The 96,494-nt window shown below is 37.4% G+C and carries 99 protein-coding genes; 23 read left to right on the top strand and 76 right to left on the bottom strand.

Annotated elements, in window-relative coordinates:
• Positions 1–138 precede the first annotated feature (138 nt).
• The 12 genes from fabG to ACQ5H4_RS19225 form a co-directional block, all read right to left on the bottom strand.
• Positions 139–879: a 3-oxoacyl-ACP reductase FabG gene (fabG, locus tag ACQ5H4_RS19280; RefSeq protein WP_430776609.1), complete on the bottom strand. Its 741-nt coding sequence runs from the start codon at positions 877–879 to the stop codon at positions 139–141.
• Between the two features lie 10 nt (positions 880–889).
• Positions 890–1,792: an intracellular short-chain-length polyhydroxyalkanoate depolymerase gene (gene phaZ / locus ACQ5H4_RS19275; RefSeq protein WP_430776608.1), complete on the bottom strand. Its 903-nt coding sequence runs from the start codon at positions 1,790–1,792 to the stop codon at positions 890–892.
• The gene (locus ACQ5H4_RS19270; RefSeq protein ID WP_430776607.1) at positions 1,789–2,802 is read right to left on the bottom strand and encodes a 3-oxoacyl-ACP synthase; all 1,014 of its coding nucleotides are present in this window, start codon (positions 2,800–2,802) and stop codon (positions 1,789–1,791) included. Before ACQ5H4_RS19270 ends, phaZ begins: the two co-directional genes overlap by 4 nt.
• Before the next feature lie 12 nt (positions 2,803–2,814).
• Positions 2,815–2,991, bottom strand: a complete 177-nt coding sequence (locus tag ACQ5H4_RS19265) for a hypothetical protein (RefSeq protein WP_430776606.1) — start codon at positions 2,989–2,991, stop codon at positions 2,815–2,817.
• 10 nt (positions 2,992–3,001) lie between these two features.
• The gene (locus ACQ5H4_RS19260) at positions 3,002–4,006 is read right to left on the bottom strand and encodes a branched-chain amino acid ABC transporter permease (protein WP_430776605.1); all 1,005 of its coding nucleotides are present in this window, start codon (positions 4,004–4,006) and stop codon (positions 3,002–3,004) included.
• A 5-nt stretch (positions 4,007–4,011) separates the two neighbouring features.
• Positions 4,012–4,872 (bottom strand): branched-chain amino acid ABC transporter permease, encoded by an 861-nt coding sequence (locus ACQ5H4_RS19255; RefSeq protein ID WP_430776604.1) that lies wholly within the window; start codon positions 4,870–4,872, stop codon positions 4,012–4,014.
• Positions 4,873–4,891: 19 nt separating this feature from the next.
• Complete coding sequence (locus ACQ5H4_RS19250; protein ID WP_430776603.1) at positions 4,892–5,599, bottom strand: ABC transporter ATP-binding protein; 708 nt, start codon at positions 5,597–5,599, stop codon at positions 4,892–4,894.
• On the bottom strand, positions 5,577–6,350 hold the full coding sequence (locus ACQ5H4_RS19245; RefSeq protein WP_430776602.1) for an ABC transporter ATP-binding protein: 774 nt from the start codon (positions 6,348–6,350) through the stop codon (positions 5,577–5,579). Before ACQ5H4_RS19245 ends, ACQ5H4_RS19250 begins: the two co-directional genes overlap by 23 nt.
• Positions 6,351–6,419: 69 nt before the next feature.
• Positions 6,420–7,643: a substrate-binding domain-containing protein gene (locus ACQ5H4_RS19240; RefSeq protein WP_430776601.1), complete on the bottom strand. Its 1,224-nt coding sequence runs from the start codon at positions 7,641–7,643 to the stop codon at positions 6,420–6,422.
• A gap of 120 nt (positions 7,644–7,763) precedes the next feature.
• On the bottom strand, positions 7,764–11,000 hold the full coding sequence (locus tag ACQ5H4_RS19235; RefSeq protein ID WP_430776600.1) for an AfsR/SARP family transcriptional regulator: 3,237 nt from the start codon (positions 10,998–11,000) through the stop codon (positions 7,764–7,766).
• Between the two features lie 22 nt (positions 11,001–11,022).
• Entirely contained in the window at positions 11,023–11,661 is a 639-nt protein-coding gene (locus ACQ5H4_RS19230) for a TVP38/TMEM64 family protein (protein WP_430776599.1), read from the bottom strand.
• A gap of 151 nt (positions 11,662–11,812) precedes the next feature.
• On the bottom strand, positions 11,813–13,810 hold the full coding sequence (locus tag ACQ5H4_RS19225) for a S9 family peptidase (RefSeq protein ID WP_430776612.1): 1,998 nt from the start codon (positions 13,808–13,810) through the stop codon (positions 11,813–11,815).
• Between the two features lie 202 nt (positions 13,811–14,012).
• Here ACQ5H4_RS19225 and ACQ5H4_RS19220 point away from each other — a divergent pair, with 202 nt between their 5' ends.
• On the top strand, positions 14,013–14,387 hold the full coding sequence (locus tag ACQ5H4_RS19220) for a YhjD family protein (RefSeq protein ID WP_430776598.1): 375 nt from the start codon (positions 14,013–14,015) through the stop codon (positions 14,385–14,387).
• A 22-nt stretch (positions 14,388–14,409) separates the two neighbouring features.
• On the opposite strand, the gene ACQ5H4_RS19215 is transcribed toward ACQ5H4_RS19220, so the two are convergent.
• On the bottom strand, positions 14,410–14,973 hold the full coding sequence (locus ACQ5H4_RS19215; protein ID WP_430776597.1) for a competence protein ComK: 564 nt from the start codon (positions 14,971–14,973) through the stop codon (positions 14,410–14,412).
• Between the two features lie 192 nt (positions 14,974–15,165).
• Here ACQ5H4_RS19215 and ACQ5H4_RS19210 point away from each other — a divergent pair, with 192 nt between their 5' ends.
• Positions 15,166–15,402 carry an IDEAL domain-containing protein gene (locus tag ACQ5H4_RS19210; RefSeq protein ID WP_119707166.1) on the top strand — a complete coding sequence of 79 codons (237 nt, stop codon included), beginning with the start codon at positions 15,166–15,168 and terminating at the stop codon, positions 15,400–15,402.
• 39 nt (positions 15,403–15,441) lie between these two features.
• Here ACQ5H4_RS19210 and ACQ5H4_RS19205 read toward each other — a convergent pair whose 3' ends face one another.
• The 8 genes from ACQ5H4_RS19205 to ACQ5H4_RS19170 form a co-directional block, all read right to left on the bottom strand.
• Positions 15,442–16,716: a M48 family metallopeptidase gene (locus ACQ5H4_RS19205; protein ID WP_430776596.1), complete on the bottom strand. Its 1,275-nt coding sequence runs from the start codon at positions 16,714–16,716 to the stop codon at positions 15,442–15,444.
• Positions 16,717–16,844: 128 nt separating this feature from the next.
• Entirely contained in the window at positions 16,845–17,150 is a 306-nt protein-coding gene (locus ACQ5H4_RS19200; RefSeq protein ID WP_430776595.1) for an AzlD domain-containing protein, read from the bottom strand.
• On the bottom strand, positions 17,140–17,871 hold the full coding sequence (locus ACQ5H4_RS19195; protein WP_430776594.1) for an AzlC family ABC transporter permease: 732 nt from the start codon (positions 17,869–17,871) through the stop codon (positions 17,140–17,142). Before ACQ5H4_RS19195 ends, ACQ5H4_RS19200 begins: the two co-directional genes overlap by 11 nt.
• A 147-nt stretch (positions 17,872–18,018) precedes the next feature.
• Complete coding sequence (locus ACQ5H4_RS19190) at positions 18,019–18,813, bottom strand: ABC transporter ATP-binding protein (RefSeq protein ID WP_430776593.1); 795 nt, start codon at positions 18,811–18,813, stop codon at positions 18,019–18,021.
• Positions 18,788–19,819: an ABC transporter permease gene (locus tag ACQ5H4_RS19185; RefSeq protein ID WP_430776592.1), complete on the bottom strand. Its 1,032-nt coding sequence runs from the start codon at positions 19,817–19,819 to the stop codon at positions 18,788–18,790. Before ACQ5H4_RS19185 ends, ACQ5H4_RS19190 begins: the two co-directional genes overlap by 26 nt.
• Positions 19,820–19,888: 69 nt before the next feature.
• Positions 19,889–20,881, bottom strand: a complete 993-nt coding sequence (locus ACQ5H4_RS19180) for an ABC transporter substrate-binding protein (protein WP_430776591.1) — start codon at positions 20,879–20,881, stop codon at positions 19,889–19,891.
• Between the two features lie 176 nt (positions 20,882–21,057).
• Entirely contained in the window at positions 21,058–21,834 is a 777-nt protein-coding gene (locus ACQ5H4_RS19175; protein ID WP_430776590.1) for an enoyl-CoA hydratase-related protein, read from the bottom strand.
• 57 nt (positions 21,835–21,891) lie between these two features.
• A complete protein-coding gene (locus ACQ5H4_RS19170) occupies positions 21,892–23,445 on the bottom strand; it encodes a fatty acid--CoA ligase family protein (RefSeq protein ID WP_430776589.1) in 1,554 nt (517 codons plus the stop codon).
• 233 nt (positions 23,446–23,678) lie between these two features.
• On the opposite strand from ACQ5H4_RS19170, the gene ACQ5H4_RS19165 reads away from it, so the two are divergent.
• Positions 23,679–24,464 (top strand): nuclease-related domain-containing protein, encoded by a 786-nt coding sequence (locus ACQ5H4_RS19165; protein ID WP_430776588.1) that lies wholly within the window; start codon positions 23,679–23,681, stop codon positions 24,462–24,464.
• 840 nt (positions 24,465–25,304) lie between these two features.
• On the top strand, positions 25,305–26,018 hold the full coding sequence (locus tag ACQ5H4_RS19160) for a spore coat protein (protein WP_430776587.1): 714 nt from the start codon (positions 25,305–25,307) through the stop codon (positions 26,016–26,018).
• A gap of 41 nt (positions 26,019–26,059) precedes the next feature.
• Here the strand turns inward: ACQ5H4_RS19160 and galE are convergent, their stop codons facing one another.
• From galE to ACQ5H4_RS19145, 3 genes are read right to left on the bottom strand one after another with little or no spacing between them, the layout of a single operon-like run.
• Positions 26,060–27,046: a UDP-glucose 4-epimerase GalE gene (gene galE / locus ACQ5H4_RS19155; protein WP_430776586.1), complete on the bottom strand. Its 987-nt coding sequence runs from the start codon at positions 27,044–27,046 to the stop codon at positions 26,060–26,062.
• An 18-nt stretch (positions 27,047–27,064) separates the two neighbouring features.
• Complete coding sequence (gene lplA / locus ACQ5H4_RS19150) at positions 27,065–28,054, bottom strand: lipoate--protein ligase (RefSeq protein ID WP_430776585.1); 990 nt, start codon at positions 28,052–28,054, stop codon at positions 27,065–27,067.
• Between the two features lie 12 nt (positions 28,055–28,066).
• Complete coding sequence (locus ACQ5H4_RS19145; RefSeq protein WP_430776584.1) at positions 28,067–28,801, bottom strand: MBL fold metallo-hydrolase; 735 nt, start codon at positions 28,799–28,801, stop codon at positions 28,067–28,069.
• Between the two features lie 160 nt (positions 28,802–28,961).
• Here ACQ5H4_RS19145 and yhfH point away from each other — a divergent pair, with 160 nt between their 5' ends.
• Entirely contained in the window at positions 28,962–29,096 is a 135-nt protein-coding gene (gene yhfH / locus ACQ5H4_RS19140; RefSeq protein WP_084362072.1) for a protein YhfH, read from the top strand.
• Positions 29,097–29,144: 48 nt separating this feature from the next.
• On the opposite strand, the gene ACQ5H4_RS19135 is transcribed toward yhfH, so the two are convergent.
• The 5 genes from ACQ5H4_RS19135 to hemE all read right to left on the bottom strand — a co-directional run bounded on the left by ACQ5H4_RS19135 (position 29,145) and on the right by hemE (position 35,624).
• Positions 29,145–31,301 (bottom strand): YhgE/Pip family protein, encoded by a 2,157-nt coding sequence (locus ACQ5H4_RS19135; RefSeq protein ID WP_430776583.1) that lies wholly within the window; start codon positions 31,299–31,301, stop codon positions 29,145–29,147.
• A gap of 70 nt (positions 31,302–31,371) precedes the next feature.
• On the bottom strand, positions 31,372–31,944 hold the full coding sequence (locus ACQ5H4_RS19130) for a TetR/AcrR family transcriptional regulator (protein ID WP_430776582.1): 573 nt from the start codon (positions 31,942–31,944) through the stop codon (positions 31,372–31,374).
• A gap of 127 nt (positions 31,945–32,071) precedes the next feature.
• A complete protein-coding gene (gene hemY, locus ACQ5H4_RS19125) occupies positions 32,072–33,481 on the bottom strand; it encodes a protoporphyrinogen oxidase (RefSeq protein ID WP_430776581.1) in 1,410 nt (469 codons plus the stop codon).
• Positions 33,482–33,510: 29 nt separating this feature from the next.
• The gene (hemH, locus tag ACQ5H4_RS19120) at positions 33,511–34,449 is read right to left on the bottom strand and encodes a ferrochelatase (RefSeq protein WP_430776580.1); all 939 of its coding nucleotides are present in this window, start codon (positions 34,447–34,449) and stop codon (positions 33,511–33,513) included.
• 122 nt (positions 34,450–34,571) lie between these two features.
• Positions 34,572–35,624, bottom strand: a complete 1,053-nt coding sequence (hemE, locus tag ACQ5H4_RS19115; RefSeq protein WP_430776579.1) for a uroporphyrinogen decarboxylase — start codon at positions 35,622–35,624, stop codon at positions 34,572–34,574.
• 250 nt (positions 35,625–35,874) lie between these two features.
• Here hemE and ACQ5H4_RS19110 point away from each other — a divergent pair, with 250 nt between their 5' ends.
• Positions 35,875–36,390, top strand: coding sequence for an antibiotic biosynthesis monooxygenase family protein (locus tag ACQ5H4_RS19110; RefSeq protein ID WP_430776578.1), 516 nt, complete (start codon positions 35,875–35,877; stop codon positions 36,388–36,390).
• Positions 36,391–36,407: 17 nt separating this feature from the next.
• On the opposite strand, the gene ACQ5H4_RS19105 is transcribed toward ACQ5H4_RS19110, so the two are convergent.
• The 3 genes from ACQ5H4_RS19105 to liaF are packed head-to-tail and all read right to left on the bottom strand — an operon-like array spanning position 36,408 to position 38,851.
• The gene (locus tag ACQ5H4_RS19105; RefSeq protein WP_430776577.1) at positions 36,408–37,058 is read right to left on the bottom strand and encodes a response regulator; all 651 of its coding nucleotides are present in this window, start codon (positions 37,056–37,058) and stop codon (positions 36,408–36,410) included.
• Positions 37,055–38,098, bottom strand: coding sequence for a sensor histidine kinase (locus tag ACQ5H4_RS19100; protein ID WP_430776576.1), 1,044 nt, complete (start codon positions 38,096–38,098; stop codon positions 37,055–37,057). Before ACQ5H4_RS19100 ends, ACQ5H4_RS19105 begins: the two co-directional genes overlap by 4 nt.
• Positions 38,099–38,107: 9 nt before the next feature.
• Positions 38,108–38,851, bottom strand: a complete 744-nt coding sequence (liaF, locus tag ACQ5H4_RS19095) for a cell wall-active antibiotics response protein LiaF (RefSeq protein ID WP_430776611.1) — start codon at positions 38,849–38,851, stop codon at positions 38,108–38,110.
• Between the two features lie 289 nt (positions 38,852–39,140).
• Here liaF and ACQ5H4_RS19090 point away from each other — a divergent pair, with 289 nt between their 5' ends.
• Positions 39,141–40,535 carry a hypothetical protein gene (locus tag ACQ5H4_RS19090; RefSeq protein ID WP_430776575.1) on the top strand — a complete coding sequence of 465 codons (1,395 nt, stop codon included), beginning with the start codon at positions 39,141–39,143 and terminating at the stop codon, positions 40,533–40,535.
• A 37-nt stretch (positions 40,536–40,572) separates the two neighbouring features.
• Here the strand turns inward: ACQ5H4_RS19090 and ACQ5H4_RS19085 are convergent, their stop codons facing one another.
• The 8 genes from ACQ5H4_RS19085 to ACQ5H4_RS19050 all read right to left on the bottom strand — a co-directional run bounded on the left by ACQ5H4_RS19085 (position 40,573) and on the right by ACQ5H4_RS19050 (position 47,872).
• On the bottom strand, positions 40,573–41,352 hold the full coding sequence (locus ACQ5H4_RS19085; RefSeq protein ID WP_430776574.1) for a Cof-type HAD-IIB family hydrolase: 780 nt from the start codon (positions 41,350–41,352) through the stop codon (positions 40,573–40,575).
• A 56-nt stretch (positions 41,353–41,408) separates the two neighbouring features.
• Positions 41,409–41,675 carry a phosphocarrier protein HPr gene (locus ACQ5H4_RS19080; protein ID WP_119707141.1) on the bottom strand — a complete coding sequence of 89 codons (267 nt, stop codon included), beginning with the start codon at positions 41,673–41,675 and terminating at the stop codon, positions 41,409–41,411.
• A gap of 21 nt (positions 41,676–41,696) precedes the next feature.
• Positions 41,697–43,133 carry a glycoside hydrolase family 1 protein gene (locus ACQ5H4_RS19075; RefSeq protein WP_430776573.1) on the bottom strand — a complete coding sequence of 479 codons (1,437 nt, stop codon included), beginning with the start codon at positions 43,131–43,133 and terminating at the stop codon, positions 41,697–41,699.
• 121 nt (positions 43,134–43,254) lie between these two features.
• Positions 43,255–43,581 (bottom strand): PTS lactose/cellobiose transporter subunit IIA, encoded by a 327-nt coding sequence (locus ACQ5H4_RS19070; RefSeq protein ID WP_066054491.1) that lies wholly within the window; start codon positions 43,579–43,581, stop codon positions 43,255–43,257.
• 76 nt (positions 43,582–43,657) lie between these two features.
• Positions 43,658–44,989 carry a PTS cellobiose transporter subunit IIC gene (gene celB, locus ACQ5H4_RS19065; RefSeq protein WP_430776610.1) on the bottom strand — a complete coding sequence of 444 codons (1,332 nt, stop codon included), beginning with the start codon at positions 44,987–44,989 and terminating at the stop codon, positions 43,658–43,660.
• A gap of 32 nt (positions 44,990–45,021) precedes the next feature.
• Positions 45,022–45,324, bottom strand: a complete 303-nt coding sequence (locus ACQ5H4_RS19060) for a PTS sugar transporter subunit IIB (RefSeq protein ID WP_160548206.1) — start codon at positions 45,322–45,324, stop codon at positions 45,022–45,024.
• A gap of 239 nt (positions 45,325–45,563) precedes the next feature.
• Positions 45,564–45,869, bottom strand: coding sequence for a PTS sugar transporter subunit IIB (locus tag ACQ5H4_RS19055; protein ID WP_430776572.1), 306 nt, complete (start codon positions 45,867–45,869; stop codon positions 45,564–45,566).
• Between the two features lie 77 nt (positions 45,870–45,946).
• Entirely contained in the window at positions 45,947–47,872 is a 1,926-nt protein-coding gene (locus tag ACQ5H4_RS19050) for a BglG family transcription antiterminator (RefSeq protein ID WP_430776571.1), read from the bottom strand.
• Positions 47,873–48,062: 190 nt separating this feature from the next.
• Here ACQ5H4_RS19050 and ACQ5H4_RS19045 point away from each other — a divergent pair, with 190 nt between their 5' ends.
• Positions 48,063–49,118: a lactonase family protein gene (locus tag ACQ5H4_RS19045; RefSeq protein WP_430776570.1), complete on the top strand. Its 1,056-nt coding sequence runs from the start codon at positions 48,063–48,065 to the stop codon at positions 49,116–49,118.
• 11 nt (positions 49,119–49,129) lie between these two features.
• On the opposite strand, the gene ACQ5H4_RS19040 is transcribed toward ACQ5H4_RS19045, so the two are convergent.
• Positions 49,130–49,786 (bottom strand): phosphatase PAP2 family protein, encoded by a 657-nt coding sequence (locus tag ACQ5H4_RS19040; RefSeq protein ID WP_430776569.1) that lies wholly within the window; start codon positions 49,784–49,786, stop codon positions 49,130–49,132.
• 110 nt (positions 49,787–49,896) lie between these two features.
• On the opposite strand from ACQ5H4_RS19040, the gene ACQ5H4_RS19035 reads away from it, so the two are divergent.
• Entirely contained in the window at positions 49,897–51,066 is a 1,170-nt protein-coding gene (locus ACQ5H4_RS19035) for a M20 family metallopeptidase (protein WP_430776568.1), read from the top strand.
• Positions 51,067–51,519: 453 nt separating this feature from the next.
• Here the strand turns inward: ACQ5H4_RS19035 and ACQ5H4_RS19030 are convergent, their stop codons facing one another.
• The 4 genes from ACQ5H4_RS19030 to ACQ5H4_RS19015 all read right to left on the bottom strand — a co-directional run bounded on the left by ACQ5H4_RS19030 (position 51,520) and on the right by ACQ5H4_RS19015 (position 54,442).
• Positions 51,520–52,245: an EcsC family protein gene (locus tag ACQ5H4_RS19030; RefSeq protein WP_430776567.1), complete on the bottom strand. Its 726-nt coding sequence runs from the start codon at positions 52,243–52,245 to the stop codon at positions 51,520–51,522.
• An 82-nt stretch (positions 52,246–52,327) separates the two neighbouring features.
• Positions 52,328–52,447 (bottom strand): DUF4023 family protein, encoded by a 120-nt coding sequence (locus ACQ5H4_RS19025; protein WP_430776566.1) that lies wholly within the window; start codon positions 52,445–52,447, stop codon positions 52,328–52,330.
• Positions 52,448–52,500: 53 nt separating this feature from the next.
• A complete protein-coding gene (locus tag ACQ5H4_RS19020) occupies positions 52,501–53,709 on the bottom strand; it encodes an ABC transporter permease (RefSeq protein ID WP_430776565.1) in 1,209 nt (402 codons plus the stop codon).
• Complete coding sequence (locus tag ACQ5H4_RS19015; protein ID WP_430776564.1) at positions 53,702–54,442, bottom strand: ABC transporter ATP-binding protein; 741 nt, start codon at positions 54,440–54,442, stop codon at positions 53,702–53,704. The genes ACQ5H4_RS19020 and ACQ5H4_RS19015 overlap by 8 nt, the downstream gene beginning before the upstream one ends.
• Before the next feature lie 512 nt (positions 54,443–54,954).
• Here ACQ5H4_RS19015 and ACQ5H4_RS19010 point away from each other — a divergent pair.
• The 3 genes from ACQ5H4_RS19010 to ACQ5H4_RS19000 all read left to right on the top strand — a co-directional run bounded on the left by ACQ5H4_RS19010 (position 54,955) and on the right by ACQ5H4_RS19000 (position 57,265).
• Positions 54,955–55,374: an HIT family protein gene (locus ACQ5H4_RS19010; RefSeq protein ID WP_430776563.1), complete on the top strand. Its 420-nt coding sequence runs from the start codon at positions 54,955–54,957 to the stop codon at positions 55,372–55,374.
• A gap of 157 nt (positions 55,375–55,531) precedes the next feature.
• Positions 55,532–56,608 carry a 3-phosphoserine/phosphohydroxythreonine transaminase gene (gene serC / locus ACQ5H4_RS19005; protein ID WP_430776562.1) on the top strand — a complete coding sequence of 359 codons (1,077 nt, stop codon included), beginning with the start codon at positions 55,532–55,534 and terminating at the stop codon, positions 56,606–56,608.
• 129 nt (positions 56,609–56,737) lie between these two features.
• Complete coding sequence (locus tag ACQ5H4_RS19000) at positions 56,738–57,265, top strand: tryptophan transporter (protein ID WP_119707128.1); 528 nt, start codon at positions 56,738–56,740, stop codon at positions 57,263–57,265.
• A 28-nt stretch (positions 57,266–57,293) separates the two neighbouring features.
• On the opposite strand, the gene yhzF is transcribed toward ACQ5H4_RS19000, so the two are convergent.
• From yhzF to ACQ5H4_RS18920, 17 genes are all read right to left on the bottom strand, one after another.
• Positions 57,294–57,476: a membrane protein YhzF gene (gene yhzF, locus ACQ5H4_RS23355; RefSeq protein WP_488592171.1), complete on the bottom strand. Its 183-nt coding sequence runs from the start codon at positions 57,474–57,476 to the stop codon at positions 57,294–57,296.
• Positions 57,477–57,666: 190 nt separating this feature from the next.
• Positions 57,667–57,795: a hypothetical protein gene (locus ACQ5H4_RS18995; RefSeq protein WP_430776561.1), complete on the bottom strand. Its 129-nt coding sequence runs from the start codon at positions 57,793–57,795 to the stop codon at positions 57,667–57,669.
• Between the two features lie 118 nt (positions 57,796–57,913).
• Complete coding sequence (locus tag ACQ5H4_RS18990) at positions 57,914–58,756, bottom strand: tyrosine-type recombinase/integrase (protein ID WP_430776560.1); 843 nt, start codon at positions 58,754–58,756, stop codon at positions 57,914–57,916.
• Between the two features lie 14 nt (positions 58,757–58,770).
• Positions 58,771–60,327 carry a tyrosine-type recombinase/integrase gene (locus ACQ5H4_RS18985; RefSeq protein WP_430776559.1) on the bottom strand — a complete coding sequence of 519 codons (1,557 nt, stop codon included), beginning with the start codon at positions 60,325–60,327 and terminating at the stop codon, positions 58,771–58,773.
• 15 nt (positions 60,328–60,342) lie between these two features.
• A complete protein-coding gene (gene xerA / locus ACQ5H4_RS18980; RefSeq protein ID WP_430776558.1) occupies positions 60,343–61,176 on the bottom strand; it encodes a site-specific tyrosine recombinase/integron integrase in 834 nt (277 codons plus the stop codon).
• 5 nt (positions 61,177–61,181) lie between these two features.
• On the bottom strand, positions 61,182–62,078 hold the full coding sequence (locus ACQ5H4_RS18975; protein WP_430776557.1) for a tyrosine-type recombinase/integrase: 897 nt from the start codon (positions 62,076–62,078) through the stop codon (positions 61,182–61,184).
• Positions 62,079–62,596: 518 nt separating this feature from the next.
• Entirely contained in the window at positions 62,597–63,355 is a 759-nt protein-coding gene (istB, locus tag ACQ5H4_RS18970; RefSeq protein ID WP_430776556.1) for an IS21-like element helper ATPase IstB, read from the bottom strand.
• Positions 63,355–64,638: an IS21 family transposase gene (gene istA, locus ACQ5H4_RS18965; RefSeq protein ID WP_430776555.1), complete on the bottom strand. Its 1,284-nt coding sequence runs from the start codon at positions 64,636–64,638 to the stop codon at positions 63,355–63,357. Before istA ends, istB begins: the two co-directional genes overlap by 1 nt.
• A 222-nt stretch (positions 64,639–64,860) precedes the next feature.
• Positions 64,861–65,331 carry an SMI1/KNR4 family protein gene (locus tag ACQ5H4_RS18960; protein WP_430776554.1) on the bottom strand — a complete coding sequence of 157 codons (471 nt, stop codon included), beginning with the start codon at positions 65,329–65,331 and terminating at the stop codon, positions 64,861–64,863.
• Between the two features lie 20 nt (positions 65,332–65,351).
• Complete coding sequence (locus ACQ5H4_RS18955; RefSeq protein ID WP_430776553.1) at positions 65,352–65,612, bottom strand: HNH/ENDO VII family nuclease; 261 nt, start codon at positions 65,610–65,612, stop codon at positions 65,352–65,354.
• A 287-nt stretch (positions 65,613–65,899) separates the two neighbouring features.
• Positions 65,900–66,229: a hypothetical protein gene (locus ACQ5H4_RS18950; protein ID WP_430776552.1), complete on the bottom strand. Its 330-nt coding sequence runs from the start codon at positions 66,227–66,229 to the stop codon at positions 65,900–65,902.
• Between the two features lie 183 nt (positions 66,230–66,412).
• Positions 66,413–67,069 carry a hypothetical protein gene (locus ACQ5H4_RS18945; RefSeq protein ID WP_430776551.1) on the bottom strand — a complete coding sequence of 219 codons (657 nt, stop codon included), beginning with the start codon at positions 67,067–67,069 and terminating at the stop codon, positions 66,413–66,415.
• 139 nt (positions 67,070–67,208) lie between these two features.
• Positions 67,209–68,141: a hypothetical protein gene (locus ACQ5H4_RS18940; RefSeq protein ID WP_430776550.1), complete on the bottom strand. Its 933-nt coding sequence runs from the start codon at positions 68,139–68,141 to the stop codon at positions 67,209–67,211.
• 194 nt (positions 68,142–68,335) lie between these two features.
• On the bottom strand, positions 68,336–68,977 hold the full coding sequence (locus ACQ5H4_RS18935; RefSeq protein WP_430776549.1) for a hypothetical protein: 642 nt from the start codon (positions 68,975–68,977) through the stop codon (positions 68,336–68,338).
• A gap of 266 nt (positions 68,978–69,243) precedes the next feature.
• A complete protein-coding gene (locus ACQ5H4_RS18930; protein ID WP_430776548.1) occupies positions 69,244–70,404 on the bottom strand; it encodes a S8 family peptidase in 1,161 nt (386 codons plus the stop codon).
• Positions 70,405–70,724: 320 nt separating this feature from the next.
• Positions 70,725–71,285: an RNA polymerase sigma factor gene (locus tag ACQ5H4_RS18925; RefSeq protein WP_430776547.1), complete on the bottom strand. Its 561-nt coding sequence runs from the start codon at positions 71,283–71,285 to the stop codon at positions 70,725–70,727.
• 300 nt (positions 71,286–71,585) lie between these two features.
• Entirely contained in the window at positions 71,586–72,062 is a 477-nt protein-coding gene (locus tag ACQ5H4_RS18920; RefSeq protein WP_430776546.1) for a DUF4825 domain-containing protein, read from the bottom strand.
• A gap of 984 nt (positions 72,063–73,046) precedes the next feature.
• Here ACQ5H4_RS18920 and ACQ5H4_RS18915 point away from each other — a divergent pair.
• Positions 73,047–73,403, top strand: coding sequence for a YtxH domain-containing protein (locus ACQ5H4_RS18915; protein ID WP_430776545.1), 357 nt, complete (start codon positions 73,047–73,049; stop codon positions 73,401–73,403).
• Between the two features lie 242 nt (positions 73,404–73,645).
• On the top strand, positions 73,646–74,218 hold the full coding sequence (locus ACQ5H4_RS18910) for an HTH-type transcriptional regulator Hpr (protein ID WP_430776544.1): 573 nt from the start codon (positions 73,646–73,648) through the stop codon (positions 74,216–74,218).
• Here the strand turns inward: ACQ5H4_RS18910 and ACQ5H4_RS18905 are convergent, their stop codons facing one another.
• Positions 74,219–74,554, bottom strand: coding sequence for a DUF1878 family protein (locus ACQ5H4_RS18905; RefSeq protein WP_430776543.1), 336 nt, complete (start codon positions 74,552–74,554; stop codon positions 74,219–74,221).
• A 190-nt stretch (positions 74,555–74,744) separates the two neighbouring features.
• Here ACQ5H4_RS18905 and ACQ5H4_RS18900 point away from each other — a divergent pair, with 190 nt between their 5' ends.
• Both ACQ5H4_RS18900 and ACQ5H4_RS18895 read left to right on the top strand, forming a co-directional pair.
• Positions 74,745–75,302, top strand: coding sequence for a DUF3267 domain-containing protein (locus ACQ5H4_RS18900; RefSeq protein WP_430776542.1), 558 nt, complete (start codon positions 74,745–74,747; stop codon positions 75,300–75,302).
• A 102-nt stretch (positions 75,303–75,404) separates the two neighbouring features.
• A complete protein-coding gene (locus ACQ5H4_RS18895; RefSeq protein ID WP_119707123.1) occupies positions 75,405–75,584 on the top strand; it encodes a hypothetical protein in 180 nt (59 codons plus the stop codon).
• Between the two features lie 58 nt (positions 75,585–75,642).
• Here the strand turns inward: ACQ5H4_RS18895 and ACQ5H4_RS18890 are convergent, their stop codons facing one another.
• Together ACQ5H4_RS18890 and ACQ5H4_RS18885 are read right to left on the bottom strand one after the other, a co-directional pair.
• Positions 75,643–75,726: a YjcZ family sporulation protein gene (locus tag ACQ5H4_RS18890; RefSeq protein WP_119707122.1), complete on the bottom strand. Its 84-nt coding sequence runs from the start codon at positions 75,724–75,726 to the stop codon at positions 75,643–75,645.
• An 88-nt stretch (positions 75,727–75,814) separates the two neighbouring features.
• Entirely contained in the window at positions 75,815–75,892 is a 78-nt protein-coding gene (locus tag ACQ5H4_RS18885) for a YjcZ family sporulation protein (RefSeq protein ID WP_119710501.1), read from the bottom strand.
• Between the two features lie 250 nt (positions 75,893–76,142).
• Between ACQ5H4_RS18885 and ACQ5H4_RS18880 the strand changes: the two genes are divergently transcribed.
• Positions 76,143–77,012 carry a peptidylprolyl isomerase gene (locus ACQ5H4_RS18880; RefSeq protein ID WP_430776541.1) on the top strand — a complete coding sequence of 290 codons (870 nt, stop codon included), beginning with the start codon at positions 76,143–76,145 and terminating at the stop codon, positions 77,010–77,012.
• Positions 77,013–77,059: 47 nt separating this feature from the next.
• On the opposite strand, the gene ACQ5H4_RS18875 is transcribed toward ACQ5H4_RS18880, so the two are convergent.
• The 6 genes from ACQ5H4_RS18875 to ACQ5H4_RS18850 form a co-directional block, all read right to left on the bottom strand.
• On the bottom strand, positions 77,060–77,230 hold the full coding sequence (locus ACQ5H4_RS18875; RefSeq protein WP_430776540.1) for a sporulation YhaL family protein: 171 nt from the start codon (positions 77,228–77,230) through the stop codon (positions 77,060–77,062).
• Positions 77,231–77,328: 98 nt separating this feature from the next.
• Complete coding sequence (gene yhaM / locus ACQ5H4_RS18870) at positions 77,329–78,273, bottom strand: 3'-5' exoribonuclease YhaM (RefSeq protein WP_430776539.1); 945 nt, start codon at positions 78,271–78,273, stop codon at positions 77,329–77,331.
• Positions 78,274–78,383: 110 nt separating this feature from the next.
• The gene (locus ACQ5H4_RS18865) at positions 78,384–81,368 is read right to left on the bottom strand and encodes an ATP-binding protein (RefSeq protein WP_430776538.1); all 2,985 of its coding nucleotides are present in this window, start codon (positions 81,366–81,368) and stop codon (positions 78,384–78,386) included.
• Between the two features lie 12 nt (positions 81,369–81,380).
• Positions 81,381–82,601, bottom strand: coding sequence for a metallophosphoesterase family protein (locus ACQ5H4_RS18860; RefSeq protein WP_430776537.1), 1,221 nt, complete (start codon positions 82,599–82,601; stop codon positions 81,381–81,383).
• 109 nt (positions 82,602–82,710) lie between these two features.
• Positions 82,711–83,964, bottom strand: a complete 1,254-nt coding sequence (locus tag ACQ5H4_RS18855) for an ABC transporter permease (RefSeq protein WP_430776536.1) — start codon at positions 83,962–83,964, stop codon at positions 82,711–82,713.
• Positions 83,957–84,856 carry an ABC transporter ATP-binding protein gene (locus ACQ5H4_RS18850; RefSeq protein WP_430776535.1) on the bottom strand — a complete coding sequence of 300 codons (900 nt, stop codon included), beginning with the start codon at positions 84,854–84,856 and terminating at the stop codon, positions 83,957–83,959. Before ACQ5H4_RS18850 ends, ACQ5H4_RS18855 begins: the two co-directional genes overlap by 8 nt.
• Positions 84,857–84,992: 136 nt before the next feature.
• Here ACQ5H4_RS18850 and ACQ5H4_RS18845 point away from each other — a divergent pair, with 136 nt between their 5' ends.
• A complete protein-coding gene (locus ACQ5H4_RS18845) occupies positions 84,993–85,178 on the top strand; it encodes a YhzD family protein (RefSeq protein ID WP_430776534.1) in 186 nt (61 codons plus the stop codon).
• Between the two features lie 34 nt (positions 85,179–85,212).
• Here ACQ5H4_RS18845 and ACQ5H4_RS18840 read toward each other — a convergent pair whose 3' ends face one another.
• Positions 85,213–86,001, bottom strand: coding sequence for an enoyl-CoA hydratase (locus ACQ5H4_RS18840; RefSeq protein WP_430776533.1), 789 nt, complete (start codon positions 85,999–86,001; stop codon positions 85,213–85,215).
• A 121-nt stretch (positions 86,002–86,122) separates the two neighbouring features.
• Here ACQ5H4_RS18840 and ACQ5H4_RS18835 point away from each other — a divergent pair, with 121 nt between their 5' ends.
• Positions 86,123–86,629 carry a GNAT family N-acetyltransferase gene (locus ACQ5H4_RS18835; protein ID WP_430776532.1) on the top strand — a complete coding sequence of 169 codons (507 nt, stop codon included), beginning with the start codon at positions 86,123–86,125 and terminating at the stop codon, positions 86,627–86,629.
• Between the two features lie 420 nt (positions 86,630–87,049).
• On the opposite strand, the gene ACQ5H4_RS18830 is transcribed toward ACQ5H4_RS18835, so the two are convergent.
• From ACQ5H4_RS18830 to ACQ5H4_RS18815, 4 genes are all read right to left on the bottom strand, one after another.
• Positions 87,050–88,561 carry a coproporphyrinogen III oxidase gene (locus ACQ5H4_RS18830; protein WP_430776531.1) on the bottom strand — a complete coding sequence of 504 codons (1,512 nt, stop codon included), beginning with the start codon at positions 88,559–88,561 and terminating at the stop codon, positions 87,050–87,052.
• A 96-nt stretch (positions 88,562–88,657) separates the two neighbouring features.
• Entirely contained in the window at positions 88,658–89,524 is an 867-nt protein-coding gene (locus ACQ5H4_RS18825; protein ID WP_430776530.1) for a Cof-type HAD-IIB family hydrolase, read from the bottom strand.
• A gap of 139 nt (positions 89,525–89,663) precedes the next feature.
• Positions 89,664–90,017 (bottom strand): YlbF/YmcA family competence regulator, encoded by a 354-nt coding sequence (locus ACQ5H4_RS18820; RefSeq protein ID WP_119707111.1) that lies wholly within the window; start codon positions 90,015–90,017, stop codon positions 89,664–89,666.
• A gap of 68 nt (positions 90,018–90,085) precedes the next feature.
• Positions 90,086–91,225 (bottom strand): DUF445 domain-containing protein, encoded by a 1,140-nt coding sequence (locus tag ACQ5H4_RS18815; protein WP_430776529.1) that lies wholly within the window; start codon positions 91,223–91,225, stop codon positions 90,086–90,088.
• Between the two features lie 105 nt (positions 91,226–91,330).
• On the opposite strand from ACQ5H4_RS18815, the gene ACQ5H4_RS18810 reads away from it, so the two are divergent.
• Genes ACQ5H4_RS18810 through ACQ5H4_RS18795 form a run of 4 tightly spaced genes read left to right on the top strand, consistent with a single transcriptional unit; the run spans position 91,331 to position 96,203 of the window.
• On the top strand, positions 91,331–92,755 hold the full coding sequence (locus ACQ5H4_RS18810; protein WP_430776528.1) for a YheC/YheD family endospore coat-associated protein: 1,425 nt from the start codon (positions 91,331–91,333) through the stop codon (positions 92,753–92,755).
• A complete protein-coding gene (locus tag ACQ5H4_RS18805; protein WP_430776527.1) occupies positions 92,715–93,806 on the top strand; it encodes a YheC/YheD family endospore coat-associated protein in 1,092 nt (363 codons plus the stop codon). The genes ACQ5H4_RS18810 and ACQ5H4_RS18805 overlap by 41 nt, the downstream gene beginning before the upstream one ends.
• On the top strand, positions 93,784–95,154 hold the full coding sequence (locus tag ACQ5H4_RS18800) for a YheC/YheD family endospore coat-associated protein (RefSeq protein WP_430776526.1): 1,371 nt from the start codon (positions 93,784–93,786) through the stop codon (positions 95,152–95,154). Before ACQ5H4_RS18805 ends, ACQ5H4_RS18800 begins: the two co-directional genes overlap by 23 nt.
• Positions 95,151–96,203 (top strand): YheC/YheD family protein, encoded by a 1,053-nt coding sequence (locus ACQ5H4_RS18795; protein ID WP_430776525.1) that lies wholly within the window; start codon positions 95,151–95,153, stop codon positions 96,201–96,203. Before ACQ5H4_RS18800 ends, ACQ5H4_RS18795 begins: the two co-directional genes overlap by 4 nt.
• Positions 96,204–96,494 lie beyond the last annotated feature (291 nt).

Below are 96,494 nucleotides of genomic sequence, written 5' to 3'. Positions count from 1 at the left end.
TTGGCGAACCAAAAATATTTTAGCACCACGGGGAAGTTTTTTTAATACCACGCTGAAAGCTTTTTGGAACCCCGGGCCTAGCCCGGGGTTTTCGTTTCCATAAAAAAACTAGCCCAAATATTTGGACTAGCCCCTTAGTTACATCATGATTCCCCCGTCAACATGTAGAACCGTCCCATTCACATAGTTGGATTCATCTGATGCTAAGAATAGGTAAGCATTCGCAATATCTTCCGGATTTCCCAGTCGACCAAGTGGGACCATCATCTTCATTTGCTCTAATACTTTTTCCGGTACCTTGGCTGTCATTCCTGTAGCGATAAAGCCTGGTGCCACTGCGTTTACATTGATTCCTTTTCGTCCAAGTTCCTTGGCCCATGTTTTTGTCATACCAACCACGCCTGCTTTGGTGGCAGCATAATTAGTTTGACCAACATTTCCGTATACTCCAGATACGGACGATGTGTTAATGATTCTCCCTTTTCCGTTAGAAACTAAAATAGGAAGTACTGCTTGAGTACAATGAAATACCCCAGTTAAATTTACATCAAGCACTTGTTGAAAATCTTCAACCGCTAACTTTGACAGCATCGCATCACGAGTAATTCCAGCATTATTCACTAAAATATCAATTCCACCAAAGCGACCAACTACTTCCTCCACCATTATATTTACACTATCACGATCAGCCACATTTACTTGAAAAAAAGCCACTTGATACCCCTTTGCCCTTAATTCCTCTGTCTTTGTTTCTCCTAAACTGGCATCGTAATCCGCTAAAGCCACCTTTGCTCCTTCTTTCGCAAACAAACTCGCTGCCGCAAAGCCAATTCCATTGGCCGCCCCTGTAATGATTGCTACTTTCCCCTGTAATCTCATACTTTTCCTCCTAGTTTAAAAACTCTGTTATGACAGCTACTAATTGCTCCAAATCATCTACAAGCGGAGAATGTCCACAATCTGTTAATTCTATAAAGCTAGCATGATCCCCTAGATCCTCCATTATTTCCTTCGCCATGGTTTCAGTTATTACAAGATCACGATCTCCTCTAAGAACCAAAGTTGGAAGCGTTATCATTTTAGCTTGATTTGTTCCCTCTAATAGACCATTATTTTGATCACTAATATTAAAGGTATTCAGTGAATGATACACTTCTGCTAAATTTCTTTGTGTGAGCATATCATCAACGTACTCATCATATTTCTCTGGAACCGGTTGATTTTTTGTATAAATAAGCATATTCCACATCATTTTTAAAAACTCACGATTAGCACTATCATAAGCAGATTGAACAGCAACCGTTCGATTACCATCGTTTTTCACATCTTCATACTTTTGAAAGCGGTTGTTGAGATCTGGTAAGCCGTCACTTGTTGTCCCATAAAATGGATAGCCTCTTGTTGAAGCTGATGCTAGTAAAATGAGTTTTTCACACACTCCCGGGTAATCAGCGACAAACTGCATTCCAACTGCTCCACCAGTAGACCAACCAATAATCGAAAAGTCAGTTAAGCCGATTGCCTCAACAAATAACTTTACGTCATCCGAAAAATCTTTTATCGATCGAATTGGGGTATGATAAGTAGAGCTTCCAAAGCCTCTTAAGTCTATGGCAATGATCTTGTACCTCGGTTCCATTCGATCAATCAATACATCCCAGTGCTTGGAAGAAGTCATATTTCCGTGAATCAATAGAAGGGTCTTTTCCCCGCCCTCCCTTTCTGTGTAGCTCATTGTCTCCCCATTTGACAATTCAACCTTTTTCAATTCTACTAGTCTTTTTACAGTCATCGCTCTTTCCCCCTGCCCCATGTAATGGTCGTTGCTCCCCAGGCGTATCCAATACCTGCACTTACGAGTACAATAACATCCCCATTACGTAGGATGCCTCTTTTTTCAGCTAGTTCTAATGACAAGATTTGATCGATTTGCCCAATATGACCGTATTTTTCTAAATATATAGATTGCTCATGCGACAAACCAAGCTCTCTTAAAACATATTCGTGTGCCGATCGCTTCATGTGTAACAGCCCGACATAGCTAATGTCCTCTTCGCTATAGCCACTTTTTTCAACCGATCGTCGAACGACCTTTAAAAAGTTTTGCATCGACTTTTCTTCTAGCCTTGCTTTCATGCCAACGGGGTCAAGAACATCAAGCTTATACAAGTGTAAATTAGTAGAAGACAATGGTTGCTTTGTTCCACCGGCAACAACAACCACGTCCTCCGAAAAAGACCCATCGGTGATTATCTCTGTCTCGAGCAAAAGGTTTTGATCATAGTTTTTCCTTAATAAAATCGCTCCTCCTCCTGCACCGAGATTAAACATAAACCTTGTTCTATCATTCTCATAATCAATGAAATCTCCATTTCGATACCCACCAGCAAGGAGGACGGTACCTATACTAGAATCTGCCATCATCATACTTTTGGCTAATTTTAAGGCCATCACCGTTGTTCCGCATCGTAGTGCCACATCAAAAGCCCAGGCATTAATGGCTCCAATTTCCTCCTGCAATTTAATTCCAGCTGTCCATAGAGGATATTCTTTATGCTCTTCACCGATATAAATTACAAGATCAATTTCTTCAGGAGCCATATTTGCTTTTTTTAATGCTTTTTTGGCTGCCTTTATCCCCATCTCACATGTATGGTCTCCCATACCTGGAATAGGCTTTTTCAAGATTCCCATTTTATCTTCCACAATGTGGATTGGAATTCCTGCCTTTTTTGCAATTTCTTCTCCACTTATACATTCACTAGGAATATAAGTTGCTACACTCACAATACCCACATTCAACTCACTCGCCCCTTAGGAATTCACAAGTTTTTTCATATATAAATAAACGTCCTCTAATTCTTCAAACCATGTTTCAATATCCTCTTGGACATGAGTGACCTTGATACGCCAATTCTTTTCCTTCGTTTCTCCATCAACCTCAGCCAAATGGAAGCGGACAACAAAGGAAGCGATTTGTTTTTGCTCCATCCATCCACACCTACCCCGCTGCCTTTTCTTTTTTCTTCTGTGTTGGCCTTACCTTTTCTTTCCTGTTAAAGGATAAGTTCTTTAATGTACCAACGATTCCTTTTGGAAAAAACATGACGACAAGGATATACACAATACCAAAAAAGATGATCCATCGCTCAAATATCCAATGCACTTTCGCTAGTTCCGTCAACCAATGATGTGCCATCTCAATTAAACCCGCACCTATAATCGCACCAACCAACGTACCTACTCCACCAATGATGGTCATAAGTAACGCATCAAGCGTAATGTCCATCGTAAAAACACTAGTATTTACAAATCGAAGCGAAACGGCATATAGAATTCCTGCCATACCAGCAATGACTCCTGATACGACACTAGCTATGATTTTATAATTAATCACTTGATAACCTAATGACTCCGTTCGTTGCTCATTATCTCTTACCGCCTGTAATACTCTTCCAAGCGGGGAATTGGTAAATCGACTTAGCAGGAAAAAGATAACAATCATAGCCACTAGACAAATGAGATAAAAATCAAAACGATCCTTTAAAACGTCAGGTACCCGAAATGTGAAGCCGTCGTTTCCATAGGTCATCGCTCTCCACTTTTCTGCCAATACTAAAAACAAGCCGCAAAATGCCATGGTTAGCATCGCATAAAAATGGCTTTTTAATCGCAATGTCAGCAACCCAACAAGATAGCTTAATATGGCTGTTATCACGATGGTGATGACAATAGCTAGTAAAAAATAAGGAACAGTTGGTTCGAATCTTTTCATCATGATCCCAATCGTATAGGCTCCAATTCCGAAAAACATCGCATGACCAAAGGAGACAATTCCTGTGTAGCCTAGTAAAATATCGTAGCTCATTGCAAAAATGGCAAAGATAAATATTTGTGTAAACATTATCATGAAGGAGCGTGAATCAATGATAAAAGGGAGCACAAAAAGTAAAAGTGCAACAGCGGTATAGCAGATTTTCTTTTTCGATTCTGATACATATTTCATGCCCTTCACCCCTTTAGCCCAAATAAGCCTTGTGGCTTAAATATTAGTACAGCTGCCATTAATAGCATATTGACGGCTAATGAAAGCTCGGGAACATAATAAGCCATGAATGAACCAGTCAAACCAACAAGGATGGCCGCCATAATGGACCCCGGAAAGCTTCCCATGCCTCCAATAACAACGACGATAAACGCAAGAATGGCAAATTCCATCCCCATCTCTGCGTGAATGACTCCTGAATAAGGTCCTAGAAGAACTCCACCTAGTGCAGCCATTCCCGCTCCTACCATAAAAACTAGCATAAAAACCTTTTTAATATTAATCCCTAGTGACTGAACCATTTCCTTATTCATCACACCTGCTCGAACCACCAAGCCAAGTTTTGTTTTTTTCAACACATACTGAACAGTCATGAATACCAGCAACCCAACAGCTATAATAAAGGCACGATACTTGATGATAATGATACCGCCAATTTCCCAACTACCCGTTAAATAGCTCGGTGCCACTGCAGAAATTTGATTAGGTCCCCAAACAACCTTTAACATCTCGGAAAGTACAAGCATTAAACCAAGTGTAATTAATATTTGTTGTACATGATTGCCATACACCGGTTTAATAATCCAACGTTCCGTAATAAATCCTAAGGCCAAACCCGTAATAATGGCACCTATAATTCCAATTAGAAAACTGCCCGTTGTGGCATAGATCCATGTTCCACTATAGGCTCCCCAAGCAAATAAACCTCCATGGGCAAAGTTTAGCACGTCCATTAAGCCAAATATGAGTGTTAACCCAGCTGCAAGTAAGAAGATCAGCATTCCTGTTGCAAGCCCGTTAATGGCTAAATTTAATATCAGTTCCATATAGTCCTCCTTTCTATGGCTAGGCAATACCTAAATACTTTCTGCGTAATTCTTCATCACGCTTCAGTACTTCCATCCTGCCCTCTTTAACGGTTTGGCCGTCATCAATAATATAGAAGCGATCACCAATCGTACTTGCCATCATAAAATTTTGCTCGACTAGCACAATGGTGGTTTTCTCCTTCATTTGCATTATGCTCTCCATTACCTTCTCAACAACAATCGGAGCAAGACCCTTACTAGGCTCATCGATTAAGAGAAGTTCATTGTCATTGACATATGCTCTCGCGATGGAAAGCATTTGTTTTTGTCCTCCACTTAATAGTCCTCCTGGTTTATGCCAAAACTTCTTCAAATCTGGAAATAACTCAAGAATATAAGCCAATCTCTTTTTGGTGTGATCATCCTCTTTTTTCATGGCAACTTTTATATTTTCCTCAACCGTTAACAAGGAGAATATCCCTTGATCCTCAGGAACGTATCCAACTCCTTTTTGGGCAATCAGATGTGTGGGAAGCGCTTGAATATCCTCCCCATTTAGTTGAATGGTTCCCTTTGATGCTGGATTCAGCCCCATAATCGTTCGTAAAGTAGTGGTTTTCCCAGCACCATTCCTCCCTAATAAAACCGTGACCTCCCCTTTTCTTACCTCAAAGGATATTCCTTGGAGAATATGGTATTGATCAATATATGTTTCAACATTCTCAAGCTTCATCTGTACGCTCATCGAATACTCCTCCTAAGTATGCAGACTGCACAATTTCATTTTTCATAATTTCAGCAGGCGTACCATCAGCTAGCAATCTACCGTTAAAAAGAACCATGATCGAGTCCGATAAATCCATAATTAAATCCATTTTGTGTTCAATTAACAGAATCGTACGATTTCCTTCTTCCTTTATTTTACGAATTACCTCTAAGATTGCAGGCACCTCTTCTAATGACATGCCCGCGGTCGGTTCGTCTAAAAGAAGGACCTCTGTGTTTAAAGCGAGCAACATAGCAATTTCTAATTTTCGTTTCTCCCCATGAGCTAGATTCATCGCAAGCGTATCCTTCTTTTCAGCAAGAAGGACCCTTTCTAGCCACTCTACAGCTTTTTCTTCTAAATGCTTATATCGCTTAAAATGGGCAAGCATTTGATATCGAATTCCCGCTTGAGATTGGACGGCTAATCGAACATTTTCAAGTACATTTAAACTTGGAAATACATTTGTGATTTGAAAGGAACGACCGATTCCTTTTTGCGTTCGCATCGTCGGAGAGAGCTTCGTCATTTCTTCTCCACGGTAATAAATTTGCCCCTTTGTTGGAGGTAACTGACCACTTAATAGATTAAAAAAAGTCGTCTTTCCTGCTCCATTTGGACCTATAATTGATTTAAAGTGATTTTCTTCAACAGTCAGATTGACTCCATCAACAGCCACATGACCACCAAAAGCAAGGCTCAAGTCACGGGTTTCTAATAACGTTCCCAAAAGGTTCACCACCGTTCGTATGATATGGAATGAACTTCGGCAAGAATTACCGAAGTTCATGTATTGCCATTAGTTCCTAATTGGAGGAGCTGTTTCTTCAGGAGAAAGCTCGCGCATTAAGACGGGAACGGGATAGGAAACTCCATCCTTCTTTTCTAAGCGAATCGCATATAGAGTTTGAAGAGCTTGATGATCCTCTGGTCTAAACGTCATCTTGCCTTTCGGAGTTTCAAAGCTCATTCCTTCCATCGTTTCAATTAACGTATCCGCATTCGTATCTCCCTCTGTCTTTTTCAGTGCTTCAACAATCGCGATTGCTGCACTCATTCCACCTGGCGTAAATAGATCTGGTACATCACCGTTAAATTTCGCTTTGTGCTGTTCTACTAACCAGTCATTAATCTTATTTTGGGGAAGATCGTGATAATAAACAGAGAATCCTTCCATCCCTACTAGTGGTTCCATCGTTCCTAATGCAGCGATATCAGGTGCTCCAGTAGAAATCTTTATTCCTTTTTCCTGTACCTTCATGTCAGCAATTTGGTTCCATGGTGAATTGGCACCAGCCCAAATGACAAATAAATAATCCGGATCCGAATCAATCACTTTTTGAATGTTAGATGTAAAATCCGTTGCTGCTGGATCAGCAAACTCTTCATGCACGATCTCAGCTCCTAGTTTCACTGCTGCTTCCTTAAATGCTTCAACTCCGTCCCACCCGAAGGAATAATCAGGGGCAAACGTAGCAATCTTCACTCCTTTTTTAGCAATTGCAGCTGCGCCAGCAACGGCATCTTGTGACGAGTTTCTTGCTGTTCGGAAAATATATGGATTAAACTCGGAGCCTGTAATACTATCCGCAACTGCCGGTTCAACCACCATAATTTTTTCGTATTCTTCTGCTAATGGTAATACGGCTAACGTATCCCCTGAGCTTGACGATCCTACTAAAAAGTCAACTTCATCTTCTTCTAATAATTTCGTAGCCTTTTGAACGGCTACCTCAGGCTTCGTTTCTGTGTCCTCGACAATAAACTCAATTTTTCGGCCGGCAACCTCGTTTGTACCATCGGTTGCGTACTCTAGACCCAATTCAAATCCACGTAAGGTTTGCTGTCCATATGCTTCTAAACCACCTGTTTGAGAAGCCAGAACACCAATCTTTATTGATTCTGTGTTCTTTTCCTTATCACCCGATGTTTCCCCCTCATTCTTACTAGTAGATTCAGAGTTACATGCAGTGGCAAAAATCGTTACAAATAAGAGCAACACTAAAAATGAGTACTTCCTCATCTTCCAACCCCCTATGTTTGTTTTGGAAAAGCTTTTAAGAGCTTTGATTCCATCTTAAAGGCAGGAAGTTACATACTAGTTACAAAAAAAAAGATGAGGAATGCCCCTCATCTTTTTTGCTTATTCGTTTGTGCTTACAATCATTTCGTACATATGCTTTGTTGGCTCTAATGGAGAAACACCCAGTTCTTCATCTAGGATCGCACAGCATTTTTGGTACCACTTCATGGCAAAGGGACGGTTATTTTTCCGGTAATAGCAATACATCAACAGTCGATACGCTTCTTCCCACGTTCGATCCGTATCAAGTATCCTTTCACACCAATGTATGGCATGGTCATATTCCTCTATCCGTACATGCAGCTGAGCAATTTTCTCAGCCCCTCTCAAAAAGTAAACATGCAGTCTTTCTCGCTCGTTAATGCACCAATCTATAAAACGACGTTCCGGTAGATAGTGGCCATGATATAAATTCAATCCTTTTTGCAAAAATCCTAGCGCTTTTTCTAATTCCCGTTCCTCTAATCCAAGTTGCACCCATTTCTCAAACTCAACTGCATCCACATCGATACCAGCTATAGGGTTTAATCCATAAGATGATCCTTCGCGTACAATAAAATAGGGATTTCCTCTGGCCTTTCGATGGGGTTCCAGCGCATTATTTAATGCATTTAATGCGACTTTAAAATCCCTGACCGCATGCTTTTCATCATGATCAGGCCATAAGCTTTGGTAGATTTCTTCCTTTTGAAACAGATGGTTTTTTTGTGTTACAAACAATTGTAGAAGTTCACGTGCTTTTCCACGTTGCCAGGCTCGATCTTCAACCTCATTCGTTCCAATAAAGACCTTGAACTGACCTAGAGTTTGAATACGCAACGAATAACCTGGGTGTGAGTCAAGATCAACCAATCCCATATCTTGTAATAGCTTTCCAATATATGAATTAGATATTCCTAATTTCATAGCCTTAATGAGTAATGGAGAACACATATGTAAATCTCTTGGTCCAAAAATAGTTTTCTTTTGAAACACAAACTCATAGTTTCCTATCTGTGCCTCATGAATAAATTGAGTCATCTTCTCCTCAAAGTCTTCCATTCTACCCTTTTGATATAAAACGTACGATTGCCAAAAATAGGCGTACATTCGGACATAGTCATCATTACATTTTTTTGATAGTTCCTCTGCTTGGACAAAAAGCCGCTCGGACTCATCATACTTCTCATTATAGACCAAAGCAATTCCCATCGTTAACGTGATTAATGATGAAAGCCATACGTCCTTTACCCTTTCTGTTTCTCTTAACGCTGCATGCCCAGCCTCCAGTGCTCTCTCCAACTCTCCCTCCGTTCCATACAATAAACAAAGTCCCATTAATGGTTCTGCCTTCCCTCGATCGACCCTTATTTCTTCCATAATCGTTAAAGCAGTTTCGTAACATCTTTTCGCTAATGACAAATCATATTTTTCTAACTGTTGAACAGCATGACCCATACGGATCCACCCGCACGCTTCCGAAAAGGCGGATTGACTCGTTATTCCCTGCTGAATTCCATCTTGTGCGAGCTTTTTGGCTTCTTCTCCCATTCCCATAAACGCATGAACAAGGGAGAGTAGAAGTACGGTCTCACGGTGAGATTGCGGCAAATGAGATTTCTGTCCTTCCTCTGACATCTTCATTTCCTCCAGAAGTCTCTTCGCTTCTTTTAATCTCCCTGTGCGTAAAAACAATCTTGCTTCCACATGGCGGTCCACGTAATCCATGCTTAAGCTCTTCGCACGTTTAATCCATTTTTCTGCCTTTTGAGCCTGACCTGAGTTAATAAGGTTTTCAGCGAGCAAGGTGTAAAGTGAACCAACTTCGCTACTATTGTTACAATTGCTTTTCTCACGGTAGTCAATCGCTTCATAAAGCAATCTTTCCGCATGATGTGGCTGAATCGTATCTAATAAAATCTTCGCCTTTCCCTCTAGCGCTTTACTAATCTCAAAGTCATCTCCCTTCCTGCTTGCAAGGGTGTATGCTTTTTCATAGCAGGCTTCTGCTTCCATATAACCTGATCGATATCGAAGGACTTCACCTTGTAAAAACCATAGTCTAGGAAAAGGGTCTTTATGTTCAGCAGGTAACCTCTTTATTCTGTCGTATAAGCCTTCTAGCTTTCCATCCTCTAGCATGTGAGGGCCGAAATCATTTAAAAGGGAGGCAACTGCATCATAGTGGTTCATTTTTTCATAATGGATTAAAGCATACTCCCATTCTTTTCGACTCTCATAGTAGCGTGCACATTTTTCATGAATGGCCACATATGCCAATTGGTTATTCTGTTTCAGTTGTTCTTCAAGAAACTCTTTAAAAAGAGCATGGTAGCGATATTTTTCTAGTCCCATTTTTTGAATGAACAAGTTCTTTTCAACCAATGTGTCTAGCATTGTCTTCGTGCCACGGATCCCCAGGATGGTATTACAAAGCTCTTCGTCCATCTCCTCGAATACACTTGTTTGTTCAAGAAATTGCTGAATGAGAACCGATTGCTTAGCAAACACTTCTTGAACTAAATATTGAAAGAGTTCCTCTAGTGGGAGTTCCTGAATGGAAAGCAAATCTTCTGAATAGGCTCCCTCCTCCTTCACATGCGTAGCAAGAATTCCGATGGCTATCACCCAGCCTTCTGTAATCCGAACAATCTGATTTAACCTTTCTTCATCTAATTCAAGTCCGTAGCTATCTATTAGTAGCCATTCCATTTCTTCTCTTGTAAGAACGAGGTCCGTTTTATTAATTTCAAGCATCAATTGGCTAACTTTCATTTTCATTAACGACTTCCAAAGAGGTCTTGTTCTACTTGAGACGATTAGGTGTAGGTTTCCAGGAATATGGTCAAGCAATAGCTCGCACCAACGATTCACATTATAGGAGTGCTCCACCTGATGGTAATCATCTATAATCACAATAAATTCCTCTTTCATCTCTAACACTTCATTAACAAATAATGAGGTTAGTACATGAAGCTCTTCCTCTCTTACATAACGTCCCATAAGCTCTATATGTTTTGACAACTCTTTGCCAAAGGAAGGATGAATGGTTTGAATGGCTGCTATTACATACTGCAAGAAAGGGAAAATATCGTCATCAGCTGATGATGTGGTGTACCAACAAGCGGTGAGAGGACTTTCACTAATGTATTGTGCTAAAGCGGTACTTTTCCCGTAACCTGCACCAGAATGAATAATCGTTAAAGGTATTTTTGGTATCGCTTTCATTTTATTCGTGAGCTTTGCCCGCCGAATTAGCCCTTCCTTTACTGCAGGGGGAATTAGTTTTGTTTGTATAACAGGGGCAAACCTTTTCATCTTCATCCCTCCTTTTTATTGACTAACGGTCCTTTATTTTGATCTTTTCCGGCTCACTTACTCTCGTTTCAACACGATTGAGACGGGCCTCAATCCTTTTTCCTATAAACCAAAGCAAGACAATAACAAAACCTACGATTGCTGTACGGACAGGTTGAGTAATCAAGGAATGTATATCATATCCAACAAAGCTAATCGTAAAAATCATCACCATTTTCCCGGTCAAAACAGCTAGCATATATTGAGCAATACTTATTTTAGATAGACCAGCTACAATGTTCACAACAGCTGATGGTGTAAAAGGAAAGCATAAAAGTAAGAACAGTGGGCCAAATCCATGGTTCTCCACCCAAACCATTAGTTTTTGTACTTGAGGATGCTTTTTTAAAAAGTTTAATATTCTCTTTTGACCAAACTTCCTAACCAAGAGAAAAACAATTAATGCTCCACCAGATGCACCTATCCAAGAAAATAAAAATCCAAACCATAACCCAAATGCACTCGCATTTGCCATCACAAAAAGGAAAAGTGGTAAAAACGGAAGGAACGCTTCTAGTAATGGAAGTAATATTCCCGGCAGTGGGCCAAAGGAACGGTATTTTTCTATTAATTCCATAATATTTTCAAGAGTAAACCAAGCTTTGATTAATTCTACATCCATTACTTAATCTCCTCACGTAAATAAGCTGCATATTATTCTAACATGGTCCTTTTTTTCATATTGTACACCTCCTAATTGAAAAAGAGAATGGATTCGCCCATTTTATGACAAAAATACCCACAGGACTTGTTTCCCATGGGTAATTACTAGTTTATTGATTATATTCTTTAAACCATCCAAGAATATGGTTTAGTCTCTCGATTCTTAAATTGGGCTTCCCGCTTCTTGATAACTCATGATTCGATTCTGGGAAACGGACAAATTTCGTTTCTTTTTTACGATGCTTTAATGCAATGTATAACTGCTCAGCCTGTTCGATTGGACAACGATAATCCTTTTCACTATGTAGAATAAGGAGAGGTGTTTCAATCCTTTTTACATAGGCGAGTGGGGAATGCTTCCACAATGTATCAAAGTCCTCAAGCTCCGCTTTTATTTGCCATGTGTTAAAATAATACCCAATATCACTTACTCCGTAAAAGCTAATCCAGTTCGAAATCGAGCGCTGCGTCACTGCCGCCTTAAAGCGGTTCGTGTGTCCAACAATCCAGTTTGTCATAAAGCCACCATAACTCCCGCCGGTAACCCCCAATTTATTTTCATCAATATAGTCAAACTTTTTCAATGCATAATCGACCGCATCCATTAAATCTCCATAATCTCTTCCACCATAATCCCCGCGAACTGCATCAACAAATGACTGACCGTACCCGTGACTGCCTCTTGGATTAATAAATAAAACCGCATATCCAGCTGCAGCTAGCATTTGAAATTCATGAAAATACGTATTGGCATACATGGCGTGAGGTCCACCGTGAATTTCTAAAATACACGGATACTTTTCACCTTCATTGAATGAAGCAGGCTTCATGACCCAACCATGTAACTGCCAGTCATCTGTGGACGTAAATTCAATTTCTTCCACTTCCGCGAGGACGACGTCTTCAAGAAATTCTTTATTTACACTTGTCAATTGCTTTAGCTCTCCCGTTGGTACATCTAGCAAGTAAATGTCTCCTGGCTCCGTTGGTTTACTGATTGCAACGACTGCTCGATTCACTTGTCCACCCGTAGTTGCACCGTATACATGCTGCTTATCAAGCAATGCTGGATACAGCTCACCTTCTACGGAACCATAGTACAGAACTGTATTTCCATGATCGGTTGCCAAGAAATAAAAACTCGTACTGTTTTCCCCCCAAAGCAAGCCTGGAGTGACTACCCCTTGATGAAAATCTCCGATTGCGAAGTCTCCGACAAGCAGGTCTGTGCTTTCCGTTAAGCAAGATAATGTTTCTCCTTCAACATCATAAATCCAAAGCTTAGTCAAAGTTGCATTCTCAAATTCTCTTTCGTGACCAAACAGTCCGATATATTTTCCATCCGGGGAAAAGCTAGCACTGCCAAAATAACCTGTACCTTCTGTCACTCTTCTTAGCTCTTTTGTTTTTATATCTAATAAAAAGAAATCATTTATGAACGAAAAATCTGCATCTTCGCTTAAATCAGCTGATACTGCAAGTGTATTTCCATCTGGAGACCAGCTTTGTAAATGGATATCCATATCGCCTGAAGTAATCAGCTGTACTTCTCCACTTTCGACGTTCACAATCGCAACCTGTTTTACTTTTTCATCTAGGAATCCGGCTGCATCCGATTTATACTTCATCTTCTCTACTACTAACGGCTTCAAAAGTTTTGGATTTTCCCCGCTTTTCTCTTCTTTCTCACTAAGTTCTTCCCCAGGTTTTAACCCGGTAGTAAAAGCGATTTGTTTACCATCAGGTGACCAAACCGGATTGCTCACCCCATGAGCTATGTTTGTAAGCTGTCTCGCTTCCCCACCCTTTTTATGCAGTATGTATATCTGTCCCTTACCACTTCTCGTTGAAACAAACGCTATCTTCTCACCACACGGTGACCATCTTGGAGAAACATTTCGCTCCTTTCCAAAAGTCCATTGAACAGGTTCCGATTCTTCTTCGACATTCATGTAAAAAATATTGGATACATACTCATTTTTCTTTTCATCGATTGACGTTTGAATATACACAAGGTCTTGTCCATTGCTTGCTAGTTGCGGGTCTGCTACTGACTTTAGTAGATATAAATCTTCTGCCACTAACGTTCTTTTATTCACCCATATCATCTCCTTCATATTTACTTATGTATTTCGATAATAGAAATATTATTCCTTCTAAAAAACTTATTTTTTCTTTTTTCTTTTCGCAAACTAACGCACAACAACTTTCAAAAAAATCATTAAAGGTAACATCTTGCCTTTCCTTCGTGAATCGTATAAAATAAAAGGGAACAAATGTTCTTATTTTAGTCTGAAAGGTTCGATAATTATGACTAGAATTCCACCGGAAGAAAGAAATATGATTGAGCAGGCCATCTACTTACCAATGGTACTTACCGTTCTAAACCGTGACATTCAAAGTGTTAACACAAGTACGATTAAGTTAAAGGAACCATATCTTCATTTAATTGAAGAAACCATGAAGGTCGTCCAAAAGGAGCTTAGTGAGATTAAGCGCTATATGAGTAAAAATAAAATGAAAGTTTACCAGTCCAATCAAGACGAAGCATTTACGATGTTCACCTTTCTTTATAAAGGATATGAAGAGCATCATAATTATTTTAATCCAAGAATTCGAAACAAAGTCCAAGAACTGCTTGAGTATTATTTATTTAAGCGAGAAAAAAACAAAACAGAAGCATAAAGCTGCTCCTGTTCATGTTGCCTTAATGGCCGTAATTTCCGTAATCCAGTTGGTTTTCTGACGCCCTCATCTTTTTCCCAAAATTCACATACATGGTTCTTGTATCCTCTAGACGCTTTCCTAACTTGGATCGTACTAGCAGGGTTCTTGAGATTTGATTGTGAAAAGAGTTGTAGGAAATTGGAATATTCATGACTTCCTTGTTCGTGAACATGACCGTCGTCTCACTCTTATCACCCTTTTTATAATCGACGATATGCTCATGAGCAAGCCAAATACATTCCGAATTATCGGGGGAAGTGGTTGGAAAAAAACAGATGAAATTTGTAGGGGAAACAGGAATGGGGACCTTGTGTGTAATTCCAGTTAGCTGTCTAACTCCGTCCTTTCTACCTTCATAACTTGATCCAAAAAACTGACAGCTTTTTTTTATGATTTCAATGGGCTTAAAAGGGGAAAGGCAAGTATCTTCTGTTTCATATACCTTTGAATATGTTTTGCACCCATATGTAGTAGGCATAATCACCATCGTAAATGGGTTTATTTCGTACTCCTCTACCAGATTTCTTTGATGCTGCATTCTCATTCTTTCATCTCCTTATCACAATTTTGATTCACCTCCTATCATATCAGCTTGAATAAAAACAATATTAGATTTTGTGAAAAATTCGGAATTAGTTCACAATTGAAACTTAAACTTTCTAAATTTTTTAAAAATTCTGTTGATATTTTCTGTATTGTTAAATATAATATGAAAAAGACATCAGAGGTGATTTCAATGAAAGAAAAATCTTATACAGAGCTAATGAAATCCAGTGCCATGAACCGTAAAAAAGCGAAGGAATCATTTGTGTTAGATTTGTACGTTGAGATGCTGCTGTCAGAATCATTGTTAAAAGCGGAAAAAGAAAAACTAACAAAACGAATTGATCAAGCCATTGACGAAAGAAACAGACAAGAGTTTTTTAAGCTATCAAATGAATACAAGCTGTTGACGAAGAGATTCGGGACTTAAGAAAAAAATGGGGCTCCTTTTAAGGGCCCCATTTTCTTCTTATTGCTGATTTCTTTGCTCAAGTTCATATTCTTCAATTCTTGTAATACGCTCAAGCATGGTTGGATGACCATAACGGAAGATTTTTACAAGTAGAGGTGGATTTACCTGACTAAGCCCCGCTTTTGTTAGCTCTTGGAATGTTCCAATCGCTGCCTCCGAATTCTGTGTCATTTCAATTGCATATTTATCTGCACGCATCTCTTGGTATCGTGACACCGTATTTGAAAATGGACTTGATACATACATCAGCATCGATAACAGCAAAAGAAACAGTGGGAGCGATCCAATATCGTTAACTGCAGAAATTTTTAATGCCTCTCCCCATCTGCTCACAATCGCTCTCATTAACCTCGAGATGATATAAAGTCCTAGCAGGGAGAACACCAAATACCCAGCTATCCCAATATACAAATGCTTTTCCACATAATGGGCCATCTCATGAGCCATGATAAATAGAATTTGATCTTCGGTTAATCGATTAAGAGTCGTATCCCATAAAACAATTCTAGAATTTGATCCAATTCCTGTAACATACGCATTGAGGGCATTCGTCTTTTCGGCCATATTCACTTCGAATACATGCTCCGCAGGAATTCCAGCCGAGTCCGCTATATCAAGGATTTTAGCCTCAAGCTCCTTATTTTTAAGTGGATAGAAATCATTGTACAAAGGGTCAATCACTACAGGTTGTAAAAACATCATAAATAAAGTGAACGGTATGGAAATTAACCAGGCATAAAACCACCACTTCTTACCGCTCTTTCTCATCAGCCAATACAGCACAGTAACAATAAGAAACAAAGTACCGTAATTAATCCAAAAATCAATCAACTCATCCTTCATCCAAGAAGAAAAGGATTGGGTTGAAATATTATATTTCTTTGAGAGTGAATAGCTAACATAGCTCAGTGGAGTGGTAGCTATAAAGGCTGCCACTGACAACCAAATTAAATAAATTGCTTGCTGGAGAATCCGATATTTAGCGGATTGTTCCGACCAGCGCTTGAACGCCTTAGATAAACCAAACAATAGAATAAGCAAATAAAATAACCATTCAATTGGGGTCGAGATAAAAAACAAGAAATTACGAATTTTCGAGTATTCTTCTGATAACATTAACTCTCTTTCATTTAAAAAAGTAGCAGGATCTGCCTTCGTTCCCTGGTATTCAAACGGCAAGCTTGATTGTGAAAAATAAAATAAATACCAGTAAAAAAAGAGTACATATAAACAAAAGGCAAGCACACCGTACAAGCCAATTTTCTTAGCCAAAAAATATCTCCCCTTTCCACCTTGTCCAACCCTTTTGTACTTATTTTAGTTATAAAAATAGGATTTAGAACCAGTAATTACTATATCCCAAAAGATATTAAAAAAACTGTTCCTCCAGGAGAAACAGCTTAGAAAAAATAAGAATACACTGTAAGTACCGTGATTGAGCCAATAACGACTATTATTACATTAGCACCGAGAAAAGCAGCGATAAACGCGGCTGCAGCCCCTAGAACGCCATACCAAAGATCATCTTGAATAAATAGTATACCAGGGAATATTAGTGCCCCAAGTGTTGCATATGGTACGTTTTTCAGAATTCCTTGTAAAAATGAGGGTAATTCCTTTCCTTTAAAAAGCACGAACGGAAGCATTCTTGGAATATAAGTGACTAATCCCATTCCAATAATCATCCATAGAATCTCACTTTTCATGTACCTGCTCTCCCTCCCGTCCCCTTAGAGTTTGAACAACTTCCACTATAATAGCTGATAGCAAAGTGGAAGTGACAATGGACCAGCCTGTAGAGAGGACTTCTGTCATCGTAAATATCGTATTAAAACTCGCTGCTATTACCGCTAAAAAGACCACCTTCACGCTCTTTTTCATCGATGGCACCACAAGTCCGATAAACATCGCATAAAGAGCAACCGACATACTTTCTTGAAGAGTCTGTGGTAGAGAAGCACCAATAATATGACCTAAACCGGAGTTAATTACCCAACTCAAATATGAAACGGTAATGACTCCAAACAGAAATCCAGTCGAAACCTTGCCATCTTTTAATGCGGCAACAGAAAACGTCTCGTCTGTTATTCCAAATGAATAGAGCATTTTAAGTGAAGTTCCTTCCTTTTCTACCTTTTCATTTAAGGAAGCTGACATGAGAAAATGTCTGATGTTTACAATAAAAGTCGTTAATACAATCTCAAATACTCCTGTACCAAGTGTGAGCAAGCTAAGACAAATATATTGAGAAGCACCAGCGAATACAATGATACTCATTAGTACGGTTTCAGTAACCGTAAGCCCTGTTGTTTTAGCGAGTAACCCAAATGTTAACGCAATCGGAAAATAACCAATGCCAATTGATAATCCTGCCTGTATTCCCTTTCGAAACTCACTGTTACTTCTAACAGAAACTACTTCTTCCAAAAAAAATTCACCACCATGTTGTCTATCGACTATGAATCTTACAAAATACATAAAACTGGAAACTCAGGTATCGAATATTATACCTGTACAGATAATATCCATCAACACAAAAAAGAAAACACACAGAGAGTCTCTCTGATGTGTTCTCTATACAAGCACTGAACGGTCACTACTCATTTTAGAACCACGAATACGCTGGAATTCCTCTAGAAGCTTTTCGACAGTTAGCTTTGATTTTTCCTCTTCATTTGCTTCAAAAATGATTTGACCACTATCCATCATAATCAGTCGGTTGCCAAGATCAAGTGCCTGTTGCATATTATGAGTAACCATTAAAGTGGTTAAGTTCGTTTCATTTACAATATCTCTAGTTAAGTTTGTAATAAGTTCTGCTCGTGATGGATCAAGAGCAGCTGTATGCTCATCTAAGAGCAGGATTTTGGGATCTGTAAAGGTTGCCATCAATAAGGATAATGCTTGGCGTTCCCCTCCTGATAAAAGTCCCACCTTCGCCTGAAGACGATTTTCAAGTCCTAGATGAAGCGACTCTAATTTTTCGATAAAAAACTCACGGCGTTTTTTGGTTACTCCACGGCTCAATCCTCGTGCGGATGCTCTCGAAAAGGCAATGGCTAAATTTTCTTCGATTGTCATAGAAGGAGCTGTTCCTGCCATCGGATCCTGAAACACCCGACCAATGAGACGAGAACGTTTATGCTCTTTCATGGAAGTAACATCCTGGCCATCTACCTTCACCTGACCAATGTCGGGAAACATTTTTCCAGAAATAAGGTTCATAAGAGTTGATTTCCCAGCTCCGTTACTTCCAATCACAGTGACAAAGTCTCCCTTATTCAAAGACAAATTCACATGATTAATGGCAATCTTTTCATCCGGTGTGCCTTCATTGAACACTTTATAAATCTGATTTAGCTGCAGCAAGCTGTTCACCACTCTTCTCTAAGGAGTTAGTTTGTCTTAATGCTGATTCAAGCAGGCGTTTTTTCTTACGTTGTCTTTCTTTTTGCTGATTAACCAGCTTAGGAACAACAAGGGCAGAAACAACAATAATCGCAGTAATTAACTTCATATCTCCCGTTTCTAAAAACTCTACTCGTAACGCCAAAGTAACAATAATTCGATAGACAATCGCACCACCGATTACAGCGAAGGTCGCACGAACAATATTTTTCGCTCCAAAGATTGCTTCACCGATAATTACCGATGCCAATCCGATGATAATCATACCAATACCCATTCCAACATCACTGAATCCATTGTACTGAGCGACCAGTGCACCAGCAAAGGCAACGAGGGCATTTGATATACCTAAACCAATTACCTTTAATGTATCCGTGCTAGCAGAAAAGCTTCGAATCATCGTTTCATTGTCACCTGTCGCACGCAATGCAAGACCGATATCTGTCTTTAAAAATGCATCAATCAATCCTTTAATAATAAATGCTAGGATGAGCATAAAAAGCAAAATTCCCCATGTTTTTGGAGTATAGTCGGCTAACCCTATGGAAGCAAACAACGAACCAATTGTCTGATCAATATTTAAATTCGACCAAAAATCCGAAATTTTTGTAATAACCGTTTCCTCTGATAAAAGTGGAACGTTCGATTTCCCCATAATTCGCAGGTTGATCGAATAAAGAGCAATCATCATTAAGATCCCAGACAATAAGGGATTGATTCCTCCTTTAGTGTGAAGAAGCCCCGTCATGCAACCGGCAATAAACCCTGCAACAAGTGCCGCCATGGTTGCAATAAAAGGATTGGTACCTGACACAATTAATATAGCAGCAACTGATGCTCCCGTAACAAAGCTACCATCCACTGTTAAATCAGGGAAGTCTAATATTCTAAAAGACAAGTACACTCCAAGCGCCATAAGGGCGTAAATGGCACCTGCCTCCACTGATGAAAAAATCGCTGTAAACATAGATGCTTCTCCTTTCTTAAATACGGAAGGGCTTCAAGGAATAAATCCAGAAGCCCAAACCAATATTCATTAGTCTACAAGTTCCGCAAGTTCTTTCCACTCGTCCTTTATTTCAATACCCATTTCCTTTGCAGCTGTTTGGTTGATTAATAGCTTTAAGTTTTGTGGATACTGAACAGGTAATTCTGATGCCTTCTTTTCACCTTTTAAGATTTGCGCAGCCATAACTCCTGCTTCATAACCGATATCACCGTAATCAAAGCCGAATGCTGCAAAACCACCGCGTTTAACTGAATCTAACTCTCCTACAAACAACGGTAAATCTTCATCATTAGCTACTTGAATAACAGACTCTAAAGCCGAAACAACTGTGTTATCAGTAATGATATAGAACATATCAGCCTTACCAATTAATGATTCAGCTGCTTGCTTTACTTCAGAAGAAGTAGAAACCGTAGCTTCAGCAAGCTTCAAGTCTGTCCCTTTTAGTGCTTCCTTAACAAGATCGATTTGGGCAACTGAATTTTGTTCACCTGAATTGTAAATAACTCCAACCGTACTACCACTAAAGTTCTCGTTCATAAAATTAACCATATTCGGAATCGCGTCTGGATGTGTATCTGTTGTACCTGTAATATTTTCTCCTGGCTGATCCATAGCCGTTACAAGAGCCGCACCTACAGGATCAGTAACAGAGGTAAACACAATTGGAATTTCATTTGTTGCGTTTAACGCGCTCAATGCACTTGGTGTAGAGTTAGCAAAAATTAAGTCCACTTTATCACCAACAAAGTTGTTAGCAATCGATTGGTTATTATTTTGGTCTCCTTGTGCAATTTGCACATCATATTCCACTTCAAGCCCTTCCTCTTCAAGCGCTTTTTGGAAGCCTTCAAGTGCAGCATCTAACGATGGATGCTCAACAATCTGAGTTACACCGACTTTAAGTGTCTTTACTTCTGAATCTCCATTTGCATTATCTGTTTCTGAAGTACCACAGCCACTTAAGAATAATGCTCCTGCAATCGAAATGGCAGCGAGTGATTTCATTTTTCTTAGCATAATATTTCCCCCTCTTACTCTCTCTCTATACTTTTTTACTTTTATGCTTTCATGCACTAAAATATCTACCTATTATTATATAAGGAGCCGTTCTTTTCTACAAGTCTTTTTTATAAATTTTCTAAATATTTATTATACTACAAAAAAGAACCAATCGATTCGACTGGTCCTTTTATCTACTTTCCTTGAAAATTTGGTTTTCTCTTTTCACTAAAGGCTTGTAACGCTTCCTTACGATCCTCAGTTGGTATCGTTACCTCATAAGCTTTCCTTTCAATCTTTAATGCCGTATTCAAATCTACACTCATCCCTTGATGAACGGCAAATTTCGCTTGCTGAAGAGCAATAGGGGCATTAGCAAGCATCTCATTAGCTAGCTTTAAGGATTCATTCATAAGAACATCAGACTCGGTCACTTTGTTCACGAGCCCTAATTGTTCTGCCTGTTCAGCTGTTATTTTTCTAGCAGTTAATATAAGCTCCAATGCTTTTGTTTCACCAATTAAACGTGGCAAGCGCTGTGTACCACCTGCACCTGGTATGATTCCAAGACTCGTTTCGGTCAACCCCATTTTAGTACCTTTTACCGCAAGACGGAAATCACACGCTAGAGCCAGCTCCATTCCACCACCAAAGGCGTATCCATTGATTGCTGCAATGGTTGGTTGAGGAAGCTCACTTATTTCTGAAAATACTTCTCCGATTTTGTGTACATTTCTCATCACATCCTCAGGTGAGAGGTGTTTTCGTTCCTTTAAATCAGCACCTACACTAAAGGCTTTGTCACCTGCACCGGTGAATAAGACAGCACGAACTTCACGGTCGTGACGTACTTTTTGCACAATTGCCTGAAGTTGCAGCAAGGAATCATAATTGAAAGCGTTCATAGCATCCGGACGATGCAAGGTAACAAAACCGATGAAGTCTTTTTTTTCAAAAAGTATAAGGGACACCGCTCATTCCTCCTTCAATCAAAAAGCAGACATATTTCAGCCTGCTTTTTACTAATTCTATGCTTGAATGATTTGTTGTTTTAACGCTCTTCGTAAAATTTTTCCCGTTGTATTCTTTGGAAGCTCCTCAAGAAAATCTACAGAACTAGGAATCTTGTATTTTGCTAACCGCTCACGGCAGTAAGCAAGAACGTCCTCTTCTGATAGCTCTGTATTCTTCGTTACCACATAGCTTTTCACCGCTTCCCCCTGCTCCGGATCAGGAACGCCAAGCACTGCCACCTCGATTATATCGGGATGACTATAAAGCACTTCCTCTATTTCTCTCGGATACACATTGTAACCACCGACAAGAATGAGGTCCTTTTTACGGTCAACGATATAAAAATAACCTTCCTCATCCTTTCGAGCTAGATCACCGGTGTATAACCAGCCATTCCGAATAGCCGCCTGTGTTTCCTCCGGCATTTTATAATAGCCCTTCATCACATTAGGACCGGAAACGATAAGCTCACCAACCTGGCCGACAGGAACCTCTTCTCCTAATTCATTCACAACCTTGTTTTCCACATGAATAATGGACTGACCAATCGAACCTGCCTTTCGTGGACGATCGAGCGGATTAAAGCAAGTAACCGGTGAAGCTTCAGAAAGTCCGTATCCTTCAGAAATAAGCACGTTGAACTTCTTCTCAAAGTTTTCGAGCAAGGAAACCGGCATCGAAGCACCACCGGAAATACATAATCGTAAGGATTGTAAGTCCTTCGGATCTCCAGCTTCGTATTGGTAAAGGAAGTTATACATAGTAGGTACACCCGCAAATACAGTCGGTTCATATTTCTTTGATAAGCGGAAGATTTCAGCAGGGCTAAATTTTGGATCAATTAGAATGGTTGCCCCACTCAATAAAGGTGCATTAAGAGCGACCGTTAAGCAAAACACATGAAACATCGGAAGAGTTGTAATAACACGGTCGTCCTCGTTCATTTTCAAATAATCGCCTGTATCTTTTGCATTGCTATATAAGTTTTTGTGAGTGAGCATGGCACCCTTTGGCTTTCCAGTTGTACCTGATGTGTACAAAATCACTGCCACATCATCCTCATTAAGCTCTGGCCCCTGATAACTTAAGTCACCCGATGCGAGTACGTTTGTAAATGTATGTAGCTTATCTCCAACCGTTAAGTTGCTATTATTGAGTCCACGTTCCTTACCTTGAGGTGTTTCACAAATGATGTAATTTTCAACCTCAGGCAGTAAATGATGCATTTTTTCTGCAAGTGGAAGTAATAGATCCAGTGCAACAACAGTCTTTACATCCCCGTTTTTAATAATATAGCCAATTTCATCCGGAGTATAAATCGGATTCACCGGAATCACTGTTGCCCCTAATCGCAGTGCTCCGTACAAACTAACAACAAAATAGGGTGAATTCCCCAAAAGTAACGCAATATGATCCCCTTTTTTGACCCCAAGTGACTCTAGCCCTGAAGCAAACTTCGTAATTGCCCCATCCAATTCAGCATACGTACTAGCCTCGTCATTAAAATAATATGCTGTTTTTTGAGGCAATGCTTTTGCTGTCTCGTGTAACTGAGCAGATAAATTCATCGCTCCATCCCCTTTATTTGGTTGTTTTGGTTTGTTCATATGGTGGTCTTAGGTGTGTGTTTGTTCGCATTCTCGTTCTTATTATGAATGATCATTCATTCATAAATAAAAATAAACCACTACTTCCATTATATTGGTTGGTAATAAGGCTTACAAGTGTAAACGCATACATTTACGAATTTTTAGACAAATCGTTTGGGAAGATATACACTGAAAAAGAAAGGATGTGGAAGATGTTACTTAAATCTAGAAAAGAGTCGGAAAACCTATTGTTATATCGCAGTTTATTTTTACGAATGAGCTTGTCTGAAAAGGATGTTTCTCATTACCAACGTCTTGAGAAGGGCTACGCTGGCGAATTGTTATTTGATCAATATATTAGTACATTGACGAATGAGTTTTTACTGTTAAATGATGTTCTACTTGATTCCGGTAATAACCTTTTTCAAATGGATTCCCTAGCAATTTTTCAAGAATCCGTTTTGTTGTTTGAAGTAAAAAATTTTGAAGGGGATTTTTTTGTTAGAGGAGACCGTTGGTATACCTCATCAGATAAGGAAATTAAAAATCCTCTAGAACAGTTACAAAGAAGCGAATCCTTGCTGCGACGCTTTTTACAAGAACATGGCTGTATGCTTCCTATTGAACCAATTTTAGTTTTTGTAAACCCTGAGTTCACCCTCTATCAAGCCCCCATGAAAACACCCATTATCTACCCTACCCAAATCCAGCGTTTACTAAGAACACTCGCCAACAAACCAACCAAAATGACTCACCTACATGAGAAAATGGCAAATAAACTTCTCACTCATCATTTGACGACATCTCCTATAAAAAGGAAACCTGAATATTCATATGAGATGCTGCAAAAGGGAATTTATTGTTCCCATTGCTACACATTTTTCAAAGATACTACAGAAACGAGATTGGTCTGTACATGCGGAACAATTGAAAGTATTGACGATGCAATCGTTAGAAGCGTTCATGAGTTTATGCTGCTGTTTCCGGATCAGTTGTAACTACGAATGGTATTTATGAGTGGTGCGGGGGTATGGTGAAGTCGAAGAAGACTGTGAGGCGAGTGTTGTCACAAAATTTCATAAAAAAGGGATACAAGCAAAAAACTTATTTTACTTTGTATAGTTAAAGAAGTCTTTAAATTTACCTTTTGAACTTTTGCCTTGGGTGCATGGGCACTCAATCATTGTTTCAGTTACCATGAGCTCTTTTTCCCTTGGTCGGCGGGCACTCAATCATTGTTTCAGTTACCATGAGCTTTTTTTTCCTTGCTCCGCGGGCACTCAATCATTGTTTCAGTTACCATGAGCTCTTTTTCCTTGCTCCGCGGGCACTCAATCACTGTTTCAGCTACCATGAGCTCTTTTTTCCTTGCTCCGCGGGCACTCAATCACTGTTTCAGTTACCATGAGCTCTTTTTTCCTTGGTCCGCGGGCACTCAACCATTGTTTCAGTTACCATGAGCTCTTTTTTCCTTGCTCCGCGGGCACTCAACCATTGTTTCAGTTACCATGAGCTCTTTTTTCCTTGCTCCGCGGGCACTCAATCACTGTTTCAGTTACCATGAGCTCTTTTTCCCTTGGTCCGCGGGCACTCAATCACTGTTTCAGTTACCATGAGCTCTTTTTTCCTTGGTCCGCGGGCACTCAATCATTGTTTCAGTTACCATGAGCTCTTTTTTCCTTGGTCCGCGGGCACTCAATCACCATCATCAAGAAATTACCTAGGTTATAAAAACCATTTTTCCCAAATTTTCACCTCGTATGCTCCCCCTCATCTTTCACCATAATAGACACGTACGGTATTTCGCTGTACAAATCCGAAAGTGGGGGTTGAGACGGATGATAACACAACAACAGCAAAACAACATGCAAACGGCTTCTACAAATAATATGATGGCTTCACCGAATATGGCAAGAACTGTGAATCATGGGGCACATGAAATTCTTGATGTGCATGAGGTGATTTCGGGTACCCTTGGTACGATTGATCAATATTTAATGTTCGAGCAACAGATTAAGGATCCAGAGTTAAAGGATATTGTCGTTCGACAACGTCAATTTATTACGGATCAATATAATGTGTTGGTCGAGTGCTTTAAAACTGGACAAGATCCAAGTCACCCAACTTCTAGCTATATGATGAAGCAATCCAATGATGTTGTTTATGGTATGAAATCCTCCCAACCAACTAAACCGAAACAATCTGCAGCCGAAATTGATGATAAGTGTTTATCATCTCTCATGCTTAGCTGTATGAAGTCATCTGCACAAACGATGACGATGGCTGCCGGTGAAGCAACGAATCCGATTGTTCGACGCGTGCTTCAGGATAGTATCCCTAACTATTTGGAAATGGCGTACGAAATCTTCTTATATCAAAACAAAAAGGAATATTATCAGGTTCCTCAGCTAAAAGAAGAAGATACACAACAGCTAGTCAATTCGTTCGCTACATCAGGTGGTTCCCAAGGTATCCAAGGTATCCAAGCTACACAAGGAATGCAGAATATGCAAGGCATGCAGAGCAATCAGCAAAACCGCATCCTTCAATAACACCCAAAAGGGGCTCCATCCCACGGAGCCCCACCTACATACTATTTTTCATAACCATTAGGATTGTTCTGGTGCCAATTCCATGCTGTTTCAATAATGGTTTCTAACTGGTTATACTTTGGCTTCCAACCTAGAGTTTCCTGAGCTTTTCCAGATGATGCAATTAACACAGCTGGATCGCCCGCTCGACGTGGACTAACTATAGCTGGAATTTCATGCTTTGTAACTGTTCTTGCTGTTTCAATTACCTCTTTTACCGAAAAGCCTCGGCCATTTCCAAGGTTGAACACATCACTTACCTCATTTTTACGCAAATATTCTAAAGCTAACCAGTGAGCGTTAGCAAGGTCCATAACATGAATATAATCGCGGATACATGTTCCGTCCTTTGTCGGATAATCATCCCCATAGATACCAATATGCTCTCTCTGACCTAATGCTACCTGCAAAATTATTGGAATTAAATGAGTTTCAGGTGAGTGGTCCTCTCCAATGATTCCATCCGGGTGAGCCCCAGCGGCATTAAAATAGCGCAAGGATATCGACTTTAAGCCGGAAGCCCCGTCACACCAACGGAACATTTTTTCCATTGCAAGCTTTGTTTCTCCATATGGATTCGTGGGAGACGTTTCTGACTCCTCTGAAATCGGAACCTCTTTTGGCTCTCCGTATGTTGCTGCTGTTGATGAAAACACAATTTTCTTCACATGATGCTCCACCATAACAGAGACCAGTGAGTGTGAAGCAATAAGATTATTTTCGTAATACATGAGCGGCTTCTCTACACTTTCTCCTACTAGAGAGCTTGCTGCAAAATGAATTACGGCTTCAATCGAATGCTTTGAAAACACTTCACTTAATGCTTTCGAATCGCGTAAGTCTACTTGATAATAAGTTGCGCCCTTTACCGCTGGGAGATGACCGGTTTGTAAATTGTCTACAACCACGACTTCTTCTCCATGATTCAAAAGCTCTACCACTGTGTGGCTCCCAATATATCCGGCTCCACCTGTTACTAAAATTGCCATTCATAGTCCCCCAACATGTTAATAAATTAATTGTAAAAAGTCTTCTTTTGTTACGTTACCGAAATAATGTTTAATATTTACATCGTCCAACGCTAATTGTATCACAGCTTTATCATAGCGAATTCCCGTTAGCTTTTCCTCTATATCGCTGACATCTCCAACTCCAAAGAAATCACCATAAATTTTGCAGCTTTCAATCACCCCTTTATTCACTTCCAACCTCACATCAATATGTCCCACTGGGAAACGGTGCGAGTGCTGAAGGTTAAACTTGGGAGACTTTCCGTAATTCCAATCCCAATTTTGATAACGTTCTTTTGAAAGTTTGTGTATATTTTTCCAATCTTCCTCAGTTAACACATGCTCATTTATCTTCTCTGTACCGCCAAAGATCTTCTCAAGCAGCAGGGAACGAAACTCTTCCATTGAAACCTTTTCTGTTAAAAATTCCGAAATATTGGCGACTCGGCTTCTAATCGACTTAATCCCTTTTGATTCAATTTTATCCTTACGTACCTTTAATGCTGAAACAACATGGTCAATTTCAGAATCAAACATAAGCGTTCCATGACTGAACATTCGTCCCTTTGTGGAGAACTGTGCATTACCAGAAATTTTTCTACCCTCAACCAAAATGTCGTTTCTCCCACTTAATTCTGCCTGTACTCCAAGCTCACGCAAAGCTTCAACGACCGGATCCGTAAACTTTTTAAAATTATGAAAGCTTTCTCCATCGTCCTTAGTAATAAAGCTGAAATTTAAATTTCCTAAGTCATGGTAAACTGCTCCACCACCTGAAAGCCTACGAACTACATGAATTCCGTTACCCTCAACATAATCCGTATTTATTTCTTCAATCGTATTTTGATTTTTACCAATGATAATAGATGGTTCATTTATGTAGAAAAGTAGATATGTTTCTTCTATATTTAAATTTTTCAGGCAATATTCTTCTATTGCTAAATTTATTCTTGGATCAGTAATTCCTTTATTATCAATAAATAACATACTTCTCTCTCCTTAAATTTCAATCACTTGTCCGGTGTGGGCCAAGCCTATTAGTCCATTATAATGTTGCTTTGCTTCTTCCACTAACTGCTGAAGTTCTCCATAGTGAGGAAGATGAGTTAACACGAGTTGCTTAACATTTGCTCTAGCTGCCAGCTTTCCAGCATCAAAGCTGTTCATATGCCCAGCTCCCCTGCCGTCCTGATTAGCATAGAAATTACATTCACACAAAAGTACGTCGGCTCCTTCACTAAATGAAACAAACTCCTCAATAAACGAAGTATCTGCTGTGTAAACAAGAGCTTTTCCATCAACCTCAAATCTCATCGCATAACAAGGAACCGGGTGCTTGGTTAATAAAAATTGAATAGTGAATGGACCTACTTTCAATTCAGCATTCGGATCATAAGCAATCCCTTTTGTGATCGTTTTGTACGTTAACTTAGAAAATTCATACGCATCACCATCATGTGCATAAATCGGTAATGTATTCATCTGAGCCCCTAAAAACCCTTGAATCAATCGAGCATGCTGCAAGGCGCCAATGTCTGCAATATGATCGGCATGATAATGAGATAATACAACCGCATCTAGTTCTTCAGGCTGGTAATAATTTTGTAACTTAGACAAAACCGCGCTTCCACAATCAATCAATAATTGAAAACCGTTATGTTCTAACACATAGCCTGTGCTAGCTTCATTTGCTTTTGGATAACCACCCCAAAAACCTATCGTTGTGAGCTTCATTGAACGATTCCCTCCGCTTATTATTATATCTATCGTTTATTATAGCTTTTTTATTTATTTATGAAAAATAGGTAAAACAATGATTGACACACCTAAACTGTTATAATACAATTTAGTTAATAATTAATCTGTTTCAAACACCATAATAGGGGGAACTTATATGTTTGAGAGCATTGTTGAATTTTTCAGAAACTTACCACCGAAGGAATGTGTACAATGTGGGAATAAAATTGAAGAACAACATGAATGCTATGGCAATAAGTGCGAGCATTGCATGGATGTAACAAACATATAGATTCATAGTTTACAATAAAGGCCCCAGTCAACTGACTGAGGCTATTTTTTATTCTGCCATTACACGAAACTGGCGCTTATGCATTTTTGAAAAATAAAGAATGGTACCTACCGCACAAACAACAGCGAACGCAAAAAGGATATACACGTTATGCCACATGAATGAGTAATCCCCACTTGAAATAATCGCTTTAAATCCTTGAACCGAATAAGTCATTGGCAATAATGAATTAAACGGCTGTAATGCGTTTGGAATAAGCTCTAATGGAAAGGTTCCTGCACTTGTTGTTAATTGCAAAATAAGAACGATAATGGCGACAAAACGACCTGGATCTCCAAGTGTTGTGACCAATAATTGAATTAAAGCCACAAACGTGATACTAGTAATAATCGTAAAGAAATAAAAGTAAAATATACTTTCAACCTGTAATCCTAGACCTAGTAGTAACACGGTGGCTGCTACAATCCCCTGTAATACGCCCACTACACCAATAATAGAAAATTTACTTATGAACCAGTTCATTCCACTCTTAGGAATAGATGCTGGCTCCTTTAAAGGAAACACAATGGATAAAAGTAAAGCACCTTCGAATAATCCTAATGACAGGAAGTATGGAGCGAACCCTGTACCGTAGTTTGATACCTCATTTACTTTCTTTTCCTTCACTTCGACTGGCTGTGCCATCATATCAAATGTTTTATCCGTAGCATCAACACTGGATGCTTTGTCTGCTCCTTCAGCTAGCTTCGTTGACAGTTCATTGCTACCGTCTAGTAGCCTGTTGTTACCATCGACAATTTTATCGCTACCTTCTTGTAACTGGCTGGCACTTGACGCAATGGTTTTTGATGCGTCCGGTAACTCGGTAACGCCGGACACTAACCCATTTGTACCTTCACTAATTTTTTGGGCACCAATTGAGGCTTCAGAAAGCTTTTGCTGAAATAACTCCATGCCAGACTCAAACGTTGTTTGTCCCGCAGAAAGCTCTGTAGATCCTGTTACTAAAGCCTTCGTACCTTCTTCTAATTGATGTAATCCACCTTGAAGTTCTTTTTGTCCTGCTAGTAAAGTTCCCATGCCGTTTTCAAGATTGCTTGCACCGGCGGATAAAAGAGCCGATTTTTCTGCTAGTATTTGAGTATTTGAATCTAAAGAGGCCAGTGTTTGTTCAAGTACTTTTCTCTCCTGGCCTTCAGGCATTTGTGAAATGACCGCCTGTAAGGATTGAGTGATCGCCTTTACGCCACCATTAACCGCCTCGGCACCTTTTTGCCACTCGGCAAGTGAGGTTTCTAGTGTTGCCGCCCCTTTTATTAACTCACTTGTTCCATCGATTAACGCTGGAACCTTATCATTCACCGTTTCTAGCCCTATGTTTACATCCGTAATTCCTTGATGCAAACTGCCTAGCCCCGTTTGAATTCTCTTTGAGGCTGTCATAAGTTCGTTTTGGCCACTGCTTAATTGTCCTAAACCTGCTGATAAATTGGACGCCCCTTTATTGAGGACAATTGTCCCGTTCGTAGCACTAGTCATTCCTTCCGAGAACTTTTCTGTTCCATTTGAAAATTGGGTCAGCTTATCATGAAAGTTTGAAGTCCCTGCCAAAAGATCAGCTGTTCCAGTGCTTAAATCATTCGCACCTTCACTTGCTTTTGTTATTCCATCTGCAAGTTCTCCTACTTTGTCAAACATACTTTCTGCATATGTTTCTGTTACTTTTGCTGAAAGAGAGGCTTTAATCTTTTCAATAGCAGTGCCACCAATTTGTGCTGCTAAAAAGTTATAGCCTTCATTTGGTGTATACGTAAGTGCAAGCTTCTCTGGGTTTTCATCTAAAAGTGTGGTCGCATTTTCAGAAAAATCATCTGGTATCTCGACGATCATATAATATTTTTGGTTTTCTAGGTCATCGTTTGCCACTGCACGATCAACAAACTCAAAATGAAAATCTTGACTTTCCTTTAACTTAGCGACTAAGTCCTCACCTAAATGAAGTTCTTTTCCTTCATAGGTTGCACCTTCATCTTCATTTACAATCGCTACGGGAAGATCCTTCAAGTGATCATATGGATCCCAAAATGCCCATAAAAACATCCCACTATATAAGACTGGTATAAAAAGTACAGCAATAAGTGGGATCAATAGTTTCCGATTTCGAAACACCGCTGTGATTTCTTCTTTTAGAAGATCATTTTTCAATTGTTATTCTCCCCTTTTTTCAAACTGACTAAAATGTTCATTTGGTCATTTTATAACAAAAAAGAAGGGCTTATTTGGCTAAACCCTTAAATATATATTGTTCGAATAACTTGGCTATCTCTTCTTTTTCGAGTGGTGGATTATTTTTTTCCCAGTCGAAAATTAAAGCAATATATAGCTTTAGCATAACAAACGCCGTAACCTTTGGGTCACAAGATTGTATACTTCCTGTTTCAATGGCTTTGGCAACTCGTTCTTCAATATTTCTCAATATATTATTTTCCATCCGAATAATCACATCTACTACTGCAGGTGTACCAATTTCTCTTGCTTCCTGAAAAAGCTTAATTGAAAGCTGGTGGCTCATCCGAAATTCAAGGATTTGATACAATGCTTGATGCAGCTTTTCATGAAATGGCAAATCGCCTAAAAATGCTTCATCTGCTGTTACTTTTAGCTCCTTAATCAGGCTAGATATAATCTCATCAAACAACTCTTCTTTGTTTTTAAAAAAGGTATAAATCGTTCCTTTACCAACATTTGCAATTTTGGCAACTTGGTCTATGGTCGTAGCTTTATAGCCAAACTGTGAAAAAGACTTTGTCGCAGCCTCAACAATGAGTTTTTTTCGATCAATCCCCATATCTTCACCTCAAAAACTGACCAAATGAACAAAATGGTCATTTTGCATAATCAGTAATTTACCATTTTCTAGAGTTTGTGTCAATAATGAAAAAGAGACTCATAGTAAAGAGTCCCTTAAAAATATTTTATTGAAGAAATTGTAATACCTTTTTTACTGCTGCCTCACCTTGATCAATACAATCAGGAATCCCTAAGCCTTCAAAAGAAGCTCCTGCTAAAAATACACCTGGCAATTCTTTCGCAACATGCTCATTGACCGTTTCAATTCTTTGTTTATGTCCAACGGTGTATTGAGGCATAGAATCCTTCCACCTTGAAACAATAACAAAATCAGGATCCATAGTGATATTCATGGTTTTATTCAAGTCTTCAAGAACAATTCTAGTTAACTCATCATCAGATAAATCTACAATCGCCTCATCGCCAGGACGACCAACGTAACATCGAAGCAGAACACTACCTTCAGGGCATGCATGTGGCCATTTTTTATGTGTCCACGTACAGGCAGTTATCGAATAATCGCTATTTCTAGACACGACAAATCCGGTCCCATTGATATCCTTTTCTACTGCTTCTTTTGGAAAAGCCAATGCAACAGTTGCCACTGAAGTTGATGGCATATGTTCAAAAGGATCGAAGAAATCATACTGTTGAAACATCGCATGTGTTACATGATGTGGTACCGCTGAGATAATCGCATCAGCTGCAAGTTTGTCTCCATTGTTTAACTCAAGCTTGTATCCTTTATCCAGTTTTTTAATTCGGTCAATACGGATTCCCTTCAACACCGACCCGACCTCAAGTTTTGCTTCAATTCCGTCCACTAAAGACTGTAACCCAGAAGTCAGTGTTAAGAAAATACCTTTACTTTTTGTTTCAGTCGATTTTTTCGGAGCTTGGGGTGTTGCCTTTTTCATTCCCAGAACTAAGCTGCCATATTTTTGTTCTACCTGATAAAACTGTGGAAAGGTAGCCATGAGGCTCATTTGGTCAATATCCCCTGCGTAGATACCCGAAAGAAGTGGCTCAATTAAATTTTCAACCACTTCATCTCCTAATCTTCTCCTAAAGAAGGTACCTAATGATTGATCCTCAACTGGATTTGACTTTGGTAAAACAAAATCAGCTGCGGCTCTTAACTTTCCTTGAATAGAAAATAGTCCAGTCGTAACAAATGGGGCCAGTTGTGTTGGGATACCCATAACAGAACCACCTGGCATCGGATGCAGCCTCTCTTGAACCAATACATACGATTTCCCAGCTGTATTGTTCACAAGCTTTGACTCCAGTCCTGCTTCCTTTACAAGACGCGTGGCACTTTGCTTTCTCTCTAGGTAGGAGTCCGGACCTCTTTCAATGACAAAACCGTCACGAACAACAGTCTGTATTTTTCCGCCTAGACGATGCGTTGCTTCAACAAGACATACGTCAATCGGTAAGCCCTTTTCACGAGCTTCCTTTTGTAAGTAGTAAGCAGCTGTTATACCTGTTATGCCTCCCCCAATTATGACAACCTTCTTTTTTTCTTCCAACACGGTTAATCGCCTTCTTTTCTAAAAGTTGTTTACTTTATCTCTTTTAACTTGTCCAGTACAACTGTCGCCATCGCATCAATGAATAATGGTTGTGAATTCGGCATTTCTGGTCGGTAATACGACACACCTAATTCTTCCGTAATAATCTTACACTCATAATCGTTATCATAAAGAACCTCTAGATGGTCTGCCACAAAGCCAACTGGTGTGTATACGAATGCTTTATAACCATTCTTTTCGTATAACTCTCTCGTTAAATCCTGAACATCAGGTCCAAGCCATGGCTCTGGTGTATTCCCAGCACTTTGCCAGCCTACAGCATAGTTTTTTACACCGGCACTCTCAGCAATGTAATCAGCTGTTTTTTGAAGCTGATCCGGATATGGATCCCCCGATTGAAGGATTTTCTCAGGTAAGCTGTGAGCAGAAACAATTAAAACCGAATGATCTTTTTCTTCTGCTGGCATAGAATCAAAAGTTGCCCTTACTTTCTCAGACCAATACTGAATAAACTTAGGCTCATCAAACCAGCTTTCAACTGATGTAATTTTAAGATTTCCATGTTTCTCCGCTTCCTCATGTGCTCGTCCGTTGTATGACTTTACGCTAAAGGTAGAGAAATGCGGCGCAAGCACGATACTCACTGCTTCTTGAATGCCATCGTCGTGCATTTGTTTCACAGCATCTTCAACAAACGGTTCGATATGCTTTAAGCCTAAGTAAAGCTTAAATTCCACTTGATCCTGAACTCTATTTAAATGCTCCTGTAATTTCTCTCCTTGTTCTTGCGTTATTTTAGCAAGTGGAGAAATGCCACCAATTGCTTCATAGCGATTTTTTAAATCCTCTAGCATTTCAGGAGATGGCTTACGGCCATGGCGAATATGCGTATAATAACGTTCAATATCCTCCTCCTTGTAAGGAGTTCCATAGGCCATTACTAAAAGCCCCATTACTTTCTTTGTCATAATATCCCTCACATCCTGTTTCTTCACGATATTTCAGCAATTTTTTCACTCATTCATTTATTTTGCCAAAAAAAACGTGATAGTGCTAGTAATAATACTTAAAATATAATAATAATTATCACTTAAGAATTATTACGCTTGTTTGCTGCAGTATATTCATGAACAAAAGTTGTTAGTCGCTTTAATGTTTCAGGGTTAACGGAAGGAAACACACCATGTCCTAGGTTAAAAATATGCCCAGGGTGCGCAAGTCCTTGATCAAGTATCGCTTTGGCACGCTCCTCTATTACTTCCCATGGAGCCAATAAAATAGCTGGATCTAAGTTTCCTTGAACCGTTTTATGAACTCCCATTTGGCGAACTTCTTCAATTTGTAAACGCCAATCTAACCCAACCACATCCAGCGGTAGATCATTCCATTCTAGTGCCAAATGGCTTGCACCCACACCAAACATAATTAATGGGACATTTTCTTCTCTAAGTGCACTAAAAATTCGATTCATCACTGGCTTAATAAAATAGCGATAGTCTTGAACATTTAAGGCACCAACCCAAGAATCAAAGATCTGAATGGCACGTGCGCCGGCTTTTATTTGGGATTTCACATATGTAATAGTCATCTCAGCCAATTTATCCATTAGCGCAAACCATGCCTTTGGTTCTGAGTACATAAATGATTTGGTTTTGTTATAGTTTTTCGAAGGACCACCTTCAATCATATAGCTAGCTAGTGTAAAAGGTGCTCCCGCAAATCCGATAAGGGGCACATTTAATTGTTCCTCCGTTAGAAGCTTTATTGTATCAAGCACATATGGAACATCCTCTTCTGGGTGAATCTCGCCTAATTTCTCTACATCAGTAAATGATCTAATAGGATTTGAAATGACCGGTCCAATTCCTGATTTTATTTCTACATCGACTCCGATTGCAGGTAGCGGTGACATAATATCTTTATATAAAATGGCTGCATCGACATCGTATTGCTCCACTGGAAGTCTTGTTACATAAGCACAAAGCTCAGGCTGATGAGTGATTTCAAATAAAGAGTATTTTTCTTTAATTTCACGATATTCAGGTTGAGACCTTCCTGCCTGTCTCATATACCAAACAGGGGTATAATCCGTTTGTTCTCCTCTTGCTGCCTTTAAAAATGTTTCATTAATTTGTCTTACCATTATGTTGACCCCTTTCAAAAAACAAGCTAACTCCCATTTTAATATACTTTACTCATATTTTAAAAATACTGCGCTTACATACACATCTTCTAATATAGCTTTTTCTACTATAGATGTATAGATAACCGCCTCATCTGTCAAAAAATCTTCTTTTTTTAGATAATGGTTTTTCTTCTAAAACAAGTTGAAATTAGGATTGGCTAGCTCTTCTCGTTATAATTAATTTATACATTATAAGGGGTGAAAGAGTATGAATATCTTTATGACGAATGGGACCTATGAGTTTATGCACTCATTAAAGGAAAAGCATTTTCAAGAAAAGATGCTCCTAATGCAGGATAATGAAACAACACTTCTCATCCATGAAACAGATGGGAATACAGTCTTTGCCTCCCCAAGGAAATATGAAGCCATTGATCAATCGGGGGAATTGGCAAATGGAGCATATTATGTGTTTAACAATATTCCTGTTAGCGAAGAAGGTAGGCCGGTGTTCGAGTATCGCTTTAAAAATCGGGCAAGACTCATTGAGCAGGAACCTGGATTTGCAGCCATTCGAGTGCTACGTCCCCTTTCTAACGATACATACATCATTTTGACTGCATGGAAGGAAGAAAAGGACTTTTTAAATTGGCAGGAGTCTAAGGCTTATGAAAAGGCTCATGAGAAAAGTAGAACCGAGAAAGGAATTGATCAGCAGAAACCACAAATCTTCTCTAGACCTTCCTTTGTGACAAAATATCATCTTGTGCTAGAGAAGGAATAAGAAAAAAGCCGGGAATGCTATCCATCCCGGCCCTCTTTAAATTTCATTAGTCCATTTCGATTTGCATATACGGCCGCCTGAGTTCGATCTGCCACTTGTAATTTACCCAAGATATTACTTACATGAGTTTTCACCGTCTTCACACCGATGTATAGCTCATTACTAATTTCCTGATTCGTTTTTCCATCACCAATGCATATTAATACTTCCATTTCTCTATCTGTGAGCTCATCATGCGGTTTCTTTTCTTTTACTCTCAAACGGCTCATCATACGATTGGCAACTTTTGGTTCGATCACTGATTCGCCTCGAGCCGCTTTTCTAATCGCTTGAACGATTTCATCAGCCGTTGCTGTTTTTAGCATATAGCTATATACCCCAGCCTCAATCGCTGGAAATACTTGTTCATCATCATAAAAGCTAGTAATGATAATAATTTTACAATTAGGGTTAAAAGATAAAATGGCTTTGGTTGCATCAATTCCCGTACCATCTTCCATAAGTAAATCCATCAGAACAACATCCGGCTTTTTATCAGCAACTAGAGTCACTGCATCTTTTCCACAATTAGCTTCTCCTACAATCTCAATATCTGGTTCAGTCTGTAAATATGAGATAATTCCTTTACGTACCACTTCATGGTCATCTACGACAGCTAGTCTAATCATACAGTCCCCCTCCCGGTCACAGGTATTCTAATATCAATATATGTACCTTCCTTCTTTTTGGAGCGAATCGTAAAAATACCACCGATCTCTTCACATCGTTCTCTCATTGTTTTCATTCCATAAGACGTCATACGAACAATCTCTGGGTCGAAGCCTTTTCCGTTATCTCCTATAAACAAATAAATATACGATTCCTTTTCAGTTAACGTTATGGTTATTTTTGTAGCTTCTGCATGTTTTAAAATATTGGACAGTGCTTCTTGAATAATACGAAACAAATGCTCTTCCATTGCTTTTGAAACACAATCAAGCTCATCAATGCTTGCTTGAAATTCAAGGCCAGTTTTCCATTTTAACTCTTGAATTAACTTGATTACACCATCGCATAGACTATCATCTTTTAACTGAACTGGTCGAAGATGAAGTAATAATGCTCTCATTTCACCTTGTGCTTTAACCGCAATTTCTGATATTTGTTCTAATTGTTCCTTCGCTTTTAACGGGTTATTATCAAATGTTCGGATGGTAGCTGAGCTAATCATACTGAGCGCAAACAATTGCTGACTAACCACATCATGAAGATCTCTTGCCAATCGTTGTCGTTCTTCCATGACTGCAGCAGCATGTGCAGTCTGTGCAAGCGCAGTCTTTTCATCAGCTAATCTTCTCGTGGAATATACTTGATCCTGAATATATTCAGCCAAATGGTTTAATTCTTCGGTAATAAGGCCAATTTCATCCTTCTCAAATTCTGGTATTCTCTCAGAAAACTTCCCACTTCTTAGCGTAGAAATAAACAAGTAGATATCTGACAATCTTCCTTTAATTAAATAACTTCCCTTAATGCCAAAATAACCCCCAATAAGCAATAGGATCAAAAAAACATAGAGGGTAAGCCAAAAGGTTGTATGTATGGATAAGCTTGATTGCACATTAAATACATATATTTGTAATCCTAGAAAGAAACAAAGAGAACTAATGAATGCCATCATAATAAAACTTTGCAAAAACCAGAAACGAATCCCCACTCTTTTCTTCATAAGCTTCACCTATACCTTATCAATACGTACAGATCCAATTTTCAACTCAATCGATATCTTTAACTTTCTAACAGCTTCCTCGTAACCTGGCGATTGATAAGTTAATCCACGATTGATTGAATCGGTTTCCTTATCAAAGATACGAATATCTCCTACCTTAATATAAGATTGGACAAAAACAGGAACATCTTCTGGTATGATCATCTTGACATCTCCAATCCACCCTTGAACGATGATCGGAGTTTCTTTTTCCGGAATATATGCTTGGCTAAAATCAATGAAATAGTCTCCAATTGTGTTATAGAGCTCCATTGGCTCTACTGACCAATTCGCTTGTTTAAAACTAACATCACCAATCGAAAATCCTCTAGCTCTTTTTCTCTTTTTCCTTCCTTTTTCACTCATGGTTCTAAACGCATCTATAGGCATATCCTCCTGAAAATGAAACTTAATTTTGTTTCTTCTAGTCAGAATGCTAACAGCAATGTAAATAATCATATAGGGCCAAAGCTTCCAAAACTCCCAAAATCCAAAATCTAATTTACCAAATCGATCGAATATTAATATAGAAGAAAAAAGTAATAAAAATAGAGAGAAAAACAAATTTACCCTTTCAACTAAGGCTTTTATAAAAAGAATCGTCGCAATGACAAATAGCAGAAATGGATAAGAAACGACAAATAACTCTGTTATTTCCAAGGAAATGACACCTATATTAACGAGAAGGAGCACACCCCCTACAAGTAAGAGCATTATTGCAAAAAGCACTTGGTTTATAGTTTGATATCTCAAATCATCCGCCTACTTTCAATCAATAGCTTAATAATTCGATACTTTTCTATTTTCTCCTTCATTCATTTTACCTCTTCTTTTGTAAACTTGAACCAAACTCTAGGTGTTCTTTTTCTCCGTCTAGAGACGGAAAGATTTTCTTTTCCCTCTCACATCTTTGCCCATTTTACATATTCTGTAGCAACCAACCATATTAGGGAAACAGCCTAAAAAGGCATGCTCCCTTTTATAGGAGAAAGGAGTTTGTTCGATGGGTATTGAGTTAACAGCATTACATTGGATTTACCTTTCCTTTATCATTTTAATTATAGGTTTCATGGTCATGAGAAGAGATACCTCACTCGTGTGTATAACGGGAATTTTTTTAATAGCGATTACTGCTACCGGTTCACTTAGCGCTTCTATTAGTGATATATTTTCTAGTTTTATTTATGCTATTACTGAGTTGCTCCCAACTATTCTAGTCATTTCCATAATCGTAGCTATGAGTAGAAGTTTAACTGCAACCGGTATTAATGATGTGATGATTTCTCCTTTTGCAAAAATCATCCGTACACCAGCACTCGCATACTGGACGATCGGTATTTTGATGATGGTTATTTCTTGGTTTTTTTGGCCGTCTCCTGCCGTTGCACTCTTAGGTGCCGTATTACTACCTGTTGCAATCCGAGTCGGTCTACCTGCATTAGGTGTGGCAATGGCTATGAACTTATTTGGTCATGGAGTTGCGCTTTCAGGTGATTTTATAATTCAGGCTGCACCAAAATTAACTGCTGATGCTGCTGGATTACCAGTTAGTGAGGTCATTAGTGCGAGTGTTCCTCTTGTCATCGTCATGGGTGCTGTTACCACCATAACTGCTTTCTTCTTTTTAAAAAGAGATATGAAGCTCGGGAAGCTAACCACAACTTCTTATATTCAATCTAAGTCTACGGATGAAAATACAGAGAAAAACTTATTATCTCTTAAACAGAAAAGATTTTTCTCATTGATGATTCCCATTTTATTTTTATTAGATGTTGTCGCCATGTTCTTACTCGATTTACAAGGAGGGGACGCAACGGCATTAGTTGGTGGAACATCGATCGTTATCCTCATACTAATTACAATCGTTGGGCATAAAAACAAAGGACTTGAAAAAACAACAAGCTACTTAATAGAAGGATTTCAATTTGGTTTTAAGGTTTTTGGACCTGTTATTCCGATTGCTGCCTTCTTTTATCTTGGCGATGCTGGCTTTTCAGTCATCATTGGAGAATATTTACCGGAAGCATCACAAGGGATCGTCAATGACCTTAGTATCTCCTTAGCTGGTATTGTTCCGTTAAGCAATGAAATTGCAGCCGTAACTCTTACAACGGTCGGAGCTATTACTGGGTTAGATGGATCAGGTTTCTCAGGCATTTCATTGGCTGGTTCTGTTGCCAACCTGTTTGCTGAAGGAATTGGTGCAGGTGCTGCCACATTAACGGCTCTCGGCCAAATTTCGGCCATATGGGTTGGGGGTGGAACATTAGTTCCTTGGGCTCTGATTCCGGCAGCCGCCATTTGTAATGTTGACCCGTTTGAATTAGCTAGACGAAACCTGCTTCCAGTTTGTATTGGTCTCATCGTTACCACGATTGTAGCCATCTTTTTAATATAGAAAAAAACATCGTCAGATTCCTTCTGACGATGTTTTTTTATTTCAACAGTCCGACCAATTCTAATCCGTATGCGATCCCATCTTCATCCACATGCTTGGTTACGTATTTAGCAGCACTCTTCGCCTTTTCGTGTGCATTTCCCATTGCTACGCTATTCTTAACAAAGGAAAGCATCTCAATATCATTTAATCCATCTCCAAAAGCATACACATGCTCAGGTGCAATACCAAAATGGTTCATAGCCGCTTGAATTCCTATCGCCTTTGATCCACCAGCAGGTAACACATCAACCGCATAGTCATGCCAACGAATAAAATCTAATTGAGGAAATGCTGATTTATAATCCACTTGATCTTCATCTCTATATATTAAAAAGGATTGATATATTTCTCGATCTCGGTGGTATAGAGGATCATATCCAACCTTTCCACTCACGTTTAAAGAACCAACAGCTGCTTCTAACATTGTATGTGACTCTACATTCCCCTTCATATCCTCGTGATCAAGATACACAATCGGGTGTTGATTTTTAGTTGAATAATTTGTAAGTTCTTCTAAAGCTGAGGTGTTGATTGGATTTTTGTATATCACTTGTCCATTTAATACGACATACTGTCCATTAAAGCTTACATAATTATCTATTTCTAACTCCTTACGAATCTCGGTTATATTAAAAGGAGATCTTCCTGTGGCAATAGCAACCTGATGACCTAGATCCTTTAACTGCTGAATAGATTCCTTTGCCGATTGTGGTAACTTTTTTTCTTCATTATATAATGTTCCATCAATATCAAAAAAGACCAATTTTTTGGACATGTATCTTCTCTCCCAATTAGAAACCCCATCCAAAAATTGAATGGGGCTACTTGATTTTATTCAGCAAGTCCTTCTTTAGCTAATACATCCGTAAGACCTTTTAACGCTTCCTCTTCATCTGCACCCTCAGTTGTAATTGTAATTGATGCACCTTTAGGAATACCTAAAGACATGACACCCATGATAGACTTGAGGTTAACTTCCTTTTCCTTGTAAGCTAGTTTCACATCTGAGTTGAATTTACTTGCCGTGCTCACAAGAAGTGTTGCTGGTCTTGCATGAATACCTGTTTCATCAATTACTGTAAAAGTTTTCTTTGCCATCATTAAAACCTCCTAATATGCTTATAGCTTCTCACCGTTTGATTCGATCACGGATTTGTACCATCCAAAGCTTTTCTTCTTGATTCGACGAAGGTCGTGTTCTCCTTCTTCGTGTTGATTCACATAAACGAATCCGTAACGTTTTTGGAATCCATTCAACCAGCTTAAAAGATCGGTAAATGACCATACGCAATATCCAATCATCTCAACACCATCCGAAATCGCTTCTTGAATGGCTACTAGATGTGTTCGAATATAATCAATACGATATTCATCATTTACCACATCATTTTCTTCAAGCTTATCATACTCCCCTAACCCGTTTTCACTGATTAAGATTGGCAGGCCATATCGGCTTTGTATGCGACGAAGTCCAATTCGAAGTCCAACCGGATCTATATTCCAATCCCAGTTGGTTCTTTCTAAATTGTCATTCTTGACCGTTTTAAATACACCTGGAATTCCTCTGTCTTTTGTTGTTCCTTTTTTCCCTGATGTATTAAAATGGCCCTCTGTTACTCCATCAAGCGGGTTTTCTTCGTATGTGGTTGTTTGGTAATAGTTTACACCCATGAAATCAGGTTTACCAGCTTTTAATAATTCAAAGTCGCCTTCTTCTACCTTTGGTGCCAATCCGTTTTTTTCTAGATAGTTCCAAGTTGCCTCTGGGTATTTCCCCCACGCGTATACGTCCATCCACCAATGGCTCGAAAATCCCTCTGCATTTTCAGCGGCTAATATATCTGATGGCTTTGATGTGGCAGCATAGGCAGGCGAATAAGCAAAGCTCGGACCGATTCTCCCATTTGGAACATATTTACGGAATTCTTTAATGACGCTTGCATTTGCTAAATTAGCATGGTGATTTACTTGATAAAAGAGTTTGTCATCCTTTACTCCTGGTGGATGAGCTGCCCACTGATACCCAAGCATCGTAAAAATATTTTGCTCATTTAAACTTACCCAATACTTAACACGATCACCAAATCGCTTGAATAAAATGTTACTGTAATTCGTGAAATCTTCTATAATCTTTCTTGATTCCCAACCACCATATTCATCTTGTAACGCTTGAGGCAGATCCCAATGATATAGCGTAAGAACAGGTTCAATATTATGCTTTACGAGCTCATTGATCAGATTGTCGTAAAACTCTAGACCTTTCTCATTAACTTCCCCTTTTCCTTGTGGAAGAATTCTTGTCCACGCTACAGAAAAACGATATGCCTTCATTCCCATTTCTGCCATTAACTGCACATCTTCTTTATATCGATGGTAATGATCGACTGCTACATCACCCGTTGTTCCTTTAAATGTTTTTCCAGGTATGCGTACGAATAAATCCCAGTTTGATGGTCCTTTTCCATCCTCGTCCCATGCACCTTCTACTTGATAAGCTGCAGAAGCTGCCCCCCAGAGGAAATTTTTAGGAAACGGCTTTAATTGCTTATGTATCATGATAATCTCTCCTTCACTTTTCCCTTATTCCATAAGTAATGAATATGGTTCTGATGCTATTACACCAGAACCAATTCTTTGTTATTATGCTTCTTTCCGCAGAAATTACTGAAACAAAAGGTTAGCTAGAAACTTTCTCTAACTTAATCGTTTCGTACAGATCCACAAATTCAGTTGCTAAATCTTTTAATGTGATTGCATTCATTAAGTGATCTTGAGCATGAACCATTAATAGAGAAATTTCTACTTTTTCTCCTCTAATTTCACCTTGAATCAATGAAGTTTGAACATGGTGTGCTTCGTTTAATGCATCTGCAGCTTCCTGTAGTTTTGCACGTGCTTCTGTGAAATCTCCACGCTTCGCTGCTGCGATCGCTTCCATTGAAGAGCTTTTTCCATTTCCACCATGTAAAATAATCTGAAATACTGTTTCTTCCATTGTTGCCATTGTAAGTCCCTCCGTATAAAAAGCACTCTCACACAAACTCATGTGAGAATACTTCTACTATTTTTTTAATGTTTAATTAGCTCACTTTTGATGAATTATTTACTCCGCCTTCTTCTTGATGCTTCATCTTATCCCACATTCTGAAGAACGGGAAGTAGATAGCTAGAGCGATAACGACGTTGACAGCCTGCATGACCGCACCTGAGATTTTACCTCCAGTTGCTAGGTATCCACCGATAATTGGTGGCGTTGTCCAAGGAATCGCGATACCTGCTGGCTTCGCAACTAAACCTAACTTCATTGAGTAATACGTTACAATGATTAACACGATTGGTGTTAAGAAGAACGGTACGATTAGTAATGGGTTCATTACGATTGGCGTACCAAAGATGATTGGTTCGTTGATCATGAATGTTCCAGGACCAGCCGATAATTTACCAAGCGCCTTCATTTGTTGGCTCTTTGCCCAGAAAAGCATGAGCATCGCTAGACCAAATGTTGCACCTGTACCACCGATATTGACGAATACTTCAAAGAATTGTGATGTGAAAATGTTCGGTAATTCTTCACCTGCACGGAACGCAATTTGGTTTTCTTCTGTTGCCATTAACCAAACTGGGCTTAGTACACCTGCAACGATGTTTGTTCCATGAAGACCTGCAGACCAAAGCATCATAATAAGCATGTAGGCAACAATTGAACCGATTAAACTTCCACCTAATAATCCAAGTGGCTTACCAAGTACTAATTGAACCACATCATGAATACTGCTGATTCCAAAGTACTCAATTACTAAGCGAATAAGGAAGATCGTAGTAATAACGATAAAACCAGGAACAAGTGCAACAAACGATTTACTTACTGCTGGTGGAACACTATCTGGCATTTTAATAACGATATTTTTCTTAAGAATAAGGTTATATACTTCTGTAGAGAATAATGCGATTAAGATGGCTACGAAAAGTCCTTTACTTCCCATAAATGCAACTGGAATCGCTCCTCCAACTGCAATTGCTTCTGTTGCTCCATCTGGAGTAAACGGTACATTGAATGGTGTAGCTAGTAAGAATGCACAAAGGGAGATAACTCCTGCTGTAATGGCGTCAATGCCATACCGCTCAGCTAGACGATATGCAATACCGAATGCTGCAATTAGACCCATCATGTTAAACGTTGCATCTGTTGGATACATTAGTTTTGCTAACCATTGATCTCCGAACACACTTGCCATGAACTCAGCGTAACCTGGAATCGGTAGGAAACCCAAGATTAGGAATACAGAACCGATAATAATCATTGGCATTGCTAGGATAATTCCATCCTTTAAAGCGCCTAAGTGTCTTTGTGCGGCTAATTTACCAGCAAAAGGCATAAACTTTGATTCAAGGAAACCTAAAAACTTATTCATCACGTTTCATTCCCTTCTCTATAAAGAGATATTTAGTTTTTTAGTGCTACAGCTGTTTTTAACACTTCTGCCCCATTACACATTCCGTAGTGAATTGGGTTAATAGAATCAACCGGGATATTCTTTTCTTTTCCAAGTTGTTGCATTTGAGGTAATAGATAACGTACTTGTGGTCCAAGAAGCAATACATCCGCTTGATCGATATTTGCTTTTACTTGGTCTGCACTTACTGCCCAAATTTTTGACTCAAGGCCTTGTTCTTTTGCAGCCGCTTCCATTTTTGTTACTAGTAAACTTGTAGACATACCTGCCGCACAACATAATAAGATGTTCATCATAATTCCTCCTAATATTCTCGAATACTCTCTTATTCTGAGAGCGTTTAAGTGAAAGATTGACTGATATCAAGAAGGCTTACTTTTTATTGTTTTGCTTTGGTTCTCTTCTTGATGTCTTTATTGTAAGTGTAAAACGCTTTCACCTACATCTATCATTTTTCCGTTTCTCAAAGGAAATGGCTATTGAATTCTTTTTTACATAAAAAAAACAGGTAGCCTATCACCCTGTTTTCGCTTTATATATTTTTTAATAGTTTTGCATATTTTAAAACTTCTACACCATTACAAGTTCCATAATGAACAGTATTGATCACTTCCACTGGAATTCCTTTTTTATCTCCAAGTCTCTTCAGTTCAGGCAGTAAATGACGAACTTGTGGTCCTAGTAGGATAACGTCTGCATCTTTTATATGTTTATAAACAACATCCCCGGGTACTGCCCAGATTTTATTATTTTCCCCCTGATCGACTGAAATTTGATTCATTTTTCTTACTAGTAAGCTTGTTGACATACCAGCTGCACAGCATAATAAAATATTCATCAAAAGTCCTCCTTTACTGACACACAAAGTAATCGCTTACAATGAATTTCCTTTTTTAAAAGAAAAGACACCAGCCTCTACAGCTTTAAGAAGGTGTCTTTAAATTCATGATAGGACTTTGCCTTTATTAATTGTTGTACCAGCTCACGATCATCGATCACTTTACCGAGCATATCGTACATTCTTTGTAAATCTCCGCTACTATCTCTTTCTACACTAAGTAAACAAACAAATTGTACAAGTTTATCGTCCCACTCTATTGGCCTTTGTAAGGTACAAATCGACCAGAATGTCTCGTCTGTTAATGGATTTAATGGATGTGGGATAGCTACAAAATTTCCAAAGGAGGTGGAAGAAAGAGATTCCCTCTCCTTCACTGATTCAATGAAAACATCATCTATCAAACCCATATCTTTCAAATTCGAAAACATGTAAGACATTACTTCTTCTTTTGATAAAAGTGCTTGTTGTAAGAATACTAGTTCTTCCCTTGTATACTCGAGGGTTGTCGTTTGCTCTGACACAACCGTCTTAATTTTATTTAAATCTTGATCACCTAAAAATGTGTTCACATGAATAACTGGAACGGACATTTTTTGCTGAATAGGTACTGTACTAATAATAAAATCAATATCATGTAGATCCATCTGCTGAAGCTTATAAAATTCGGTTGTGTCAACAATATCAAGCTTCGGTCCAAAGGTTGACTGAAGCTTATAGTAAAGCAATCTCGCACTACCTACTCCTGATGCACAAACAATTAAGCATCTTTTCGGACCATGGTGGATTTGCTTTCGCTCCATGGCTACTCCTATATGGAGGGCTAAGTATCCAATTTCATTCTCGTCTATATCAATACTAAGCTGTTTTTTTAACTCTTTACCCGCAATGAGCCCTGCTTGAAACGCTACTGGATAATTAGCCTTGATTTCATCAATCATTGGATTTCTCAAGTTCATTCCATAACGGTAACGATTGATTGCTGGCTTAATATGTAGACACATTTGTTCCAAGAGTTCTTTATCTTCGCTAATTCCTAATGACAGCTTTTCATCGATTTTTGCAAGAATGTCGGATACTAACTGAGCAATTTTTTTATCAATCACCTTCTCCACTTGCTCACCAGGTGATTTTTCAATCATTTTTGTACCTAAAAGATGAATCGCTATATAGGCGACCTCATTTTCTGGAAAATCAACCATAAGGCTTTCACTTAGATTTTTTACAATTTTTTCAGCAACAGAAAATTCTTTTTGTCCAATGATTTCATTTAGCTCATCTGAATACAATAACACATGATTTCCTTCACGGATACGCTTACAAGCAATTGCTACATGGATAATTAAATTATTTAACCCGACATCAGATAGGGTAATATGATGCTCTCTAATAAGCGCTAAAATGACGTTTCGAATGATTAGAATTTCTTCCTTGGTTAGGATATTCAATTGTTCATTAACAATATCAAGTTCGTCCCTTTTTTTATTAAAAATATAATCCGACATACAAAAGCGGACCTTGACTTCATCACCTTTAATCCTTAAACCATAATTAGGTTTCTTTTCTAAACTTAATCCATACCGTGAGAGGATTTTCTTAATATCCTTTACGTCATTTAAGATGGTTGAGCGACTAACAAATATTTCATCAGCCAAGTGATCAAGCTTTACAAATTTATTTGTTAGAAGTAGCCTCGTAATAATATACCTTATCCGTTCTTCAGGTGAGTCCGGTCTCCCAACGCTCGTTTCAGCCGTATCTTGAAACACTTCATTTATAAAGGTGATAAACTGTTGATTATTATTTACAACTAGTTCATATCCTGTTCCTCGTACTGATTTTATATCTGCACCGTTCTTTTCAAGGATTGCCTGAAGGTCTTTCATATCATTTCGAATGGTTCTTGATGTTACTTTAATAACACTAGCTAAATACTCGCTCGTAATAGGCACCTTCGCTCCTATCAGTTCTCCGAGTATCATCGTGAGACGAGAAATAATCATGTCGAACCTACTCCCCTAGAATCTTTTTCTTTCTAAAATATGTTTAGTTTCGTTCTACGGACTTTTCTGAAAAGTTAACATTACTCGCTATTTCTTGTCAAGGTGATAATTAAAATAAGACTTCCTTCTTGATTTTCAATGACTGTAAGAATAGGATAACATTGTATATTAATTTATTGGAGGGAATGCCTTGAGTAGCGCTGATAAAGTAATTGGATATGTAGGAACGTACACAAAAGGTGATAGCGAAGGGATTTATCGCTTTGTTTTAGACACAAAATCAGGAAAAATAGAAGAGGTTGAACTTGCTGGTAAAGTAGAAAACCCTACCTATGTTTCTATTACCGGAGATAACAAATTTCTTTATTCGGTTTCAAAAAACGGTGATCTTGGTGGAGTAACTTCTTTTTCAATTGAAGAAGGTACAGGAAAGCTTCAAAAAATTAATGATCAAGGGTCGGCTGGTTCTCCTCCTTGTCACTTAGAAATTAACCCGGATAATACGGCACTGTTTACCGCGAATTACCATAAAGGAACAGTTGAAGTGCATAAGGTAAACCCAGAAACGGGTGAAATTCAACCTGCTTCTTCAAGTGTTGCCCACACTGGAAGCGGTCCAGATCCTAGACAGGAAAAGTCCCATACACACTACTCTGGCCTAACTCCTGATGGAAAATACGTGGTGGCAGTTGAACTTGGAATTGATAAGATCTTTACATATGAACTGAAAGAAGATCAATTATCTCTAGTTTATGAACTTTCTGTGAAACCTGGAAGTGGTCCAAGACATATTGTGTTTCATCCAACAAAACCACTCGCTTATGTGATGACAGAATTTAGTGGAGAAGTACTTGTCCTTCAATACGATTCATCTAACGGTAGCTTAAAACAAATTCAAGCCATCTCTACACTTCCTTCAAGTTTTACCGAAAACAATCAAGGAAGCGCGATTCACATCAGCTCTGATGGGCGATTTGTGTACGCTGGAAATCGAGGACATAATAGTATTGCGAGCTTTGTTGCAGACGAAAATGGCTCCCTTTCATTTTTAGAACATACACCAACAGAAGGTGATTGGCCACGTGACTTTGCACTAGACCCTACAGAATCGTATATTGTTGCATCTAATCAAGAGTCAGGCAATCTTGTCCTTTTTGCTAGAGACAAAGAAACTGGTAAACTAAGTCTGCTTCAATCTGACATTACCGTTCCTTATGCTGTTTGTGTGAAGTTTTTATCTATTTAACGAACGAAAGACTACCTGTAGGTAGTCTTTCGTTTTTTCCCTATCATTTCATAAATAATAATCCATACATATGTCCAAAGATATCCTAACGTAAATCCCCCAAATACATCTGAAGGATAATGAGCTAGAAGAACATTTCTACTTATCCCTACTAAAAGCACCAATACACCAATAATTGTTCCAATCATGATTTGAGTAGACTTCTTATTCAAATGATTAACAAGAAAATACACTATCAGCAGATATAGAATAATCCCTACCATGGCATGACCACTTGGGAAGCTTAGACTTAACAAATCCTCAGCTGGTGCAGTGGATGGCCTTTCTCTTCCAACAAAATCCTTTATATACTTATTAACCATATTTCCTGATGCAATGGCTAAAACGAATACAGCCATAGCTGTATAATCTTTTTTCTTCCACCATAACCAGCTGATAAATAGTAATGCAACGATACCAATCCCTTGCTTTGAGGCAAATTCAGATATTATTTCGAAAAAAGTATGTGAAGATGTTCCAAACAAATTACTAATGACCTTTTGACTCCACGTATCAAAAGAAGATCCTCCCTCACCACTAGCAACAGCAAAGAAATAAATAGATAATACCAATGATAATACTGAAATTGCATGAGCCCTTTTAGAATAAATAAAATTCATACCTGTCATCAAATCCCCTTTTTTACAATTCATTCAACATTCTAGCAAACTTTCACCATTTTTCCAGCAAAAAAAATGTTATAATTATCTGAAATTAGCAAAAAGGAGTGGGGATTAATTTGCTTACGACACTGTTTACGAAGCTAGAAGATTATTATCCTGAAATGGTTGAGATTCGAAGATACTTACATCAGCATCCAGAGCTTTCTTTTCAGGAAGTGAACACGGCTAACTTTATCGCATCATATTACGAAAAACTCGGCGTGGAAGTTCAAAGAGGTGTCGGTGGCAATGGAGTAGTAGCAAAGATACAAGGAAACTATCCTGGAAAAACAATCGCCTTACGTGCAGACTTTGATGCACTTCCTATTCAGGATGAAAAGGATGTCCCTTACAAATCAACTGTTCCAGGTGTTATGCATGCTTGTGGGCACGATGGTCATACAGCCTCCCTACTTGTCCTAGCTAAAGTACTCCATGAATTAAAAGACGATCTTCACGGTACATATATTATGATTCATCAACATGCAGAAGAGTACGCTCCAGGAGGCGCGGCTTCCATGATTGAAGCGGGTTGTCTTGAAGGGGTAGACGTTATCTTTGGTACGCATTTATGGGCAAGCGAGCCTACAGGAAAAATCCAATACCGAACAGGTCCTATTATGGCAGCAGCAGATCGATTTGTGATTACCGTCCAAGGCAAAGGGGGACACGGAGCACAGCCACATAAAACAAAGGATTCCATTGTTGTTGGCGCTCAACTTGTATCCAATTTACAACAGATCGTAAGTAGACGTGTTAGTCCAGTAGAGTCGGCGGTCGTTACCGTTGGATCCTTTGTCGCAGACAATGCATTTAACGTAATTGCGGATAAAGCAAAATTAATCGGAACCGTCCGCACATTTAACGAAGACCTTCGTGATTTTATCGCTGACGAAATCGAACGCATTGTAAAAGGGACTTGCATTGCCTCCGACTGCTCTTATTCGTATGAGTATATAAAAGGTTATCCGGCAGTTGTTAACCATAATGAAGAAACGGAGTATCTAGTTCAACTAGCAAAGGATATGGAAGACATCAAAGTAGTAGAAGAGGCAGAGCTCCAAATGGGTGGAGAAGATTTCGCTTATTATCTCCAGCATGTGAAAGGCACCTTCTTCTTTACGGGGGCTAAGCCTGTTGGTGTGGAGATTGCTTACCCACATCATCATCCGAAATTTGACATTGATGAACAAGCACTACTCGTAGCTGCTAAAACGCTTGGGTCAGCTGCCATTAACTATAAATAAAGCTTGGAGATAACCTCCAAGCTTTTTCCTTTTAAAGTAGCCTGTGTTTAAGACATCGAAAAGCATTTTGAACCTAATTCTGTCTAAATAAACCCCTGTTTCGGACTGACTCACCTTTTTCCTGGCCTTTCCTGTCCAAATCAACCCTGCATTCGGACTAGCTCCCTCTTCTCCTTGCCTTTCCTGTCCGAATCAACCCCCTATTCGGACTGACTCACCCTTCTCCTTGCCTTTCCTGTCCGAATCAACCCTGCATTCGGACTAGCTCCCTCTTCTCCTTGCCTTTCCTGTCCGAATCAACCCTGCATTTGGACTAGCTCCCTCTTCTCCTTGCCTTTCCTGTCCGAATCAACCCCCTATTCGGATTGACTCACCCTTCTCCTTGTCTTTCCTGTTCAAATCCCCCTCACTTTTGATCAAGCCTTATTGTCTCAAGCAAAAAAAAATGCCCTACTACTCAGGCAGTGGGGCCATTTTAAGTAAACGCAGTCGATAACAGTTCATTGCCACTTCTCCTAAAGAGTCTAGAAGATTATAGTTCGCATACGCCCCTACAACGGCTCCAATCCCTGGGACTAGCTGAAGCATTTTTATAAAGTCAATATGATCTCGGTATTCTTGTTGGAAGGATTGCCAATCCACTTCCTCATAACTTTGTTTTCTTTCCTCCCAATTTTCAATCACCTCTAATGTTTCCAGCCTTTTTTCATCACTTGAGAACGCGAGTGAGAACACCTGTAAAATAAATATTCGTTCCTCAAGCTTTTCGGGATTAAAACCGTATATAGTAGCTGTTTCACTTAAGTACTTCATTTTAATGGATAGTAGTAGCGGAAAATCAGCTAAACCTAAAAATATACCTCCCGCCCCTGTTCCCGCTCCCTCTAGTGTTGCTGTTTTACGGTAAAAGGAAAGTTTTTCAGCAGCCATTTTATCTTTTTCCATTAAAGATGAACCTCCCCTATTCTCTTTCTTTGTAGTGACATACGATCCTACTAGTAGAGCTTTAACCATTTGTTTAATACTATCAGTAATGATTTGATGCGCCTTTGCAGGGATTAATTCATTTATTTTTCCTTGTGCTTTTTTAGATACTCGCTGAAGGAATGGTGATTTTTTTAATAATTTCCGTTTCCATAAAACAATTTCATGATATGCCTTTAATTCGTATTCGTTCATTAAAATTTCCCCTCCTTTCTTTTATACGTTTAAAACAAGATTTTTGTTTCAAAAAAAGAAGAAGGCAATCGCCTTCTTCAACCTAATGCTGCTTATTCGGAAGCCTTTTCTCTGGGTGACCATTTCCCCCACGCTTCTTATTTTTCAGGTCCTTTTTTTTATCTTCTGCCAGTTTTTCAACAAATTGACTTGTATTTTCCATCATGACTCCCCTTTCTATTCTGGGTAGTCATAGTGTAACCAGCTTTTTAAAATTTACGTCAGCTTTTTATGACTGTACTGATAAACAAATAAATAACTAAATGCAATTCCAGCAATCAATGCAAGCCCACTGACAAGCCATTCTCCCTTTAATACAATGAAAACGGAGAGTAATAAGGATTGAATGCTTAATACGTTAAATAGCAGCTTCTGAAAAGAGCCTTTTTTCGTTATTTCTCTTACTGGATATAATTGTATCCATAGCTTATTTTGATGGTGATTCCACAATGGAAGCAATTGAAAACCTGTTAAGTAAATAAACAAGACAACAAAAAGAATTTGTCCATATCCAAAAGTGACAAAATAAAGGACAAGTCCTCCAATAACGGTTAAGCGTGTCCATAATCCAAGATAATCTCCACCTCGGATAAAAGTTTGTACAAATAAATGTAAAAATGTAGCATCTTGTTGATACGGCAAACTGGAGGGAATCCAATCCAGCCATCTGCGTCTCTTTACCTCATCCTTTAATTTAGGAACATCTGTAAAAAGATTAGCTAAGCGATAAAATGACATCATTCTTCTTTCTTCTAGCTGAATAAGACGCTCCCATTTTAAGCCTTTTTTCTTTGTTTGATTATAGTATGTAAAGAAAAGAAGAAGTAATAAAAAAGCGACAACTCCAATGAACCAAATAGCTGCTTGATTAAACAAAAGGTATAAAAATACTCCATTCACCACAAATCTAATGACTGTATCTAGCCTTTGAGTAGACTCCTCCACATAATATTGCACTGTCCATCTAATATACAGATTTAACAGTTTTAGCCCAGCTAAAACGACAAGGAATGGGAGGAAATGATGAAACCCACTTCCTGTTACTTGAGCGTAAATCGGCATTAAGACACCGAGGAAAAGTACTAACATATACAAGCCAATAAAAAAGCTCAAAAGAATGCTGCGATTAAAATATGATTGTAGTCTTTCTTCAAGGGCAAGAAGAAAGATTTTATCAGGATCAACCACAAAAGTAAAAATCGGGCTAATTGTAACCACTAGGGATAAAATGATTGCCATTAACAAGGCAACAGGAAAATCGCCTGATAACGTCTTTACCCATTCTTGATAGTAGAAAGCAGCCGTTCCTAATAAAAATACAAGAACAATGACGATATGGCCGTTAAAGATATATCGAGAATAACGACCAATTTCTTTACTTGCTGTTCCGAGACGTTCCCTCCACAGCTTATGTGCATCAAACATAGTCTTCTTCCTTTGTGAGTTGAATATAAAGATCATCCAGTGTAGCATCCGGCATTGAAAATTGCTCTCTTAATTCTGCTAACGTACCCTTCGCCCGTACCTTTCCTTCATGCAGTATAACGAACCGATTACAATATCTTTCCGCCGTTGCAAGTATGTGGGTAGACATTAATATCCCTGCACCACTTTCCTTCATCTTCTTCATCAGATCTAACAAAGATTGAATTCCAAGTGGATCCAACCCTACAAAGGGTTCGTCCACAATGTAAAGAGAGGGCTGAACTAAAAAGGCACACATGATCATTACCTTTTGTTTCATCCCTTTTGAGAAATGAGCAGGAAACCACTTTAGCCTCTTACTCATTCGAAATTCCTTTAACAGAGTTTCTTTTCTCTCCTGAAAGGTCTTTTCATCTAATCCGTATGCCATAGCTGTTAACCGTAAATGCTCATCTAATGTTAACTCATCATAAAGAATGGGAGTTTCTGGTACAAACGTAAATTCTCGTCTATATTCCTCTTTGCTTGTATGTATGGCTTTTCCATTAATCGTAATTTCACCCGATTGTGGCTCCATCAAGCCAATAATATGTTTAATGGTTGTGCTTTTGCCTGCCCCGTTAAGTCCAATTAGACCAACTATTTCATTCGCTTTCACATCAAAAGAAATGTCTTTTAAAACAGGGTTTCTAGTATATCCACCGGTTATATTTGAAAGCTGCAAAAGTGTCATTTATCTTCCTCCATTAGTTGTTAGCACCATTTTAACAAAATGTCATTCTAAAAAATAGAAATAGGCATTTATAAAAATATTTCATTTCTTTTTGTATAGAACCTCTTAATGCGGGCATGATAATATTCGAAGGGGAACAACAAGTAGATGTTCAATCATCGAAATGAGGTGTCAGTGGGCGATAATAATCATTCACGATACGTTAAACGTTCCTATATGCTTTGATCTAACCACATTTTTATAAATGAGGTGTTCGCAAAAGACCAATCTGCTATGCTTTATAAGTTGTAAAACATATAAAGATAAGGGGATGGTTCGCTTGAACAAAGGATCGAAATCTCTATAGACAAATCATTTTTAAATGAGGTGTTTATCAAAGAGAATTTATTGCTATAGAACGATTAAAAAGCTTTCCCCTTCAAGAACGGGCGGGATTCCTTGCGAATCCTGCCCTCTTATTTGTTTAAATAATATGGTAAAATATACATACATATGATTAGGAGGGACAAATATTGAGCGATTGTATTTTTTGCAAAATTGTGAATGGAGATATTCCGGCTGCGAAAGTATTTGAAAATGACCACGTGGTAGCATTTTTAGATATTAGCCAAGTAACAAAGGGACATACATTAATCATTCCAAAGGTACATAAGGAAAACCTATACGAATTAACTCCCGAAATTTCAAGCGAATTATTCAAAGTGGCTCCGAAGATTGCCAATGCCCTTAAAGATGCCTATCACCCGGTTGGTCTAAATCTTGTGAATAATAATGGTGAAAAAGCTGGACAATCAGTGTTCCACTTCCATATGCATCTAATTCCTCGATACGGTGAAGGAGATGGATTTGGAGCAGTTTGGAAGTCAAATCAAAGCAACTACACCCCAGAGGATCTTCGTAAAATCGCGGATTCCATCAGCAGTGAATTGTAAGACTGTTCTTTTAGGACAGTCTTTTTCTATTCCTTTTTTAAAATTTTCATAATGTTCAAATTCTCATCTTTACATAGTACGATTTTCTGTTAGGATAAATATATCTTTTTTCTTTGCTGCTTTAAACCGTAAATATCTAAATGGAGGTATGTATTGTATGAATCGCGCACTTAATTTTAATGCAGGACCAGCTGCTCTTCCAGCGGAGGTTCTAATTGAAGCTCAAAAGCATTTGCTTAATTTTAACGGTACCGGTATGTCGGTAATGGAGTTAAGCCATAGAAGTAAGCCCTATGAGGAGGTTCACGATGGTGCCATCTCAAAGCTTAGAAAGCTGATGAACATTCCTGATGATTATGAAGTCCTTTTCTTACAAGGTGGTGCTAGTACTCAGTTTTCTATGGTTCCAATGAATCTACTGCAGGAAGGTCAAACAGCTTCCTACATCCTCTCTGGGGCTTGGTCTGAAAAAGCGTTAAAAGAAGCTAAAAAAGTTGGACAAACAAGCATTCTTGCTTCAAGTAAAGATAGCAATTACAAAATGATACCAGAGTTTACTCTTTCAGATCTTTCAGCTGAAACTGCCTATCTTCATATTACTAGTAATAACACAATTTTTGGTACGCAATGGCAAAGCTTCCCAGATTCACCTGTTCCTTTAATTGCAGATATGTCGAGTGATATTTTAAGCAAAAATTTACAAGTTGAAAAGTTTGATTTGATTTATGCGGGAGCACAGAAAAATTTAGGACCTTCTGGAGTTACTGTTGTAATTATGAAGAAAAGCTTGTTAGAACGCTCTACAGATGCGTTACCAACCATGCTTAATTACAAAACTTACACAGAGAACAATTCCTTATATAACACGCCGCCTACAATCGCTATTTATTTATTGAAACTTGTCCTTGATTGGGTTGAAAATCAAGGCGGTGTAACAGCAATTGAAAAAATAAATGATCAAAAAGCTAAGCTTCTATACGATGCCATTGATGAGAGTGAAGGTTTTTATAGCGGGCATGCCACCCCTAATAGCCGTTCAAAGATGAATGTGACTTTCACTTTACAAAGTGAAGAGGCAACAAAAGCTTTTCTTCAACAAGCAAAAGAAGAAGGTTTTGTTGGATTAAATGGTCACCGTTCAGTCGGTGGATGCCGCGCATCCATTTATAATGCTGTTCCTCTTGAAAATGTTGAAAAGCTTGCTGAGTTCATGAAGAAATTTTCGCAAAAATAATCACCATAATAGTCAACTTTTTTAATAATTAGTAGTGTGATATAATAAGAGCAAGTTTTTCGCTATAGGCAATGAGTGCACTATAGGAGGAACGAAAAAGAGAGTAGAACAGACGAGGAGAGATGAGAAATGAATACGAAAAATCTTGTTGCATTATCATTACTAGTGGGTATGGGTGCGGTATTACATGCAGTTGTTCCACCAATTCTTTTTGGAATGAAGCCTGACATGATGTTAACGATGATGTTTTTAGGAATTATGCTTTTCCCTGAAAAGAAAAATGTGCTACTTGTATCTTTAGTTACAGGCATTATTTCTGGCTTAACTACAAGCTTTCCTGGAGGACTATTCCCGAATATTATCGATAAGCCAATTACTGCTTTTGTTTTCTTTGGTCTATTTCTAGCTCTTAAGAAATTTAGAAACAATATGGTCAGTGTTGGCGTATTAACTGCTGTTGGTACAGTTGTGTCTGGACTTGTATTCTTAGGTTCAGCTAGTGTAATTGCTGGGTTACCAGGTCCATTTGCAGCATTATTTGCTGGTGTGGTCTTACCTGCTACTGTGGTTAACACAATTGCTATGATTGTGCTTTACCCAATTGCCTATGTGATTGTTAAACGAACAAAACTTAACCAGCAAGTTATTTCTGGTTAATAGAAAAGAACCCTTCAAGGGTTCTTTTCTATTTTATGCTAGATAGAAGAATGGCAGCTAACAAAAGGACGATCCCAGTCCCCAAAAATGTGCTTGCTCTCTTTTTCAACACCTTTTTTGGAGGATAAAAACCCGGTTTCATAAGCGATAAAATAAAGAAAACTGCGGCTCCAAAACAAATTATGCTTATTAGGACTAAAAAGCTGACCACCTATACCACCTTCTTGTTCATGAAATATTTATATATATGCTTGTATATAAGAATCTATGTGACACAACATGTTTACCCAGATTGAATCATGTTAATATAAGTTTTGCGCACCAACCCAATAATAAAAAAACGTCTCAAACCCAGTAATACCAATGGGTTGAGACGTTTTATCTTTAGGCAACAAGTAGTGTTAATTGATATTATGCGTTTTGTCGCTTCTTATTTTCCGCACTTCAATTTGCTTTACCTGAGGATCCTGTTTTATAATCATTTCTTTTTTATTATGGTATTCACCGAACAATGGATTGATATACTCCATCTTTCTTCTCCCGTCCTTTTCTCTTTTAGTAATGGCCAATTTTCCATTTTTCCACCTTTACTACATATATAGGGAGAAGGACAGGTTTTAGAACATCTTAATTTACATCTTTGATTCATTACATAAATTCATCATACATTTCTTTACGGGCTTGGTTGTATAATCGAGCATAAAAGCGAGTTTGTTTCGGATCTTCATGCCCTAATAGAGCTTGAATATGATCAAGTGGCATCCCCTTTTGAGCGAGATGAGCAGTAAATGTGTGACGTAGGGTATGCGGTGTCACCCTAAACCCTAATTCCTTAGAGTAGGCTCGAAACCAATTTCCGACAGCATCAGGGTGCATGGTCCGGTCTTTTAATTTGCGACTTTCAAATACAAACGTTGTCTCATACGTTCTGTTCTCCATATAGGCTTTTAAGTGAATTTCACATTCTCTAGTAAATAACACAATACGCCCTCTTTTTTGTTTCCCTTTTGGGATCTGAATCATTCGTTCTGACCATTTAATGTCCTCTTTTTTCATCGCAAGCAGTTCACTAATCCTCATACCGGTCGAGTGTAAGAGTTCAATAATTGCCCGTTCTTCTGGTAATCGTCCCTCGACTAACTGTCTAAGTTGTGTAAGTTCATTTTTTGTTAAATAAGATGGCTGTTTTTCTCCAATGATTGGGAACGGAACCTTTTCAGCTGGATTAATAGATAGAAAACCTTCCTCTAAGCAATATTTAAAAAACGTTTTCAATCCCGTCACCTTAGACCAGATGGTCCAAGGTTGATAACCCTCCTCTGACAAATGATTTAGCCACTGTCGGATGTCTTGTTTATTGATGGCATCAATCCCCTTACCTGTGTATTCCTTTAATTGTTTCACTGCACATTGGTATCGTTTCACCGACTCCGGGTCCAACCGGAACTGTTGATCCAATGCGAATTGTTTCATATAAAATTCGGAATTCATACTCTCCATCCTCTTTATCCCATAAACTTGCGATATGTGGAAATAATCTCCCGTTTCGGGATATGGGCATAGATTTGTGTTGTCTTAAGGTCTTTATGTCCTAATTCATCCGCGATAAAAGAAAGGTCTGCTCCCTTTGAATATAATTCCGTCGCAAACGTATGCCTTAATCGGTGTGGGTGTAGCGATCCAGAAAGAGCAACCTTATCCCCCATATTACTCAGAATGAATCGCATCCGCCCAATTGAAAGTCGGGTAGGCTTTCCTGTACTTGTAACAAAGACAGCCGGTTCATTATCTACTCGAGAGTCCAAGTAACGTTCTAAAAGCACGCCGCATTTTACCGAAAAATGAACCTGTCGAAATTTCCTCCCTTTACCAAATACCCATGCAGTCCTTTCTTCCATATCTAGATTTTCCCTATTTAACAGGTAAACCTCCCCAATTCTACAGCCAGATGATAGCAGGAATTCCAACAAAGTCCGGTTTCTGAGGGACTCTTTTTCCCCTTGTTGTTGAACTTTCACCATATCATCTTTTTCCAAGTACTTAGGAATCGGTTTCGGAAGGCGTGGAAACCATCGTGTTTTGATTGGGGATTTATCTATATAACCTTCTTCTACACAATAGGCAAAGAAATTTTTCAAGGTATTTAAGCGAAATTGGATAGTTTTTTCTTTTAACCCTTTTTCATTTTTTAGTAGCCATTTCTGAATCTCATGCGAAGTAAGGTCCGAGAATGACTCCTGTCTTCCATTAAAAAACATTTGTAAAAAATATCGATAGTTCATAATCGTATAATGACTATAATTCATAGTTTTCAGGTTCAGCAAATATTCACTGAGAACTTCCTCATTTTTCAATCGGGGTAAGGATATCGATAGAACCCAGTAGTTTTCGGGAATTCCTCGACCCCTTTTTTGGTTTTGTATAGGTGTTTTCTCGATAAAGCCTTTGTCTAAACAAAAGTCGAAAAAGGTACGTAAGTAATATGAGTTATTTCTGATCGTTTTTTTATTCCATTCCTTTTGATGTTTCTTAAACCACTCATTGATATCATCCGGTGTAATCAACGAGAAAGGTGTTTCCCTTTCCTTGAAGAAGGATTGTAACTGTTGCCTGATACACATAATGGTATACTTACTTTTACTTGATTTTTTCAAACTTTGCAAAAACTCATTCAGTATTTTCTCATTCGCATCGTTTAATAAAGGTATCTTTACTTCCCAGTAATTTTCTTCACTATCCTCCCAAGTAGGTATCTTTTTGATAGGTGATTCCACCATATGTCCTTCCATTACACAAAATTTATAAAAGGACCGTAACATGGATAAATAATCTCTGATGCTTCTTTCTTTCACCTTATTTTTATACTCTTCGATCCACTCATCGATATCACCAGGTGTAATTGAAGAAAAAAGCATCTCCTTTTGTTTTAAAAAAAGGTACAAGATTTTCTTATAATTTCGTATAGTTGTCTCACTCTTTTTCGTATTTCTCAAATAGAGCAAAAATTCATTAATTACATTTTGATTCTCGGTATTTTTCTTCAACTCCAAGTACTTGTTCATTTTTTCTCCTTACCCTTACGATTGGTATTGGTCATATTGTTTTTTTCGAGCATGATTCATCAGGCGAGTATATATACGCGTGCTATTGATATTCACATGACCAAGCAGTTCCTGAATATAGGTAAAATCCATCCCTTTTTCTGCAAGATGCGCAGCAAACGTATGTCTTAAAGTATGTGGACTTACCTTAAACCCTAACTTCTTCGAAAACTCACGAAATTGCAACTGAACGGTGACTGGACTTAACGGACCTCCTCTGTGAGTAGCAAACAAGTATGTACTTTTGACCGTTCTTTTTTTTAGATATGTTTTTAACCGCTCTGCACACTCATGAGTAAATAAAACGAATCTTTCTTTGTTTCCCTTACCCTTTCGAATCCAAATTTGGCGGCTATCCCATTTCACATCTTCTATCTTGATATTTAAAAGTTCACTAATACGAACCCCTGTTGCATATAAAGTCTCAACTATTACCCGATCCCTTTCATTCTCTTTAACTAGTTCCTGAAGTAAAACAAGTTGTTTTTTATCAAGATAATAAGGAAGTTTGTCCTCTTTCTGCGGAGTACGTACTCTTTTTGCTGGATTTTTATTAGTGACATTTTCCTCCATTAAATATTGATAAAATGATTTAAGTGCAGATAACTTCATTTGTATAGTGCGAGGCTTTAACCCTTCTTCGGACATTTTCGCCAACCAGTTCCTTACATCTTTTGCTTTTACTTCCTTCACAGTTTTTTGACAATATGAAAAAAATTGAAAGAGAGCTATCTTATACGTTCGAATGGTTTCGGGACTGAATTGAGCTTGTTGATCATTAAAGAAAGATTGTTGCTCTTGTATATTCATAGTTTTCACCCCATGATATTTTGGTATTTTATCTTCAAATCTTCAGTCGGAATCTGAGCATAAACTCGAGTCGTATTTAAATCAAAATGCCCCATCTCATCTGCTATAAACTGAAGATCTGCCCCCCTTGCCAACATATTTGTAGCAAATGTATGCCTACAAACGTGAGGGTGTAACGACTGATTGAGACCGACCCCTTTTCCTATTAACTTAAGAATCAGTTGAATTCCACGTTCGTGAAATCGTTGTCCATATCTGTTCAAAAATAATGGTTCAGAAGAATAACAAGAACGTGTTTTTAAATAAGCTTGTAACACTAAGGAACATTCTTCTGAAAAATGAACATGTCTTATTTTTTTCCCTTTTCCTAGTACCACTGCTGTTCGTTTTGAAATATTGACATCCTGTATGTTCAAGTTAGTAACTTCTGAAACTCTACAACCTGATGTAAAAAGAAACAAAACGATGGCGCGGTTACGTAGAGATAATTGCTCTGAAAACCGCTTAACACGTGCATACTCATATTCATCCAAATACTTTGGTAAAGATATTGGAACTTTTGGTCTCCAACGTTTTTTCATCACTGTTACTTCCATATATTCTTCTTCTAGACAAAAGTTAAAAAAAGAAGATAGAGTAAATATCACTAAGTTTATTGTTTTAGGCTTCTTTCCTTTAGAAAATTCTTTAATCCATTTTCGGACATCTTCTGATTGTAGTTCTGATAGAGGAATCCTACATTCATTCAGAAATCGTTCTAGTATTCCACAATATCTAATAATTGTACTGATTGCCTTATTTTCTATCTTTAAACTTAAGAGATATTCATTTAAGATCATTCTAGAATTTGGAGGAATATCGCAATTTGTACTTTCCCAATAGTTATTTTTAAAGTTCTTCATGTCACACCCTCACCTACATAGAAAATTTTTTTTATAGCTTCTAGGCACCAGTGTTAACAAATATTTTATAAATATACCTAAACAATCTAATAAATTTTTAATTAGCAAAAAAGATCAGATTGCATTACATTTTCATAATTAAATAGACTTTACACCACCCTGGGAACAGAAAAAAAGCATACCCAATAAATTAATTTTGGTATGCCTATAGATTCAACTCTTATTCATTTTTTTATTTTTTATTAACTCTTACAAAAAAAGCAAGTGACCAAAAGAGGCATTCGTTACAGCATTTTCTTTGCCATCTTTTTGACTAAATCATTTCTACAAATCTTTTCCTAACAATATATTCACTTTTCATATTTTTTACAGATCATCATGTTATATAAAATTATTTATTATTTGATGCTAGACTAAAAAGTAGACACAGATTGTTATAATAGAATGACAAACTATAACGAGGTGTATAAATGTCAACACAAATATGTACATTATTGCTCGTTTAAAGATGTACAAAATTACTCACTTTCTTTTGTAAAGTGATCCTTTAGGCGGTAAGAACTTCCCACCATTGCTACTACCGATGCATGGTGTAAAATACGGTCTAAAATCGCATTTGCCAGTTTGGCTTCCAGGAAGACCTCATCCCACGCTTTAAAATTTACATTTGTCGTAAAGATGGTACTTCGCTTCTCATACCTCAGATCAATCAGCTGAAAAAACAGCTTGGCATCCTCTTGATCAATGGGTAAATAACCAATTTCATCAATAATTAATAGTTTATACTTTGTATAATGCTTTAATCGGGCTTCTAGACGGTTCTCTAGTCGTGCACGTCTTAAATTCTGAATTAAATCATGGCACTTAATGAAATATGTACTTGTCCGCTTCTTTGCTGCTGCGATCCCTATTGCTGTTGCCAAGTGAGTTTTCCCCACTCCACTTGGCCCTAAGAAAACAATATTCTCGTTCATCTCTATAAACCGAAGGGTTAGAAAATCTAGAATCTGCTGCTGATTAACGGACGTTTGAAAGGTAAAATCAAAATCCTTTATTTCCTTTAAATGCGGAAAACCTGCGACCTTTACCATTGACTGTATCATATTCTGCTCTCGTACATCGATTTCATAATTAGTGAGTTTGATTAACGTATCAATAAACGACAGTTGATTCTGTACGCCAAAATCGACCACTTCATTTAGATGTAAGATCATTTGTTTCAACTTTAGATACTCCAAATTTCTTACTAACTGTTGATAATTAGTTGCTGGATTCATTACTTATACACCTCTCCAATCGTTGCTAGATTCTTCTTAGCCAAATCTTCAATTTCTGGATAGTTTGGGGCTGAAACCGTCAAACCTGCTTTATAATGTGCCTCTTGATAATTTAGCTTTGCTTTGCTGATTGGATGCCGTGCAATGAGTTTCATGTTATAATAAATCCACAAGTGGTCATCATACGCCTGTATACCTACTTTCTTTCCTTGATATTCTGGTGGTACAGAATACTGATTGGATTTGTAGGAAATCATGTTGGATGCATTGACTTTTACAGTTGTATGCTTGATACGGTAGGAATCTCTTACTTTTTCAGTTGGTAGCTGGAGTAAGTGGTTCCTTTCTTTTTTAAATTCCATGATCGGAATTTTCCCCGTCCCTTGATGGATCTGGTGATTAACTCTGTTAGCTAAATCCTGTATAAACTGATGCAACTCCTCTAATGTAAATTGACCTTGATAGGCATGGATTTCATCTAATAGCTTCATGGTGGTCTCTATTTTCCCCTTTGTCCGTGGTCGTCCTGCGATACACGCTCTTACTTTAAAGCCAAAGTCTTTTGCGAACTGTTCAAACTTTGCATTCACTTTACCTGGAGAAAGTTCCGTTCTTGCTTCATCCATCACTGTTCTCATATTATCCGTAAGGAGTTCCGCAGGAACACCACCAAACGCTTCAAAAGCTTCCGTAAAAAAGGAAGATAGAGTACTTTGAGATTTTGATACACTCATATAAAATGTGCGTATTCTTGAGGTGGAAAGAATGAGTGCAGCTACATTTATTTCGACCTGTTCACCATCTTTTGTCTCATAAAGAATGTTTTCTTTCCAATCCAATTGTGCTTGTTTTCCTGGTGGTGTTTCAAAACGAACAGTCCCCTTGGGGGAAGCAATGCGCTTGTCCTCCGTAAAGTAGGCATTAAATTCTGGTGTACGTGCAATATAGGCACGAAAGGTGGAAGCTCCACACTCCAACCCATGATTATCCTTCAAGTATTGCCATAGTACTCGTCGATAATAAAACACCTGCTTAGAGTCCTCTGATAGTAAGGCAGCGATTACTTCATAGTACTCATCTATTTTCGAAGACTTTTTTCTTGTCCTCTTAGGAACAAAACCGTTTAAGTATTTATCAACTGTTCGGCGATCTACACCTAACTCCTCCGCTATTTTGCTCTTATTAATTTTCATCTTCATATGCTCCATTATTTGCTTGAATTTTGTTAAGTCTGAAAGACTCTTAACCTCAAAATCGATATCCACATTTAATGATAGATACATAGCTAGTCACCTCATGACTAGTATGAAAAATTGAAGCAAGATTGTACATATTAATTCAAGCATTATTGTACATATTTAAAATAGCATTTCTACGAGGTGTGTCGAGATGCCAAGAGGAAATGGAAAATGATTCTAAAGTCATATTATTTTTAACCATAAAGTTCTTAAAGTCAAAAAACCTTGAAAGGCATTTAGCCATCAAGGTTTAAATGCTATGCTATGCTATACTTCTTGCATAACTAAATCTAATAAAAAATCACCAAAATTATTAGCAATTATTTCATAACTTTGACTTTCCAAATCAATACCAGGCACAAAAGATACTACCTTTGGTTCTCCTTTTTCATCAAGTTGATTAAAATCTAAACAAAAAAGTTCATCGCTCCCAGTATCATAAATAACAAGAAGGTTATTAGGTAGATTAATTTCTTTTCTTTCCGTTAAAGTGTACCAAATTGCATCAGGAATAGTAGAGTTTTCAAAATTATCATTAATAATCCCATAAATTTCTTGAGCCCCGAAATTTCCTACTCCAAAAGTTTGTAAATAATCTAAATACAGCCCAGTAAATTTTACACCTAGCTTTTCTTCAGCCAATTTTATTAATTCATTTGACCGCCCTCCAATAAAGTCAGCCAAATCTTCATTGTCATGAATAATTTGCTTTGCTTTCTGATAAGTTTCAACGCTCATTTTTATCCTCCATTCTCATATTAAAAGTCATTAGCTCTATTCTTCCAATAATCAGTTCTCCAATTATTAAATTCTGTTCTGTTTATACCAGAAGGTATAGTATTAGGGTTGATATGGATTACCGAACTGTTTTCCTTATGGAATGTCTGTGTTACTTCTGCTATTGAGCTTGTATTTCTCTGGGTTGTGTGATGAAGATTAATTGACTTCCCATCTGGACCAAGTGGAGCCAATCCTTTTTTCATTCTTTCAAGATTAGTTCTTCCCCTTGCGTCTACCATACTTGGGTCTATAATATCATCTCTTTGATAGTCTTACACATTATTAAATTCTGTTGTCTTATTCCAATATTTATATCCATTACCCGTACCGCTAAGAAAGGCTACATGCGATCTACTGATGTACTAAAAGCAGAATAATTATATAGAATATAATTTAAAGCTGTGGAAACAAATTAACATAAAAGTAAAAGGATAGATGACCAGGAATAATACCTGTGTATGCATCTATCCTTTTTTTATAACCAATAACCTGATTTAGTAAACAAAATATTGATAGTACTTAAAAATCAATACTTAACAAATGTGGTTATACCATGATGAGAAATATAATTACGATGACTTAATTCCTCTACCCATTTTTTTGAATTAAATTGATAAGTACCATAAATATCTCGATAAGTATAGCTTCCTACATTTATTTCTATTGGTTCAGGAGCTTCTTCCATCCTACTCCTAAATTCATCAAATTGGTTTTGACTTCGTACATGATAAATTTCAAATATATCCCCAACTTCCATATACTTTTCAATGTAGCTTAGAAATAATTTATTCCCCACTCCATGTACTTCATAAAAATAGGGCATTGAAAATAAACCTATATCAATTTCTTCTTCCAATAATCATCCACCTTATGGACGGTGAAAGAGATAGCGTCCTCATGAGTAACGTCCTTCATTGGATGATTCATTAAATTATTAAAAAGGTTATACCCTCATTGTATGATGTAGCAGTAGTGAATACTCTTTTCTACTCATGCATAGTTTTTATGGGGCAAGTAGTATTATGATTTGAAATTTAAATTATAATCCTCCAAATAGATAATAAATAACGTCTGTGTTTCTTATAATTAAGACAATAAGTATTGTCATAGGAATGACCTTTAAATACTGTTTTGTGGATTTGGTTAATATGATTAGCAGTAATATCCCTGAAAATAAATCAAACCCTAATACCACTGAAGGAATGTAAAAGAAAGACATACCTTGCGTAAGCAAAAAACCAATAGGTAATGCTGCACACAGTGATGATCCCCAACCCTCGCCTCGACTAAACCACACTATGTAAGCACAAATAGGAGAAGCAAGTGCAATTGAACCCCAACGTACAAAATAATGGGTTGGGAAAAATCCGAACAGCACATGTGAATAGATATAGTATGATGTCAACATCCCTATAAAAAATGTAAGTACATTAAGAGCTGCATATGTAGGGCTTCTACTCCAAAAAGTAATGAGAGTTGCCAAGAGTACCCATAGACCCAAGTTAGTTGTAATCTCACTAATGAAGCTATAAACAATTCCGTTCCCACTATTGGACGGAATAGTATCGCTATATTTAGCAATAACCCCTAAGAGATTACCGAAAATAAAATAAATACCTAAATACAGGATTGTTTGTTTTGCAGTAAGTCTAGTACTATCAATTAATTTACGTTTTTTCAATAAATCATCTGACATTTTAAACCTCCCTGATTATTACCATTAAAAAAATACACCCCAATTTATCTCGTTCTAAATAAGGGGTGCAGTTCTATTACATTTTAATATATTCGTATTTTTATTGTAAAATTATCCATCTGTTTCTATGTATAACAAACTAAGTTAGTTTGACTCTTACAATTTCTCCTAAACAGTATGCAACTAACTCTCCTTTTTCTAAGTTAAAGCCAACAACATTATCTATTATTTTAATTTCTTCCTTTGTACCTGCATCAATTAGTTTTAGTGATAATTGATTTTCTCCTTCAGTATAAAATACATGTATTAAAGTGTTACTTTCAGTATTGTAGAAATTTTCTCCTTGTTTATTAAAAGAATCTCCATCATTGGTATATATTTGCTTATCATTACTTACATACAATTTATTGTTTAAAACAAATAATTCTCTTCCTTCTATATTAGATTGTACTAATTCGGGCTCATTAGTATATTGTGAATAATCTAAAGAAAAAAGTGAATACGAATTAGAATTTTTATCGTATACGGTATAGTGTAATTTCCCATTGAAGATAACCCCATTACTACTTATATTACCTTTTGCATTATCGTACTCTTTTAAGGATTTATCCTCATATTTAACAATTGTAGAGATAGGTTCTTCTGAATTTGAATAATCAGTAGTTATAAAAAACATATCCTTTCCATCTATTGCTAGTGGAAAAATAGCCTCTGTTTTTTCATTTTCTAGTTTATAAACGGATTTTACAGCGCCTTCCTCTAACTTTACTATTTCAAAATGAAAATTATAGCTATCCCCTTTAGTATAATAGTCACTTTTTGTATTAAATGAATATTGCATTGTATTGGGTTTATCTGCTATTGATTTATCTTCTTCAGGTAAGTTCGTTTTTGTATTGTAAGAAATAAACTTGTTAATAAAAGGATTAAAAACTTGTATAAGATTGTCATTATCTTTTTCAATTACTTTTACTTTTTCCTTTTCTTTCTCTTTTTCTAAAGTAGAAGTATTCTCAGAACAACCAGATAAGATTAAAGAGAAACATGAGATAAAAAATAATAATTTTTTCACGAAAACATCCCCCTGTTAAAGGTATTAATTTTTTGGCTAAATATGTATAGAATAATAATTTATAAGTTCATATATAATTTCAAATGAGGGTAATATATTCCGTGTTTGGCTATTTAGTACAATAAAATCTATTAAGCTTACTTCCTAGAAAATTAAAATGCTAGGAAGTAAGCTCTTTTTAACAATATTTTTTCTTAAACCCCTGCACTGATTTGATAAACCATATTGTCGCCTTTAAGCTTAACTGTCGCAGTATTAATTAAAGCTATTGTATAGTTTTGATAATCTGCAGCTGGAGCAACGATCATATTACTTGAATACCAAGATGTCTTAGTACCACCAGTGTTCTCCCAGTATTTAGAAACCGTCTTAATGTTCTGCCATGAAGTGCTTGAAGTAGCGGAAACTGAACTATTTGAAATACCTAGAGAAATACTTGCAGAGTTTCTTAAGTTAGCTGAACCTTGCCATGTTGTTCTTATTCTTTCAACTGTCCAAGTACCGGTATATTTTGCTGTAACTTGATAATCCCATTGTAAAGTGTTACCTGATTTAGTTGAATACGTACTTCTCCAAGCATCTGATGTTAATGTACCTTTACCACCAGGTATTGAATAAGACTTACTCTGAGCGGTCTGAGCTGATACATCTTTCTTTTTATCTTTTGTATTATTTGTAGGGATATCGCTGATTCCTTCTTGATCAAGATAATGCTCAATTGGACTAAATCCCGACGTATCTGTTTCAGGTTGTAGTTCTGCTGCAAAACCGCTGCTCACCGGTAGAGAAATAAGTAAACCTGTAGTTAATAGAAAACCAAGAATCTTCTTTTTCATAATTAATTTCCTCCCTTAACCTTCTGTTTTTAATTTCCGAGAAATAATAAAATACAATTGTAAACTCTTATTTTCCTATTTTGATCTTACCTTATCCTTCTTCCTCCCTTTTGTGGCTAATTAACCTTACCTAATCTTTCAGTATTAACTAATTTATTGGTAAAGGATGCCCTTTAGCCTACAAGTAACCGATTGACTTGTCTGCTACTACCTTCTTGACGCTTGTTTTTACCAAATCGTTCCCAAAAATGGATTATTTTTAAAATTTATTTACCAACAGCATTCATGACATCCACTAAACCACTTCCATATAAAGAAGATTCCCCTAATTGTATTGAGGTATCTGTTAAATGTTTTATAAGTTGTACATTACTTAACCCAGGATTAGACTCCTTAACTAGAGCTGCCGCACCGGTTACGTGAGGAGCAGCCATAGATGTTCCACTTTCATAGCCGTATCCCCCTGGGACTGTACTATAAATAACAACTCCTGGGGCCATAATATTTAATTGTTTTCCTGTGCTTGAAAATATTGCTCTTTTATTAAGTTCATCCACTGCACCTACTGCAATAACAGAGTCAAAAGCAGCAGGGTAAGTGATTGTATCTTTTTTTCCAACTCCAAGGTTGCCAGAAGAAGCAACAAGGATCATTCCGTTGTTATAGGCTTTATCAACAGCTTTATTTAAAGTTGTGGAGGGTTTTGTTCCTCCTAAACTCATATTAATAATATCTAGGTTATTACTAATTGCCCATTCAATCCCGGCAATGATATCACTGTATCTACCATCCCCGGATTGGTCTAGTACTTTAATTGCATAGAGGTCAGCTTGAGGTGCAACACCTACTACTCCAAGTGAATTATTTAATGCAGATATAGTTCCTGCCACATGAGTTCCATGTCCATTGTCATCAAAAAAATCTGTGGTTCCCTTAACAAAACTTATACCGCCACTTACTTTAAGATCCTCATGGTTATAATCAATTCCAGTATCTAAAACTCCAATCTTAACGCCGGTTCCGAGGTATCCATTTTGCTGAACACTTGTTGCACCAATGTGTGAAACCCCCCAAGGGATTTCTTGAGTAGCTTTAATAGTTGTAGCTTCCGCTTCGATAATAGGCATTGCTAGATTAGTTGTAGTAACTGGAGCATCCTCTTCGATATATGCAATTTTCGGATTTTTTGCTAGAGCCTGTACTGCTTTTTCAGGAAGTGTAGCAGCTATTACTGGTATGTACTTATATTCTCTTTTTACCTTTCCTCCATTTGCTTTTACTAAATTACTGTCTGTTTTGGATTGGAAAGCTATAAAGTACGTTTTATGCATATCATTTTCTGTTGGTTGTGTTGCATTCGCATAACTATTTGAGGTACATACCCAAATCAGCAAAAACATAACAAATAAAGATAGAAACCGTTTCATCTAATTCATCCTTTCATGTGAAATACAAAACATAGACGTTCATATCTCGATAAATGTTCCAAAAAATACATATTTTTTAAAAGAAATTTAGAAGCTTAGGGGTATGTAAAATCAGGATATTTATTTCTAGTTACCGGTTAAAAGTAGATTGCAAATTATGTAGGATAGACAAAGAGGAAAGAAGTGGAATCCTTCTATAAAGGGTTAAATTAGTGTTTTGTTTTATTTTTTACTATTATTACTAAATATTCATCTAAGTTTAATATATTCTCGCCATGAAGTGTTTTAAACTACTAGGTTGGACATTATGTTTGTTTAGGTTACCAATCTTTTATTTCCTGTTCTAACAACTCCCTCATCCTTTGTTTTGCTCTATAAATACGTGTTTTGACAGTTCCGGGTTTTATTTTTAACGACTCCCCAATTTCTTCATATCTAAAATCATGTAGATATTTCAAAGTTAAAACAGTTTTATGTTCCGATGATAACTCATCGATTTTTTGTAGTAAAAGACCTCGAAGGTGGTTCTCTTCGACAATAGTTTCTACTTCTGAGACATTACACGTACTCTTTCTATATTGCTCGTCTATTACAATGTCTTCTGAAGCAATATCATTCCATCTATTTATTTTCCGAAGAAAATCGACGGCTGTGCATGAAGCAATAGTTACCAACCATGCTCCAAATTTCTCAAAATCATCTATAGTATGTAACTTCATAAAAGCTTTCAAAAATGTTTCTTGAACTACATCCTGTGTGAGTTCTCGATCATGTAAATAATAATAAACGGTATTATAAACTCGCTGATAATACATTTCAAAAACAATCTTCTCTGAAACTTCGTCTTTCTGAATAGCCTTTTCTAATAAACCAGTAATCAAGTACTTTCACATCCCTATGTGGAAATTTTAATTATATCTAACTAGAAAAAACATTAGTACAGTAAATTCAATATGAATTTAAGTGATCAAAATATAGAAAAAAGTTTACTATTACACACAAATTCACTTTTACAAATATTAGTATATTTTCATTACTTTTATTATTCAACATAAATTTACAAAAATTTCTAAAAATATACATTTAATACCTGTAAAATTAGGTTAATTCATGCTTTCTGGAAGGGGGATTTAAATTTAAAAGTTAATAAAAAAGCATTGATCCATCTGGATCAATGCCCTTTAACTGAATAATTTAACATTATTTTCTTCATTTAGAAGTTTTTGTGTATTATCTATTAATTCCTCTTTGTTTTTGATTTGTAGAAACTGTATCCCAGAACCATCTTGTAGTTCCGCTTTTGTAATTTTATATTCAAAACCATCAAATTTGAATGTTATCCAATCTACATTCTGAACTAATGTAAATAAATAAATGGAATTATATATTGCTGTTTCTCTATACTTTTGTTCTGTATCTGTCCAATCATAATTTAATATTATTCCATACGGTTCAGTTTTTGTCTCAAGTTCAAAACCACTTAAGTGTTCTACCCCTTGTAATTGGTTAACGATGTTTCCTACTGCGCTGTTATCGCCTACAAAAGAACCTTTGAAACTAAATATATCATCCTTATCATCATTAGGGTTACACCCGCTTAAGAAAAGCATCACCAGTAATGAAAAGATACAATATTTAATAATTTGTCTTTGTCTCAATTTGAATTCACCCTTTTATCATTATTGGAATTCGAACAGAAACCATCCGAATCATAAGAAGTGTTTTGTTTACCTAATTAACCAAGTTTCTTTTGTATTATATTTTTTTCTGCAAAGTAACTGAATATTAAACCCAAAATCAAGGGAACAAATGAACCGGTAGTTAGTGAAAACCCTTCTCCATTATCCTCAAATTCGTAATGAAACCTTCAACCAAGGAATATTAAATATATGTCCAATAAGATAAAGTATTTCTGTAGCGAATAAAAGGGTTGTAAAGGATACAATAATAGTCTTAAGCTTTATATGACCTCCTAAGGCTTACTTTTGTATATCATAAATTAATACTTAATCCCCTTTTATCTCTCGGTTTTCTCCGAATATAGCCGTAGCTATAGAACTAAAGAAATTACCTTATCCTCCAAATATATCTAACATCTTTGATCACTCCTTATTATTGATACGGTTTATACCCACAAAGGTTTCAAATTTACAATTCATTCTGTTTCATTATTACCTTTCATTTTTCGATAAATTGTTTGTAGGACTACTCCTAAAATGTAGCTTGCGATAGCAATTGTAGTAGGGCTTAACTTAAAACCTATTATTAAAATAGGTGACATCAAAATAAACCTTGAAACAAATCGATATACTTTATCAAGTGTTCTAAAGGATCTTTAGGATATATATGATATGGTTCCAATTATTACTAGCACGACAACCATAAGAAAAACCATAAAGAATGATTCCGTAAAATCTACCTTTGGTTTATTATTAGTACTATTTCTCATAAGTCACCTTGATATTACTAATTCTTCTTTGTTTGTTTACGACCTCTACAAGAAGGTTCTGACCATCCTGCTCCAGAAGAATATAAATCACTATGGCTGCATAGTCTTTTTAGAATTGTCTACTTGACAGGGTTAAGTCCAGGATGATTAGTGTTAATATAAGGTCTATAAACGTTTATTTAGGGGTGAGTGTATGAATGCAAAGAAAGTCCTTCTTGGAATGGTAGTGGGAGGAATTGCTAGTGGTGTTGCTACATTACTAACAACTCCTCGCTCTGGCGAAGCACTTCGAAAAAATTTAATACGTTCTGAAGAGGAATGGAGACAAAATCTGGCCAATCTAAGCACTTCTATACGAGATGTGAGCAAGGAGATCACTTCAGTTACTAAAGAAGGAAAGGTTGTCCTTTCAAGCTTGATTAAAGATATAAAAATTAGTGTACAAGCGTGGAAGGAGTCTACAGCCGACAACCAAAATGCAATAAAAATGGAGCTTGATTTGATTCAAGAAGCGTTACGAAAACTTGAAAATGATTTACAAAAAAAATAGTTACTATAGAAATAAAAGCTTTTGTTTGTCCTTTTTTTCAAAAGAAAAGAAGGATTTTTCTTTTAAAAAGGAAATATATTTTATATTAATTCCCATAAATCTTATAAATCTATCGAATAATTCATAATTGGAAATAAAATTTTATCTAATTTCTAAAAATTTTGTAAATTACATCTTTATTAATTTTTGTTTTATTGGCATAATGAAAATAATAGACAAAAAAAAGTGGGTGACTAATAGGGATGACGGGAAAAGATTATACAATGAAAGAAGCAATGCTATTTAGTCAGAGAATTGCACAATTAAGCAAAGCTCTCTGGAAAGCCATTGAAAAGGATTGGCAGCAGTGGATTAAGCCACATGATCTTAATATTAATGAACATCATATTTTATGGATTGCTTACCATCTAAATGGTGCATCCATCTCTGATGTCGCGAAATTTGGGGTCATGCATGTTTCAACTGCTTTTAACTTTTCAAAGAAGCTAGAGGAACGAGGACTTTTACAATTCTCTAAAAAGGAAAATGATAAGCGAAACACGTATGTGCAAATTACGGAAAAAGGAGAAAGCATACTTCTAGACTTAATGGAACACTATGAGCCATCAGGAAATGCAGCTTTCTCAGGTGCTTTGCCATTAAAGGAACTGTACGGCAAGTTTCCAGATATTATTGAAGTAATGGCCATTGTCCGAAATATTTACGGGGACGACTTTATGGAGATTTTCGAAACATCATTTAGAAACATTGAACAGGATTTTGAAGAAAAAGAAGGAAAGCTTACAAAGAAAAAATCATCGTCTGAGTATGTATAATCATAAGTACCTTTTAAGCTCACCCATTAGTGGTAGAAACAGTCTTTGAAGGATACATGCATGAATTACTTCTTCTACTTGGAAGTGTGGGTGTAATTCTTCTTTAAACTTTTTAAAAAGCGGATGAAAATATACAAAGCCTTCCGCTTTCTGTTCTTCCAATTCTATGCTCAACCGTTCACAATTCGTACAAAATACCTGTACATCACTTTCCGATAAACCTTTTTCAATTACTAACATATCAAATTTGGCTTTATTGCTACCAATCATCTTTAAAAGCAAGGATTGATGGTACTCTAAGCGCTTTATTCTTTCTAATAATTCCTCGTCAAACATCCTTCTACCTCTTTTCTATTCTTCATAAATTCTATTGTATAAAATGTAAAATGATATGACAAAAAATTTATCGAAAAATGTTTGCTGTTTTCCTATTGATTTTTTCATCTGTTCATCGTAAAGTATCTAAAGTAAGTGGAACATATGAAGCTTACAAAATACTTATATCTCCATTTGGAGGCTGATTCTCTTGAATTGCTGGAAAACAATAAACTTTACGAGACAATATGGATCACAGCGACTTTTTATACTGTCTGCCTTAACTATGTTATTTACTTTTATTCTACTTTATATTCCGGCAACATACTTATTTGTTGCAACAACCTTTTATGACAATCATTTTATTTATTTTATTTTAGCATTAATTTTACTGTATCCGGCTCATAAACTTCTACATTTTTTACCAATTGCTCATTTGAATGAGAAGGTAAGAAAAACGTTAGATTTAAAATTTGGTTTTATTCCAACAATTAAAATTCAAATTACTGAACCTATTAAAAAATATCAGTTTTTAATCGCTCTACTATCGCCATTTGTCATTATTAATTCAGTATTGTTGGCAGCTTGTTTCCTATTTCCGCATTACGCACACTATTTTACGATTTTAATAGCTTACCATATTGGCATGTCTGTTTCTGATCTTATTTGTGGAAAAGATGTAATTACCGCTCCTAAGAACGCATTTATTGAAGAAAACGAAGATGGTTATGAAATTTTAATTATCAATAAGGAAGGGACATCTTACTGATGTCCTCTTTCTCTAATAGTTGCTAAAACAATTTTTCTTTTAACTTAAAAATTGATTATGATACAATACAAGAAAACACCTTCCCATAGGAGGGATTTATCGATGATTTTTCTTTTTATAGTACTTGCGGTTTTTATTTTATTTCAAATTAACAAACTTACAAACTCTCTCTGTTTACAGAAAGAGATTCCTGAAGAACGACAGCCACAAATATTTAGGACAATTAATATATTAATAACGATTCTTCTGATATCTTCCTATGTAGAAATCCTATTTACATAGAACAATAAGGAGCGGTGGACATTCATCCACCGCTCTTTCTCTTTAATCATATATTCGCTTATAGCCAAGCAGCACCAACGATGATTAAAAGGATGAACAATACTACAATTAGCGCGAAGCCTCCACCATATGAGTGACCCATTCTAACACCTCCTCTCAAGGAAAGTTAATATATCCTATTCAAGTACAGCTACATCCGTTAAAAGGATTCGTGTTATTTCACATGGAGCTTAACAATAAGCTGCCCCCACAATAATTAATAAGATGAATAATACAACAAGTAGCGCAAAGCCATTGTGTCCCATCATTAAAACCTCCCTTTCTCTCTAATTTTAATGGTGGCATTCCGATAAACATGAAGGATTGCCTGATTTTTTTGTTGAACTATTGTTAGTTCCCTTTATATTATGTAACCCATTCCATAATGGGATGGGCTATTTACTTATTTTTGAAGATTTACCATTGTGGAACAGATTTTTTTTTTGCTCTTCCCATCAGGTATGGTATAGTAATGTTTGTGACCGAATGATACGAAATAATTTTGTAGGAGTGTTCAAGATGAAAAAATGGATGTTATCCCTATCAGTCATTGCTGGCATCGTTACGTTAACTGCATGTAACAATGCCAATGATTCTGCAGCGGTTGTAGAAACATCTGCAGGGGATATTACGAAGGACGAGCTTTACGAGGCAATGAAGGAAAAATACGGGGAAGCTACTTTACGTGAGCTTGTTTATGAAAAAGTTCTTTCTGACAACTATGAAGTAAGCGATGAAGAGTTAGATGAAAAAATCGCTGAATTAAAGGAACAACTAGGGGACAATTTTGAAGTTGCTTTAGCTCAATATGGATACGATAGCGAAGAAGACCTTCGTGAAACGTTTAGAATTGGTATGCTACAAGAGAAAGCTGCTGTAAAGGATATTGAGGCAACAGAGGAAGAAATGAAGGAATACTACGAAAACTATAAGCCACAAATCAAAGCTCGTCACATCTTAGTTGAAGATGAGGCTAAAGCAAAAGAAGTAAAAGCTAAGCTTGATGCGGGAGAAAAATTTGAAGATGTAGCAACTGAATACTCTACAGATACAGCATCTGCAGCAAACGGTGGAGACCTTGGCTGGTTCGGAGCTGGACAAATGGTTGCTGAGTTTGAAGAGGCTGCCTATGCACTTGAAGTCAACAAAATTAGTGATCCTGTAAAAACAGAACATGGCTACCATATTATCCAGGTAACCGAGAAGAAAGAAAAGCAATCATATGAAGATATGAAAGCTGAAATTGAACATCAAGTAAAAGTGTCCAAGCTAGACGAAGCATCGATTACTGAAGCAATGGAACGTGAACTTAAGGATGCAAAAGTAGAAATTCAAGATAAAGATTTAGAAAAAGCATTAGACAGTGAAGAAACAACAACACAAGGCTAATATTAGCCTTGTAAGCAAAAAGGTTCCAGAGTTATCTGGAACCTTTTTTATTGAGCTGATCGGCCCTCTCTGGCTCTCTCAACCCTCTTCATATATATTTCTCCTTCTCGTTCAATACTTTGCATTTCTTCCTCTCTCTCTTTCCTCCCTGTACGAAGTGCCATCATTGCACTTATAAAAATCCCAGCAACTACAAAGTAAATCCAAATCGGTATCATAGAACGTCCTCCTTTAACTCATATGGTTGTCCAAGTCTTTATAAACCATATGAGTTAAAAAACAAAAAAATGCCCATTAGAGCATTTTTTGTAAGGTATTATTTATGAAATGTTGGCTTATAAAATGACCTTTGCTCTAGAGGGAAAATTCTTTCAGTAAACTCACCAGGTTTCACTCTCTCTAATGCTCGGTCTAGCATATTCATTTTTGCATCTAAATTATCAATATAATGAAGAATTTCAGCTTCTTTAATTAATGGTGGTTTTGGACTCCCCCACTCAGCCTTCCCATGATGACTCAATACAAGATGCTGAAGAATAACAACTTCTTCACCAGTAATATGAAGCTCATCTGCTGCTTTACCAATTTCGTTCACCATAATAGATATATGACCTAAAAGATTTCCTTCGACGGTATATGAGGTCGAAATAGGTCCAGATAGTTCCGTTACTTTACCCAGGTCATGGAGAATGATTCCAGCATATAATAAATCTTTATCCAAGCTAGGATAAAGCTCAGCTATTGCCTTAGCTAAGTCAAGCATACTAACCACATGATAAGCTAAGCCAGACACAAACTCATGGTGGTTTTTTGTTGCAGCTGGATACTCTAAAAACTCATTTAAATGTTTCTTTAATAAATGCCTTGTAATTCTCTGGATATTAGGGTTTTTCATTTCAAAAATATATTGTGTAATTTTACTAGACATTTCATCCTTACTAACAGGTGCTGTTTCCAGGAAGTCAGCTAACTTCACAGAATCTGTGGGAGCTGCAGGCCGGATTTGTCTTAGCTTTAATTGATTTCGTCCACGGTAGTTCTGTATTTCCCCAACGATTCTCACGATTTTCTGTGCTGCATATGTTTTCTCATCTTCATCAGATGCATCCCAAAGTTTCGCTTCTATTTCACCACTTTGATCTTGGAAAATAATCGTTAAAAAGGGCTTTCCATTACTAGCGATCCCTTTTACAGAATTTTTTATTAGTAGAAACTGTTCAATAGCTTCTCCTACTTCATAATCAAGGATACCTTTTGACATCAAATACGCCCCTTTCTATGATTCTAGTATAGCATATTTAATCATTTTAGAAGTCAATATTCATAGACCGGGATGATGGTAATTCTTTGGCTGTAAATGAAATCCCGTCCTCACTTCAACTGAGGAACGGGATTTTCTTCGAGACGGATGATATGGTTATCTTGTAAATCCTTCAGTAAATGACGGTGACAAGTGAAGAATAAAACTTGGTTATTCGTTATTTCCTTTAATAATTGAAGAACACGAATCGTACGAACATGATCAAAGTTTACAAAGCTATCATCAATCATAATAGGGAAGGGTCTTTTTTTATAAATGGTTGTCACAAGAGCAAGTCTGATCGCAACATACACCTGCTCCATGGTCGCTTGACTTAGTTCATTAGCTTCGAATACAGAATAATCTTTGCGATGAATATGAAACCCACTTTCAGTCTCTTTTGGAACGATTCGCTGATAGTTGCCATTCGTTAAAAATGATAAGTATTCCTCGGCTTTTCCTAAAACGGCCGGCAGCTTTTCTTCATTAAATACCTTCATGGTTTTGTTCAAAAGCTCTTTAGCTAGAGCAATGCGTGCCCAGTCCTTTGCTTCATCCTCGAACTCTGCTTTCAATTGCGTATACTTATGAAGGAGCTCTGAATATCTTCCTCCTTCTTCTAGAATAGAAATTTGGTATTTTGTTTCAGAAAGAGTTTTTAGAGCTTCCTCACGTCTTTTATGATTCAGCTCAATGTCCGTACTCTTTTCTATTATGGCTTGTTCGATATCAGTAATCTTGATTAATTTTCCGATTAATTCCTTTGTTAATGATGAAAAAGCGATTCGCTTTTGAAGTTCTTCTACTTTATTTTTCCCCTCGGTTAGTTTGTCCTTTTCAAGCCCTGCTTTACGGTACTCTTCTTCATTGTTTACATCAGCTAAAACAAATAGTTCTTTCATTTCAGTAACATACTGATGCAGCTCACTTTGGACCCTCTCCAGCTCCTCTATACTTTCTTCGAGTTTCTCGTTTTTCCGACTGAATATTATATACCTTTGCTGTTCTTCTTTTAATCGATCTCTTAGTTCCATTGCTAGTTGTGGCACGGGTAGATGTTTCTCAATAAATAAGCCCCCGAGCTCTTCGATACGATTTGAAATCCTTTGAATGGTGTCCATCTTTTTATCCAATTGTAATTGAAGAGCATTTTGCTCGTGGATCATACTCTTGAGACGTTCTAAGAGGTCAAACGCGTCTACCAAATATGACTTTGTAATTTCTTCTGATAAACATAGTTTTTGGGCAATAGATTTCCGTTCTGATTCCATTTCAGCAGATTCAGTTTCCCATTTTTCAAACTCTGAAATAATTCGTTCATAATGGTTATTTTGTTGCTCCCATTTAACGTTAAGAATTTTGAACTCTTCCGCTTTTTGTTTCTCCTTTTCCAACCTACCACTATTCTCGAGAAATTTCTCATGATTTAATGCTTGTATCTGTACATCTAGTTCTTTTTCCTTTTTTATTAATTCTTCTAATTGCGTTCGAACATTTTTCTTTGTTTTCTTCGTTTTCGTGAAAAGTGAAGAAAACAACACAATAAGAAAAAGACCAATACTAATAAGAATGAATAAAGATTCTGATTTCAGAACACCAAACACACCAAGGAATATACATACGAATGTAAATGTCAGTAATTGAAAGAAACGATTCTTCGATTCCTTGTTTGCCTCCTCTTCATATCCCATTAACATATTGATTGTTTGTTTCACTTGTAATAGCTCACTTTTTAAGCTAGATGGACTTGAGTGCTTTACCTTTTCCTCAAGCTCACGAAATTCCTTCTCCGAAAGTAACTCACTCTTACAAGATGCTATTCTTTTCTCAAGTAACTCCAAGTCCAATTTTTCTTGCTCAAATAACGCATCAAGTTCTTCTTTCTTTTCATTGAGCTTCCATTGTTTTTTATATGCTACGTTCACACGTTCCTTCATAAACATACTCGTATCAATATTCAAGAGTGTATCATCGTTTAGAGGAATATGTAATTTGTCCAACATCTCTCTTTTCTGTCTCTGTAGATGTTCAAGCTGAATGCGCAAACTTTTTTCTTCCTCACTGAGCGTTTCTAGTAAAGGAAGTCTGTCCAACGCTTCTTGAATGTCTACTTCCTTTCCTAGAACTTCAAGATTTGGTTGAGAATTACTTATCTCCTCATTAAGCTCTAGAATTTTCCTGTCTAACCTTGCTTTTTGAGCTTCCAACGGCTTCATCCATTGAATGATTTGATCTAGTCTTTTTATTCCATCTACAGGAAACTTAGTAGGCGGTTTTTCCTTTATTTTCTCTTTTACATATTCAAGCTCTTTTACAACTGGTTCAAGCTTTTTCCATTCTTGTAGCTGGTGTAGCTCTTGCAGTAAGTCTTCTTCTATTTGAGCAAGTTGGGAGATTTCCTCCGCTAGCTCATCGCGTTGCCGTACCATCTGCCAATAGCCTTCATTTTTATTTTCCGAACTCTTTAACTGACCATAAACTTCTTTTAGCTCTTTTAATTTTTCATTAATCACAGGTTTTTTTCCACTTGGCTTAAACTTTTCATCCAACTCTTTCTGAAGGGTCGAGTTTATCGAAACCAAACGGTCTGTACCGACAGCACCCGTAGAAAATAAAAACCTGCCCAAATCCTCTTTTTTCAGTTGATGTATATTTTGAAGCCCCTGCAGATTAAATGAAAAGATAGATTGGTAAAGAGGTTTATCCATACGGGTTAACAGCTCTTTAAGGAGATCCTCTCCTCCCCTTGTACCGTCCTCTAAAGTAACGGTAACATCACCTGTGGCTTTACCTTTCGTTCGTTCAATAACGATGCGTCCTTTATCACTTGTTTCAAGAAGGAGTTTCCCACCATACCTGATACCTGATTTCGGCTCATACCTCTGCTCTACCTGGACTTTTGTCGGAAAACCAAACAACATACTATGAATAAAAGACATGATCGTTGATTTGCCCGCTTCGTTTTCTCCATAAAAAACGGAAAAGGAATCTAGATTAGAAATTGTAACATTTTCCAATTTACCATAACCATAAATTTGTATTTCTTTAATTATCATGCAATTCACCTCCTACTCCTTTAACAATTGTTCCACTAGAAAACTCTCCGCATAACGTATCATTTCTTTTTTATCCTCATCGGTTAGTGGGTTCAAAAATTTCCTTGCCTGCGGATGCTGATATAGTAAGTCTAGCCCTCTTTCAAGTTCCCCTATTTCCTCTGAAAGGCGAAATAACTCCCCATAAAAATCAGTTTGGTTTGCCAATGTCTCCCGATCCCAGATGCACTGTTCTTCAGCAGTTACAGCATATGGCCATACAAAGGAAGCTTCTTCTCTTTCATCTTCTTGAAGAGCTTCCAATAGATCATTTAAAATGTCTCTTTCACTTGGATTATTTTCCTTTAAAAGCTTGGTTAGATGGAGTTTTAGCAGAATTCCTGTCTTATTTTCCCTTTCGGCATCAATCACGCTTTTACAAGTGAAGTAAAGTTGTTCAAACCCCTTTACTTCACTTACATTGATCTCCTTTTCTATCCATACACAATCTGATGTAGGAAAGAACTCAACAGTTTTCTTCCCTTCTTCTAATACAATCAGATAACCTCCTTTTATCCCTGTTTCCTTTCTATTTCGCCCTTGCGTATTACCCGGATAAATGACCGGAGGATCTTGTGAGAGGATCGTGCGCTTATGAATATGTCCAAGGGCCCAATAATCAAAATCCTTGTCTAATAATTCCTTTAATGAAAAGGGCGCATAATTTCCATGGTCATGGTTTCCTTCGATGTTTCCGTGTAGTATCCCAATATGAAAATCCGCTTCGCCCACTTTTTGATAATCTACTATTTTTCTTTCAAAAACATGCCGGCTAAGGTAACTAAAACCATATAAGTGAATATGGCTTCCTGTGGCCGTTTTATATACCTTTTTTTCTACATCAGCGGAAAATATATGTACGTTCTCAGGCATATCAAGATGAGCCCAACTCCCATCAAGGTGATCATGGTTTCCATGAATAGCAAAGACAGGTATTCCATGCGTTTGAAGCCGCTTCATTTCATTACGCAATCTTGTTTGGGCTTTAATACTTCTATCCTCACTATCAAATAGGTCGCCAGCTAAAATAACAAAATCGACCATTTCCTCAATCGCCTTCTTCACGATTCTTTCAAGCGCGACAAACGTACTTTCCTTTAGACGTGAGAAAATGGATGCTGGTAAAGACTTCAGACCCACCATCGGACTATCTAAATGCAAATCAGCAGCATGAATAAATTTTACTCGCTTCATATATCGTTCCTCATTTAGTTTTCTATTTTTCTATATTTTAGCATCTTAAAAATACGAATGCACGTTCTTATACTAAATAAAAAAAACAAGCTTCAAAATCGAAGCTTGCTTATTCATTCTTTGTAAGCTGGAGGGCTTTTTTAATGTCCTTGAAAGAAGTTGATCGTCCATACATGAGTACGCCACCTCTATATACTCTTGCGCCGAAGATTGCTAGAAGAATAATAGTGACGATTAGAATCGCAATCGCTAGTATTGGCTCCCAAACAGGTAACGATAACATACCGACCCTCATAAACATTAGCATGGGAGCAAAGAAAGGTATATATGAAGAGATCGTGATGAAAGGTGTTTCTGGTTGACCTAATCCAAACATAGCGATCATAAAACCAGCAACAATTAACATCGTCATTGGTGTAATCATCTGCTGAATGTCTTCTATTCTACTAACAAGTGACCCAAGAAAGGCGGCTAGAGTGGAATAAAGGAAGTATCCTAAAATAAAGAAAACAACAGCATATATAAGGGTAGCTAAGGGTAAATCTCCAAAACCAAGATAGCTAAAAAATCCCCCTTGCATCGTATCGAGATTCTGCTTCATGGAAACATAACCTACACCAAGTAAAACAGCCATTTGTGTAATACTTACCAAACCAATACCAAGAATCTTTGCAAACATCTGCTTAATTGGGGAGACACTGGAAATAAGAATTTCCATTACACGAGAGGATTTTTCCGTCGCAACTTCCATTGCAATCATGTTTGCGTATAGAATCACAGAGAAATAGATGACAAATAAAAGTACATAAACAAGTCCTCTAGCTTGGTTTAGTTCTTCCTCCGTTTTTGCGTTTTCTTCTAGTGCTAGTTGCTCAAAGTCAACTGGTTCATACAGTTTTGCTAGCTCCTCTGTGGAGAGTTCCATCTGTGTGGCAGCTAACTGTGTTTTCAATTGCTGAAGGCTATTTTTTATCTCATTTGCAATGCTTGTATCCGCAATGGTCATGGCATGATAGGTTGCCTCAGGTAAGTTCATGTTGTTTAAACCTACAAGAAGTAGTCCATCAAATTCACCTTCTCGAATCGCTTCCTTTGCCGCTTCCTCGTCCCCAGTAAATTGGGTTAGTGTAATATCTTCATTGACTGCTTCGACTTGCTGCTTTAATGGAGAAAAGAGTGCTCCACTCTCATCAATTACTGCAATTTCCTCTCCAGATTCTCCTTTATTAAAATACTCCATCACGTTTGAGAGATTGGTAAGTCCCACAATTAGCAATAAGGTAACAGCGGTTGTAATGATAAATGATTTTGATTTCACTTTACTCATGTAAGTATGAGCCAGGATGATCCAAAACTTATTCATACGAGGCACCTACCTTCTCGATAAAAATATCATTTAAGCTTGGCTCCTCAAGGGCAAATTTCCGGATAAACCCATAAGGTACAATTTCCTTAAGTAGCTTCTCCGCCACTTCTTCACCAGTTATTTGAAGATGAATTCCTTCAGCAGTCTTTTTGTGCTTTATCACTCCAGGAAATCCTTTTAAATCGTCAAGTGAAAAATCAGCATGAATCACAACATTTTTCTTACCAAAACTTTTCTTTATATCCCTAAGAGAGCCATGTACAACAGGACTTCCTTTATGCATGATACATAAATGTTCACACATTTCTTCTACATGCTCCATACGATGACTTGAAAAGACAATCGTTGATCCGTTTTTCTTTAAGTCCAGTACGGCCTCTTTTAACAACTCGACATTTAAAGGGTCAAGTCCACTAAAAGGTTCATCCAGAATTAGCAGTTCTGGCTTGTGTAGAACCGCTGCGATAAACTGAATTTTTTGCTGATTTCCCTTAGAAAGCTCTTCAACTTTTTTGTTTGCATATTCAGGAACTTTAAATCGTTCGAGCCATTTGTCTAATTCCGTTTGTGCTTCATCCTTCTCCATTCCTCTTAACCTTGCTAAGTACACAATTTGTTCTTTTACCTTTAATTTAGGGTACAGTCCACGTTCTTCTGGTAAGTAGCCAATATATCTGCTCGTTGAATAATTAATGGGTTTACCATTCCATGTGATTAGACCTTCACTACTATCCATTAAGCCTAGAATCATCCGAAAAGTTGTTGTTTTCCCTGCTCCATTTGCCCCAAGAAAACCAAACATCTCTCTTTCCGGTATGGTTAATGAAAGATCATTCACTGCCGTAAACGTTCCAAAACGCTTTGTTATATTTTCAATTTTTAAAACCATGTCCTTCCCTCCTCTTCCATAAGGTAGTACGTTTTAGAATAGAAAAAGTTACATATTTTTGTAATTTCTATTTTGCAAGAACCTCCTCACCTATGTGAAAATAAAACTAGGAAGTTATTACGAAGGGGGAAAACGGATGAAGATCTACAAATTAACTTGCTTTGAAGCTACTGGAGAAAAAATTATAGATGAAACAATTGATGCGAAGAATGATATGGAAGCAAAGAATAAGGCTGAAGTTCTCTTAAAAGAAAAAGAGCTAAACAAAAAAACATATCGTCTTGTATCTCCTGATGGAAATCTAATCCTTTTTAAAGCCTAAGAAACTCAGCCAATAACTATTGGCTGAGTTTCCTTTACTTCCCTTTAAACTGAGGTTTTCGCTTTTCTATAAAGGCACGGATTCCCTCTTTGTGGTCCTCCGTTTGTCTCATTTTATGTTGTGCATATTTTTCAAGCTCAAGTATTTTTAATAATTGTGGACGGTTCGTTTCAACCAATATTTTCTTTGTTTTAATCATCGCTTTAAGTGGTTTCTTTAAATACTCCTCTAGCTTCTGATTCAATGCATCTAAATAATTAGGAGCTACCTCATGAATGAGGCCTTTTTGAAATGCCTCATTTGCAGTCATTACTTTCCCTTCCCAAATAAGTTGTTTTGCTTGATCCTCACCCAATTTTTTCTCAAGGAAGAAGTGAGCTCCACCATCAGGTACGAGACCAATTCCAATGAAATTCATAGAAAGCTTGCTTTTTTGATCAGCTAGAATATAGTCTGTCGCTAAAGCGAGACTTAGACCTAGACCAGCGGCAGAACCTGATATAGCACTAATAGTTAGCTGTGGTAACGAATAAAGAGTCATAACCAATTCGTTAATGCTGTCCATCACACTGTAGAAATCGCTTTCATTTGTCTCCTGTAGCATCATTTTTATATCACCACCTGAAGAAAAAGCGCGTTCGTTTCCAGTTAAAACCACAACATCAATTTCATCTGTAATACTTATTTCCTTTAATTTTGTCGTCAATCCCTTGATTAGCTCCAAATTTAATGAATTTAGGCTCTCTGGTCGATTCAATTGTATCGTTGCCACTCGGCCATTCACCTTTACTAACACTATATTAGACTCAGTATTCGTTTTCATCCTTCTCCCCTCCCAATGAATTCTCTTCTATTATTATATCGGTATTCCATTGGATAAAAAACTAATTATTTTAAATTATTCCAAAAATCGGTATAGTTAAGAAGGGAAAGGAGTGTTCTTCTTGAAATCTATCTACTCATATAATCAATTTTTCATTACAACTAACAAAGAACTTTTAAATCTTGATGTTATTGAACAATTTATCTGTCACGAATCCTATTGGGGAAAGGGAATGACCCGGGATTTAATAGTAACGTCCATAGAGAACTCTAGTTTATGTTTTGGACTGTTTGATGGGAATCCAGAAGAAAATTCTTCAGCCAAGCAAATTGGCTTTGCTCGTGTAATAACTGATTTTGTTAGATTTGCTTATTTAGCAGATGTGTTTGTGATAAAAGAGTACCGTGGTCAAGGGTTAAGCAAATGGTTAATAAAGACGATTGTTAGTGAGCCAAAGCTAAAGGGGGCAGCCTTTCATTTAACCACCAAGGATGCTCACAGCCTGTATGAAAAATTCGGATTTCGTCCAATCGACCAACCTGAAAACCGAATGCTGCGGCCGTTAAATATGGACCAAATTCAGGAAGCATATAATAAAGCCACGGATAGATTTTCGGACAGGAATTGATAGATTTGGCCTTGGGGTGTCCGAATCCCAGGCTTTTTCGGACAAGACCCGGTGGAATCCACACTTCGTTGTCCGAATCCACTAGTTATTCAGACAGGTCACGGTGGCATCCGCACTTCGTTGTCCGAATCAAAGCCTTATTCAGACTGGTCACGGTGGTATCCGCACTTCGTTGTCCGAATCAAAGCCTTATTCAGACAGGTCACGGTGGTATCCGCACTTCGTTGTCCGAATCAAAGCCTTATTCAGACTGGTCACGGTGGTATCCGCACTTCGTTGTCCGAATCAAAGCCTTATTCAGACAGGTCACGGTGGCATCCGCACTTCGTTGTCCGAATCAAAGCCTTATTCAGACTGGTCACGGTGGTATCCGCACTTCGTTGTCCGAATCCAATGGTTTTTCGGACAGGTCACGTTTCCCTACTTTATTGAAGAGCGTGGGATTGAGAATAAGCTTGTGAGTATTTCCAGTTTATCATTCGTATATTTCTCGTATGAGTCGTTATATGTCTTTGGGTCTTTAGGATTTGAAAATTGCGTGATCTTTCCTGTTGAAGGATCGATAAACTTACTTGCAGCACCACAGCCTAAACCAATGATTGTCTGCTGTTCTTCCATAATCATAATATTATAAATGCTCTCTTGGTTAGGAAGCGCGTATCCTACATTCTCCAGATTTCCTAGAATGTTCTTTTGGCGATACAAATAATAAGGCGCATAATTATGTTCTTTCGTCCAGTTTTCGGCAAGCCCCATCATTTCTTCAATTTCACTACGTTGTGCAACCTTGTACTTTTCTTTGTTTTTTGTCATCTCGGAAGCACGTTTAAAGGAAAGGGTATGAACGGTTAATGATTCTGGCATGAGCTTTTCCGTCTCTTGTAGAGTATAAGAAAACTCCTCCACACCTTCTCCAGGCAAACCAATAATTAAGTCCATATTAATATTATTCATTTCCATTTTTCGTGCAAGCTTAAATTTCTCAATTGTTTCCTCAACCGTGTGATGACGACCAATCGCTTTTAATGTTTCTTGAATATATGATTGTGGATTAATACTAATTCGATCTATATTCCACTTTTTTAATACTTCTAGCTTTTCAGGCGTGATCGTATCAGGACGACCTGCTTCTACCGTTACTTCACGAATATTTGCCACATCAGGAAAAGACTCGTACATTTCTTCATAGAGCATGTCCATTTCTTCAGCAGTAATACTTGTAGGAGTACCACCTCCATAATATACAGTGGTGATTTTCACGTTATTTTCTTTCAACCACTGTCCGATTTTTTTCATTTCAAAATGTAGGCCCCCTAAAAATGAATTCACAGATCCTTGTCTACCATTAATCGCATAGGCAGGGAATGTACAATACGCACATTTCGTAGGGCAAAACGGAATACCAATATATATGCTCACTTCGTTTTGCAGTTGATACAAGTCCGGAACAACGGATAATTGACGATCAATGATATTCTGCATTAATTGAATCTTTTCATCAGAAATCATATACTCCGTTTGAAGCTTTTTGTGTGCTTCCTCTTTCGGCTTTCCTTCATGCAACATCTTGTGGAGAAGTTTCGTTGGTCTTATCCCTGTTAAAATCCCCCACTTCTGTGTCATTCCTGTATAAGTTTGTAGAACAGATAAATACACATAAGAGATCGCATGTTTAATCATTCTCTCTTTTTCTTTTTGAGTAACATCATTTGGGAGGGCTTTTTCATAATTTGCATGTAGTGGTTCGGAACCTGGTATTTCAGCTTGGACATGAAGCCAATCCGATACTCGCAAATCAAAATTAACTGTTAACTCCGCTTGGTCCGAGTGGTTTTCCATGAACACTTTCGTTTCTTCAAAAAATAAGTTAGCTATATTGATAAGTGGACGGTGGAATTTTTCTTCCATCAATCCATATATATTAATCTGCAATAGAATCACCTTTTAGTTAAATTTATATCATGCCTTAAAAGTGTACAAAAATGAAAGGTATGGGTCAACTTTCAATCGTTGATCCATACCTTCCAATTACTTGATAATATTCATTTTCTTTAAGAACTCAATCGGCTGTTGCTTTCGAAAGTGTTCCTTTACTACATATCCGACTCCATTTTCATTATTTGAGCGAGTAACCCAATCTGCTGCCTTTTTCACCTCAACGGGTGCATTCCCCATGGCAACGCCTAATCCAACCTTCTCAATCATATCAATATCATCAATCGCATCGGCAATAACAACCATTTCTGAACGCTTCACACCAAGTCTTTCTCCTAAGTATAAAAGACCCGTTAACTTTGATACACCCTTTGGTATAATTTCTAATCGAAGTTCATCCAGCTGCAATGTAGCCACTTCATCGTACATCGTGTAGATAGCTTTTTTTGCGTCCTGAAGGTCTTCCTTTCTCTCAAAAAATATTTCAATTTTTGGTGGACTACATGGTTCGTCTGAAATGGCATCGCTTAGTGAATCAACATATTGTTGTGAATAAAAGACAGGATCTCCTGAAGAAAACACAGTTTTTGCTAGTAAATTATTGCTAACTCTTGAGCGATTGGCCAATGAATACCGATCATCTACTAAACGAATTTGACAGTGAAAGGCTTCTAATAAACGAACCAGCTCAAAGGTGACATCCTCCGAAATTCTTCTTACTAATACCGGTTGATCCATCGAGCTTGCGATATAAGCCCCTCTGTGTGTGACTAAATAGGAATCGAGCTTTAATGCCTTTGCCACTTTCTTTGCTGATGCAAAGCTTCTAGATGATACTAACGTAACATAAATCCCCTTTCCCTGCACATATTCAACGGCTTCCTTGGTTGACCTTTGGATTCGCCCGTTTGATTGAAGAAGTGTTCCGTCTATATTTATAGCAAGCAGACGATAAATCATAGTTAGTCCCCCCCACCTTCATCATTTCCCTTTATATCACATGTATGAAAACAGCGAGATAATTAGAACAATTAGAAGGAAGAGTTTGCTGTTCGAAAAGAAAAAACACTTTATCAAAATAGATAAAGTGTTTTAGATGCTATTGTCCCATAGCTCCGTAGAGCTCTTCTAGTGGCTTCATAATAATTTGATTTAATTCCCCGATAATCATGCTCATTCTTTGTTCAGCTTCCATTAGCTGAGCAATTTTTTCATGTTGTTGAACAAGTGCTACTGTTTTTTGAGCCTGTTCCACTTCTTCTTGTGTAATTTCTTGGCCCATCATCTGCTTTTGCTGTAATTCAAGCTGTAAGTTACGGAAATTCTCAAACATTTGTTTTGCAGATGGATCAGCGTTTACTTCATCATAAATTCTTTTTAAGCTCGCATATTCATTACTTGAGCGAATCGCCTTTTCTAACTCATAAGCTGCATCATGTAAATTAACCGCCATTTTTATACACTCCTTTTCAAGAAATCCTTCCAACTATACCAAACAATTCATTAAAAAGCGAATAATCCCTATCCAATGAATAGAACAACTATGCCTTGGAAAAGACCGATCACTCCTCCTAACAATGCGCCTAAGTACGTGATCATCTTTAATTCACTTCTAGTAATGGATAAAACCATTTCCTCGAGCCGTTCTACTGAAAACGTTTCAACTTGCTCTTTCACAATATCTGCTAAGTGTAATCGTTCAAGGATTGTCTCCATACGGCCAGTAGTCCAGTCGAAGACTAAACGTAAGCCAGCAGGAACAAAATCATTAATGATGCTCTCACGATTATTTTCTAGCAGTTCTGACATAGGTTTTTGTATAAGTTGATCCATCTTTATAAGCTTTTTAACTGTTTGATTGATCAGTTGTAGTAATTGCTCTTTTCCTAATTGCTCCTCAAATTCTTCCGTTTTCTTATTTAATAGTTTTTCCCATTCCTTTGAAAGGAGAGTCGTTATCAGGTCCTTTGTCCCCTCATTTTCAAGAAACTTTAAAATTTCTGGACGAATCTTTTCTGTGAGGTTTACATTTCCAAAGAACATCTGAAGCATATTCCCTAACATCCCACTTCGTTCACGGACAAAATCATTAATCATTCTTTCCACTCGAAGCTGCCCTTCGGCACTATTAAAGTAGTCCTTACCCTTTAATAGAATATATTCGCTAATAACAGGGATCTTTTCACTTAATTTTTCTTGAAGCTCCTTCGGAAGCACATCCTTTATTGGTTTCTCCCTAAAGCGAGGCATCACTTCTTCGTATTTCTTATGAATAAATAAGGACATTTTTTCAGATGCACTTGTTTCTAAATGCTTAAAGCCTAGCCGCTCGAAAACTTGTGCCAAAGAAAGCTCGCTTCTTAACAGTTGATCAAGCTCCGTTTGAGCAACTCTTATCATTTCCTTCTGGAATTGATCATTTAAGAATTTCTTTTGGATACTTTCGGGAGTTAGGAGGTGATCCACCACCATTTTCCCCATTTGTTCAGCTAATTCATCTCTTCTCTTTGGAATTAATCCAGGTGTAAACGGCACTCTCCATTTTCCTATATAAAGTGCTCGATATGGGCGGAACAGCATTTTAATGGCAAGCGAGTTAGTAAACCCTCCAATCACCGCTCCAATGACAACCATAAAAACTATGGTTATTGCTATATTCATACAACATCTACCTTCCATAAAAGTTTTCACAAATGTTTTTGTTTTTTCATACGATACCGTATCAGCTTTTGCCCATATACATGGTCAATAGAAAGAGGTATCGTGATGGCTACTTCTTACTTACCTATTACGGTGATTCCTACCGAAACGTTTCAAATAAAAGAAAGTTGTATTCAGATAAGCCGAGCATTAGCAAGTTATTATCACATTTTAGCACGTCCTACCATATTTCTAAAGATTGGTAGGGTGTGTATAGAAGTTTATGTAGAAATAACTGATTTACCAAAGAACGAATTACACTTACCTTCATCCTTTCTCTCAAAATTTAAAATACCTATTAAGGCAACAAAGTATTTAGCAACATTTATTGAAGAGTCAAACACCTTAATAGTAGGTCCTATTGTAGCCCTCATGACTGACAGTACGGAAACGAACCATGAACCGAATTTTCGATCCGTTCATACATTTTGCGAGGAACTTCATTATCATACACAGCAAACAGGTGGACTTTTTTACGTATTTAAAAGTGATGATTTTTCAATAGATGAAATTAGTGGCTATTACTATAATGATGGATGGAAAAAACATACATTCTCTCCACCTGATGTAGTTTATAATCGGATCCATTCAAGACGAAAGGAGCGAAGTGACTATTTTCATAAATTAAAAAACGAAATGACAAGATTGAATATTCCATTCTTTAATGACCGCTTCTTATCCAAATGGGATGTTCATGAACTGTTAATTCAAGAAGAGCATTTGCAACCACATCTCCCAGAAACATTATTATTTACGGAAACCAATTTTCTTGAATTATTAAATAAACATTCAAGCCTATTTATTAAACCCATACATGGGAGTCAAGGTCGAAAAATCTTACATTTATATAAAGAAAGTCAATCATTTATCGTAAAGGTATCAACTGGAACACAAAGTGATGATTTCATGTCCTTTTCTAATGTTGAGCACTTTTTCAAATGGTTCTCACGCTTCCGAAAAAATTCAACTTATATTATTCAGCAAGGCATCCCCTTGCTTTTATATAAAAATCGCCACATTGATTTTAGAGTATTATGTCACAAAAATCTTTATAATGCATGGAAAGTCACCTCTGTAGTAGCTAGAATATCAGGTGAAAAACAATTTGTAGCCAATATTGCTAGAGGTGGCGAAACATATAAACCCATTAAAGCATTAACTGAACTCTTTGAAAGAGATGTGGCGATCCAGCAACTCGTGCTAATGAAAGAGTTAGCCAAGGAAATTGCAGCTGTTATTAGTGATAATACAGATGGTTTAACCGGTGAATTGGGTTTAGATATAGGCGTTGATCAGGATGGAAAGCTTTGGCTAATTGAAGTAAACTCAAAGCCCTCAAAAAACTTCGAAGAGCAAGAAGTTAAAATCCGTCCTTCCACAAGAGCAATTATGGAATTATGTACAGCACTCGCTTTCGAGTACAAAAGCAAGGAATTGGAGGAGAACACTCATGCTGACCTTTGGATTCATGACATTAAACCTGAGGAATGAAAATTCTTATTTCAGTGGAATTGCACAAGCTGCCAGCAACTATGGAATCCGTTGCTTTAGGTTTGTTCCATCGAATATTGTACCAACGTCAGAACTTATCGTTGGCGAGGAATATAAACCGAGCGAATCCCGCTGGATCGAAGCAGAATTCCCACTTCCTGATATTTTGTACGATCGTTGTTTTTATGGTGATGATACACATTCCCAAAGTTGTCTTTCCATTGTACGTTGGTTAAAAACACGAAATGATGTAACCTTTTTAGGCTATGGTCTTCCAAACAAAATGGAACTTTATGATGTCTTGAATCATTCAAAGCTCCATCCTTATCTACTTCACTCAGCACTAGTTGCTCACGCTGATCAAGTTATACACTCGCTTTCACATATCAATCCAGCCATTATTAAACCCATCAATGGTTCTCAAGGGAAAGGCATTTACTTTATAAAAAAAGAAAAAGAGCAATATATTGTTGAAACTGATAAAAAAGGGAAACATGTGAACCGCGTTTTTGAATCAAAGGAACTTTTTTCAGTTTGGCTTCAATCTCTTTTAAAGAAGAAAACATTCCTTATTCAACCATACAAACATTTAACCAATAAGGAGGGGCATCCTTTTGACCTTCGGATCTTGCTGCAAAAGAATCAACACGGGAAGTGGATTGTTCGTGGCAAAGGTATTCGTGAAGGTTCTGTTGGGTCTATCGTCTCTAATATTAGTGCCGGTGGAAAAATTCATACCTTCGAGGAATGGTCAAAAGAAAATTCACCATCTTCTTTCCTACTAAAAGAAGTTCAATATATCTTGTCCCTCCTTCCAACTGTTTTAGAAGGTACCTTCCGTCCTTTATTTGAAATCGGTGTAGACATTGGAATTGCAAAGGATGGATCACTATGGATACTTGACGTAAATTCAAAGCCAGGAAGAAAAGTAGTTGTTTCCACCACACCAGAAGTAAAAACTGTGTTAGAGTTAGCTCCCATCCTTTATGCAAAACACTTGATGGAGCAAAAAAGGAGTTTGATGAATCATGAAAAAACAATATCGAATTGACATTAGCGATCATCTTGAAAGAGGTACCTTATACTTTCCGGCTGAGCTTACTAATCATCATGCTCCAACGCGTATCTCTTTTGGAACATTTGCGATTCAAGCAACATGCTTTCCACACCCAGATGGGAAAAATACTCTTGTTCTTAGTCCTGACATTGCAGAAGCGATTAAATTTCCATCTTTAGACATTCCCTTCCATCTATTTATTGCAGAAAAGACCATTCATATTGGTCCTCTCATTGGTATTTTCACCTCTGGTTTTACTCCATTTGCCATGCGGCCGATTGGGGAAAGGTCCGTGTTTTTTTCTAAGTTATTATCTGTTAAAAAGTTTGTTGGAGCCCTCCCCTTTGTTTTTGGTGAGCAGCATATCAATTGGGAGGAAGGAACGATTGAGGGTCTTATCTATCACATGAATGGATGGGAATCCATCATTCTGCCGTTCCCGAATGTCATATATGATCGACTTCCCAACCGACGGAGTGAAAAAAAGGCGGCATTACGAAAAGTGAAAGATCGATTGCAATCCGAGTATTTAATTCCTTGGTATAATCCCGGCTTTTTTAATAAATTAGATGTTTTTGAAAGGCTAGAATCAGTTGATGCCGTTTCTTCTCTTTTACCAGAAACACATCCTTTTACTTCATTTTCAATGATTGAAAGAATGCTTTCTTTATATGGTCATGTGTATGTAAAACCGATGAACGGAAGCTTGGGCCTTGGAATTTATCAAGTGCTTTATGATCGAGAACAAAATCATTATTACTGTCGGTTCCGAGATACTGATGGAATCAATCGTCTGCGAAAGTTTGAAACATTAGAATCTTTAATGAAGCATACGTTTCCGAATAACAAGCTCAATCATCTTATTGTTCAACAAGGGATACACTTATTACGCCATGAGCGCTGTCCAGTCGATTTCCGAGTTCACACTAATAAAGATGAAAATGGCCGTTGGAAAGTTACCGCCGTTGCAGCAAAAGTAGCTGGACCTGGAAGTGTGACTACACATGTAAAAAGTGGTGGTTGTATAAAAACAATTGAAGAAGTGATTGAGGATAAAGAAGAGCAAAAGAAGCTACTGCAAAAATTATCCGAAGCTAGTCTTCTACTAAGCCATGTATTAGAAAATCATATGGAAGGCATTGTTGGAGAAATTGGGTTTGATTTAGGAGTCGACCGAGAAGGAAAGGTTTGGCTTTTTGAGGCGAATTCAAAACCAGGTCGTTCGATCTTTAAGCACCCTGATATGAAGGAGTTTGACCTATTAACTCGTAAACTTTCACTAGCATTTGGTGTCTTTTTATCAGAGCAAGCGATTAAGCAGCCAGGAGAGGTCTTTAAATGACTTCTCTTATTCTTAGGAATATAAATCCTTTTATCGGTATTCTAACCAGTAAAAAAGGTGAAAAGAATTTAGTTGGAAATATTCCATTGTTCCGATCCATTCAACAGGAGTTATTACAAATAGGCGGAACATCTGTTGTATTCTCTCTTGACGATATCTTAAGTAATAGTATAAAAGCAGCAAAATATGATCCTAGTAATCATACATGGGAGACTGTTCTAGCTCCCTTTCCACAGCTAGTATACAACCGCGTTCCGTTTCGAAAACATGAAGAAACCGCCACCTTTAAAGAGGCTGTAACACTCTTTAAAGAACAATCCATACCCTTTTTCAACCCAGGTTTTTTAAACAAATATGATTGTTTCTTACAGTTCAAGGATCATTTTGATCTAAAACAATATTTCTTACCAACAATAAAAATCGAAGACAGAACAGTACTACAAGAATTTCTTTTAGCTCATCGCACTCTTTATATAAAACAAGCAAATTCTTCAATGGGAAAAGGCATTCATATCATTAAATTGCAAAGAGATGGTAAAATATTGCTCATAGATCATAGGCAGCAGACTATTTACCATGACTTTCATGATTATTGGGGAAAATGGTCTAATAAATTTCTCAAAACATTCTATATTGCACAGCAAGCAGCTAGTCCACAACTTTATCAAGGGAAACGGTATGATTTTAGAATATTAGCTGTTTTCCAAGGTGAGAAGCATGTCCCTGTAGGTGTAGGTGTTAGACAATCAGGTTATCAACAAGTTACTACACATATTCCTAATGGAGGAAAGCTACTTCCTTATTCACAATTTCAAACGCAGGAACAAGACCTTTTAATCAAAAAAATCGTAGAGCATTGCGGGAAAGAACTAAATAGGAAATATGGGTTCTTTGCAGAGTTCTCCATCGATCTCGGGTTAACTTCTGATGGAGATTTTGTTATTTATGAAATTAATTCAAAACCAATGAGCTTCGATGAAAAAACAATTGAAGAAAAACGGGTGAAAATGCTTTGCGAACTTTTCCGTTCCACAATAGAAAAGAAGTAAAACTGGGATTATTCGGACAGGAGTTGAAGGAATTTGCACTTTTGGTCCAATTCTAGTGTGGATTCGGACAGAACTTGAAGGATTATACCTTCTGGGGTCCGAATCCTTAGATTATTCGGACAGGACACCAAGGTTCTTGCTCTTGAGAGTCCGAATCCTTTGGTGATTCGGACAGGACACCAAGGTTTTTGCTCTTGAGAGTCCGAATCCTTTGGTGATTCGGACAGGACACCAAGGTTTTTGCTCTTGAGAGTCCGAATCCTTTGGTGATTCGGACAGGACACCAAGGTT

Source organism: Bacillus coreaensis (assembly GCF_050586445.1).
Taxonomy (GTDB): Bacteria; Bacillota; Bacilli; order Bacillales; family Cytobacillaceae; genus Robertmurraya_A; species Robertmurraya_A coreaensis.
The sequence above is the reverse complement of the archived record's forward strand: the minus strand, read 5'-3'. Positions and strand labels throughout refer to the sequence as shown.

Coding starts and splice junctions, on each gene's coding strand:
- ACQ5H4_RS18875 (WP_430776540.1), bottom strand. CDS start 77,230: ATGATACCGATTTGGATTTACTTTGTAGTTGCTGGGATTTTTATAAGT.
- ACQ5H4_RS18880 (WP_430776541.1), top strand. CDS start 76,143: ATGAAAAAATGGATGTTATCCCTATCAGTCATTGCTGGCATCGTTACG.
- ACQ5H4_RS19080 (WP_119707141.1), bottom strand. CDS start 41,675: ATGGCAAAGAAAACTTTTACAGTAATTGATGAAACAGGTATTCATGCA.
- ACQ5H4_RS18990 (WP_430776560.1), bottom strand. CDS start 58,756: ATGAATTCCGAATTTTATATGAAACAATTCGCATTGGATCAACAGTTC.
- ACQ5H4_RS19265 (WP_430776606.1), bottom strand. CDS start 2,991: ATGGAGCAAAAACAAATCGCTTCCTTTGTTGTCCGCTTCCATTTGGCT.
- ACQ5H4_RS18825 (WP_430776530.1), bottom strand. CDS start 89,524: ATGATTTATCGTCTGCTTGCTATAAATATAGACGGAACACTTCTTCAA.
- ACQ5H4_RS19130 (WP_430776582.1), bottom strand. CDS start 31,944: ATGGGGATTGATCGAAAAAAACTCATTGTTGAGGCTGCGACAAAGTCT.
- ACQ5H4_RS19000 (WP_119707128.1), top strand. CDS start 56,738: ATGAATACGAAAAATCTTGTTGCATTATCATTACTAGTGGGTATGGGT.
- ACQ5H4_RS19235 (WP_430776600.1), bottom strand. CDS start 11,000: ATGAAAAGGTTTGCCCCTGTTATACAAACAAAACTAATTCCCCCTGCA.
- ACQ5H4_RS18985 (WP_430776559.1), bottom strand. CDS start 60,327: ATGAACAAGTACTTGGAGTTGAAGAAAAATACCGAGAATCAAAATGTA.
- ACQ5H4_RS19180 (WP_430776591.1), bottom strand. CDS start 20,881: ATGCTAAGAAAAATGAAATCACTCGCTGCCATTTCGATTGCAGGAGCA.
- ACQ5H4_RS18945 (WP_430776551.1), bottom strand. CDS start 67,069: ATGTCAGATGATTTATTGAAAAAACGTAAATTAATTGATAGTACTAGA.
- ACQ5H4_RS18820 (WP_119707111.1), bottom strand. CDS start 90,017: ATGGCGGTTAATTTACATGATGCAGCTTATGAGTTAGAAAAGGCGATT.
- ACQ5H4_RS19110 (WP_430776578.1), top strand. CDS start 35,875: ATGAATATCTTTATGACGAATGGGACCTATGAGTTTATGCACTCATTA.
- ACQ5H4_RS18815 (WP_430776529.1), bottom strand. CDS start 91,225: ATGAATATAGCAATAACCATAGTTTTTATGGTTGTCATTGGAGCGGTG.
- galE (WP_430776586.1), bottom strand. CDS start 27,046: ATGGCAATTTTAGTAACAGGTGGAGCCGGATATATTGGGAGCCACACA.
- yhfH (WP_084362072.1), top strand. CDS start 28,962: ATGTTTGAGAGCATTGTTGAATTTTTCAGAAACTTACCACCGAAGGAA.
- ACQ5H4_RS19165 (WP_430776588.1), top strand. CDS start 23,679: ATGTTACTTAAATCTAGAAAAGAGTCGGAAAACCTATTGTTATATCGC.
- ACQ5H4_RS18915 (WP_430776545.1), top strand. CDS start 73,047: ATGAATGCAAAGAAAGTCCTTCTTGGAATGGTAGTGGGAGGAATTGCT.
- hemH (WP_430776580.1), bottom strand. CDS start 34,449: ATGACAAAGAAAGTAATGGGGCTTTTAGTAATGGCCTATGGAACTCCT.
- ACQ5H4_RS19060 (WP_160548206.1), bottom strand. CDS start 45,324: ATGAACATCTTATTATGTTGTGCGGCAGGTATGTCTACAAGTTTACTA.
- ACQ5H4_RS19070 (WP_066054491.1), bottom strand. CDS start 43,581: ATGGCAACAATGGAAGAAACAGTATTTCAGATTATTTTACATGGTGGA.
- ACQ5H4_RS19260 (WP_430776605.1), bottom strand. CDS start 4,006: ATGAAATATGTATCAGAATCGAAAAAGAAAATCTGCTATACCGCTGTT.
- ACQ5H4_RS19185 (WP_430776592.1), bottom strand. CDS start 19,819: ATGTTTACAGCGATTTTTTCATCAGTGGAGGCAGGTGCCATTTACGCC.
- ACQ5H4_RS19040 (WP_430776569.1), bottom strand. CDS start 49,786: ATGACAGGTATGAATTTTATTTATTCTAAAAGGGCTCATGCAATTTCA.
- ACQ5H4_RS19230 (WP_430776599.1), bottom strand. CDS start 11,661: ATGGATGTAGAATTAATCAAAGCTTGGTTTACTCTTGAAAATATTATG.
- serC (WP_430776562.1), top strand. CDS start 55,532: ATGAATCGCGCACTTAATTTTAATGCAGGACCAGCTGCTCTTCCAGCG.
- ACQ5H4_RS18795 (WP_430776525.1), top strand. CDS start 95,151: ATGACTTCTCTTATTCTTAGGAATATAAATCCTTTTATCGGTATTCTA.
- ACQ5H4_RS18845 (WP_430776534.1), top strand. CDS start 84,993: ATGAAGATCTACAAATTAACTTGCTTTGAAGCTACTGGAGAAAAAATT.
- ACQ5H4_RS19085 (WP_430776574.1), bottom strand. CDS start 41,352: ATGTCCAAAAAATTGGTCTTTTTTGATATTGATGGAACATTATATAAT.
- ACQ5H4_RS18910 (WP_430776544.1), top strand. CDS start 73,646: ATGACGGGAAAAGATTATACAATGAAAGAAGCAATGCTATTTAGTCAG.
- ACQ5H4_RS18905 (WP_430776543.1), bottom strand. CDS start 74,554: ATGTTTGACGAGGAATTATTAGAAAGAATAAAGCGCTTAGAGTACCAT.
- ACQ5H4_RS18860 (WP_430776537.1), bottom strand. CDS start 82,601: ATGAAGCGAGTAAAATTTATTCATGCTGCTGATTTGCATTTAGATAGT.
- ACQ5H4_RS19030 (WP_430776567.1), bottom strand. CDS start 52,245: ATGAACGAATACGAATTAAAGGCATATCATGAAATTGTTTTATGGAAA.
- ACQ5H4_RS18890 (WP_119707122.1), bottom strand. CDS start 75,726: ATGGGTCACTCATATGGTGGAGGCTTCGCGCTAATTGTAGTATTGTTC.
- phaZ (WP_430776608.1), bottom strand. CDS start 1,792: ATGACTGTAAAAAGACTAGTAGAATTGAAAAAGGTTGAATTGTCAAAT.
- fabG (WP_430776609.1), bottom strand. CDS start 879: ATGAGATTACAGGGGAAAGTAGCAATCATTACAGGGGCGGCCAATGGA.
- ACQ5H4_RS19170 (WP_430776589.1), bottom strand. CDS start 23,445: ATGAATTTATCTGCTCAGTTACACGAGACAGCAAAAGCATTGCCTCAA.
- xerA (WP_430776558.1), bottom strand. CDS start 61,176: ATGAATATACAAGAGCAACAATCTTTCTTTAATGATCAACAAGCTCAA.
- istB (WP_430776556.1), bottom strand. CDS start 63,355: ATGAATCCAGCAACTAATTATCAACAGTTAGTAAGAAATTTGGAGTAT.
- yhaM (WP_430776539.1), bottom strand. CDS start 78,273: ATGTCAAAAGGTATCCTTGATTATGAAGTAGGAGAAGCTATTGAACAG.
- liaF (WP_430776611.1), bottom strand. CDS start 38,851: ATGCTCTTACTTGTAGGGGGTGTGCTCCTTCTCGTTAATATAGGTGTC.
- ACQ5H4_RS18935 (WP_430776549.1), bottom strand. CDS start 68,977: ATGAAAAAGAAGATTCTTGGTTTTCTATTAACTACAGGTTTACTTATT.
- ACQ5H4_RS18995 (WP_430776561.1), bottom strand. CDS start 57,795: ATGGAGTATATCAATCCATTGTTCGGTGAATACCATAATAAAAAAGAA.
- hemE (WP_430776579.1), bottom strand. CDS start 35,624: ATGGTAAGACAAATTAATGAAACATTTTTAAAGGCAGCAAGAGGAGAA.
- celB (WP_430776610.1), bottom strand. CDS start 44,989: ATGAATAAGTTTTTAGGTTTCCTTGAATCAAAGTTTATGCCTTTTGCT.
- ACQ5H4_RS19020 (WP_430776565.1), bottom strand. CDS start 53,709: ATGTTTGATGCACATAAGCTGTGGAGGGAACGTCTCGGAACAGCAAGT.
- ACQ5H4_RS19090 (WP_430776575.1), top strand. CDS start 39,141: ATGGGTATTGAGTTAACAGCATTACATTGGATTTACCTTTCCTTTATC.
- ACQ5H4_RS18800 (WP_430776526.1), top strand. CDS start 93,784: ATGAAAAAACAATATCGAATTGACATTAGCGATCATCTTGAAAGAGGT.
- ACQ5H4_RS18865 (WP_430776538.1), bottom strand. CDS start 81,368: ATGATAATTAAAGAAATACAAATTTATGGTTATGGTAAATTGGAAAAT.
- ACQ5H4_RS18850 (WP_430776535.1), bottom strand. CDS start 84,856: ATGGTTTTAAAAATTGAAAATATAACAAAGCGTTTTGGAACGTTTACG.
- ACQ5H4_RS18955 (WP_430776553.1), bottom strand. CDS start 65,612: ATGGTAGACGCAAGGGGAAGAACTAATCTTGAAAGAATGAAAAAAGGA.
- ACQ5H4_RS19240 (WP_430776601.1), bottom strand. CDS start 7,643: ATGAGGAAGTACTCATTTTTAGTGTTGCTCTTATTTGTAACGATTTTT.
- ACQ5H4_RS19055 (WP_430776572.1), bottom strand. CDS start 45,869: ATGAATATTTTATTATGCTGTGCAGCTGGTATGTCAACAAGCTTACTA.
- ACQ5H4_RS19210 (WP_119707166.1), top strand. CDS start 15,166: ATGAAAGAAAAATCTTATACAGAGCTAATGAAATCCAGTGCCATGAAC.
- ACQ5H4_RS18810 (WP_430776528.1), top strand. CDS start 91,331: ATGGCTACTTCTTACTTACCTATTACGGTGATTCCTACCGAAACGTTT.
- ACQ5H4_RS18855 (WP_430776536.1), bottom strand. CDS start 83,964: ATGAATAAGTTTTGGATCATCCTGGCTCATACTTACATGAGTAAAGTG.
- ACQ5H4_RS18895 (WP_119707123.1), top strand. CDS start 75,405: ATGATTTTTCTTTTTATAGTACTTGCGGTTTTTATTTTATTTCAAATT.
- ACQ5H4_RS19025 (WP_430776566.1), bottom strand. CDS start 52,447: ATGGAAAATACAAGTCAATTTGTTGAAAAACTGGCAGAAGATAAAAAA.
- ACQ5H4_RS18885 (WP_119710501.1), bottom strand. CDS start 75,892: ATGATGGGACACAATGGCTTTGCGCTACTTGTTGTATTATTCATCTTA.
- ACQ5H4_RS19105 (WP_430776577.1), bottom strand. CDS start 37,058: ATGATTAGACTAGCTGTCGTAGATGACCATGAAGTGGTACGTAAAGGA.
- ACQ5H4_RS19250 (WP_430776603.1), bottom strand. CDS start 5,599: ATGAGCGTACAGATGAAGCTTGAGAATGTTGAAACATATATTGATCAA.
- ACQ5H4_RS19215 (WP_430776597.1), bottom strand. CDS start 14,973: ATGAGAATGCAGCATCAAAGAAATCTGGTAGAGGAGTACGAAATAAAC.
- lplA (WP_430776585.1), bottom strand. CDS start 28,054: ATGTTATTTATTGATAATAAAGGAATTACTGATCCAAGAATAAATTTA.
- ACQ5H4_RS18930 (WP_430776548.1), bottom strand. CDS start 70,404: ATGAAACGGTTTCTATCTTTATTTGTTATGTTTTTGCTGATTTGGGTA.
- ACQ5H4_RS19015 (WP_430776564.1), bottom strand. CDS start 54,442: ATGACACTTTTGCAGCTTTCAAATATAACCGGTGGATATACTAGAAAC.
- istA (WP_430776555.1), bottom strand. CDS start 64,638: ATGTATCTATCATTAAATGTGGATATCGATTTTGAGGTTAAGAGTCTT.
- ACQ5H4_RS18840 (WP_430776533.1), bottom strand. CDS start 86,001: ATGAAAACGAATACTGAGTCTAATATAGTGTTAGTAAAGGTGAATGGC.
- ACQ5H4_RS19075 (WP_430776573.1), bottom strand. CDS start 43,133: ATGATACATAAGCAATTAAAGCCGTTTCCTAAAAATTTCCTCTGGGGG.
- ACQ5H4_RS18960 (WP_430776554.1), bottom strand. CDS start 65,331: ATGAGCGTTGAAACTTATCAGAAAGCAAAGCAAATTATTCATGACAAT.
- ACQ5H4_RS19100 (WP_430776576.1), bottom strand. CDS start 38,098: ATGAAGAAAAGAGTGGGGATTCGTTTCTGGTTTTTGCAAAGTTTTATT.
- ACQ5H4_RS18805 (WP_430776527.1), top strand. CDS start 92,715: ATGCTGACCTTTGGATTCATGACATTAAACCTGAGGAATGAAAATTCT.
- ACQ5H4_RS19145 (WP_430776584.1), bottom strand. CDS start 28,801: ATGAAGCTCACAACGATAGGTTTTTGGGGTGGTTATCCAAAAGCAAAT.
- ACQ5H4_RS19160 (WP_430776587.1), top strand. CDS start 25,305: ATGATAACACAACAACAGCAAAACAACATGCAAACGGCTTCTACAAAT.
- ACQ5H4_RS19225 (WP_430776612.1), bottom strand. CDS start 13,810: ATGATATGGGTGAATAAAAGAACGTTAGTGGCAGAAGATTTATATCTA.
- ACQ5H4_RS19255 (WP_430776604.1), bottom strand. CDS start 4,872: ATGGAACTGATATTAAATTTAGCCATTAACGGGCTTGCAACAGGAATG.
- ACQ5H4_RS19220 (WP_430776598.1), top strand. CDS start 14,013: ATGACTAGAATTCCACCGGAAGAAAGAAATATGATTGAGCAGGCCATC.
- ACQ5H4_RS19200 (WP_430776595.1), bottom strand. CDS start 17,150: ATGAAAAGTGAGATTCTATGGATGATTATTGGAATGGGATTAGTCACT.
- ACQ5H4_RS18975 (WP_430776557.1), bottom strand. CDS start 62,078: ATGAAGAACTTTAAAAATAACTATTGGGAAAGTACAAATTGCGATATT.
- ACQ5H4_RS19050 (WP_430776571.1), bottom strand. CDS start 47,872: ATGATTATTTCTCGTCTCACGATGATACTCGGAGAACTGATAGGAGCG.